This window comes from Gloeothece verrucosa PCC 7822 (assembly GCF_000147335.1).
Classification (GTDB): domain Bacteria; phylum Cyanobacteriota; class Cyanobacteriia; order Cyanobacteriales; family Microcystaceae; genus Gloeothece; species Gloeothece verrucosa.
Genome location: NC_014501.1, coordinates 4,147,841 through 4,263,183, shown reverse-complemented (window position 1 = coordinate 4,263,183; position 115,343 = coordinate 4,147,841). Strand labels below are relative to the sequence as shown.

The following is a 115,343-nucleotide window of genomic DNA, read 5'->3' as shown; positions in this document are numbered from 1 at the left end:
GCTTAATTTTCCGTCTGAATCTCGGATACTTGCTAATCCGTTACTGGTTAAATAAAAGGTTTTTTGAGCATGATTGGGATATTGATCAAAGTGCCGCCATTGGTTGCTGCCCATTTCAAATAAAGTAATCGGAGATTGAGCAAAGATGCCGGTGTCTTTTCCTTTGAGAAAATAATCAAACCATCGAATTTGTAAAAGATCAATGGAACTGGTTGCTTCTTTTCCATAATCTTTTGCCCCCACTTTTCGCCCCCAAGGTAAATGGGCCCAAGGGCCAATGATTAAATGTTGAGGATGTTGGGAACGGTTAGCCATGTCATGATAAAGGTTAAGTGTTCCTCGCAAATAGGGGTCAAACCAGCCGCCAATATGTAACATGGGTAAATCGACATTTTGCATCTTTTTTTTAGGGGATAGTTTTTGCCAGTAGTCATCGGCATAGGGATGATTTAACCAATCGTGATAAAATGAGTCGGCGGCTAATTGTTGAAAAATGGCCGGATTAGCAGTAAAAGGGTCAGATAAGGGTAAGTTGCGCGACAAAGAATATAACTGTTGAAAGGTTTTTTCATCTCCTCGAAGACGGGCGGTTTCGGCAGAGAGTTGAATGGCCCAAGCGAGGTTAATTTGTAAACAAAATGCACCGTTTTCATAAGCCCACTCACTATATAAATCATAAGCAATCATTGAGGGGCAAATGGTTTTTAAGGCTTCGGGTTGGCTAAGGGCGGCATAAAGTTGAGTCATTCCTTGATAGGAAAATCCATACATTCCTATGTGTCCGGTGCTTTTAGGAAGTTCTGAAGCCCAATTAATCGTATCAATTCCGTCTTCTATTTCATGGGCAAATAATTTAAATTCTCCCTCAGATGTACCTCTTCCTCTGACATCTTGAATGATGACAATATAGCCATGAGAAGCATACCAAATCGGGTGAGCATAGACAACGGTAGAGGCGATTTTTCTGCCGTAGGGTTGGCGCATTAACAGGATCGGAAATTTTTCCGAACTATCAGGATAATAAATATCAGCATCGAGTCTAATCCCATCACGGGTTAGCATTGAGGTAGATTCTTGAATCACTCGAAACATAAGCACCAGTAACAATTGACTCTCAATTTGTATCCAACTGTATTTCAGGATATATATAGACAGCAAAAAACAAGCGGGCAGCGAGAATCGAACTCGCATCAATAGCTTGGAAGGCAACTCAAAACCCTTATAGGGCAAGCTTTTGGGCGAGTTCATTCTTTTATTGTATCCAAGATATCGCAGTAATTGTATCCAACCCGATATGATCACATCATTGATCTATCAGCCTAAATTTATGTTGACCAATCACGAAAAAGCTAAAAACAAATCAGTCATCGTTCAATCTAATAGGGGCTGGCTACGGCTACAGCTTCCCCGCTTAGTAGCTAGGCAAATGGGCAAAGAGCGAGCTTTTATTTATTTGGGGCTGGCTGATACCCCCGAGAATCGTCAACGAGCCGAAATTAAAGCCAAGCTGATCCAAGACGATATTCTTCATGAAGAGTTTGATTTCTCTCTGGAAAAGTACAAGCCGTCCTCTCATCCTAAGCTCCATCTGACGGTTGTACAGTCTATCAATAAAAAAGAACTGTCAACCATTAAGCTTTTTGAAAAATATCTAGAATTCAAACAATCTACTCTTAAGGAATCAAGCCTTCACTACCTACGGACAAGTATTTATAACTATCTTGAAAAATGCCCTTGTAAATCTTTAGACAAGCCCCTAGATATCAGAGCTTGGTTTCTAGAAAATACTACTAACAGTATGACAAAGCGGATATTGACTCACTTAAACGCTGCGGTTAAATGGGGAATTAAATACAAATTAATTAATTTAAAAATCTCTCCTTTTGAAGGGATGTCACAGGAATTGCCGCCGCATAACTGGGAAAAAGACCCACAGCCAAACGCTTTTACTCAAGCTGAAAAACAAGCTATCATAAAAGCTTTTGAAGAACATCAAGGAAACTGGAACGGCAAAGGCTGGACGGGTTTTGCTTATTCGTATTACGCGCCCCTGGTCAAATTTTGGTTTATGACCGGTTGCCGTCCAAGTGAGGGAATAGGGTTGACTTGGGGGCAAATTGACGAGGATTGCTCTGTTATTATTTTTAATCATGCTCAAGTTCAATTGGGGGGTGGCAGAATTGTTCCTTCTGAAGGGTCTAAAAATTCTCGATATCGCAAACCAAGAAAATTTCCTTGCTCTCAATCTCTTCATGATTTATTGATATCTATCAAACCAAACAACCCTAAACCATCGGACTCTGTTTTTCCTAGTCCCAAGGGGAAGGTAATTAATTATAGTAATTTTTGTAAAAAAGCTTGGGATAGAATAGTTGACCCCATAGTACGGCGTAATTCAACACCCTACTGTTGTCGGGATACTTTCATAAGTGAGCAAATCGCCCAGGGGATTAGCCCTGAGATAATTGCTCGATGGGTTGATTCTTCTGCTGAAACAATTCGCAAACATTATTTAGATGACAAACTTTTAGGACATCTTAGACCCATTGACACTTTTTAGCTCTAAAGTGCTTTTAATCTCTATGAAGAACTTGCTTGTTGTTGGTAGATTTTTTGTTGATATCCAATTAAGAGCAATTCCGCGAAGTATGCGCTGGGGCTTTGGTTGTTGAGACGGGCCTGTTCCTTTAAGGAAGCATAAGCTTGTTCAGAAATGTTGATTTTTGGGCGTACCATAAGCTTATTCCTATTTTTATCTATCTCTATCAAACACTTTATTGAAGCTATCAACCAGGGGGAAAGTACGTATTTATGCGTGACACAACTGTCACGCATATTTCACATTACAAAAGGATTTTAAAGGTTGTATAAATTGAATATTCCTATTTTTCTTTTAAGGAGGTTTATGACTCAGACCCTGCAAGCACTTTTCGGACCCACCGCAACCCAAACCGGAACCAAAATCACCATTGATACTAACGATTTTGTGGCTTACGGGTTATCTGGGTCAAGCCCTTCTCCTTCTCAGGTTCTTTGCGCTTTTATGCAGCGATTAGACCAATATCTGGAGAATGCTGTTGACGACCCGACGGCGGGGGTTTCTTCAGTTTCTTTTCGTCCCATTCCTACCTTCGTTTCACGGGGGACGGCAACCCACAGAGCGCAGCAAATAGGCTTAGTTTTTTACAAAAATGAAGCTTCTATAAATTTAGACCCTGACGATGTGATTTAGATTCATGCAAACACTTTGTAGCGGCGCGGGAATATGGGAGATCAGTGCCGACATCCCGATATATTCCCCACCAAAAATCAAATTTAATTGGAATGACGGGACAGAGCAAGAAACTATACAGGGGGATAATTATTTAGTTGAAGAAAAAAACAAGTATTACAATGACTTCACTTATGTTGTCAACTTGACCGTCCGGGTTGTTTGGCAAAGGTATCAAGGTAGCTCATTAATCTCTGCCTTTGAGTGGGCAGCCGACTATGAAAAAACAATTACAGGCATCCCTTTATATGGTGTAGGTAGCAACTTTGAAAACGTGCCTGGTGGCTATTCTTTTTGGGGATTTAATAGGGGGTTATTGTTTTACGAAAATCCGTCAGGTCAAGCCCAAAGCATTAACGCCGGGTCGAGTGATTACGCTTGCTCAAATGCTGGAGGGCTATTTGATGCTCTAGATTTATCCATTCCACACAAAGGACATATTTTATGTTCTCAGAATGAATTTATCTTGAGAAATAGTTTGAGAATGATTTCCGGTTCTTGGTGTTTGGGGTCGAATACGCAAACCGCTATTTTGGCTAAATGTTCGGGGGTTGTTATAAATAGCGTACGCAAAGTTAATAGCCAAACTCTAGAAAAGGAATACACACTAAAAATACTTAACAGTAATCAGATAGTTTATCAACAAGCGAAAATTACTAACCCAACAGTAGAAAAGATTTCCCAAAAATGCGAATTTAAAGAAAATTATCAATCAATTTATTCAGAGATAAATACTGAACCAAACGCCTTTTTGGTTTCAGAAACTAACGGAAATAACATCTTAATAAAAAGATGTGTCGGTTCAATTCAAAACAATCAAATCGTCTCTAGTTGTTCTCAAGTCGCCTCTGTTTCTGGGAATTGCGCCGCTCCCAAAATTAAAGCCAGTCAAGAGCCACTATGCCCACCCGGCACTTGCCCTTTAAAATGTGGCGATTGTCTGTGTTGCTACAACGAGTACGGATACTCGGTTAAATCTTACTGTGGAGGTACAGAGGTCTAATGAGTTGTGAAAGCCTCGCCACTAAGGCGGAATTAGCGGCCCTACGCGCTGAATTAATGGGTGGGCTTGCGAGTAAGCCCAGTACCCAAGAGGTTACTAATATTGTCTATAACTACACCCAACCGATGGAAGGGGTAGATTTCAGTCGAGTTTTCTCAGCGATCGCGGCACTATGGGCAGCGATAGCTCAAGCCACTGGCCAAATTGCTGACGTACGGGGAGTGGCACTTCAGGCTTTGGGAACAGCACGAGCGGCCTTTGATAAGGCTTGACCAGCTTTATCAAAAGCTTGTCAAGCCTTATCAAAAGCTTTAGAAGCTCTTGATAAAGCTAAAAGTGCCGAGAAACGAGCTATAGCGGCGGAATTGCTGGCTCAAGAATGCTTAAAAGTCGCTAATCGCGCAACTGAAAGAGCCAACGAGGCAATTGAACAAGCCAATCTCAGCATCAAACAAGCTAATAAAGCCTTGTATCAAGCCAATCAAGCGATGAAGCAAGCCAACCTCGCTTATGCTCAAGCGATCGAGGCATATAAAAATGCTGAGGTTTGGGGACAGCAGGGGGTCGCCAGAGCGAATGGAGCGTATTTGTATGCTCAAGAGGTAGCGCGCTCGGCTAATCAGGCTTATGCTCGCGCCCTTCAAGCTCAAGCGGATGCTCTTAAGGCGCTTCAAGGGATTAAAAATCTTAACGGGGGAGGTGACCTCAGTGGGCTGCAAAAGCTGAAATCTTCTGTCGAAGCATTACAAGCTCAAAATCTAATAAATATTGAAAGAGCCATCCAAAATTCCCATCGAGCCGATATTGAGCGGCTGAGAACGGCTCAAACAATAGGCAGCTTAGAAAATCAGGTAAGTAGTTATCGGGCTATCCTCGGTCAACAGAATTCCGTTATCAATTCTGTACAAAATAACGTAACTAGGGTCATTTCTGGTGGCGGCGGAGCGGGGATTGATTCGATTAAAAATGACTTGTCAATCTTTAGGAATGACTTATCAACCTTCAGTTATAACCAACAAACCTTTAGGAATGACTTGTCAATCTTTAGGAATGACTTATCAACCTTCAGTTACAACCAACAAACCTTTAGAAATGACTTATCAACCTTCAAAAATGACTTGTCAACGTTCAGTTACAACCAGCAAACATTTAAGAATGATTTGTCAACATTTAAAAATGATTTGTCAACCTTTAGCTACAATCAGCAAACATTTAAAAATGATTTGTCAACCTTTAGCTACAACCAAACGGTTGCTCAAACACAGACTAATAATCGTGTAACTAATTTAGAAACAACTACCACAAATTTAACCAACACTCAAACACAGACTAATAATCGTGTAACTAATTTAGAAACAACTACCACAAATTTAACCAACAATCAAGCACAGACCAATAATCGGGTAACCAATTTAGAAAGCACTACTACCAACTTAACTAACACTCAAACACAGGCCAATAACCGAGTAACCAATTTAGAAAGCACTACTACCAACTTAACTAACACTCAAACACAGACCAATAACCGAGTAACCAATTTAGAAAGCACTACTACCAACTTAACTAACACTCAAACACAGACCTCAAACCGGGTAACCAATTTAGAAAACACTGCCACCAATTTATCTAACACCCAAACACAGACCAATAATCGGGTAACTAATTTAGAGACCACTGCTACAAATTTACAAACACAAGTCAATGAAGTAGATGTGAAAGTAACTGACGAAGTTAAAAAATTAGGAACAACTATTGATGGATTAGTGCCGGTCATAGGAGGCATTGCCATCTCTACCAACCTTATTAAAAATCAAACTTCCTTACCTAAATTAGCCGAAGCGGCTGAAACAGGGGTTTGTAATGCCTCAAAACCAGAAGGCTGCTTAGGCGCTCCATTAAAGCAGATGAAAAACGGGATTGATACGAGCGTATACAACACAGCCGGGATAGGTGGATTAGCGTTACAAAATGCTCAAATACTAACCAATACTTACAACATTATCGAGTTAGTAAAAGGGGTCGGGAGTTCCGTCCAAACTGCCTACAACTACACTAAGGGGAAATTTGATAAGCTATGGGATTTCCTAGGGCTTGACCGTTTCTTAAACATTATGAATTTTGCCATTGGACTCCATAACGCCGGAATGCTTTCAAAAAATTTATATGGTACTTTAATAGAAACGACTAACAATGTTCTGGGAGCAATTGGTATTAAAGACCCTGAAGGCCAGACCTTCGACATCGGGCCAATTATAGGCGGTGCTATTGATAGCTGGATGGCAAAATTATTAGGGGCTTCCGTGTGGGCGGGGACTAAGGACTTATGGAATAGAGCTAATAGAATTGTAGCGGCGGCTGCACGCATCAAAGACGCGACTTATGCTTTTGGGAATTCTTTAGCTGAGATTCAAGAAAATATAGGAGAAAATGTTGCTCAATTGTCTAACGCCTTTATAGAAGAAGGAATAATTAGCGAAAAGACATTAGATTATAAAGACCCAAAACCTCAATACAAACAGCATTTTACTAAAACCCAGGGATTCTTGACCGGCTTAAATGAATCGGCAGAAGCTATCAATGAGTTGGTTCAACAAGTTACAGAAACAACTGAACTGGCTACCGAAATGATTAAAGCTTTTGGAGAATTTAAAACAACGCTTGAAAACGGAGGAAAGGCGAAAACAACAGAAGAAACAACCAAAAACACTAATAGCACTCCTACGGTCGAGATTCCAAAAGATGCTTTAAAAGAGGGTGATTATGGTAGTTAGTAAGAACTGGGTATATCAGCGAAAATTTTTACAGCTAACTTATAACAAAGAGGTAAACGAATATTTTCGGGATATCGATGACGAGGAATTAGACACCTTAAATCAGCCTAGAAAAATAGCTAAAAGAGCTTGCTTGATTTTGCCATCTGATACCCAAAATATGGCACTCATTAAGATGAATACTTTTTGGTATGTTGTCCAGCGAATACAGGACAAACCCGCCGTTATGGGGATGACTAAAGGAGAATATGATCAGCAGTTTAAATATCGTCCTGAAATTCATTTTTATTTCAGACAAGACCCGGAAGCAGTTCCCGATGGCTACGCGGCAGAGGAATTCGTGGAAACGCTATGTGACAATGAGGTTGATATTGACCCTTATTTAGACATAATCGATAGAAATTTAGAGCTTTTCGGGATATGACTAAACCAAGATTCGACCTACCCGAAAATTGGGAATCTGTGGGTGTACAAACGGGGATTCGGCGACAAAATGCAGATGGTAGCAATATTCCCCTTTCCCCGTTAATTTTTCCGCTCACCATTCACACTAACACCGTTTTAATTCAAGCGGCTCATTTCCCCGTACAGCCGGATGGATGGAAATATGCAGGGGCAGCGAGCATGACAATTAGGTCCGGGGTTGGCGCTGGGGGAAATCTTGATACCTCTATAGGTGTTAAAAAGTTGTGGTTCAAGCGTATCAATCTGTGCGTTTTTCCTAATTGGGCAAGTGACTATGGGCTGACTTTTTATGTACCTGAATGGTTTACTCAAATCCAATATTCGGTCTGGGCATACATCGGTCCAGGTGACCCTGATTTAGAGACTAAAACCGATAAGGTTTATCAGGAAGCCCTCGGTATCCACAGCGATTTAACTACGCTAATTAATGATTTTGATGCCTATACAGGCATGAACTAAATAATTATTATCTGGAGACGAATAATAATGGCTTGTAACTGTGGAAATGGTTGTAATTGTGCTAAATGTCAAGGCTCAAAAATAACGGTAAATGGAACCGAATTATTGATTAGTGGGGAAGAGGGGCTTGATTATATAGCAGTAAATCCGAAAACCGGTATCAAAGGGACTGTGTACCGTAGCCAAATAATTTCATCGGAGAAAAGAAAAGACACGCTTTTGAGTTAATAGTCTACCTAAAAACTTTAACGCTTTGTAAACACTAAAAAATAGCCGCGAATTAATCGCGGCTAAACAAAACTAATTATCCATGAGAAGAATAAGAGCTTTTTTGCTGTTACTTGTATTTGTAGCCGCCTTAATTTTCCCTCTTCTTTTTTCCCTAAAGAGCCAAGCCGCAGAACCTAGACAACTTATCGCTTTAACTCAAACGATCGCTTATAAACCTGTGGGGTCTGGGACATTAACCTTAGAGCGAGGGCAAAAATTAGGAGTGGCTCAGGTTAATCCCTCGGGTAACTGGTGGATTGTGGACTTAGCCAGTAGGGCTGGACGGTGGAAGGTAAAAAAGGAAGATGTTGATTTCTTCTATGGCAACTATCCTCTAGATTTACCAAATTGGCAAGGCGGAGATTGGGTTGCAACTATCAAGGCGATTATCTCAGAGTGTAAGCACTTTGAGATTTCTAGGAATCAATGCGCCTATGTTATCGCCACTGCTGAAGCTGAATCTAATTTCGCCCCAGTTCAAGAGGCTTGGTGGTTAGGGGAAGTTTGGCGAAAAACAAACCTGAGATATTGGCCATGGTATGGCCGCGGCTATGTTCAACTAACCTGGCGGTTTAATTACCTGAAGTATGAACGAATTTTAGGCATTAAACTAACTCAAAATCCTGACCTTGCCTCAAGACCCGATATCGCGCTCTATATTTTACTTCACGGGATGACTAACGGGTCTTTTACGGGGGCTTCCCTGAGAAACTATATCAATGGCTCAAAAACGGATTATGTGAACGCTAGGCGCATTATTAACGGGATGGATAGGGCTGGACAAATCGCAGGACGTGCCCGTTTTTGGTTGAGTCGGTTAACGGTTTACTGATATTAGCCAAGCCCCCAGGGGTCAATCTAACTGTGTTGTGATTTTTTAATTTCGAGGAAAAATCCATGAATATTATCGATTTTAGGTTTTTGCTGATACTTTTGATGACTATCGTGAGTAATTATGAACTTACACCAGAGCAAGCGTTTAAGCTCTGTGAATTGTTCAAAAAGTTCCATAATTTGCCCGTTTACCTAAAAGATGGGGAAATACCAGTGACTTTTACTCAGTATTTATGGTGTGGGGAAACTGAGCAGGTTTTAGACGCGATTGATAAAAGGCTTTTTGAGGGGCTGGCGGTACATTTCTATGATTGTGCGGCTAGTAGGCTCACCAAACCCTCAAAGGGTTATGACCTTTTCACCGGCATCTTAAACAATTCACCTCGGTTTTATTCGATCTAATCCTAGGGGCTAGATGCTGTCTCCAAGAAGCAAGGATTATGTGATTTTCATGTTTTGATATAAACAACTAATCAGGGGGTGTTTTACTGCTTATTTGGTAAAACACCCCCTGATTGCTAATAGGAATTAGCGAATGCTAAAAAGTAACTCGCTGTCAGAAAAAAAACATACTACAAAAATAATAGAACATTTGTAGTGTTACAAAATTTAGAGCCTGAAACGACGATCTTAAAAATAAGCGTAACCGCCCATTTTACGAGAAAGTGCTTTTTCAGCGTTTTTACCTTCGGCTGTATTGCTTTCTGTATAAGTTTTCTAGCGAACTGTACCCACCGCCGTCGGGGGTGGGTACGATTTTTGTGGGGTTTAAAGCCTTACATAGAAAGGTTTTTCACGATTTGCGTCACCGCTTTTAGCTTTCCGGAATAGTTTAAAAAAAATGATTTTTATACTACAACAAAGGAGTCAATTTTAGGCGATTACCGCTACCTCTACAGACAGCTTTCCCCATTAGTTCTAGCTTGCGAAACCATTCCCGAATTTGAGCAGTATCGATTTTACGAAAAGCTCGACAAGCCTTCTGTACATCTCTAGCAGTCACCGAGCCTTTGTTTTTAGCTATCTGTAAAATCATCGCCAATTTAGCCGCTATCTCTTCAGAGTGGTGGACTTGGGCTTGAGCGTGTAGGAGTTTGACTTGAGAGACATAGAAGCGGTTAAGCATGATGGCTTGAAACATCGTCTTACCGGTAATGATGTCGGGAATGGGCATCAATTTAGAAGCCCAATTGAAAACGTGAAGATTCAACGCTAATCGAGCCACTTGACCCCCAGTTTTTCCATACATACTTTGTAGACCCGGAGAAGTCGAGCAGATGCGCTTAGGTTCGATTTCTTCATAGAGATAGCGATCAAATATCTCTTGAGCATCGGTGTCTAGTAAATACTTTGTTGCTGGTTGTTTGAGAATATGCCGATAAATGGACGTGATTAGGTCATGGATATCAATTGCTGGCCCGTTTCGAGTGGCGCGTTTTTTCTCCAGGGGTTGAATGCAAAAAATGAATCGCGCCCATTTCCCATCGGGGTCTGCCAAATCACTCATCAGTTCTAGAAGCACGTCCGGCTGAATTAGTCCAAGAATGCTGAAGATACACTCACCTACATTGGCTCTAATGCCGTCTTTTCTCAGTTCTACTACTCCAAATCCGTTGTAATACGAGAGAATGTCCGCCTGATCTGATTTGCCCGAACTGGTTCTATCAAAGGCAAACAGCTTCTTTGCTTCATCGTACAGACCCAGCAATGCTTGCTTCGGATAAGCCTCAAATTGACCATTAATGCCGATGACTGTGGGGTCTGAAGCAAAAAGTATTCTCGGCTGGTTTGGTGGCTCCTCTAGTTCCTTCATCGCGCCTTGGCGTTCTTCTTTAGGCAGGGCTTTAAGTTCTTCTAGCTGCTCATAATATTCTTTTCTATTTTGGTCAAAAATCTTTTTCCATTCGCTTTGAATCTCCCAGAAGGGGCGTTGAATGAGTGCGTATTGAATGGGAGATTTGCCTTGACCACTGGGACTAACCAGCAGCCCATAAAGCCCAGGAGGTTCTAACCATCCCTTACTTGCATCAACTAGAAGCCGAGAACCCACCTGATGACATACGCTCGTCCCAACCAAGGCAGTTGTTAACGTAATCGGGTGTCTAACTTGTAAATTGTCGGAAAACAGTTTCAGGGGCTTGGCTATCTCTTCATTGAAAAAATGCTCTAGGTTTAAGTTCTGGTTACTCATCCGCACTACCTCGTTGACTTCCGCTTCGACCTCTTCCCTAAAATCGTCATCCTCTTTCCAACGCTTACGAAGATCGTAGTATTTATTCAATTCGTAGAGGTTCCATCCGTATTTGGAGGCCGTTTCTTTAAGCACTGGCATGATAGCGACGGGATCGTAATCGTTATCGATTAACTCGTCAATTTTTTGTTTAAGTTCTTCCGACATTTCTTTAGAGGTATTATCGGGCTTCGATTCCTGGGGTTTTTGAGGCAATAAAGCCGGGTAACAATCCTCAATAAAAATCCGATGCTCGATGGCGGTTTTTGTGTCTGAGTGGTCGGGATTTTTCTCGATAAAGGAAACGAGAGCGTTGTAATAAGCTAAAACCTTTTCGTCTTCTAGCCATCCGTTGAGGATGTGATTAAACAAGGTTCTGTCAATCATGATTTATCCTTAAGTTAAGTGGTTTGTCCAAATCTCTTTGAATTGGTTAATAAAAGCACAAGCTGTGCTTACTCCAAAAGCATTAAGCTGATAAAAGAACTAATTCTTGAAATCGAGTAAGCCGCTAAAGGCTTACTCCTATGTTTTTTTAGAGAGTCTTGAGATAGCTTAACCAGTCTTCTAGCTCTTCATCCAACATCAGATGAAGAGATTTTTTTCTGTACCGCTTGATCATTTCTTCCTTGGCTTTTTCCTCAGTCCAATTTAAGCGGCTTAATTCCTGTCTGATTAGTTCTACTGTAAGAGAAAAGTTAGTGGGGATATCCTGTTTATCTTCATGTATAACCATAAAGTTGTGTAAGAGTTCATACGCGAGTTCTTCCGGTGTTCGCTCAAATGATTCTGCTAACTCAATAAAGTTGTTGTATTCGTCAATGGAATTAAACCAAACACCTATAAATTTAGGTAGGGGTTTACCTGATTCGGTGTCGATATAATTAAAATCATCATTGCAGTATTCATCAAAAAGTTCTGAGTCTTCATATTCTTCTGGGGCTTCATCTAAATAGGGCGCTTCCAATCCGGTATCAGGTACAAAGTCCAGATGCCCAAGGTGAGGAAGGGCTAATTTATTGGCTCGTTTATAGTCACGTAAAATATCTAGTGGACAGGTTAAAATACCCTCCCAGTTTTTAAGGTCAGAGAACAAAGGGAAACGCTTTTCATGGTGCATATTTGCCCATATCCAGCATCGGATTATATTGGTTGCTCTGGTTTTTAATTGATTCATGGTTTTTAGTTATGGCTTTTTGGTGGACTAAAAGCGGTCAAGGGTATCTTTCTTGTTTTTTCTGGCTTCAATCAACTCTTGATAGGCTGATTGAACAGCGTCTTTTCTGGCATAGCCGCACTTAACTATCCAGGCTAAAACCCGTCCTCGTAAAAGGTCTAAGTCTTCTGGGTGCAGCCGCTCTAAGTGTTGAGGTTCAAGAGATTGAGAGATGACTTTTGAGGTCGACTGTTCGTATTCTGAAAATTTTAAAACTCTAGTCATAAAGTTTCTTGGTGGGTGATAGGTAAGCTTTCAATTCGTCCATCTGTTCATTGGTTAATTGGCAAAGCCTTTTAACTCCATATCTTGTTTGTAGAATTTCGAGTAGCTTATCTGCGTCAATTTTGTTTGCGTGCAGGACATTGACAAGGCTATACAAAGCTTTGACATAAGCTTTTCTTTCTTCCCAGTATTGTTGGTCAGTCATTGGTTTCACCGCCTTTTGGTGCTGGATGGAGTAAGTCTTCAGGGACAAACATATTAGATTGACTCAGGGAATAAATCCACTCTTTTGTGTCGTTATCAAAAAGGGTTCTTTCAATTTTCATACAGCCAAGCCTTGCAGAGTCCCCTTTGGCGAATTTTGGAACGGGAATCATCATGGTTTCTTCGGTCATAATTCTCTCTCTTAATTTGTTGGGTTGAGAGCCTCTGAAAATTGGTTAAAAAAACTTCGCAATGGACGGGTTCCAGTTATTTTAGCTTTGTGGTTAATACTTCTCAGGAATATAAAAGACGCTCTCAGGGAACAGTTTTTGGTCATTTCCTGCTATTTTGTACCACCAAGAACCGTCCTCGAAATTTAGCCATCTTTGGCCAATTTTAACGGCGTAATGCTTTCCATTCCACTCAAGCCCTACAAGGTCATATTGGTCGAACTTTGGAGCGCGAATTTCAATTTTAGTTACTTTCATTTTTCCTCGCTCTCCTCAATCCTGGAAATTATATTGTTCTCAGTCCAAAGCTCAAACCTGCTCTTAACTTCATATTCCCACGCTTGTTTTGTGACATCAAAGTAAATGTTCTCAATTTCACTTGGCATCAATTTTTCTTCGTCATTAAATACAAGATAAACCTTCTCGTTTATCTTGTATTTTGGTTTTTTATCAATGACATAAACTGAGTCAAAATATTCTAAAAATTCGTCAGCCAAATCAACAGCGCGGCTCAAGAACATATGATTGATCTGTTCAGAATTACCGCCACAGAAAAAAGAAGCATCGGCAGAGCTTAATAATCCTTGCAGGAATTTAGCGGCTAAATACTCGCGCTTTGATAGGTTAAAAGCGTTCTCAGGTGATATGTTGTTCATACTTTCAATTTTTGGGTGAAGGTGGAACGTTTGTTCCACCATTTTTTTTGATTGAGTGTTAACGCAGGACGCGGCTCGTCTCACAAGCCTTGAAATACTACTGCTAAATCTTTTTGAGTTAGACACCTCCTTCTGTATATGGTTGATAACAGCAGGGCGCGAACGGGTGGAACTGCTTAACGCCTTGCAGTATTTCTGTACGGTTGCGTGTAACCATTGGTTACATTATTATTATGAAAGCTAAAAAACAAAATTTGTCAAGGGGTAAAAAAAATAAATCAATGCTTGATGAGTTGTTGGAGCAATGGGGTTTTGAAACATACAACGAGTTTGCAGACTTTTTGGGCATTCATAGGCAAACTCTTTGGAGATACCGCCAGGGCATCAGAGAACTCCAGTTAAACACCGAACAGATGCAAAAGCTTCAGAAACTCCTTAAGCAGGCCAAGAGAGATATTTTAGATTTGCCTCTTGACTGGTATCTCGATAAAAAAGACCAGGACGAAAACACATGGGAGGAGCCAAAAGCAAAAAAATAATCAAATATCAAGGGTGTCCTGGGGTGCTGTATTTCTTGCAAACCCTTTTAAAAACACAAAAACATTACCTTGATTCACAATAAACAATTTCTAATTACCTAATTTAATTTTTTCTAATACGAGCAAAAATCATGTCAAATCTAACAATTTTTACCTTCGAAGAACAGCAAGTCCGCTTTGTAGGAACAGCAGACAAGCCAGAATGGATAGCTCAAGACGTTTGTAACGTTTTAGGTATTGAAGAACCCAGTAGTGTCCTACGAAATTTTGACCCAGATGAAAAAGGGGTGCATCTGATGCACACACCTGGCGGAAAGCAATCAATGCTCACTGTAACGGAGTTTGGGCTATACCGTTTAATCTTCAGATCGAACAAGCCCATAGCTAAAAAATTCCAGCGCTGGATTATCCAAGAAGTAATCCCTAGCATCCGCCGCACCGGCAGCTATACCGTCCCTGGGGTCAATCCAGAAGCCCAAAGACTTGAGAAACTTGAACTAGAAGTTGAAAATCTTAAGCTAAAACTAGAACTGGTCAAGATTCAGGGCAAATCATCCCCAGAAAAAGACACCTCCTCCCCCTTAGACCTAATTCTTCAAATTTCCCAACAAAAAGGGGCGGTGAGTGCCCGGGACGTTCAGAAATCTAGCCGTTTTTTTAGAAAATGCAGTACCGAGCAAATCAGGAAATGGTTTTTCCAACTCGAGAAAATAGGGAAAGGGGTTATTATAGGCGAGGGTAATCGACAAAAATTCCTCAAAAACCCTAAAAAATTTGATTAAAAACCAATAATTAACCAAAAAAGGAGCGAGCAACATGGGACGAACTCTAGGAAAAAAACTAGCCACCTTTGAGCTAGACCCGAATACATGGGACACCTTCAAAAAAAAAGCGGCAGAGCAGGGCTTAGCTGCCTCTACCTTGCTCGTATGTTTAGTGAATGACTATCTGAGTGGTTGTGTCACTCCAAGACCGTTTGAGCCGCTTAAAACCTCCTCTGAGGTCTTCTCAGAGGATTCCTCAGAGAAAATAACGCCAGTTCAAACCACCACTCCCTCTATTGATGATATACGCAAACTTGTAAACGAAGTATTTGAACAATCAATTGGAGCAATCCTAGACAATCGCTTAGAGGGAGAGATCGATCTAGCTCTAGCCCGGCACCTAAATCCGATTTACATCGAGGGCGATTTACACCGGCGTTTAGTAGAAGAAGTAGGCAAACGGTTTGAGGAGGCTCTACGGGAAAATAAAAAAACGACTGAGCGAATGCTCAATGATGCTGTAGCCAGCTTGGAAGATTCCTTTATTGAGGAATTTGAGCCGCTTCTTCAGATAGTCGAAGAGGTCTTAAACGAGATTCCTGGGGATTCCCCAGGGGGGACGCTCCCAGCCTTTAAGCCAGACCCCAATTCCGAAACCCCAAATCTGGACAGTTCTCTTATAAGGAATAAACAGGGCAACAATTCCTCAGAGGAAGCCTCAGAGTCCTCTGAGGAGCAAGCGATCGATATTACTCCCGAGAACTCCTCAGAGGCAACCTCAGAGAAGCTATCACCCACATTAAGCTACTTGTATGGCATTGTTGCCTATGGAGAGGAAGGGCTGTGGGGATTCTGGAATGGAAAGAAATTTGTAGAAGATCCCGAAAAAATACAAATTTTTAAACGTAACCCCCCTCAAACAAGCTTGCAAAAGGCACAGCGTCAGCTGTCCTCATCGCAAACATTAGCGGTTAACTATTTAGACCGCATTCTCAAGCACATAGGATACCCCCATTTATTTAAGGGACAAGACACCATCAAAATCGCCAAGGACTGGGCAGATCGCAACCTAATCAAGGAGTAGGAAAAATTATGGAATTAAGCGAATATCAACAAAAAATCATCCACTGGCTATTAAACGGAAAAGGCAACGGCTGCTGTAATGCTGTAGCTGGCTCAGGGAAAAGTACAACGCTGAAATTAGTGGCTCAAGCCCTTAAAGAATCTGGCGTTAGTCCAGCCGAGATCAAAATTATTGTTTTTGGAAAAGCTAACTCTCAGGACCTGATTACTAAGTTCGGACTTATTTGGAAAAATTCCATTTGTACGCTCCACAGTGCAGGTTACACGCTTATTAAGAAGGAACTAGACATCAAAAACCCGCGAAACGCCATTGTTAATCGAGACAAATACAAAAAAATAGGCCAAGAATTAGAGCTTATTAATTACAGGGCTGGAGGACGAACTTTTCGGGGAAAACTTAAAGAAAACCGAGTGCTTGCCCATGATTCCGATTTTGTAAAACTCGTTCATTTGATTCGATTAACCAATCAAGAGCCAACGGTTGGAAACATCGAAAACCTATGTTTCCATTTTGAGATTGAAGATGTTTTTAAACATGATGTACTTGCTTCTTCCATCGAAAAGGTGCTTGACCTGGGCGAGGAGATGGCGATAGATCGAAAAATCTTTGACTACACTGATCAAGTGTGGTTACCGGTGAAATGGAATGTAGCGCAAAGTTCTTGGTTTAAACCTTACAAATTTGTCCTCATTGACGAATGTCAGGACTTAAACGCCACTCAACTAGAACTAGCTTCAATGTTAGCTGGTAAAACCGGACGAATGCTTTTTGTGGGCGACCCAAGACAAGCAATCATGGGCTTCGCTGGCGCAGATTCTGATAGCTACTACAACATTGTTAGACGAACAAAAGCAATTGAATTGCCCTTAAGCCTTTGTTATCGCTGCCCTAAAACTCATATTCGTTTGGTAAATAAAATCTACCCCGATATTCCTATCAAAGCAACAGCAAACGCCAAAGAGGGAACTATCGAACAAATCATCGAAGATGATTTAGACAAGTATCTGAAACCTCATGATTTGATACTAAGCCGCAAAACAAACCCTTTGGTTAGTACCTGTATCAGGCTTTTGGCTAAAGGGGTATCTGCCAAAATCAAAGGAAAAGATATTGGGAAAATCATTCAACAAGAACTCGAAGCGATCGCTAGTCTTGGTGGATTTGAATACAAGAGATTTAATGATTTTTTTGAGATGTACAAGCAGGCAAAAATCGCCCGCTTAGAACAGATGGACAACTCGGAGCAGATAATAGAAAACTTAAAAGACCGATTATCTGCACTTCATACAATTTACACCGCACGCCCTGAAGCTAATAGCATTGAGGCTCTCTTAAAGTCAATTGATGATTTGTTTTCTGATGAAGAAGCTTTAGTTGTTTTGTCCACCTGTCACAGGGCAAAGGGGCTGGAGGCTGAGAGGGTTTTTATTTTAAATCCCGGCGATATGCCCATGACCTGGGAAAATCAGCTTGAGTGGCAAGAAGATCAAGAACACAACCTTTTATATGTGGCTTTGACCCGCTCAAAAGACGCTCTTTTCATCATTGGCGAGGCTGAATGGTTTGATGCCTCTGAGGATACCTCTGAGGAATTAAAGCTTATTACCTCCTCAGAGACCTCTGAGGATACCTCTGAGGAATTAAAGCTTATTACCTCCTCAGAGACCTCTGAGGATACCTCTGAGGAATTAAAGCTTATTACCTCCTCAGAGACCTCTGAGGATACCTCTGAGGAAGATTGTCGCTTTCCATTTCTTTTGGACCCTCCAGAAGTCCGAAGTTATATCGCGTACAAAATTCATCTTAAAATCAGGGAGCTAAGAGCGGACCAAAAACGGAGTCTTCGAGAAACTCTTGAACGCCGCAGGAGAAATCGATAAGACTCTCAATTAGTAACAAATGACTCTCAATTAGTAACAGCCGTGTATCCAGCCGTGTATCCAGGCGTGTATCCAACTATGTATCCAGCCGTGTATCCAACTATGTATCCAACTATGTATCCATTTTTAAATTTTCAACCCACCGCCAAACCCCAGAACCCTTGATTTCTGGTTCTTGACTGGGATATATACGCAGCAAAAAACAAGCGGGCAGCGAGAATCGAACTCGCATCAATAGCTTGGAAGGCTATGGTTTTACCACTAAACTATGCCCGCAACTTGGCTTATTTACTTCCACTTTAACTAGACTAACACAATTTTTCCTCAGTGGCTAGTATTTCCGAAAAATTTTTGGGCAAATTTTTAGCCGCCACTTTCTCGCAAGGCTTCGAGATAATGAATAGCCGCTTGTAATTTCGAGTCATAGGAGTAAGAAAACTCTTCAAACCAGCGCCCCTCTTCAGATTTGCGGTCTAGTTTATTTAACCATTCGGTGGCTTGACGGGTTAAAGCGAGTTTTTTGCGTTGTTCTCGTTGTTCTTGTAATCGTTGTTTTTCCAGTTGTTCTTGCTGTTGGCGCTGTGCCAGGAGTTTTTCTTGTTCTTGGAACTCTTTTTGTAAATCTTGTAGTAAATCATTTTGAGGAGAGTTGCCCCCAGAACGAATACTCGCGGGTGACTTAAAACAAGCCGCTTGATCTGTGTGGTCTTCTTTATGTAATTCTTGTATTAAGTTATTTTTTAAAGCCTCTCGAGACTGATTCAGTAACGGTTGATTTTTAGACGAAGATGAGGCGTTAGAACTTTTTGGCGGCTTGCCATGCGCCACTTCCTCTTTAACTTGTGCCAACAGATCATCTAGAGGAGAAGCGGTTTTTGAAGAGGGGGAAGTTAGGGGACCCGAACTCTTATTAGGTGCGGATTTTTGGGGTAGGGGTTGACGATATTCCGCCTCCAGTTCCGATAAAAGAGCGTCTATCTCATCCATAACGAGCCATTACTATTTACAGCTTACATCTATTCTAATCATTAATGGCATTGAGTAGCACCTCAGTTAAAGTTAAATCTTCCATATCATCAATGGTGACCGTATCGACGATATCAAATTTTGCGCCGGCACTTTGCAACCCGTCATCTAAAGCTTTCAAAAACTGGGTAGCTTGTGCATCATTGCCTACTTGGATAAAAGAGATGGCTAATTCTTCATCTTTATCCATATAGCGGGTAGCTTCGATAATGGTTTTCATAACCGCTTTGCGGTCATCCGGTTCCCCATCGGTAACCACTAGAATCGTTTCTCCGTTGGTTTTGGTTTCTCCGGCTTTTTTACGCTGAAAATAATTCTGTAGGGCATCATTTAAAACGGCGGCTAAATCGGTGCGTCCATTGGGTTCATTTTCTTGAAACACTTGTTGGACTTTATTAGCGGTAACGTTATCATAGCGCTTGAATCGACCCGAAAACACATAAACCGTAATGCCATCCGGATCTAAGTCTTCACATTTACCCGCTAAAGCGAGGGTAGACTCCTGCATGACTGACCAACGACTGCGCCCTCCGTTTTGATCTTTAATGGACATACTGCCGCTTTTATCAATAATTAGGGTATAGTCTCGATCGCCTAGCATAATTCAATCCCTCCGACTTTAGCCGCACTTTTTTCTAGTTTAGCTAATCCCACTGGGGTTTTAGCAAGATTGAACGGTTAATCCGCAATAGCATTCAGTAGAACTTCAGCAAGGGTCAAATCTTCCATATCTTCCATAGTAATAGTATCTACGATATCAAACTTCGCCCCGGCACTCTGCAATTCATCATCTAAGACCTTTAAAAAACGGGTTGCATCGGGGTCTGTTCCCACTTGAATCAGAGATATCGCTAATTCTTCATCGCGTTCGATGCGGCGACTCGCTTCTATAATGGTTTTCATGACGGCTTTGCGGTCATCGGGTTCCCCATCGGTAACTACAAGAATCGTTTCACCATTGGGTTTAGTTTTTCCCTCTTCTTTACGTTCAAAATAATAATTTAGCGCATCTTTTAACACCGACGCCAAATCCGTGCGTCCATTGGGGTCATTTTCTTGGAAGATTTGTTTAACTTTATTGCCTGTAATATTGTTGTAGCGTTTAAATTTGCCGGAAAACACATAAACCGTAATGCCGTCGGGGTCTAATTCTTGACACTTACTGGCTAAAGCGAGGGTCGACTCTTGCATGACGGCCCAGCGACTTTTACCTCCCGGTTGATCGGTGATGGACATACTGCCGCTTTTGTCAATAATTAGGGTGTAGTCTCTATCTGCAATCATGTCTGCCCTCTTCCTTTAGCTATTTCTAGTTTTATTTTAGCTTATGCCGCTTGGACGGTTTGTTCTAATGGTGAAAAGCGGAAGTATCTTTCTCCTCCCATTTCGACAACAATTTTAATGCGGGGTTCTTGTTTGGGTAAATAGGTGAGATATTCTATTTCGGCGCGAGAGAGGATAACGCCTTCGAGTATCCACAACACTAACCCTTTAGATTTTGGCGGAAGGTTTTCCAGTTGGTAAGTAGCGATAGGAGGAACAAAATAAACGGGTCCCACTGCCGCTTCTTGACCGATATTTTTTTTGCCGAGATGGGGAGGCCGGACACCGTGAACCCCCGTTAAATACGAACTGACATCCCCGAGTCCTCTAGCGGTGATATTGACGATCGTATAACCCGACGCGCGTAAGCGGCGCTGATAACGTCCCTCAAACCCGCCTTCTAAGGGGACATATACCCCTAATGCGCCTGATTTTTCTAATGCACGGATGAATGGTTTTCCTGTGGTCAGAAGTGGCATAGCTGTTGAATGGTTTTTTGATCTTGTCTGCTTATGATTATATGGGCTGTTTGGGTTTTGGGAAAAGCTTTCAGGTTTTTTTGACTCATGGGCCCATCTTTGGCCACCATTTTATAGAGGTTGGAACAACCGGTCAAGAAATGTTGAGATCATTACCTAAATATCAACCTATTATTAAGATAAATAGCTTTTTGGATTAAGGGGAGTTGAGGGAATAAAAAATGCAGCAACCTTCAACGGATTATGATAGTCCTTGGAAGGAAATAGTAGAAATTTATTTCCAGGATTTTATCGCTTTCTTTTTTGAGGAGTATTACCGAGAGTTTGACTGGACACAAGCTTATGAATTTTTGGATAATGAATTAAAGCAGGTGGTACGAGATGCTGACTTAGGACGGCGGCTAGTAGATAAGTTGGTGAAAATTTGGCACATCAACGGGGAACAGATGTGGATTTTGGTACATATCGAGGTACAAAGTCAAGAAGAAAATCTGTTTGCTGAGAGGATGTTTGTCTATAACTATCGAATTTTTGACCGCTATCGTCGTACTGTGGTTAGTTTGGCGGTTTTGGGGGATGAGAACCCTGTTTGGCGGCCTAACCATTTTGGCTATGAGTTGTTAGACTGTCGGATGCGGCTACAGTTTCCTATAGTTAAGTTGTTGGACTATCAAGAAAACTGGGCGCAGTTGGAAGAAAGTCTTAATCCTTTTGCTACAGTAGTGATGGCACATTTAAAGGCTAAGGAAACGACTCAAGATAGGTTACAGCGAAAGCGCTGGAAGTTAATTTTAACTAAGCGCTTGTATGAGAAAGGTTATGACAGGGAAGCGGTGATCAATCTGTTTAGTTTTATTGACTGGTTGATGAGTTTACCCAAGGAGTTAGAACAGGAGTTTTGGCAAGAGTTGAATGAATATGAGGAGGAAAAAACCATGCGTTATGTTACCAGTGTAGAACGGATTGGCATTGAAAAGGGTCGTCAAGAGGGTCGTCAAGAGGGTCGTCAAGAGGGTCTTTTAGAAGCGATTGAAATAGGGTTAAGTAAATTTGGAGATGAAGGTTTAACGATTTTTTCTGAGATTTCTCAAATTGGTGAGGTGGAAAGGTTAAAACAGATTTTGCGCGAGTTGCCAAATGTTCAAAGTTTGGATGAATTGCGGCAATTTTTATAAGGTAGGGTTAAAGAGACTTCTTGCTTTTATTCGGGAAAAGGGGAAAGGGGAAAGGGGAAAGGCTTGATCCTTTATTCGTTTTCTTCAAAAATAATGAGTTGTGCAAGAGGTCTAAGGTGTTCCTTGTGATCCTAAACTTTGAAGGGTGCGGCTATACGAACTGAGCTATCCTACGCGAGCTATGAGCTATACTTGGTACAAGCCGATAAATAGGGCTATAATTCGGGTAAGTATTTATATTTCGGGTATTTTAAAGTTATTTTAGCAATCAGCCGCTCTTGATGGTGGCTAGGTATTACCACTCATAGATGAACGATGAACAACATCCCTCAACATTTCCTAGACAAAATACGAGAAGCAAAAGAATTGCGGCTGACACAATTAGATTTAAGTCTTAATTGGACTGCTAGAGATGAGGATAAATTAACGAAAATTCCCGAAGAAGTTTTTGAGTTGGAATGGTTGGAAGTTTTGACGTTAAATTACAACCATTTGACCTCCGTACCCGAATCTATTACTCGCCTGGTCAATTTGACAGAACTTGATTTAAGAAACAATGGACTAACGACTCTCCCCGAATCTATTACTTGCCTGGTCAATTTGACTAGACTTTATTTAAGTTCCAATGGACTGACGACTCTCCCCGAATCTATTACTCGCCTGGTCAATTTGACTGTACTTGGTTTAAGTTCCAATGGACTAACGACTCTCCCCGAATCTATTACTCGCCTGGTCAATTTGACTGTACTTGGTTTAAGTTCCAATGGACTAACGACTCTCCCCGAATCTATTACTCGCCTAGTCAATTTGACTGTACTTGGTTTAAGTAACAATGGGCTAACAATTCTCCCCGAATCTATTACTCGCCTGGTCAATTTGAGAGAACTTGATTTAAGTTACAATCGACTAACGACTCTCCCCGAATCTATTACTCGCCTGGTCAATTTGAAAGAACTTGATTTAAGAAACAACCCTTTAGAAACCCCTCCTTTAGAGGTTGCAAAACAGGGAATAGAAGCCATCCGAGAATACTTTAGACAAAAACAAGAAGAAGGAGAAGATACTTTATATGAAGCAAAACTCCTCATCATCGGTGAAGGCGGCGCTGGTAAAACATCCTTAGCTAAAAAAATAGAAAACCCTGACTATGAACTTACTGCGGCTGAAGATTCTACCCAAGGCATAGATATCAAAAAATGGGTTTTTACCCGAGATAATCAAGATTATCGCGTCAATATTTGGGACTTTGGCGGACAAGAAATTTATCATCAAACTCATCAATTTTTCTTGACAAAACGTTCTCTTTATGTCCTAGTAGCTGATAACCGTAAGGAAGATACCGATTTTTATTACTGGTTAAATGTCGTTGAACTCTTCAGTGATAACAGTCCTCTTTTAATCATCAAAAACGAAAAACAAGACCGTCAACGGGAAATTAATGATCGGCAATTGAGAGGAGACTTTACAAACCTTAAAGAAATCTTGCCTACTAACCTTGCTACTAACCGAGGACTAGACGATATTCTTACACATATTAAAGATAATATATCAAAGCTTCCCCACATCGGCTCAACCCTACCTAAAACTTGGACAAGAGTGAGAGATGCCTTAGAAAAAGATCCTCGCAATTATATTAGCTTAGAAGAATATTTAAGCCTCTGCGAAAATAACGGATTTAAACAGCGAAAACGCCAATTACAACTAAGTCAATTTCTCCATGATATCGGCGTTATTCTTCACTTTCAAGATTCTCCTACATCACTTCTCTACAAAACGGTTATCCTTAAACCCGAATGGGGAACGGCGGCGGTTTATAAAGTCCTCGATGATCAAACCGTTATCAACAATTTCGGACGGTTTAGGGAGGCAGACTTAAGCGATATTTGGCAGCAAGAAGACTATAACAATATGCAAGGAGAACTTTTAGCGTTAATGATGAGGTTTAACCTCTGTTATAAAGTCCCAAACAGCCAAGTTACTACTTATATTGCTCCTCAACTCTTAAACCGTAACCCACCTAAGTATAACTGGAAGGAATCTAATAATCTGATTCTCCGCTATACTTATGATTTTATGCCAAAAGGAATTATTAGCCGCTTTATTGTCGAAATGAATGGTTATATCGAACAGCAGAAATATGTATGGAAAGAAGGAGTTATTTTAAATAAAGATGAGACGAAAGCAGAAGTTATAGAAAACTACGGGAAACGAGAAATAAAAATTAGAGTGGTGGGCAAATATAAACGTGACTTAATGACTACTGTTACCTATGAACTCGATAAAATTCATCAGTCTTATCATCAACTGAAATATAAAAAATTAATACCCTGCAACTGTGGGACTTGTAAAGATAGTCAAGAACCTCACTTTTATGATTATGAAAAAGGGTTAAAATGGTTTATAGAAAATAGACAACCTGAGATACAATGTCAGAAAAGCTTTCAAATGGTTAATGTGCAGGGATTGATAGATGATGTTATGGACAGTCAAAAGCTATCGAAACAACAGGAGGAAGAAAAAGCGGCTTTGACAACTTTTGTAAATATTGAAAAACAGATCAATATACATAATCTTAAAGGAAATGTGAATATGGAAGAATACCCCCAAAAAAATATTAGGTTTAAAAGTGCTTGGGCAAATGGTTTGTTTTATTTATTTATCTTTGTGGTTGTTGTTGCTTTAATTGGCTTTTTAGCGGGTAGTTTACCGGTTTTGTCTCTTGGTTTAGTCATCATTGCTGGTATTTTATTTGTTCCTTTAATTGGGGCTTTACAATTGCGTCAAGATGATCGTTTATCAGAAAAATCTTTTCTAGAATTAATGAAAATGGTTATCGGACAACTTCCTTTAATTGGCAATATGTTAGGAAATTTGCTTGACAAAAAGTGAAAAAGTAGGGTGCGTTATACCAATTTTCCATGAAGCTGCGTTTTATCCCCCCAACCCCCCTTATCAAGGGGGGCTAAAGAGGGGGGTTAATTGTATGATTAGGGAAAAATGGTATTACGATGGATTGTTAAATTTAAGTCATGACAAAAATTTTCCCCGTCTAACACACCCTACGAACTGTTTTCGGGGTATCGCCTCGGTTTTTGCCAAGACACGCTATGATCAAACAAGACGTTCAAAAGGTATATTATGGGAGATTCAAAGCGTCGCAAAGAAGCCCTCGGGGAAAAATATGGTCAAGAAGAAAACATCTTTCCTTGGCTACCTATCACTAAGGCCCAAGCGGAACAAGCTTATAAAATCACTACTACAGGCGCTTGGGTGGGAATTGGTGTCATGGCGGCTGTGTGGGTGACTGTTCGAGTCATCGGACCTGCCTTCGGTTGGTGGAATGTTCAGTAGCGGCACGGTTTAATTTAATTGCTCTGTACGTTTTTGCAGGACTTGGCAAGCCTCTAATTCTTTATTGAGAAAATAGTTTAAAAAAGTACGAATGACAGCGATAATGGCTAATCGGGCTAAATCTTCAAACGAGGGGGCCACTGTAGTACCTAGAATATCAGAACCGAGTTGAAATTCCAAGGCCAAAACTAACCAAGTCCCAAAACGTACCCGAATCTCTAAAAAAGGAAAAGCATGGTTTCGATTCAAAAGAGTAAAAATTAATTGAACTGTCACAATTAAACCCGAAAAGATACATAAAACAGCCATGAATTCTAAAACGGTTTGCCCAAGATGAACTAAAGCGGCTAAACTTTTGACTAATGGTTCCATATAATTGTTAAAATTTATCGGTTCTCTAAGATTTGTGTCAAAACTAAAAATACCTTCCCTTTCAACTTGGCCAACAACCCTTGAAGAAGCAACCTTAATCCAAACAAAACTCCGCAATCAAGTCATTACAGAAGATAGATTAGGAGATATTCATTATGTTGCTGGTGTAGATGTGGGGTTTAAAGATAATTACACTATAACTCAGGCGGCTGTAGCGGTATTAAGTTTCCCAGATTTACAATTAGTCGACAGTGCGATCACAACCCTTCCCACTTGTTTTCCTTATATTCCAGGTTTTCTCTCGTTTCGGGAAATTCCCGGCATCCTTCAAGCCTTAGAAAAACTGACCATTACGCCTGATTTAATTATATGTGATGGTCAAGGAATAGCTCATCCTCGCCGCTTTGGAATTGCCTGTCATTTAGGGGTACTCATCGATGTACCTACTATCGGGGTAGCCAAATCAATCTTAGTGGGAAAACATACAGAATTACCCCCAGAAAAAGGGCAGTGGGTAGAGTTAAAAGATCGCGGTGAAATCATTGGCGCTGTGGTGCGTTCGCGCACTAATGTTAAACCTTTATATGTATCTGTCGGACATCGGATCAGCCTTGCTACTGCCCGAGATTATGTGTTTAAATGTCTGACGAAATATCGCTTACCAGAAACTACTCGTTTAGCCGATAAATTGAGTAGAGTAATAGTGAATAATCCTTTGTTTGAGCAATAAATAACCGATGACAAATACCCTTTATGACCAAGACTTTAACCAGTGGCGAGAAACCACTATTCAACAAATCCGAGAAGGTCAATTTAATCAAGTTGACTGGGAGCATTTACTGCAAGAATTAGAAGATCTGGGACGATCAGAAAAACGGGCTTTTATTAGTAATTTAATGGTATTAATTACCCATTTACTGAAATTAAAAATACAAGCTGATGCCCCTGATACCATGAAAGGCAGTTGGTATGATTCGGCGGCTGAACATCGAACCCGAGTTAAAAAAGACCTTGCGGAAAATCCTTCTTATAAAAACTATTTACCTGAAGCGGTAAACGAGGCTTATAAAGATGCGCGAAAACTGGCTATAAAACAAAGTAAACTAGCAAAATTAGGAGTCCGAAAACCTGCTGAATCAGAATATCCAACGGAGTGTCCTTTTAGCTTAGAACAAATTTTAGATGATGATTATTATGGAGATCGCTAAATTTATATTTAACTTAAGTTTTCTAGTGTGGTTAACCATTCATTAAAATGAGGACATTTATCTCGTATAACCGGTAAACCAATCTCTTTAACTATATTGTAAGCGGCTGAAACTTTAGCGCCTTCATAAGCTGGTATGAGTTGAATAATTCTTTTTGAAGGGGCGGTTTCTTCTCCATCATTAATTAATTCAGGAGAGTCAACAGAATTAGATAAATCAATTAACTTATCAATAGGTTTTTGATATTCTTCTTCAATAAACTCAATACTTATTTTAGAAGGGTCTGAAAAAATCAATGCTTCAAATTCATGAAGTTGAATATAGGGAATAAATCTTGAGTCTGCTATCTCTTCTTTAAAAGCACTTTCTAATTCTTTTATCCTTTGATAAGGATCTCTATTTTTTTTAGCTTCCTCAAATTTGGGAAAATTATCAGGTAAAGCATATAGATCAAACATCGTTGTAAAACGGGCATCTGTTTTCTGATCGTGTTTCAGCCATAGTTCAAGATCTTTTTTAGCTTTTTCATAATCTAACAATCCGCCTCTATATATTTTATTTTGACGACGACCAGTTTCCACACAACGAACATCAGTGGAAATATTAAAACTTCCTAAATGCTCACACAAAATATTATTAACAAAAGTTTCTTCTGTCTGTCCTTCAGCAATAATATGTAGTCGAATCATTTACTCGGCCTTCCTCCAATCACATTTTTATCCCAAAGTTCTGATATTGAATATCGCTCTAACCACTCTTTTAATTCTTGAGAATTTAGCCTATGAAATATTGATTCTCTATTTTTTCTTTCAACAACAATAATATCTTCTGGTTCAAAATAATCAATCAGCATAGCTGACTGAGTTGCCAAAATCACCTGAGTATGAAGAGAAATACTTTGAATTAAACCAGCAATAATATTAATAGCAAAAGGGTGTAAACCAAGTTCCGGCTCATCTAAAATAATGACATCCGGCAGGTCTTCTTTTGGTTGTAATAACAAAGCAATTAAAGCCATTGTTCTTAAAGTTCCATCTGAGGCTTGATAGGAACTAAAAATTCGGTCACTTTTCTCTTCGCGCCACTGTAAAAGTACACTATTATAAACATTTTCAAGGACAAAATCAGCAAAAAAAGGAGCAATTTGTCTCAAGGTTTCTACAATTCTATGATAAGCTTTAGGCTCATGCTCCCGAAGTCTTAAGAGAAAAGCAGCTAAATTCGCGCCATCTTCTCTAAGATATCGGCTACCATCAATATTCCATTTGTGTCTAATTTTAGCTGTTTCTGAGGTATTATGAAATTGATAAACCACACAGTCTTTTTGAATCAAACTCCGAATCGTTCTAGCTGTAAGGTCTCCTTGTTCAGCTAAATCTATTAATTTTGATTCTCGATGACCAGCATCAAGATATTTCCAAGGAGCTTCATTAGGAAAGGTAGAATCAGAAAACCGATATTTTTCATCCGCAAATATTAAAGTATCGGCGGCAGCATGAAATAGTCTGATACTATAATCATTGTTGCCTCTATCCGTTTGAAACCTTAAAAAAGCTTCTAGCTGAGGAGTGACAGCTACCCCATCAAAAAGAAGTGCGTTTGCTCCTCCAGATTGACTAATATAAAACTGAAGTTGACCGGGAGATTGCATCATCCATCTTAACAACTTAAAAAAAGAGATAAAATTCGATTTTCCGGCTCCATTCGCTCCAATCAAAATATTGATTTTATCTAATTCTAAACTCAGATGTTTAACAGATTTATAGCCTTGTAATTCGATTTGGGTAAGCATTTGACATTAAGCGGCTGATTGATTATGGTTAACAATATACCCAAAAATTCCCATTACAAGAATGATGAGCATGAAGATATTTCTCATGATAGGAGCAATTTTAGCCGGATTATCGGGTGCCGCCGGAGCATTTGCTAGTCATGCACTTAAAGAAAGATTAACAGAACGAATGCTACAAATTTTTGAAACGGGGACAAAATATCAGATGTATCATGCCCTAGCATTGTTATTAGTCGCCGTTTTATTGACTCGCCCGGAAATCCCGCAAAATCTATTAACGGCTGCCGGAATCGCTTTTATTGCTGGTGTAGCCCTCTTTTCGGGAAGTTTATATGCTCTGAGTCTAAGCGGCATAAAATGGTTAGGAGCCATTACACCTCTAGGAGGCATCGCCTTTTTAGTCGGATGGGGATGTATAGTGGCGGCTTCTTGGGGGATCAAATAGATGATTCCTCCGATAACCTTTGTTCTTAAAAAAGGGATTATAAAGAAATTAAAAGTTAATTAACAAATAAGTCTACAGAATGATCGGGTTTCCCATCAGATCTATAGAATTAAGATTAAATGGTCTAAAGGGTACCAATACCTGGTACATTAACCGGAAGATTAAACAATAAGGTTATAGATACGTTATGAAAGTCCTGGTTATCGGCGGTGACGGATATTGCGGATGGGCAACGGCGCTACATCTATCCAGCAGAGGTTATGATGTAGGGATTCTGGATAATTTAATTCGTCGACATTGGGATGCACAACTGGGTGTAGAAACTCTTACCCCGATCTCCCCCATTCATCAACGGATTGAGCGATGGAATAATCTTAGCGGAAAAGCGGTTGATTTGTATGTCGGCGATATTACAGATTACGCTTTTTTAAGTAAAACCTTAAGAGAATTTGAACCCGAAGCGATCGTTCATTTTGGTGAACAACGGTCCGCCCCCTTCTCGATGATAGACCGTGAACACGCCGTCATGACCCAAGTGAACAACGTAGTAGGAACCCTCAATATCCTCTACGCCATGAAAGAAGATTTCCCCGACTGTCACCTCGTCAAATTGGGAACGATGGGAGAATATGGCACGCCTAACATTGATATCGAAGAAGGCTATATCACTATCGAACACAACGGACGTAAGGATACTTTACCCTATCCGAAACAGCCAGGAAGTTTTTATCATTTGAGTAAAGTTCACGATAGCCATAATATCCATTTTGCCTGTAAAATTTGGGGTTTACGCGCAACAGACCTCAATCAAGGGGTAGTTTATGGGGTTCTCACCGAAGAAACCGGTATTGATGAGTTATTAATCAATCGTTTAGATTATGATGGTGTATTTGGGACAGCTTTAAACCGTTTCTGTATTCAAGCGGCTATCGGTCATCCCCTGACAGTATATGGTAAAGGCGGACAAACCCGAGGATTTTTAGATATTCGGGATACAGTACGATGTATCGAACTGGCCATCACTAACCCGGCTGATGCTGGACAATTCCGGGTCTTTAACCAATTTACTGAACTATTTAGCGTTTATGACTTGGCGCTGAAAGTGAAAAATGCGGCAATTGCGATGGGGTTAGATGTAGAGATAAATCATCTAGAAAATCCCCGAGTAGAATTAGAACAGCACTATTTTAACGCTAAAAATACTAAATTACTCGACTTAGGATTACAACCTCATTATCTATCAGATTCTCTCCTAGATTCTTTACTGAACTTTGCTATTAAATATAAAGGCCGGGTAGATGAAAAACATATTTTACCCAAGGTATCTTGGCGCAGAAGTTAGTCAGTGAAATGTGGTGAGGTTGGCAGTAGAACCCTATTTAACAGAAGTCAAACAATGGCCGAGAGAGGGTCGTCAAATCTTAGCACAGTTTGACGATAAATCTGTGGTGGTTGATCAGGCCTATCGTCCTGAAATAGGAAACTTTGCTGCCACTCATGGTTATTTCGGTGGACAATTCAGCTTAAATAGAATGAGTTGGATGAAGTATTATTCCATTATTCAAAAGACTGGATTGTCCATATAGAGGATATCTCAGATTTTGTCAAACAACAATACTCCTCGGTGGAGAAAAATGACTGGATGCAGTTGTTAACCCCTTGTGAGAAAATTTATCCGGTCAGTCATTTAGAGACGGCTAAAAAATTAGGTTTATCAATTTCTTAATTGTTATGAGAATTGCCCTTTTTACAGAAACCTTTTTACCGAAAATAGATGGAATTGTTACCCGCTTACGTCATACAGTAGAACATTTACAACGCAACGGCGATCAAGTGTTAGTGGTTTGTCCTGAAGGTGGACTCAAAGAATACAAAGGCGCAAAAATTCATGGGGTTTCGGGTATGCCGCTTCCCTTATATCCAGAATTAAAATTAGCCCTTCCTAGACCGACATTGAGATGGGCAATAGAAAAATTTAAACCTGATTTAATTCATGTGGTTAACCCGGCTGTATTGGGTGTCGGCGGAATTTATTATGCAAAAGTTTTAAACATTCCTCTAGTGGCCTCTTACCATACCCATTTACCCCAGTATCTTCAACATTATGGCTTAGGGTCTTTAGAAGGCTTATTATGGGAGTTACTCAAATTAGCCCATAATCAAGCACAATTAAATCTCTGTACCTCTAGCGCTATGGTAGATGAACTCATCAGTCATGGCATCGAAAGAGTAGACTTATGGCAAAGAGGAGTCGATACAGAAATGTTTCAACCCCATTTAGCCTCTCATAGTATGCGGTCTCGCTTATCAGGAGGAAACCCAGATAGTCCCCTCTTACTCTATGTGGGAAGAGTTTCTGCCGAAAAACAAATCGATCAAATTAAACCCGTCCTAGAAGCCATGCCGCAGGCCCATTTAGCCATTGTGGGGAATGGACCTCATCGAGAAGCCTTAGAAACTCATTTTGCAGGCACCAATACGCATTTTATCGGCTATCTACAGGGGTTAGAATTGGCTTCGGCCTTTGCCTCTGCTGATGCCTTTATTTTCCCTTCTCGTACCGAGACGTTAGGTTTAGTGTTATTAGAAGCGATGGCCGCCGGATGTCCGGTGGTAGCGGCCGCTTCTGGAGGAATTCCAGATATTGTTACGGATGGAGTCAATGGTTATTTGTTTGAACCGAATGACCCCGATGGCGCAGTTACAGCGACACTACGGCTATTTGATGCTAAAGAAGAACGAGAAAGATTACGCCAAAATGCCCGCTTAGAAGCCGAACGTTGGGGATGGTCCGCCGCTACTCGTCAATTACAAGCTTATTATCAAAGTGTGGCTTTTTCTGGGTCTTTGTCTAACGCGGCTTAGTCATTCGTTATTCGTCATTAGTCATTCGTTATTCGTCATTAGCGAATACTCCTCATAAATTTTGAATGGCTTACCCGTTGTCATTTGAAAAATTGTAGTATATGATAATACTTAAGCCATAGGAGTGCTAGTTATCCAAGGATATGGATTATTCGTCTTCTGGAGACTTTAACCGTCAAAACCCCAATCAAACCGCTAATAAAGGTTTATTAGGTAGTGGTTGGCGACCTTTGTATCGGCAATTTGACTTAAATTACTTGTGGCATTTATTTTCTTATGACACTTTAGAATTATTTAAAAAAAGTTTAGATGTCACGAGTGATTTAGCGGATGCTTTGGGTCGTAATCATTATACCTGGTGGGCCAATGTTTTAAACGTTTTTTCTGAAGATACTCAGTATCATTTTAATGAGTTTTGGGAGTATATTACCCCTGAACCTTTTTGGCCAGATCAGCGTTATGGAAGAGTTTTAACGGTAGAAACGCCCGTGACTCAAATCATTAGCCGCGATAGCATTCCCATTAATTATGTTATTGAACGGTTACAAGAAATCATTTTGTTTAAAATTCTGGAGATTTTGGGAAAACCCGATTTAATTACGCAACATTTTGCTGATCGCAATTATTATTACCCTGTAGAACAGTTTACCAACTGGGAAAAGTTGGAAGTATTGGGACAAGTATATGCTTTTTGGTCAAAACATGGCGGCGTGTGGTTAGAAGTTCAAGCTTATCAAGGAAGAAAGCGAGGTTATTCTCTTTTAGCAAAAGAGATTAGTTCACTAATTAATAAAGCGACTTTTAATTTATCGGTTTTAGTAAGCGGCTATCAAAACCGTGTCGGAAAAATTCAAAGTCAGTATCCGATCCGTTCTTTTCCTGCCGATATTCAAGCTTTTACCGATCTTGTGCAGCAGTTAGTGTTGACTCAAAATCAATTAGCCGTTTTAGTACAGGGAAAACCCGGAACCGGAAAAACAGCTTGGACTCAGGCAGTAGCCAAGGAAATTTTGATGCCTTTGGGCTATGTTATTTTTATTTTGGATCATGATGCCGTAGAAAATTTTGCCCCTCCTAGTTATTTAGAAAAGATTTGTCTGATTATTAATGAGGCTGATAATTTAGCCCAAGACCGGGCGTTTGAAGCGGCACAATATTCAAATAAAACAGAACATATTTTGAGTTTGTTAGATGGGACTTTACATCAAAGTGTTAGCGATGACTCTGGGTTATATCAAGAGCAAAAAATAGTCATTTTGATGACTTGTAATACTACGGAAAGGTTAGATGCGGCTTTTTTGCGTAAGGGAAGAGTTGATTTAATTCATGAGTTTACTTATCAGTTTGTTTGAGTTAAATGGGTTTATTTTATATCAACAGTTTGGCCTAACCCCCTAACCCCCTTCCCTACAAGGGAAAGGGAGAATAATTTAACTTATATTTTAGGTAAAATGCCGCTTAAAGCGAGGATCTAAATCATGTTTTTTGCGTTGGTTACAGGTTTGACAGAGGGTTTGTAGGTTGCTGATATCGTTGCTGCCGCCTTTAGCTAAGGGGATAATATGATCGATATTTAAAGAGGTTTCTGTAGCTGTTTTCCCGCAACTACGACATTGATAGTTATCTCGTTGATAAACATATTTTCTCACTTCTGGAGGGATGGGAATGCGTGGAGTTTTGGTCATGTTTTTATTATTCTTTGTAGGGTGGGTTAGGCGGGAATAACTTCAACAACTGACAATTGAATCATATATCAGCCGTAACCCACCAAGAGCAAAATTGATACAAATTTATTGATTGATGCTTTGACGAATATCATCAAGCGGCGAAGGGGGTTCTTTATTTTCGGGTTCATCAGGTTCAAATTCTAAAGTAAGTCGCAGTTTCAGTTGAGTAGGGTGGGTTAGGCGGGGATAACTACAACAACTGAAAATTGAATCATATATCAGCCGTAACCCACCAAGAGCAAAATTGATACAAATTTATTGATTGATGCTTTGACGAATATCATCAAGCGGCGAAGGGGGTTCTTTATTTTCGGGTTCATCAGGTTCAAATTCTAAACTTAATCTAAGTTTTATTCTTCCACTTTGCCAATTTTTGAAACCTAATTTTAACAATTTACAACGAACTCCTTGACTCATGAATCTATCATACTGAGGGTTGCTTCTATAATCATGTCTAGTGAAAGGAATGCAAATATTAAAATTATCTAAACAATATTTTCTAAGTAACTCCTCTATATTACCATCAAAAAATATACGAATAGCTTCTCGTAATCTCCCTATTTTTACCAGATTATTGTCTGCTAATTCAATCACATCATCATCATTAAACTCAGGTAAAAAAGAATGTTCCTGCATAAATCACTCCATAAATAATCAAAAAAATAGCTGTATATTCCCCCCGGTAGGGGGGTTAGGGGGGATCAAATCAGGAAACTAATTCAGCTTTTATCTCCTCAACTCCCCGACAATAATCATCAGAAATAATCGGTAACTGATGCTCTCGGAACAACTCAGGCGGTAAAGCCGCTTCCAAACATAAATTAATCCCCCAAACCGCCTTATTATACAGATCAATTTTTCCCTTAATTCCCTCCTGTAACCGTGCATTACGAGCAATTTTCTCCTCAGCTTCCTTTTCCAAAGACTGTTCTAAAAACGCCCGTGCCGCATCATACTCCTGTAAAATATCATTAGCCTGTTTTTCAGCCATCGGTAACAACTGAGTCTTAAGAGTATTATTAATCGTTTGGCGGAAATTTTGACGGATAGTCGCCGATAGTTTCGGTTCAAAATCCAACTTTAACAACTGACGAATTGCCGGTTCAGCGCTAACCATACTCTCACAATCATATCCTTGAGAAGTTTGCTGTAAAGTTTGACGAAATTGATAGATAGAAAACGTCCCCTCATCATAAAACCTCGGACTTTCTCGCACATAACGATCACATTCTGTCCGCGCTTCATTAACTAAGCCATGAAATAACTTTATTTCTATCTCTTTCAGTTGCTTTTCAATGCCCCCATCATTTCCCAACAAGCGATATAATTTTCGATAAAAATCCGCCTTTCGTATGCCGTTTAACAACCGTTGACAGAAGCGAGTAACTAATTCTTCGCATTCCGCCACTAAAAGATCCTCTAACTCATTAGCGAGATAATATAAAGCTTCCACTAATATCGCCATCAACGGCGCAGTAGAATTCCGAGAATGACTTTTAGTCGCACGACGATAGGCATTTTTAACCGAAAAAGTTTGTAATAACTCATCAAGACGAGTGACCATTTTTGCTTTCAGTTTGCCAAAGTCATCCTCAAATACCGGATCAGCATTAACAATAATATGATTCACCTCCTCAGCAATATGATCACTAAACTCTTTTCCTACTTCTTGTAACTCTTGACTGAGTTTCTCTAACTCGAGTTTTTTCATCGCGTCTATTTCTCGCGGCTGACTATCTAACTCGCGCCAATTATCAAGATAGTGTTTTCGTAAACTAATACAGAGAGGTTGTAAATCATCGGCTAAACTAGCAAATAATTGAGGGCGTTTTTCTTCGGTTAGATAACGAGTAATGGCACTACGAAACTCTTCTATTCCACTATCACCAATCAGTTGATCGAGTAAGGGATTTCCCCATTCACTCAAAATCCGCACATAATTTTCATTAGGGGTTTCATAACTTTTAACATCCACCCGAAAAGAAGTATTGAGTAATTTTCTCGAGTTAGCACAATAATTATTAAACTCATTGACAAATTGAGGGGTATTTTCTTGCCCCCCCAAACTTTTAACACTCTCAGCAAAAAGAGTATCTAACCCAAACCGATCTTTTCCACTGGTATGATGCTTAACCTGAGTTCCCCAAAATCCTAATAAGGCGCTAGTGGGATAAACTCGACAACCTTGAAATTGAGTTTGAATTAGAGTTTTTAAGCGTTGATTCAGTTGTTCATTGTACCAGGTTTGATCGATACGGTTGAAGTCATAAAAAACCCGATCACGGATACTCGGGTTGGTTTTCATTTTCTCGAGTAATTCTGTTTCTTCGGTAGTCATATCCCCTTCAGAGGCCGGTTTTAACACACAAACTACCGCCGATGTATCGGGATGTTCTATTTTTCGATAGGTTAATTCTGCATCTCTTTTAACCGGTGCGTCTATTCCCGGCAAATCTACTAAGATATTACCATCTTGTAATAGAGGATGATTACAGTAATATTCTAGCCGCTTCAAAACCGCACTATTACTTCCCCGTCTCGCATAACCCGCCGCTTCTGTTAAATTAGAAAAGTTAAACTGTTCCATTGAATAGGTAGCGTTGTGGTGGGTTTGAATACGATCACGGTTATTGATGAACCCTTCTAATAATAACTTGAGTGCCTGTGCTTGTTTCGCTCGTTCAGACTTACTTTCTCCTCCTTCTTTTTCAATGATTTTCTCACATCCTTCTCGAAACATCCCCAGACTGTCCAAGGAATTGATGTTACTCGGAGAATTTAAGTCCAAACGTTGACAAATTAGATTAATTTGTTCTCTAATTTCTGCTTCACTGAGAAAAGTTAAAACCACTCTTTCTTGATCGGGTTCGGCATACTGAATATAACATTCAACTCCTGTAGCATGGCCTTCTGCACTATACAATAATTCTCGCTCTAATAGGGCATTAATCAGCATCGACTTACCTGCACTAAAAGCACCCGCGAAAACGATTTCAAATTGCGGGGAAATGGCTTTTTTAAGGGAAGTAGCGATGGCTGTGGTATCTTGTTCAGCGCGTAGAGAGGATTCTTGATGGAGTAGTTCAAGTAAACTATTCACTGGCTCTTGTAGATTAGCACATTGTGGGAGTTGTTCTATCATAGATAAATTTCAATAAATAGGAGTTATAATGCCTAAGCTAGGCATCTTAAAGAGGTTTTCTCTGTTTATAGTTCCCATTTTTTCGACAAAACTGAAGATTAGCCAGCCTCATCACCTAAATTTGCAACAATTGTACAAATATTTAAGTAATTTAACGGATATAATAGTAAATAATAAGTTCTTGAAGTACGGGGAAATGCTGCAACGATTAATTCAAAGCTTGCCTCTACTATTAATTTTTCCCAGTTTTGTCCTAGCCACTGATCAGGGACTCATAGCACAAACAATAACAGATCACAGCGAAGAAAATTATCTCGGGTCTAGAGTGGGGTTACCGGATTTAGTGATTAAACAAATGCTAGAAACTTGGGTTCAGGGGAGTTATGCCCAAGAAGAGGGAAATCTAGCATTAGCCCAAGAAAACTTTCAAAATAACCGAAAACGGATCGAGCAAACGCCATTCCCCCAGCAAAAATGTTTTATGTCCTTTAATGAGACGCTACTCGAAGGCGCAATGACCAATCAATCTCCGGATTTTTTGCGAGTAGAATCCCAATGTTTCGATCAAGTTACCCGTTTATTGTCAGTTTACAGTGCTTCTCAGTGACAGGGAACAGGCAAGGATCATAAACTAATGGCTATGGACTAATGACTCAAAACAAAAATCTTGAGCGATAATTTTTATAAAGCACTACGCATTAAAGTTAGGACATGGCGAGAAGATAAAACCTTGTCATAATCAACTGTTCGGGTGTTCGGGTGTTCCCTAGCGCTACGCGCTATAATGTGTGAGCAAAAAAGGAAAACGAAAACCTCATGGTGGGAATTGTCATCGTCTCCCATAGCAAAGCATTAGCCCGAGCCATAGTAGAATTAGCACAACAAATGGTAAAAGTCCCAGTTCCTATTGCTATTGCTGCCGGAATTAATGACCCACAGCATCCTTTTGGAACTGATCCTATTCAAATCCAAAAAGCGATTAGATCTGTCTATAGTGATGAGGGGGTTATTGTTTTAATGGACCTTGGTAGTGCCCTCCTCAGTGCCGAAATGGCTGTAGAATTTTTAAACGAAAAGCAACAGCCAAAAGTTAAATTATGTGCTGCCCCCTTAGTAGAAGGCGCGATTACCGCCATTGTACAAGCTTCTTGTGGGGCTACTCTAGAACAGATTATCACTGAAGCTAATAACGCCTTAAGCGGAAAACTGGCTCAATTATCCCCCCAAGAAGCAGACCAACCCACAGTCTCATTCCTTACCCAGAAGAGTCAATCCCATCTCCTCAGCCGCGATTTAATCGTCAAAAATCCTCTGGGAATTCATGCCCGTCCGGCTGCCCAATTTGTCAGTATAGCGGCTCAATTTGAGGCGGAAATCGGCTTAGAAAATCGCTCTACCAATAGTCAGTCGATTAACGGCAAAAGTATCAATCAGGTGATTACTTTAGGGGTGCGCCAAGGTCATCAAATCCGCATTACGGCGGGGGGAGAAGATGCGGCTTTAGCGTTAAATGCTTTGCGTGAAGTAGTAGAGAATAACTTTGGAGAAACCGCAATGCCGCTACCGGTTGACCTCAGACAATGTGAAAATCGCGGCGTAAATACAACCTTAAGAGGTATTCCGGCTTCTGTGGGGGTGGCTATGGGTCCAGTCATCATCTATCGTCCCTCTCTTCCTCAAGTGGATGAGCAAACTTGCAAAAATCCTCAAAGTGAGTGGCAACAGCTACAAGCGGCGATTCAAACCGCCCAACAACAAATTCATCAAATCATTCAAAGTACGGATCATTGTGACATTTTTCAGGCTCACTTACTCTATTTACAAGACCCCACCATCCTACATCAAGTACATCATAATATTTTTACCCTCGGGCAGACGGTGGCCTGGGCCTGGAAAACCGTTATTGAGGAGACAATGACCACTTATCAAAACCTAGATGATCCTTATTTACAGGCCAGGGCGATGGATGTTTTAGATGTGGGGGGGCGAGTGTTACGTTTACTCACGGGGCGGCCTTCTCCTTCACCCAATTTAACCCAACCCGGCATTTTAATAGCCCAAGATTTAACGCCCTCAGAAGTGACTCATTTCAAAACTGAGCAAGTTTTAGGCATCTGTACCGTGACCGGCAGTCCGACCGCCCACAGTGCTTTAATTGCTAATATGTTAGGCATTCCCATGATCGTTAATGTTGGGGCACAGTTGTTAGAATTAGCCCCCGAAACGGTGATTGCTATGGATGGGAAAAGCGGGGAAATTTGGATGAACCCCGATCCCGAACAAATCTCGATTTTTCCGGAAAAAACCCCGATTACTCCTGAGCAAAAAGCCATTACTCAAGATGGCCATTATATTTCTGTGGTTGCTAATATTATCGGGGTAGCGGATGCTCAATTAGCCAGAAATTTAGGGGCTGAAGGGGTAGGCATTTTACGGACAGAGTTACTCTATATGGAACGGTTGACCGCCCCCACCGAAGAAGAACAGTTACAGACTTATCGGGAAATTGCTTCTATTCTTAATCCTTATCCCCTGACCATTCGAACTCTGGATATTGGAGGGGATAAACCGGTGCCTTATTTAAGTTTAGATCGGGAAGCGAATCCCTTTTTAGGATGGCGCGGCATTCGTCAAAGTTTAGACAATCTGGAGATGTTTAAAACTCAATTACGGGCAATTTTAAGAGCAAGTCAGGATAATAATATTAGATTAATGTTTCCGATGGTGTCTTCTGTGGCCGAAGTTCGCGCGGCTAAGGCGATTTTGCTCGAGGTGAAACAGGAGTTACAAACCCAAGGCATCGAGTTTAATGAAAAGATGCCGGTGGGGATCATGATTGAAGTGCCGGCAGCCGTGACGATGGTGGATAAATTAGCCCCTGAAGTGGATTTTTTAAGTGTGGGAACCAATGATTTAAGTCAATATATTATGGCGGCTGATCGCACTAATGCTAAGGTGGCAAAATTAGCCGATGCTTTTGAGCCGGCGGTGTTGCGAATGGTGGAACACTCTATTAAAATTGGGCATGAACAAGGAATAAAAGTGAGTGTTTGTGGGCAAATTGCTTCGGCTCGGCAAGCTGTACCTATTTTAATCGGTTTGGGAGCCGATGAGTTAAGTGTTAATCCTCCTTGTATTGGGGAAGTTAAAGCGGTGATTTCAGGCTTAAAAATGCAAGAGGTAAAACGTTTAGCTTATGAGGTGTTAGAGTTAGATTCGGCCCAAGAAGTTAGGGATTATGTTAACAATATTTTTTAAACTAAATGTTAATTCTGAAGGCTTTTTAGCCAAATTGTATGAGCTACATTGCCGATTTTTAAGCCGTGATCAAAATCATGGCGAAAACCGCCAAACCAACCCCAATGATTTGTTTAACCGTCAGGGTTTCGCCTAAAATCAGTATGGCTAAAACAACGCTCACCAGGGGATAAAGAGCCGATACAGTGGCGACTAAGGTAACGGGACCTTTAGAGACAGCATTCAGAAAACAAAAAGCCCCCAAAAAACCTAATATTCCTGTAATTATTGCTAAGAGAATTCCCTTCGGATGAGTTTCTACTTCAAACTGCAAACTAAATAAGATTATTATACCTAAAATCATCATGCCCATGACTTCATAAATAATCGCACTTTTAGGCTTAATATATTGGGTGGTTATTTTAGGGATAAAACTCCAAAGTCCCCAAGAAATAAAGGCCCCAAGGGTGGGCAAGATCCACTCTCTGCTCATTATTTTTAACTCTTTACTAACGACCCTAACTGATTGCAGTTTAAGGTTATGACTAAGGATAGATTTTCAAAAAGCAAAATGGTGAATAAAGATTGGCTTAAGCTTTTTAAATCCAATTCCCATTATAATAGTTAATTAACCGCTCAAACTTGAAGACAATCTAAGAAGATCAATAGGGTGTAAAGACTTTATCTAAAATCTCGAGAAAATCCCGAAAATTATGGCTGTGGACTACGATATCGTAATTATTGGTGGCGGCTCAGGCGGCTTAGTGGTGGCTAGTGCGGCTGCCCAACTAAAGGCTAAAGTCGCTCTCGTGGAAAAACATCAACTCGGCGGAGATTGTCTTTGGTATGGATGTGTCCCCAGTAAATCCTTGATAGAAGCGGCTCGGTTAGCGTATCAGGTCAAACATAGTCAACAATTTGGCATTTATACCGATGCTGTGGAGATTAATTTCGCTCAAGCAATGGGTCACGTGCAAACGGTTATTGCAACCATTGAACCCTATGACTCGCCAGAACGTTTTCGAGGGTTAGGGGTAGAGGTCATTTTTGGCAGTGGGCAATTTATCGATCAGCGCACGTTTGAAGTTAACGGACGAAAATTGACCGCTAGGGCGTTTGTCATTGCTACTGGTTCTCGTCCTGCTATTCCCTCGATACCTGGACTGTCTGAAGCCGGTTTTTTAACCAATGAGCAGGTTTTCTCGATAACTGAACGTCCCGAGTCTTTAGCCATTATCGGAGCCGGTCCTATTGGCTGTGAATTAGGACAGGCGTTTCATCGTCTCGGCAGTAAAGTAACCTTGATTTCCAGTCGTGAGCAAATTTTACCGAAAGAAGACCCCGAAGCCGCAGCCATCGTTGAAACTCAATTTATATCCGAGGGCATCCATCTAATTAAAAATTCTCGAGTAGAAAAGGTAGAAGTGATTGAGGGAAAAAAATATGTCTCGATGGGCAATGAAAAAATCGGGGTTGATGAAATTTTAGTAGCGGCAGGACGTAGCCCTAATCTGGAATCTCTCAATTTAGAAGTGGCTGGTGTTGACTATGATCAAAAAGGAATTCATGTCAATGAAAAACTGCAAACCACTAATTCACGCATTTATGCTTGTGGCGATGTGCTTGGGGGTTATCAATTTACTCATGTTGCCGCTTATCAAGCGAGTGTTATTATTCCCAATGCACTATTTTTTCCGCTTAAAAAAGTTGATTATCGGGTTATTCCTTGGGCAACCTTTACTGATCCAGAATTGGCTAGGATTGGCTTAACAGAAGCAGAAGCGAGGAAAAAATATGATGATATTTATGTATTAAAACAAGCCTTTGCCGATGTAGACCGCGCTCAAGCCGAAGGAAAAATCGCCGGTTTTGCGAAAATTATTACTCGCCGTAATGGGGAAATTATTGGCGCTCATCTGGTGGGTTCATCGGCTGGAGAACTCATTCATGAAATTGTTTTAGCGATGTCGAATCAATTAAAAGTCTCTGCTCTAAGCGGCATTCATGTTTATCCCACTCTCTCTGAAGTAAACAGCAAAGCCGCACTGCTATTAACTAAACAAAAATATGCTCAAAATACAAGATTACAAAACTTATTAGCAAAAATCTTTAATTTTCTCCGACAAGTATGAGAGAAATAACGTTAAATCAAGAAACCCGCCGCTTGAATAACTCTTGCCCAACAAATAACCCCAAAGCAACGAGCAGAGGAAGATAAAAGTAAATGACTCGATAAGCCAATAATGCGCCTAAAACTTCTGGTGCTGACAGAGAAGGAGGACGCAACCATAAAACCACCGTTTCAAAAACCCCTAAACCCCCAGGAACAGTGCTAATTAATCCTGCTGTTAAGGCTAAAATATAAATGCCAAAAAACCCTGCATAAGTCAAAGACGGATCACTAGGAAGTAACAAATAAAGAGTGGCGGCGGCAATTCCCCAATCAATAGCTGACAAGGCAATTAAACTCAGGGAAATAATAGAAGAGGGAAAAGCAAATAACTCTGAGCCAATTTTAATTGCTTTTTTCCACTTGAGACTCAAGACGAAATACAGTCCCACCAAGAGCAAAAAAATTAAGCCGATAGGATGAACTGAGTCAAACGGTAATTTCAGAATTTTGGGAAGGGTGAGCGGATCTACTAAAAAAACTGTCCCACTGACGGCTAACAGTCCTAACCAAAAGGTTAAATGAGTAAAAACAATCAGTTTGGCAATTTTGATTTTAGATACTCCCCAAGCACCATAGAAACGATAGCGGATAGCTGTCCCCGAAAAGGCTGTAAATCCAATGGTATTTCCGACCGCGTAGCTAATAAACGAGGTAAAAGCAATTTTTTTGGCGGCTAAAACTTGGTTAATGTAGTGAAAACCGAGTAAATCATAACCCGTCATGGTTAAGTAACCCAAGGCAGTCAGAGTGATGGCTGCTGACTTGCGGCTTTTGGGAATGGCTTGCAAGTTCTGCCAAATATACTGAAAACTATAGTGATGCAGTTCTTGACTAATGGCCCATATTGAGACGGCAAACAAGAGTAGGGCAAAAACAATGGGCAGCAGTTGGCGAATACGAGTCATGAGTAAATTTTATAAACACAACAAAATTACTGAACATACCATAAATGTTAAATCTGCTCAAGAGGATTTGCTCATGGGCAAATTTTGTATTTTTTTGTAGCTTTTTATAGTTTTGTAATGATTTTAAGGTTAATTTGTCATATAATACTACTTGATCAGCAAAAACAAAAAAATTAATTATTAACAAACGATTTATGCAAAAAATAATATTGAAAAGCTGGCGTTTTTTTTTTGAAACTTTAGCGATTCTCAATCGTCCAACCGCTCAGGGGAAATTTTTTTGGGGGCTTCCCTTAATAATTTCTTTACTCATTGCTTTTTGTGGATTGTTGCCTTTTGTCCCTCAGATTTTTTCCCTAACTGATAAAAGGCTAGAAAAAATACAGACTATTTTGATGATGTATGTGCTTTTTTTCACAGTTACTCTCATAAGTAACTTTTTTAATGCTGCTTTTCTTTATCTGTTACGGGGCTTCTTAGAAGGGCAACCGATTTCAGGGTTTCAAGGCGTTAGGAAAACTTTCAAAATCAGTGCTGATATAGTAATTTATTCTTTGGTTTGTAGTATTATTCAATTAATTTATTTAATTTTTAATATGACTCTCAATTTAGTTTTTGGGCTGATTATTGCGCCGATGATCATTCAAAAAATTTCTGTAAAGCGCAAAGGACTACCTCTTACTCTTCAGTTAAATATGTGTTTACCGATTATGGTTTCTGAAAACTTACATTATGAAAAAGCTAGACATAGAGCGATAAAAATTATAACTGAAACTTGGGGAAAAAATTTATCAGAAACAAACAATATTACGCCGGTGTTAGTCGTGACGATTGTTCCCCTGGTTTTTTTGATAGGTATTCCCCTGTTAATCATGGGTATGATGGGGAAACATTCAACACTTCTGATTTTGGGTTGGGCAATTATTTTTCTGGCGGTGATCCTTTCTCAAGTTTTTAATGCTCTATGCAGTCAGATTTATGCTTTTGCCGCCTATCGCTACAGCGTAGAAGGAAAAAATGATCTTTATAGCGATGCTTCTATTGCTCCTAATGCCTATCGCCAAGCTATATAAGTAGCTAAAAGTCTCTATGACGATTAAAGGATGCCATAGCAGAATTTATCAAGCTGTTTTTGACAAAGACTTGCCATAGCTCTGTCATGAGCATGACATATCGAGCCGCTACAGTAAAGATTAAGCTGAATTAGAATAGGTATGATGATTAACTCTTTCTCCCTCCACTGGCTAGATAATTTATTTACCCTTTTTAACTTAAGAGAAGCCGAGCGCAATTTTCAAAAGCCAGAATTAACTCATGTGCCTAAAAACCAACTCACTCATCAGCCAAGAGAAATTCAATCACAAGTGGCGGCTCATTCCTCTAAGTTAAAAGCTCAGACATTCCTAGACAAGATAACTGTAGGAGTATTTTTTCATCACCGGGATGTTCGAGTAGCGCTCGAAGACCTAACTAATGCGGGTTTTCCTTTAAACTCATTAACTTTAATGGCTCGAAATATAGAGCGTCATAACTGGTTATCCCAATTAAATATTTTTTCTCATTTTGAACCTGAAATTTTCAGTTTTTCTCGGGAGTGTGAGCAATTTTTTCAAAAGTTTTTCTGTCGAGGTAAATATATTCTCGTTGTGGAAGGAACAGAGGAGATGGTTGACTTTGCCGCCAAAGTCTTTGCTCGTCGTCGAGATCATTCAAAAGTATGGTATTTAGTCAAAAATTAGTCAGTAACTAGGTGGTCATAATTAGGTATAAAAATTGAGCCGAGTTAACTTTTGTTTTGATCATCACTATAAAATGACAAAAATTGAGTCGCCTCTATTTCATTAAGAGGTTTACTAAATACATATCCTTGGATCATATCACAGTCAAGCTTGCGTAAAATATCGAGTTGGTTTTCAGTTTCTACACCTTCAGCAATCACTTTTAGTTTAAAGGTATGTCCTAAAGCAATCACCGCAGCAATCATGGATATTTCTTCGGGATATTTTTCCAAATTTTGAAGAAGAGATTGAGCAATTTTAACTTGAGTAAAAGGGAATTGTTGTAAATGTCTTGCCGAGGTAGTTCCTGAGCCAAAATCATCTATACAGGCTTTGATCCCTAGCTGTTTTAACTCATGTAATAATCTAAAAACATTTTGGGGATTTTCTTGTAGGGTTTTTTCAGTAATTTCTACAATCAATAAATTCCCCTCTAGACCTATACTTAAAAAGTTCTGATTGAGGATACTTAACAGAGTCGGAGCTTGTAATTGATGAGAAGATAAGTTAATTGATATAGGAATAAAAGAAAAGTCGCTTGCTCGCCAGGCTTGATGTTGTCGTGCAACTTTTTCTATGAACCATTCTGTCAAAGGTATTACTAAATCAAGTTTTTCAACCCAAGGAATAAATTGATTAGGAGCGATAGAACCAAACTCAGGATGATGCCAACGTAAAAGGGCTTCTACTCCCTCAATTTTATTGGTTTTAATATTGATTTGTGGCTGATAATAAATCAAAAAATCCTGATTTATAACAGCTTTTTTTACCATGAATTTTATTTTTTCTGCTTGAGATTTTTGTTGATAAATTTGTTGTTTTTTTACACAAATTGTCTCTTGAGATTTTTGTTTATTTTCTTCTAAATTCGCCTCGGCTTTTTGCAATAGCAGCGTTTCTTCAGTTCCATGTTCAGGATAAATCGCCGATCCCATATTAATTTTAATATTAATTAAATGTCTTTCTAAAGAGATCGGTTGTGTCACAGAATTAAGAATCCGTTGACAAATGTTTGGCAGGTCTTCTACTCGGTTTATGTGAGGTATAAGAATCGTAAATTCATCTCCTCCCCAACGAGCAACAATATCTCCTGACCGTAAACAACTTTTTAACTGTTTTGCCAACTCTTGTAAAACTTGATCTCCAATCAAATTTCCCCAGCGTTCGTTAAGATCTTTTAGTTGCTCGATATCCAAATACAATATTGCCAGAGGTTTTTTATTTTGTCGAGCATTTCCTATAGCGATGGATAGATATTCATGGAATAAATTACGGTTAGGAAGTTGAGTTAAAGGATCAAGATAAGTTTCTTCAGATAACGTATCTTCACTACTGACCGCTAGATGGGGTTCTGAAATAAATAAAAAACTTGTAGGTTCTTTGGATTCGGCATTAGGAAAAGTTAATTTGTCTTCACTTTCTAGGACTTCCTGTTTATGAGAAGTTAAAAAATTAGCTAAATTAGAAGATTTATCGGAATTATATAAAACATGATAACTTGCATTAACTTCACAGCCAAAATTAATTAAATCTCCATCTTTTAATTCATGAATTAAACATTTTTCTCCATTAATATAAATGCCGTTATGACTTTTATTCCCTTCTAAATCTCCATCAAAAATCCAATAAGAATATTGATTTTTTTGGTTAGATTTTCTCAAAAAAGTGGCGTGTTTTCGAGAAACTTGCTGAGATTTAATAACAATATTATTAGAAGCTTGTCTTCCCAAAGAATATTGGAAGTCTTCGAGTTTGATGCTTCTTCGGATTTTAGACTCTTCAATAATTAATAGATGTTGAATAGCAAATTGGCTTTTAGCTAATGACATTGTTTTCCTCAATAATACTCAAAATTAAATTATATTAAGTTCATTAAATAGCAATAAAAATAATAATTAACTCCTTACCCAAAAGCTTTATGTTAGTCTTTCTCAAGATCATAAAAATCCCCTCCTAATAGGCAATGTTGCTCTAAGAGTTTAGTAGCATCTTCAGCTTTAAGAGGGCGGCTAAACCAAAAACCTTGGACTTCCTCGCAGTGAAGACGCTGCAAAAGTTCTAATTGTTGGAGCGTTTCTACCCCTTCAGCGATCACTCTTAATTGTAAATGATTTCCCAAGGTAATCATGGCTGAAATAATGGCTAAATCTTGAGGACGATCACTTAAAGATTGGATAAAACACTGATCAATTTTTAAAGTATTAAAAGGAAATTTTTGCAGGTAAGAAAGAGAAGAGTAACCAGTGCCAAAATCATCTAAAGAAATATGAACTCCCATCTGTCGCAATTCCTGTAAAGCTTGGCGGGCAAAATCCTCATTTTGCATAATGGTAGATTCGGTAATTTCTACCTCGAGTAAATCGGGTGGGAACCCAGTTTCCTGCAACACCTCAGTAACCATTGAAACTAAATTAGGTTGTTGAAACTGACGAGGAGAAAAATTGACGGCGATCGGCATGGGTTTTAGCCCAGATTTTTGCCAAGCTAAACTTTGTTCACAGGCGGTATGGAGTACCCATTGACCAATGGGAATAATTAAATCAGTTTGTTCTGCCAAAGGAATTAATTTAGCTGGAGAAACTTGCCCTAATTCTGGATGATACCAGCGTAAGAGTGCCTCCATTCCCGTGATTTCTCCAGTTTTGAGATTAACTTGCGGCTGATAATGTAAAGATAATTCTTCATTGTCTAAAGCTTGATGTAAAAGATTTTCTAGTTTCAATACCAAAGAAGCCTTAGAAGTCATGGTTGAGCTATAAAATTGATAATGATTACGTCCTCGTTCTTTTGCCCGATAAAGGGCGGCATCAGCATTTTTTAACAAAGTTTCTGCATCTTCGCCATCGTGAGGATAGAGAGCAATTCCCATGCTAGTTTTAATATAGAATTGTTGTTTTTGAATTTCAAAAGGTTGCTTGAGAATTTCTAGAAGTCGTTGAGCGAGTTTAATGGTATCTTCTGAATGAGGAACATAAGGCAGCAGAATCACAAATTCATCTCCCCCCCAACGGCATACGGTATCACCTGCCCGAATACTGCCTGTCAGACGTTTAGCGAAGTTTTGTAAGACTTGATCCCCAAAGGAATGACCTAAAGTATCGTTGATATTTTTAAAGCCATCTAAATCTAAAAATAAGATTGCCAGGGGAACTTGTTGCCGTTTGGCATTACTGAGGGCTAAATTTAATTGTTGATTAAACCAAGCCCGGTTTGGTAATCCGGTGAGCAAATCATGAAAGGCTTGATATTTCAGTTGTTGCTCTGAGTGTTTTCGCTCGGTAATATCAAAAATATAACTTCTAATCAGTTTATTGTTGGGCAGATAATGAACGTATTGTTCAAACACTTGCTCCTCAACTTGCACTTCTCGTAATAACAAATTCCCCTGAGTATTCTTGCTTTGCTCGAGCAAATCAGATAAAATAGGATGAGACAGTTGTAGCTCTTGAAGATTGCTAAATTTAAGATAAGCCGCAGGATTAATATAAGTTATTTTTCCTTGAAAATTAATTTCAATAATAGGATTAGGGCTTAATTCGGGAAAAGAGGCTAATCTTGTTAAATCGTCTTGTTGAAATTGCTCGTGATCGTCATCGTCATAAACAATCGTTGAAGTATTATCCTCACACAAAATTTGATGCTCGAACAGATCACTGAAAGAATTTGGCTCCACTGGGTTAAATAAAGCAATTTCTAAAGATCTGGTCAGAATATAATAACTCGCCTTAGCCTGTCCGCCAAAGAAAATTATATCTCCATGTTGTAAGTCATGAGATTGGCAATCTCGTCCATTAATGATTAAGCCATTGGTACTTCTATTGCCTTGTAAATCTCCATCGACGATCCGATAGGAATATTTTTCTCCATTAGGGTTTTTTTTCACCTGCAACAACGTCGCATGCTGACGAGATACGACTCGCTCGTAAACTACAATATCATTGCTTGACTCCCGCCCGATGGTGTAGGTTTTTTCTTCTAAAGCAATAATCCGTCGAGCTTTTTGGTCCTCGATCAAAAGGATATGGCGAAAGGGGGGTTGCTGATTATTCATCTTGGCAAGACAAAAGACAAGGTTCGCCCTATTAATATTCCCGAAATTTTTCTCGAACTATCATCTTTTGAGTTATTGCTCACAAGTTAGCTCCTAGAGGCGGGTTTTACCTGTTAAGTTGTGCGGCTCTTTGTGTTAAAAATGGTGTCGCCTCAGAAGCCCGAAGAGGGCGACTCAATAAATAACCTTGAACTTCTTCACATTCAAGAGTTTTCAACAATTCCAGTTGTGAGGGAGTTTCCACCCCTTCGGCTACCACTCTGAGATTAAACCCTCGTCCTAAAGTTACTAATGCAGAAATTAAAGCCGCTTCTTGAGAGGTTCCTCTTAAATCTCTAATAAAAGACTGATGAATTTTCAGGGTACGGAACCGAAACTGCTTAAGATAACCAATAGAAGAAAATCCTATGCCAAAATCATCCAAAGCTAGGCGAATCCCCAGGTTATGAAAATCTTGAAAGATCCCAGGCGCGGCTCTTAAATTTTGCCTGAGAATTTTTTCAGTTAATTCTAATTCCAACCAATGAGGATCTAGACGGGTTTTTTGTAATATTCGGGCCACCGTTTCCACCAGATAGGGATTTTGAAATTCTCGAGCTGATAAATTCACGGCTATCGGCACCGGAGGGAGTCCCGCTTCTTGCCAAGCTAAATTTTGTTCACAGGCTGTTTGTAATATCCATTGAGTAATCTGTAAAATTAAATCGGTTTTTGAGGCTTTGGCAAACAATTTGCTCGGTGGAATCAACCCTATTTCAGGAACTTCCCACCTCAACAAGGCTTCCATGGCCGTGACTTCGCCGCTACTCCATTTGATTTGAGGTTGATAGTATACCGAAAACTCTCGACGCTCTAATCCTTTATGAATCGCATTTTCCAATTTTAATAACAGGGCGGCTTCTGAACTCATGATCGGAGTATAAAATTGATAGCTATTTTTTCCCTGTTCTTTGGTTTTTGTTAAGGCGACTGCTGCATTTTTTAATAAAGTTTCTTCATCTTCTCCATCTTGGGGATAAATGGCAATTCCTATGCTGACTTTTACTTGCAGTTGATGCTTTCCAATGACAAAAGGCTGTTTTAAATCATCTAATATTTTTTGAGATATTTTGATATTTTCTTCGGGATTTTTGAGTCGGGGTAGTAAAATCGTAAAATCATCGCTTCCCCAACGAGCCACAGTATCTCCGGTGCGAGTACAAGATATTAAACGTTGAGCAAAGCTTTCTAACAGTTGATCTCCTACGCTATGCCCTAAGCTATTATTGATATTTTTAAAAGAGTCTATATCTAAAAATATTACCCCAAAAATCGTTTGATTTTTTTTTGCATTAGTTAATGTTAAATATAGCTGTTGATAGAAAAGTTTACGGTTAGGCAGATTAGTTAAAGAATCGTGAAACGCTTCATATTGCATCTTTTCTTCTGTGCGTTTCCGTTCGCTTATATCCTGCACGGAAAAAGAAAAAATCTCTTGTCCATTATACTGATTCCGGCTAATTTTAGCTTTGACACTAATTAACGTACCATCTTGACAACGATATAAAGATTCATCAATTAGATAAGGATAATTTTCGCTGATTTTTTGGAGTTCCGTATCGATTATATTTCGATCAAGCGCAATAATTTGATACAGATTTAGTTGGATTATTTCATCATATTGATAGCCTAATAATTCACAGACTCCTAAATTAGCATCAATAATTTTTTTTGTCTTAATATTTACTAAAAAAATTCCTTCTGAAATCTGTTCTACTAAAAAATTGTAGCGTTCTAGGTTATTAGTCAGTTGAGATTCTAGTCTTTTATATTTAGTGACCTCAAACAAATAACTTCTAATTAATTTCTTTTCGGCAATATAACTTATATGTTGCTCATAAAAATGCTCATCTATTTCAAGTTCTCTCACCGAGACCATAGTTTCTTGATAACCGATTCCCTTCAGTAATCCTTTTAAAATTTGATGCTCAAGCTTTTTTTGCTCTAAATCGGGAAATTTCCGGCTAGCCGCCGCATTGATATAAGTAATTTCCCCATCATAGTTAAGTTCCACCAAGGGATTAGGATTAAATTGGTCTAAAGACAAGTTTTCTGAACTGGATTCTAAACTATTTTTTTCTTTGAATTTTTGGAAAATAATTGTATTGATATTTTCCGTATTTTCCATAAATTCTTGATTAACTTCCTTGGACTGAGACAGGTTGAAGCCACTTTCAGTTGATTTATCGGCTGACTCACTCGATTTTAAGGCAGCCGCTTCTGCCGCCGATGAAATCAGATGATAGCTCGCTTTCGAACTGCTTCCAAAACGGATAATATCCCCGGATTTCAGTTCGTGAGATAAACTATATTTATCATTAATAATTAAGCCATTGGTACTTTTTTTACCCTGTAAATTGCCATCAATAATTCGATAAATAGTCTGTTGACTTTGATAATCAGTAATTCGCACTAAAGTAGCATGATGACGAGAAACTTGCCGGTCATAGAGAATGATCGAGGCATTGGGGTCTCGCCCGATAGTATAATTATTATTCTTTAGAGCGACAATTCGTTTAGATTTTTGGTCTTCGATCACTAAAATATGGCGAACATCGGGTGCGTTACTCATAGTCAACTATTATTTAGAGCCAAGGCTACAATTATAGAATTCCCCAAATGCTTTTCTAACTAACAGTATTCAAAAAACGTAAAGTAAAATTTAATTTCAACTTCAGTTTAACTTCTTTTTACCTGCTATGGTAAGAATGAGTCTATCCTCGCCACGATTAAAGAAAAATACCATGTCGCTAGTGCCAGTTGGGAAAGCGCTGGTGTTACCAAACTTCCTATCCGCAAAATTAAGCTTAAGTCATGGAAAATCGCTCAAACTTTATTTATAAACTGCTGGAGGTTTCCAGCCTTTTAGATACGACCACCAACCTAGAGGAATGTTTACAAGAGATAGCCTCATCTGTAGCCCAATGGATCGGTGCTAAAAGATGCTCAGTGATGTTAATCTCTGAGCTAGAGGAACAGGGCGATGAGCAATGCTACTTGCGAGTGTTTACTCATTATGGAAATCTTCCTCCATCAGCCTATCAAGAACTTACTCAAGTCAATAAAGGAATTGCTGGCTACGTCGCTGCTACTGGTCAACCCCTACTCATTAAGGATATCACTCAATCTCCCTTTTTGTCTGCGGCTCGTTATCCTCAACCAGAAAATTCTAGCTTGCTCTGTGCCCCGATTATTCTCTCTCAACGAGTCATCGGCGTGATGAATGTGAGTTTTCCAGTGGATAAATCTTGTTTCAATGAGAAAGACTTAAAAGTCTTACAGCTATTTACTCAAGAGGCCGGAAAAACTATTCATCTGAGTCAGTTACAAGCTATTCTTAAATCTCGATTTGTGGCTATGGCTGTGCTTAATGAGTTAGAAGACAAACCCGTCAGTCAATCTATTACTATTCATCCTAACCCAACCCGTTTGGCTAAGTTGGTGGCTAAATCTTTCTTTGTAGAATTAACTAAGTCGGGTTTTGGCCCTAAGCAAATTATTGAAATTGCGACAGAAGTGCTTAATCTTCTACAAAATACTTTAAATCGACACAAGCAACGCATATCTAAAGGTGATACTATGGATTAATTAGTCATTAGTCATTTTTTCTTTCCCCTTTGCCCTTTCTCCCTTATCCATAGTTGAAAATTTCAACTTGGTCTTTTTTGTTCTTACTCTTGCTAGTGTAGCTGTACTACCTGATGAGTGGCGGCTGGCTTTAGGTTTACCTTGAATGATTACCGCACTGGTAGGGTTGAGTTTACAGTTGGCTTAAATTTTGGCTGGAACCGCGATTTTATTTCCTTGACTATATTCATGCCGAAAAATAAGCAGATTTTCCGGATTTTTTCTGGGTGGGGCAATGCCTTGACAAACTAAGCTTATAATTTTAATAGGATTGTCCACTGGGTCACCCTAGAGTTCAGCGACTAATCTGCTCAACTTTTCCCTTACCCTAATGCGTAACTATTTATTTAAACGTTTATTAATATCTATTCCTACTCTCATTGCTATTAGTGTTGTTATTTTTACCATTTTAGCGATTGCGCCTGGTGACCCGATGGCGGAATTTGCTTCTAATCCATCTATTACTGAAGAAGTTAAGGAAAATATCCGCAAAGCTTTAGGCTTAGATCAGCCGGTTTATATCCGTTATTTTAAATGGTCATTGGCTTTTATACAGGGAGATATGGGCTATTCTTTTACGAGTAAAAGCCCGGTTTTTGGACTCATTTTACAACGCTTACCCACCACTTTATGGATAGTCGGATTGGCTTATTTTTTTAGTTTATTAATAGCTTTTCCTCTGGGAATAGTTTCAGCCATAAAACGCTATTCAGCCGCCGATCAGTTAGTGACAACTTTTTCATTTTTCGGAATTTCTTTACCACCTTTTTTTACGGGATTACTGTTGATTATTATTTTTAGTGTTCAACTAAATTGGCTCCCTTTTATTTACAATAGTACCTTAGAAGTCAATGACTGGGCCAGTTTTATTGAGGAGATAAAACAGTCAATTATGCCCATCGCTGTGTTAGCCTTTTATCAAGCGGCTTTATTAATGCGGTTTATTCGCTCATCGATCCTCGAAGAATTAAATCAAGACTATGTTCGCACCGCCAGAGCAAAAGGTTTAAGCGGCTTTTGGGTGTTAATGATTCATATTTTACGGAATGCAATGATTCCTGTTGTTACCTTAATTGCTCTCGATATTCCCAAAATTTTTACAGGTGCTTTAATTACAGAACAAGTGTTTCGTGTCCCCGGCATAGGAGCCTTATTAATAGATTCTATCTATAAAAATGATACCCCTGTGGTAATGGCTATTACTTTTATTTATGCCATCTTAATTGTAGTATTTAACTTGATCGCCGATCTCACTTATGGATGGTTAGACCCAAGAGTGAGATTATAATTATAATTTAATTGTTCTTTCTACTTAGGAAAAAAGCCAATGAGTAAACCTAATAATGATTTCGATAACAATGAATTTTTAAATTCTTTATCGCCGGCTTCTGACGTAGAAAAAGATTTTTCTATAGCCGAAGTAGAAGCCATCAAAAAAAAAGCGAGACGGTGGTTTATTATTCTGCTAGTTATTGGCTTAACTTTAGGAGGAATATTAGCGGTAGGAATCGTTAAAGTGTTGAACGAATTAGGATTAACGAAAAAACCTGATCACCCGATTTTTAAAATTGAAAGTAAGTAGATTACATGACTTAGTGGGTTGAGAAACCGTCGGCACAGAAGCTATACAATTTGATGAAGTTGGCTTAGTGTCAGCGCGAGGAAAGCTTGACGCTCTTTTGTTTCTGATTGCTTAAGGTATTCAAGGGCGATTCGTGCGGCTGTGGGAGAATTTTGATAATCTTGCAACAGTGTCGTTACCGTGCGATGAAATTGAAGTTGATCTAATTGTTTATTGCTGATCATTAATAGAACCAGTGCTGATCCTAATAGGGATAATAGAGGTGGGATTACAGGCAACCACCAACCCAGTAAAAAAGCACTATGTCCCATAATGATTAGTCCCATACTCCAAAGAATCAGCATAATAGCGATGACTAAAGGAGCTTTAAACCACCAGCTTATTAATGTCCCGATCATAGCCCAGATTAAAACCCACAGCCATTCAAGGGACTCACTCCAGACTCGAAGCATCGGTCTTCCATCCATAGCCGCGCTGATCATTTGACTGACAATATTAGCATGAAGCGTAATTCCTGCCATAGGAACCGGTGAAGCGAAGAGTGTGCTACTGTAAGGGGTGAAAAAGAAATCATTAAGACTCTCGGCAGTGGTGCCAATGAGAATGATGCGGTCACTAAAACTCCCTGGCGGCACTTGATTAGATAATACCTGTTGTAAAGAAAAATTGACAAATTGCTCTTGATTTCCGCGAAAATTTAGCAAAATCTGATAACCTCCCGACTGGGCATTCACATAACCCCCATCATTTTTCTCAAAACGCTCGATTACAGCTTTTCCCAGGCGAACTCGATAGGGGTTGTCTTTGGCGGTTTCCCAAGTGACTCCTTGGGTGGTTAAATAATGTAACGCTAACTTCACCGCTAAACTCAATTCTACTTTGCCGTTTTTATCGGCTACTGACAACAAGGCACGGCGCACTTTACCATCAGAATCTAACACTTGATCGACAAAACCAATTTGCTCGCGCCCCTTCAAAACCGCAGGGGGAGCAATGGGGTTTTTGACCACTTTTTCCACGCCAAACAGGTTAGAAGTAGACTCAAACAGTTTCAGTAATTGCTCATGTCCGGGTTCAACCGGCAAATTGCGATAAAGATCTAGTCCGATGCTGCGAGGGTTTTGGCTTTTGATTTGAGCAATGGTTTGGGCTAAAACTTGGTCGGGGATAGGCCATTGACCTACCGCCGTTAAATCTGATTCATCTATGGTGACTAAAGCAATGCGCCTTTCCATCGGTTCTGGGGAACGCCAGCGAAAACACTGGTCTAATAAGTTCCATTCTAGTCCTTGTAACCATCCACCAAAACGCAACAGGAAAATGATCCCCACCACCATCAACATCACCCCAAACAGCCAGGGTTTCCCGATCCGCCGTTTTAACACTTGAGATCGGGCTTTTTGTCTGGCCTCGGCGAGGAGTCGACTGGCTTGTTCTAAGGTTTCTAGCGCGGTTTTTGTGCGCTGTTGCTCGAGTTCTTGACAGGCTACGAGAAATTGATAATCTGCTTCACTGAGGCTTTTTCCCAATGTCCAAGTTAGCACAGACTGTAAGGCGGCTCCTTGCAAGAGTTGGGATTGATCTTGACCGGAGGAAGCTAACCAACTGGCGAGCGCTACTGCATAAGGACGGATTTCGGCTAATCTCTGCTCAACCCACTGCTGGTTAAAAATGTTTGCATAGATGCGATTGTAAACCGTCAGTTGGCCCAATCGTTCTACCACTAACCCGCATAGTCGCAATTGTTGCTGATCTTGGCTCCCATTGGCGGCAATCGCCCCTTGCTCTAAGATTTGCTGATACAACCCCAAAAATTGCACGGCTCGCTGCTCATTGGTTAAAATTCTGTTGCGAATGGTTCTTAAATGTTCGGGTTCATCGGTGGATTCCCAATTAGCTATCACCTGCAATCTGATCACCTCTTCAACACCAGGGGTATTTTGCTCTGTGCTTGAATTAACCATCAGTTGACAGATTTTTTGCGTTAGAAAAGGTTGCCCTCCAGTCCATTGTAAAATCTCTTTCATCACGGCTTGAGGATAGTTCACTTTTCCTTGTAAACCCTCGACTAAAGGCTGTACTTCTGAAAAAGTAAAACCTTGAAGTTCTATGGCTCTACCAATATTAAACGGCGTGTGCATTTTATCTTTAATTAAATCTGAAGGGGTGGCTACTCCCAACAGAGCAAAGGTAATTCGTTCATAGTCAGGATTGATTTTTCGTTCTTCAAAACAGAAGCGAATCAGCGCAAAAAAATCATCTAGCGAAAAGGGTTGACTCAACACTAAATCAACTTCATCGATAAATATAACTATTTTTTCTTTAACTTCAACTAATAAGATTTCTCTAATAAATTGACTCAAACGCTGTACCGGTGAGAACAATTCCAGTCTTTCTCGCCACCAGGTTCGCCAGCTAAGCTTAATATTCAGTTCGCAACTGCTCACTAATAATTGAACAATACCGGCGTACCATTTGTCTGGAGTTACGCCTTGTATTCCTATTTCTGTCAGATCGATAAAAGCACAACAAAACCCTTCATTAGCCAGTCTTTGCATGGTTCGTACCCGCAAGCTAGATTTGCCCATCTGCCGAGAATTCAGCACATAACAAAACTCGCCGGCTTTCAGGGCTTCATAAAATACTGAATCAGCTTTCCGGGTCACATAACTAGGGGCATTCTTGGCTAGACTCCCTCCTATTTGATATTCAAAATTTAACCGATTTTCTAGCATCAATAGAACCGTTTTTTAGAGGAAACGACGAAAATAGTTTCGGGACAATTGGCAGCCAGGAATCACTCGATTTTCCGTCTCGACAGAACTAAAATTTATTTAAATGTTTCTCTAAGATTTACCGTGAATTAGTCTCTTAGATGTGCCAAATCCTAGCCAACCCCAACTCAAAAGCACCCGCAACATCATCGAAAGCCTACAATTAGCTCAACTGATTGACACTCCCCAGCCGCGCATGCGTGGGGATTCTTGGTTCACAGAAGATGCTTGCGCGAGACAGAATTACTTCTATCAAAGTAGAGGTATCTTCTCCCCCATTAGCTATAGCTAAGATAACTTTTTTCGGGAAGCTTGGTATAGAAGCTAAACCTCAACAAATTGACCAAATAGCTGCTGATGCTGCCCTTATCTATTCTATAGTCGCAGGATTAAGCCAAGCGCGTCAAGGGTTTTCCTGTCTGCCTGCTGTCGAAAACGAGATCAAAACCATTGCTCAGAGCGTTCCCACATCCCTATTACTGGTCTTGCTTTGTTTGGCTTGGCAATTGGCTTTAACTGTCAAACTGCGCCCTGTGATACAGAAATTAGAGCGGCTTTATCCTATATTGGAATTCCTATACAATAAAACTAAACTAAAAAATTATAATTATTGTAAAGGATCACTTTGACCTCTTTATCAGCCTATCTGCTCGTCTCTCACGGAAGCCGAGATAATCGTTCCCAAATTGCGCTAGAACGTTTAGCCTATCTAGTGAAACAACAACTAGATGACTTATATTCACACAGAGGGTCAATTCTGTCTAATAGACCAGAATATCAAGCCGCAATAAAGACAATAGCCACAAAAACCCGAACAATAATTAATAAATCCTCATCTCACCAGGTAGAAACGGCAACTCTTGAATTAGCTTCTTGTCCACTTCATGAGCGAATTCAACAGATGGCTAAACAAGTTCAAACCACTGGAGCAAATCAGATTAAACTTATTCCTCTATTTCTTTTTAAAGGCGTTCATGTTGAAGAAGATATTCCTGAGCAAATAGAAATGGCTAAAACTTATTTACCCCCTAGCTGCCAATTAAAATTATGTCCTTATTTGGGCAGTTACCCTCAAATAAAGCTTTTACTAGAGGAGCAGTTTGCTCAGTTATCAGCACCCGGAAGAATTTTATTATCTCATGGAAGTCGTCGCCCAGGAGCCAATCAATTGATCGAAAAACTCGCCTCTCAATTAGGAGCCAAAACCGCCTATTGGTCAATGACTCCGAGTTTAGCCGCTCAAATCGCCCATTTAGCCGAGGAGGGCTGTAAACAGATCGCCATTTTGCCTTATTTTCTCTTTAGTGGAGGCATAACCGACGCAATCGCGCAACAAGTCCGTGCCTTAGAGCCAACCTACCCCACTATCGAGCTAACTTTAGGAAAGCCGCTCGGACCCACCCCAGCACTAGCTAATTTAATCGCTATCAACAATTAACTTTTAGAGCAAAGACATTATGGGAAAAGTTTATCTTGTCGGAGCAGGACCCGGCGATCCAGGTTTAATGACCATTAAAGGAAAAACCCTATTAGAACACGCTGATGTGGTGATTTATGATGCGCTAGTGAGTCCTCCCATTTTAGGGATGATTAACCCTCAAGCTGAACAAATCAACGCCGGCAAACGCCGGGGCCGTCATTCAAAACACCAGTCAGAAACCACTCAATTGTTGATCGAAAAAGCTCAAACTCATGCTGTGGTAGTACGTCTCAAAGGCGGCGATCCCTTTGTTTTTGGACGAGGGGGAGAAGAGATGGAAGATTTAGTCAAAGCCGGTATAGCTGTGGAAGTGGTTCCGGGGATCACATCCGGCATTGCCGCACCCGCTTATGCCGGCATTCCTGTTACTCATCGCGCTTACAGTTCCTCTGTCACCTTTGTCACCGGACACGAAATGGCGGGAAAATATCGTCCACAAGTCAATTGGCAGGCCATTGCAGCCGGTTCTCAAACCATCGTCATCTACATGGGAGTCCACAATTTATCCTATATTGTGGCCCAACTGGTGCTAGGCGGACTTTCAGGTTCTACCCCCATCGCTTTGATTCGTTGGGGAACCTGTCCCGAACAAGAAGAATTAATCGGTACATTAGAGACCATTACTCAGCAAGTGGAGGAGCAAGAATTTGAAGCCCCGGCTATCGCCCTTGTCGGCCAGGTAGTAAATTTACATTGTTTATTATCGGGTTGTCGGCCCCAAATGCTTTAAAAAAACAAATCGTTTCTCTGAAGATAACAAAAGGGGGACGGTTGAATGGCATGATATTTTATGGTAACCATTTAATCTGAAGTTGTTTTGTAGACGATCATTAGCGACTATGGGCTTTGCAGATCTATCTATTGCTGACATTGCGGCAGAATACGACCTCCCCTTGGAGACAGTCTTTGATCTGTGTCAACAGTTTAAAGTCAGTTACAAAAATCAAGACACCTTACTGGCGTTAGAAGATGCCAAAGCGATTATTTCTCATATTTTGGAACAAAAAGCTTCAAGCTCTGCTAAAACGCCTAAAAGTCCTGACTAATCGGAATCTAATTCTCAATGTCTTGCAAGCGATCGATCATGGTTTTTCGTTGATGATTGTCTGAGGGGTGATTTTCCTCTCAAAGCCAAGCAACAGAGATTAAAAGGTCTAATCATGATAATTTGCCATAACTAAAACAATTTCTTTGAGGAGAACGATGGTAAAGCGATTTCTTTGGGTAGCCATAGCAACCGTATTTTTAATTTTCCAATGTCACGTTAATAGTGCAGCCGCACTAGAATTAGACAAAGACACCCTGACAATTCCCTTAAATGAACAGGGAGAAACCACCACACTCACCACTAAACAGTATGCTAATGGTCAAAAACTGTTTAATTTAGAGTGTACTCAATGTCATCTTCAAGGCAAAACTAAAACCAACAATAATGTCAGTTTGGGGTTAAGTGATTTATCTAAAGCCGAACCTCCTCGGGATAATCTGCTGGCCTTAGTGGATTACCTGAAAAATCCTACCAGCTATGACGGGGAAGATGATTATAGCGAGTTACATCCGAATGTCTCTCGTCCGGATCTTTATCCTGAACTGAAAAACTTCACTGAAGATGATGTGTTTGATGTATCTGCTTATGTGCTGATCGCTCCCAAGTTAGACACTAGATGGGGCGGCACGATTTACTTCTAAACTTTTAGCTTAAATTAAGCTAGTAATCCCTCTAAACTATCTAAAGTAGAGGGTTTTTTTCTGATTTTTTATTCCTTGAGAATTAAGAAAACTTATTTGAAATGGTTTACAATCAATCGTAAAAATTTTCAACCGTCAAATTTTCAATAACTTATGGTTCCTTTACGAGATGAAAATCCTACCGAATTAACCCCTTATATTACTATTGGTTTAATTGCGGTTAATGTCTTAGTTTTTTTTCATGAACTCAGTTTAAGCCCTCCACAACTCGAGACATTTTTTGAACTTTATGCGGTGATTCCTAAAGAATTAACAGCCAGTTTTAGCGGCTACACAATTTATCAACCGGTTCCTGAATCCTTCACCCTAATTACCTCGCAATTTCTACATGGGAGCTTTTTACATATTATCGGAAATATGCTCTTTTTATGGATTTTTGGGAATAATGTAGAAGACCAACTCGGTCATGTTAAATATTTAGTTTTTTATTTAAGTTGTGGAGTTTTAGCCGCCTTAGCACAATGGTATTTTTCGCCTTATTCTATTATTCCCTCTTTGGGAGCCAGTGGAGCGATTGCCGGAGTCATGGGAGCTTATATCTTGAAGTTTCCCCAAGCACAAGTGCTAACTTTAATTCCTTTAGGTTTTTTCTTTTGGACAGTGAGAATTCCGGCCGTTTTCTTTTTAGGATTTTGGTTTATTCAGCAAGCCTTTTATGGTTTTTCTAGTTTAAGAGTGCCGGCTAATATTGGCATGGAAAATGGCGGGATTGCCTATTGGGCCCATGCGGGAGGGTTTGTGTTTGGAGTGATTTTAGGGCCTTTATTAGGATTGCTTTCGCCAAAACCTAAAAATAGGTGGTAAAAGACTCATTAGGCCGAAATTTTAAGCGGCGGTTTGCTGTTGGCTTCCTCTTCTGGAACAGCACCTAACTCAGTTTCTAAAGCCGGAATGGCCGGGCCTTCAGGTGTGACCAAATTTTCCACACAGTTGATCACCGCGCCTAAAACAGATATTTCAGCCTCAGCCAACTGCTCAATGGCTTCACTTAAGAAACTCGAGCGAGTGATTCCAGGTCGAGTGACTAAAATAAGGCCATCGGTTAGAGGTTCGAGCAATAGGGCATCATTACATTTTGATAAGGAGGGAGTATCAATCACCACCATATCAAAACGTCCCCGAGCATCTTTGAGAAGCAATTGTAATTCACTCGACTCAATAATCGCTGCGGCTCGTTTTTGGGGGCCTGCACTGGGTAAGATATACAAGTTTTCTACCGCAGGAACTAGACTAATGGCTTCTGTGCGAGCGGCGTAGTAACGGAGGGGTTCGAGTCCGGATTCGGGATCAGGATTAACTTGTAAAATTGAGGACTTAGAGGGCGAGCGCAAATCAGCTTCCACTAATAAGGTGCGTTTGCCGGCTTGGGCTGAAGCAATAGCTAAATTATAAGCATTGGCTGTTTTCCCTTCTTCATTGATGATACTGGTAACAATAATCACTTTGGAGGAAGCAGAGCCAAAACGACGAATATTACTACGTAAGCGTTCATAAAAAGGCAGATAGGTTGAATAGTCTTCTTCGAGCAAGATCGCTTCTCTGGGTTCATCCGAGTTCAAATTTTCAATGAGGGGCAATTGCCCTAAAATAAGAACTTCGCGCTCAGTAAGAGCATCTCGAATTTCTTGAGGAGAGTAGAGTTTATCATCGATCATGGCCAATAGGAAGATCACGCCCGCACTGGCAAATACACCAATACCCGCACCGGCAAGAATAATCAAAGGCACATTTTTCTGAGGAGCTTTATAAGGTTTAATCGGGGGAACAAAAGGTTCTTGAGAAATAACCAAGCTACTTTCTGTTTCAGATTCAGCCGCTCTAGCATCGGTTAAACTATTCAAGACATTATTATAAATGGTCTTTTGAAACTCCATCGCTTGTTGGAGAGGAGTAAGCTTTAATCGCTTCTGAGGAAATTCTTTATATTTCTTTTGCAATTCCCGTTCTGTACTCATAACCGAGGCCAATTGTCTGAGTAAACCTTGTCGCTGAGTATCTAAAGCTAACAATTGATTGGCCAATTGTAGTCTGCCGGTATCTAGGTTACTTTCCTTGCGAATTTCTCCGGGTAAAGGAGCTAAAACTCCGTCTTTGCCAATTAATTCGAGAGCGCGTTGTTGCAATAGAGTTTCATTGACCTGCTTTTCTTTGAGGAGTTGAATAATGGTGGGATGTTCGGGTCGTAACTCCCTTTGTAGTCGTTCTAACTGTAACTCAGTATTAAGAAGATTAGCCCGTAAGTTAGCCAGGATCGGATCAGCACTGAAAACCGTTTGAGTATAGGCTTGCTGTGGAGTCAACCCTAACTGTTTACTGAGATTATCTATTTGCCCTTGTATTTCTTGTAGTCCCAGTTGAATTTGCCGCCGTTGTTGTTGACTATTAGTAATCGCCGTGACTAAGCTGCCATCTTCTACAGCGATTAAATCAGTTCCCTGTTGAGAAATATAATCATAATATTGTTTTTCGGCTTTGGTCAAATCTTGTTGCACTTGACCTAATCGTTTATTGAGAGCCGCAATTTTTTCCCGTAACTGAGCAGTATTTAACCAACGGCTATAGTCAATCATCTCATTCATAAAGGTTTGGAGAATCAGTTCAGCACGAGTAGCCGATTGTTCATCTGTATATTCTAGGGTAATCCCTTGTGTTGGGGATGAATTTTGAGCCTGATTCTGATTTGGAGTTGATTGATTTTGATTTTGATTCTTATTAGCCGCTTGCGCTGTGGTTTCAGGTAAAATAATTTTAAGTTTGTTATCTCGGATGTCAATAATTTGCTCATCCGTTAATTGCAATTTTTTGGCTACGCTTTCTAAAACTCTAGGAGCCATCAACACTTCTGGCGTAATTGCCCGATTTTGCTGCTGAATCGCTGCGCCGGCGGTGGTAAAAGAAGGGGGAGGGGTACGAAAGTCTAAGCGTCCATTGGCTTGATAGACAGGCTTAGGGGGTGGCGGAGGAGGTAGCATAGCAAAGACCACTGCTCCTCCCATAGAAGCAATGATCACAAAGATCCCAAGCCACTTATTTTGGTTTAACGAAATCAAAAATCGTTTAACAATAGGTGGAGCCATAAATTAAAGATTTAATTCCCAGATGTCACTATTGTAACGGCTATGTTAGGGACTATTCGTTCTAATTTTCTTACGCTTGTGTCAATTATCGATTGTTGTTAGAGCCGCCTAATTGGTTAGTAATGTCAAAAATTGAAGTAGTAAAACCGAAAACATCGCGAATGGGTTGAGTCAGAACCCGAAAACCGGCGAACACTTTTCCTAACAAAGTACGGCTAACGATAATGACATCTTGATCCCGTAAAGGAATATTTTGAGCAATATCACCGCGAACAGCTTTTCTCGGATTCAGGGTTTGTGTGATAATACCGCCTTTATCGGGGTCAAAACGCAGCAGAGACACTTCGTTGCTTCTAACCCGTAAACTATCGGTGACCGGAAACGATGCGACAATATCTAAAAAGGTGCTGCCATTGGGTAAAGTGATATTGCGAAAGGCCACACCCGAGGGTTCAATCGGCACTAATAAGCGAACGGTGATGGTGGGTTGGGTTAGGGTGGTGCGAGAAATCAGTTGTCGATCATATCCTTTTTCTTGACCGATGGATAATCGGGATATAATCACGGTATCTCCTCCCTGAAGCCGAACATCTGGCAAGCCCAATCCTTCAATTAAAGGGGTATACAAATCCACCTGTTGCTCTAAGACTGTTCCGTCGATCAAGGTTCGTCGCACGATCACTGAGCGCAAATCCGCATTAGATGTACTGCCGCCGGCTGCCAATAACACGGCAGTTAAGGGCGTATTGGGGGCTAAACTGTAATAACCCGGTTTAATCACTTCTCCAAGCACTGTCAGTTGCACCGGACGAGGCGAATCTAAAACCGCATTGACAACGGGTTCGGTTTTGAGAAAACGTTTATAGAGTTCGTAGCTGATTTTGGTTTCTAATTCATCAAGCGTCAGGCCGACTACAGGTATTCGACCGAGGATAGGTACTTGTACATTGCCTTCGGGATCAACAGAGCCTGTAAAATCAAATTCAGGAAAACCCGGAACCTTGACACTAATTCCATCACCGGTATCTAAGCGGTAGAGTTGAAACTGTTGAGATTTTTGGGGTTCATAAACCGGCGGTGAGTACCCTGATGGGGTTGTTGGCCGTTGCTGAAACAGGGGCGTAGGGGACTGAGCCGGTAAGAGTTCTATTTGTCGCGGACGTTCAGAAGAGGGCAGTCTAATGGATTTTTGAGCGACACTGGGACCGATAAAAACAAGACTGTGACAGATACTATACAATACAGCCAAACTTAATTGAATATAACGATGAGAAACTGTAGTCTTGTGATCTACTAACTTAACCATACAGTTACGCTTCTCTTATTGAAAAATTCTCCTCACACTTCTGTTAATTTTAGTTTTTATTGGCTTTGCTCTGGGTAAATTTAAAAATATTTTCTTCTAAAGCCGCCTGAAGGGTTTGGGCTATAGAAATCGCTGTTTGCTGATTGGCTTTCATATTACTTAAGGGATCGATGGGGATCGAGAAACAAACGGCTACCCAGGGGAGTCGTTGTTGGTGTAATTGGGACCATTGATCAGCCCAAAACCAACTCGAGGGTGAATAATTTCCGCCTCCTGGCCAAGCATACCATTGCACTACCGCTACAGTGGTCTTTTTCCAAGCTCGAAAGAAACGAGCCGTAATTTGGCTCTTATTTCCTGAAGCATTTTTTACTTCAAATTTCAGGCTACTGTCAGAGTCTCTTTTCCAATGTTCCAAGGCATTAAGATCGTTCCATTCTACCTCGGGTTTATTTTTGTAATAGCTTTGCGGCATTAATAATACTGTTACTGGGTTTTCCTGATCTTGAGCCATCAATTGCTGTGACCACTGGTTGCCGCCTATCAAAATTGTCTTTTGAGTGAGAGTTTTCCAGCCGGGTACACTTAATCCCTCTTGTCTAATATTTTTTAGGGGTTCAATATTAGCCACTTTAGGGATATCTGTCCAAGACCATTTTCCGCTTAAGTAGCCCGGTATTGCTCCTATTACTATAACTCCTATCAGCAATAGAATGAGTGCAAAATGAGCTATAGGTATTCGTTTTTTCAGGAAAATCACGACAGGGTTTTGAGTCCAAAATGATTGATCGCTATTCATTTATTTTATCGGTTTTGCTCTCGAATTCAAGTTTAGGTTTGGCTTCAAAATTAGGGCTAATATGAAAAAGGACAATGATCATCATTAACATAATTACGGAATAAATATCTCCGCCGCTTCCTTCGTGTAAAAAGATAAATTTATCTTCTTGTCCCGTGCCATGAAAGATGGACAGCAAACTATTACGGATGATATTAGCAATAATACTAATTCCCCCCGCCCCGATTAACATAAAAATTACTTTTTTAACATTTTTTAATGTTCCCGTCCAATGCACTAATAAGAGTGAAACATACAAGCTAGTAAACAGCATTTTTAAACCAGCACAATAAGGAGCTACCTCAACCGATTTTCCATCTACCGCTAAATAAATTCCATCTACACTAACATTAAATCCGAATTGCATGAGAATGAATCCAGCTACCCCAGCAATAAATTGTTGTAGGGGTAGGGTATAGGGAGTAATTAAATAAGGCGCAGGATTAGGAGTCGCTAACAAGACTAATAACAAAGGAAACCATAACAGCTTTAGTCCAGGTATTCCTTTCAACCAAAGACAAATTCCCGTTAACATAACCGGAAAAGACAGATTCACCCAAGTGGGATTTCCCGTCAGATAAAAGGCGGCGGCTAATCCTAATAATATTCCGCCTAGGGGATGATGATTATTTTTTAATTTCTGCCACTGATGACGTTCTATCCAAACAATAGATACTGCATAGGGCAATCCGATTAATCCATGACTAAAATATTCATGTTCAATATTGATACTTTTATTGGCCCAACCGTCATACCAATGCCAAATAATTGGCCCATAAAGAAGAACCATCAAAGCAACTATCGATAAGGGTAATAAATTTTTTTTAAATGTAAGGTTTGTTTCTCCAATATTCATAATGGGTGCTTTTTTACTTTTAGGGAACAGACAACAGACAACAGGCAACAGGGCATAGGGAACAGGAACTATATAATGATTAGCGGCTCACTGCTCCCAAGCTAACTTTTAACGGTTAATGATGAGAGCTAATTGTTCAACCACCGACTCAACTTGAGTATCTTCAATTCCAGCATACATGGGTAAAGATAAAATTTGCTCACAGAGCTTTTCCGAATTCGGGAAATCACCCGGTTGATAACCTAAATAATGATAAGCGGGTTGTAGATGACAAGGAATCGGATAATGAATGCCGGTTTGAATTCCTTTTGCTGCTAGTTTCTCCTGAATTTCTTGCCGCGTCAAGGGAGTCAAGAAAAGCCGCACCACATACAAATGATAAACATGACCGCGATCGCTTTGATTTTCGATTTTGAGGATTCCGTTTTTTTCTAAAGGCAGAAGAAGACGATCATAATATAGCGCGGCTCGATTTCGCCATTGGTTCCACGCCGTCAGATGAGTGAGTTTAACCTTTAAAATAGCAGCCTGCAAAGTATCTAGGCGGCTGTTGGTGCCGATTTCGGTGTGAAAATATTTACTAGGAGCGCCATAATTTCGCAAAGTCTTCACCTTTTTGGCAATTTCTGGGTCTTTAGTCAGGAAAATTCCCCCATTACCAAAACCCCCGAGATTTTTACTTGGGTAAAAGCTAAAGGCCGCACCAACCCCCACTGAACCGGCAGTATAACCTTCCCGAGTGGCTAAATGGGCTTGGGCAGCATCTTCAAAAATCAGTAAATTATAACTACTGGCAAAATCCAATAATTGAGAAGGAGAAACCATTTGTCCATATAAATGAACTGCGATCACCGCTTTAGTTTTAGGGGTAATAGCTTTGGCGGCGGCTTCTAAATCAATTAAAGCCGTATTTAAGTCACAATCGACTAAAACGGGGATGGCTCCGGCAGCAATCACTCCCATGACAGTGGCGATAAAAGTATTGCTAGGGACTAACACTTCATCCCCTAGACCGATGCCACAAGCTTGTAACCCTAGTGTAATGGCTGCGGTTCCTGTGCCCACTCCTACTCCATAGTCTACGCCAGAGCGGGCGGCAAAATCCGTTTCAAACTCAGCTAAAGCTTGACCTAAAATAAAATCGCCTCGTTCTATAACGGTTTCGATGGCTTGGGCAATTTCAATTTTCAAGCGTTGATTTTGCCAAGCAAGATCAACAAAAGGAACAGTTGTTAAAGTTGAAGTCATCTTGATTCTAGGGATTAGTAAAAAGTTTTCAATTAAAAAATGATCATCAACTCATCTGGGACTATTGCCTTTAGAACGCTATTTTTCTGTTAAATTATGCTCTCAATAGACCTTAACGACGAGTTTTTGGATCTAGGGCATCTCGTAGGCCATCCCCAATATAATTAATACTCAGCACCGTTAAAAAAATGGCCATGCCTGGAAATAAAGCTAAATAGGGAGCAGAAGTTAAATAATCTTTAGCTGTAAATAGCATTTGTCCCCAAGTGGGTACATCGGGAGGAAAGCCTAAGCCCAAAAAACTGAGGGTGGACTCAGTAATAATTGCATCCCCAACGGCTAAAGTAGCTGCCACAATAATTACACCAAGAACATTGGGAAAGATATGAACCCAAATTAAGCGTTTAGGGTCAGCACCGATAGCGGTTGCTGCGGCCACAAATTCCAACGAGCGTAATTTTAAAAAGTTAGCCCTGACTAATCGTGCGACAGACATCCAGTTGAGTCCACCTATGACTAAGACCACTAACACAAAGATACCCATTTCAGGGCCAAAAACTAACTTCAGAGAATCTCGAAACAAATAGACGACTAACAACAGTAAGGGTAATTGAGGTAAAGATAAAAATAAATCTGTTACTCGCATCAAGAGAATATCGATCGCGCCTCCGTAGAATCCGGCCATCGCTCCGATGACAGTGCCTAAAGATATGGCAACGCTGACGGCGGCTAAGGCTACTGTTAGGGAGATACGTCCGCCAAATAACACTCTAGCCAGTTGGTCTTGTCCTAGGTCATTTGTTCCAAAGGGATGTTGCCAACTTGGGGGTAGGCTAGATTGAGCAAAGTCTATTTTGCTGATGGAAACGGAATAAACTACAGGTCCGAGCAAAATACTAAAAATAATCAACACTAAGACGATGATTCCTAAGACCGCGAGTTTATCTCGACGAAACCGCCGCCAAGCGTCACTCCACAGGCTATTAATTTGAGGTTGGTTAATCAGGGAGGTAGTGGTAGTCATGATTACGGAGTCAAAGAGACTTTTTTTATTAGGGGAAAAGTGGAAGATTCTTATTAGCTCCTAGAAAGGGGTGCTTTGATGACTGTTGCGACCTAACATTTAGGTGGTAAATCCTTTACCATAAAAAATGAAAGCTTATTGATCTTGATTTCATTATGCAGTATCGGAGGTTTGGACGCACAGGATTACCCATGCCTGTTTTCTCTTGTGGGGGAATGCGCTATCAGTTTAGCTGGCAAGATGTGCCGGCTTGGCAAATTTCTCAGGAGAGTCAGGATAATTTAGAAGCAACGATTAAAACCGCACTCGCAGCCGGGATTAATCATATTGAGACGGCGCGGGGTTATGGAACTTCTGAGTTACAGTTAGGGCGAATTTTTCCACAATTCCCCAGAGATGAAATTATTATTCAAACGAAAGTTTCTCCGAAAGAAAATGCCGCCGATTTTCGCCGAGACGTGGAAAAGTCTTTAAAGCTTCTTAAGCTAGATTATATCGATCTGTTGGGTTTGCATGGTATTAACACCCCAGAACTGTTACATCAAAGTATCCGTCCTGGCGGCTGTTTAGACGAAGCCAGAAAGTTACAAGCCCAAGGGAAAATTCGCTTTATTGGTTTTTCTACTCATGGGGATACTAACACGATTGTTAAAACGATAGAAACTGATCAATTTGATTATGTTAATCTTCATTGGTATTACATTCTTCAAGATAATTGGGCAGCCATCGAAGCGGCTAAAAAACATGATGTCGGTGTATTTATTATTAGTCCTTCGGATAAGGGAGGGCAATTGTATAATCCTCCTGCCAAGCTGGTAGAACTTTGTAAACCTCTAAGTCCGATGGTTTTTAATGACCTATTTTGCCTGAGCCATTCTCAGGTTCATACTCTCAGTATTGGAGCGGCTAAACCAGCAGATTTTGATGAACATTTAAAGACTTTACCGCTTTTAGATCAGGCGGCTGAAGTTTTACCACCGATTTTACATCGCTTGGAACAAGAAGCTATCAATTGTTTAGGCGAGGAGTGGGTTAAAACTTGGAGGGTAGGTTTACCTACTTATCATGATACGCCAGGAAATATTAATATTATTGCGATTCTTTGGCTGAGGAATTTAGTGCTGGCTTATGATATGCTCGATTTTGCTAAAGCTCGCTATAATTTGTTAGGAAATGGGGGGCATTGGTTTCCCGGTCAAAATGCCGGCCATCTTGATCAATTAAACTTAAAAGACTGTTTAAAAAATAGTCCTCATGCTGATAAGATTCCCTATTTATTAGCGGATGCTCATCGGTTGTTAGCTGGGGAAGCACGACAGCGTTTATCTAGCAGTTAATTTTCAGCAGGGCTAGGAAGAAGAACAGACCCTCAAAAAGTGGAATAAATCCTTCAGACAATTCGACAATAACACTCAAGACTTAAGGGCTTTTTTGACTAAACTCGGAATCTGAAAAGGAGACTTAGCAACAGTAATATTGGCCTCTTTAAAAGCTGTCAATAATTGTTGCTCTGTGCGAGTAATAGGAAGAGAATAAGATAATTGAGTGGCAATAATGGTTGCCGCATCACCAAAACTCCGTTTGACTGAAGAAGAAGCCCCGGCAATATAAGCAATAACAGGTTTTTCAATACTAGAAGCAATATACTCGGCGGCGGAAAATTCTGCACTTCCATTGGCCTGTCCTAACAAAACAATGGCATCGGTTCCGTCATCTTCTTCTAAAATTTGTAACCATTGTTCAAAACTCGCCCCAATAATACCATCAGTTCCCAAACTAACGGCCATAGATTGCCCATATTTAGAAGCCGATAAAATCAAAGCAATTTCATCCGTTAAGCGGTCACTGCGGCTAATTAATCCTACCTTACCGGCACGATAACATTGAGGTTCACCAATACCCAACCAAAGTTTATCCGGAATAATAATACCTTGACTCCCTGACCCTAAAATAAAAGTATTATTAACCTGAGACTTTTTCAGTAAATCCACCATATCTAAAGGGGGTACACCCCGAGTAATAATAATAATTTGTTCTATGCCGGCTGCGATAGCTTCTAAAGCCGCATCTAACACCTGATAAGGCTCAACAAAAATCAGACTAATATCAATTTTTCCCACATTAGCAATGGCTTCTTCTACCAAATCAAAAATCGGAATATTAGCGATTTGTTGCCCGCCTGCGCCCACAGACACACCAGCTACAATATTAGTTCCAAAACTTTTCAAGCGAGGCACATAAGCCAAGGCAAAGGGGCTTGTCATTCCTTGGATCAGAACGGTAGAATTAGCTTTCCATTTCATAATTTTTTACTTAGATTTTAAGATAGAGATAGTTTGATTGACAGCATCGTCTAAAGTTTTTGTCCAGTGGAGAGGCAAGAGCGATAAACTTTCTTGAATCGGTTGAACTTCTCCATTAATCAGACGAATTACCCATTGAATTTGCTGAGGTTTCGAGGATTGAGAGCGAGTTTTAACTAATCGTTTGCGAGACGAACCGGCCCCAGTGGCTCGAATAATTCGTTCTTCTCCTTTTTGGGGTAATTGCTGTTTGAGTTGAGGTTGAAGGTAATTAGCGATGGCTTGGGCTACCGTTTCACTCACTTCGGGACTAGCAACAATATTGACTAACACGGCTTTTAAAGCTGACAATTCCATCATCTGCTCTAATCCCAACTCGAGTTGTTGAGAGAGCGAAGGACAATCAGAGCCTTCTTCTAAAATTAAACAATAATTTGGCTTTCCTTGTGCCTGAACAATTAAATCCCAAGTGGTTAAAGCCAATCCGTGACTATTACAAATAATCCCCACATTTCCCAGTTCATCAACACCTTCAAGCCAGTGTAAATCCACGACGGTTTCACAGTCTCTTAGCGCGTTTTCTTCAGCCGCTCCTTGTAGATAATCTTTTTTTGAACAAATTAAACAGGCTAACTCAGGATGACGATCTAGGGCGCAGTCATTGACAGAAATTTTCCCATCAAGCGCCATCACTTCCCCTTGAGCATTCACGCCTAAAGGATTAATTTCAATTAAATCTAAATCTTTTTCCCAAAATAAATAATACATTTTTTCGATAATGGTACTCACTGACTCAATGAGTCCTTCAGCAATGCCCATTTTTTTCACTAAACGACGAGCATAAAAAGGAGAAAACTCTTCTTCGATGACCACCCTTTGCATATACTCAAGTAAGGCTTCTACATCCATACCTCCTTTAACCGAGCCTAACAGCACAGGACGTTGTAGCTGATAATCAAGAACCACTGCCAGAAAAAATTCTTCTTGAGCATCATAGCGGGCTTCGGCTAGGATCACCTCTGGATATTCTCCTAAAATGGGTAAACTAAAAATCGCTCTAGCGGCGGCTATAGCATCAATAGTATTTTCTACAAAGCGAATTCCTCCCGACTTTCCCCTACCGCCTGCCCGCACTTGAGATTTTAGGACAACCGGGTAGGGAATCTGTAGGCGTTTTAATTCTCCTGTATCATGAATGGGTTGGGAAGGTAAAACGGGGATACCGACTTCATCAAACAGTTCTTTAGCGTGATATTCAAGTAAATCCATAAATACAGTTAACTGTTAACAGTAATCAGTTATAAGTTATAAGTTATAAATTTTAACGGTACGAGCGTAACTAATGACTAATGACTAATGACTAATGACTTTTTTTCCATTGTTTTTCCACTTGATCAATGCCATAAAAATATTTCCAAAAGGCATCAGTAAACCAAGTGGGCATGACTCTTGTCATCATGGGAACAAAAAACCAGCCGCCTGTTGCTGCAATATAGCGAGGACGAGGACGACGGGCAGTCATAGCTCGCAGGATCACCTGAGCCACTTGTTGAGGAGTCCATCCTAACAAAGAGAGTTGTTGATCAATTGCTTCAATTTTAGCTAAAGCTGGTGCATAAAGATTTTTTTTCGGATCGGGAACCGTTTTTTCAATTTTTTCCCAAGCGGCTTCAAAAAATTCGGTAACTACTGGTCCGGGTTCCACCACACTAACTAAGATATTAAAAGCTTTTAATTCCATCCGCATCACATCGCTAAGGGCTTCTAGAGCAAATTTCGAGCAACTATACATCCCTCCGGCTGGAAAAGCCATCCGTCCCCCAAAAGAACTAATATTAATAATTCTGCCGCCGCCTTGGGAACGCATAACCGGGATCAAGGTCTGAACTAGAGTAAGCACACTATAAAAATTGACGGCAAACTGATGTTTAGCCGCTTCTAGTGGAATTAATTCAATGGGGCCCATTTGTCCATAGCCAGCATTGTTAACCACAGTATCCACTCGTCCAAAGTGTTGAACGGCTCCTTGGGCTAGGGCAATTACTTGTTCTGATGATGACATATCTGTGGTAATAACTAATACATCGGCACCGGCTTGACGGCATCCATTAGCCACTTGCTCGAGTTGTTCAGTTCGTCTAGCAGCTAAAACTAAACGGATACCGGTAAAGCGTTCCGCTAGAGTTTGGGCGAGGGCTGCGCCTATTCCGGCAGAAGCGCCCGTAATTAAAACAACTTGTTCCGAGAGGGGAGGAGTCTTAATCATGCTTAAAATAGCAAGGGATTCATTTAATTTAGAAGATTTCGAGGCCCGTTTACAACACCATTTAGAAGAAGTTTTCGGACCCTCGGTTTTGATCAATGTAAGCTGTGTGCTAAATGCCAATCATTTAATGATTTTTATCCAGACTGATAAATCAACCTCTGTTTCTCCTAACCAAGTTTTCGCAGAAATTAAAATAATTTTGCAAGACGAATCTTTTCCTCAATTTTTCCGAATTCAAATAGGTTTTATGGTTAATGATTATCAAGCTTATGAGCGAGTTTTTGCCCCCAATTTAAAGAGAGAAAAGCGATTATTATTGGTAGGAGCAACTGAGTTAAAACAGCATTTTTTTGCTCAGTTAAAGTCTAATCTAACTAACCAGTTAATAAAGAGGATAGCAGCAATTGGCTCAGGAATCATCTTGCTTTTGGGAGGTATTTATGTGGTTAGTCGTCCCTGTAGCGTTGGTTCATGTCCAGTAATTCCTCAATCTCAAGAAGTGGCGGCCCAAGCTCTTGCGGTTTTTGAGTCAAATTCTTCGCGCGAAAATATTTCTCTGGCTCAACAACGATTAACTGAAGCGGTTGAGCAATTAGAGAAAATTCCTTGGTGGTCAAATGATTATGCTGTGGCCGCTTCTCTACGGGTTTTATATCAAGCTCGTTTGCAGAGTTTAGAGCAGATTATGGCGGCTCAAAAAAAAGCGGCCCAAGCGGTAGCCATCGCTCAAAAAGCCCCTTTAGCGGCTATGACGTGGGGTCAGGTGAGACAGTTGTGGGAACAAGCACTCTCTAATTTAAATCAAGTCCCTCCTGAAAGTCCTTTTTTCTCTTTTGCTGCTGCTAAAAGCCGGGAGTATCAAGGCAATTTAATCAGTGTCAAACAACGACTTCAAGCCGAAGAAAAAGCTCAGATAATGGTATTAAATGCTAAAAAAGCAGCAAAAATAGCACAAATAAGGCAAAATAATGCTCAGACTGTCCAAGATTGGCAGTTAGTTTATGCTACATGGCAAACAGTCCTCAAGCGGCTTAAGGAAATTCCCCCAGGAACAACCCTAAGTGGGCAAGGAGAACAATTAGTAGAGACTTATATGCCCCTATTGACTCAAGCTCGTGCGCGATTAGAACAAGAAAAATTAGCTCAGAGGTATTACAATCAAGCGATTAAGCAAGCACAACTGGCGCTCAAATCTCAGCAGAGTAAACAATGGTCTCAGGCTGTATTTAATTGGCGCTTGTCCCTCACTTCCCTCAAGCAAATACCAGCCAATACCTTTACAGCTAGTCAAGCGCAACCTTTAATAAGTAATTATATGCTGGCTCTTAATCAAGCCGAAATTAATTTAAGAAATACTCTTAAGTTTCAAAAAATTCAGGAAACATTAGCAGAAATTTGTCAAGGTAGTGAAAATATTTGTAATTATAAAATCACTCAGAATATTATTAAAGTTAATTTAACTCCCTCCTATATGCAGCAGGTCTGGCAAACAGCACTACAAGCAAAAGCTCAAGCTAATATTCAAATTCAAATCGAGCTACTTAATCATATTTCTCGCTTAGAAGAAAGTTGGCAAGCCATTAGTAATAAAACTCAAAAAATTGTCAATATTTATAATCCTCAAGGAGAGTTAATGGTGAGTTATGAGCCGAATAAATAAAAGTTGAGTTTTTAAAAATTGTTGCAAATTTTACCGTAAACTTAACCGGATTTTTATAATTTAAAATAAAGCTAACGTTAATTTTTTAGTGATTTAATATAGCCATTCTAAATGATTTGTAAAATTTCTCTGCCCTTTACCTTATTTATGCCTCGTTTTTCCCGTTTAGCAACAAGATTTGTTCACAATGGGGAGCGGACTGCTATAGCTAATAGAGAATCTATAGAAAAATGGAGAAAACGCAACTTATATTATTATCAAGACTTGGAAAATATCTATAAATTTTTTGTTCAACCTGAATCAGATGTTTTAGAAATTGGTTGTGGTTTGGGATATTTATTAAATGCAGTTAATCCTCAATCGGGCTTGGGGATAGATATTGACCCTCAAGTCATAGAAATAGCTAGAGAGAAATTTTTAGACCTGAACTTTTCTGTGGCTCAAGCAGAAGCTTTTTCCCATGAGAAACATTTTGATTATATTTTACTGGATAATACTATCAGTAGTCTAAAAAATATACAAAAAACTTTTTCAAATATCCATCAAGTTTGTAAGCCTTCTACTAAAATAATTTTGACTTTTCATAATCCAGCTTGGGAAATAATTTTAAAATTAGCGACTTTTTTAGGACAGAGAAAGCCAATAAAAAATGCGAATTGGTTAAGCTATGAAGATGTCAAAAACTTGTTAATTTTAGAAGGATTTGAAGTGGTTTTTCATGGAAAACAAATGTTGTTACCTAGACGAATTCCGCTTTTATTTTGGTTGTTTAATAAAATTTTAGCTCCATTACCCATCATCAATCATCTCTGTTTAACAGAATATATTATTGCCCGAATTCAGCCGCCTTCATTCCCCGGTGAGCAAAACTTTCATAATCTTACCTGTTCAGTCATTATACCGGCCAGAAACGAAGCCGGCAATATAGAAAGTTGTATCACCCGAATGCCGGCTTTAGGAAAGCATACAGAAATTATTTTTGTGGAAGGACATTCTACAGATAATACTTGGGAAGAAATACAACGAGTTCAAGCGAAATATAGTCAAGAGTGGGATATTAAAATATGTCAGCAAAAAGGACAAGGAAAAGGCAATGCTGTGCGGGAAGGATTTGCCATGGCCACTGGCGATATTTTGATTATTTTAGATTCTGACTTGACCGTTATTCCAGAAGATTTAATTTATTTTTTTCAAGCGGTGGCTTCAGGGCGTTGTGAATTGGCTAATGGATGCCGCTTAATTTATCCGTTAAGTAATCAAGCAATGCCTTGGCTAAATCGAATCGCTAATCGTTTTTTTGCTTGGCTATTATCTTATTTACTAAATACTAAAATCAAAGACTCTCTTTGTGGGACTAAAGCTTTATCTAAAGAAAATTACCAACGAATTGCGGCTAACCGCTCTTATTTTGGTGATTTTGATCCCTTTGGGGATTTTGATTTATTGTTTGGTGCGGCTAAATTAGGGTTACAAATTAAAGATATTCCTGTAAAATATTTTCCTCGAACTTATGGGCGTTCTAATATTCATCATTTTAAGGAGGGTTTAGTTCTCTTAAAAATGTGTTTGTATGCGGCTAAAAAAATTAAATTTCGTTAATCTCAAAAGGGGGAGCGAAAATGTCAGAAGAGATTTTAAAAAATCATCGCGCTATCTGGGAAAAAAAGCCTATTATCCGAGAACTATATAGACGCTGGTATGAAGAGATAACGACACAGTTAAAGCCAGGAAATACACTAGAATTGGGTGGAGGAACCGGAAATTTTCAAGAATTTTATCCCAATGTTATCTCTACTGATATTATGCCCTTACCCTGGATTGATGTAGTAGCTGATGCTCAAGATTTGCCTTTTGAGGAGGAAAGTTTTGATAATATTGTCATGTTTGATGTGTTGCATCATATTGAAAATGTCACGCTATTTTTTAATGAAGCTTTGCGAGTGCTGCGTCCGGGTGGTCGAGTCGCGATGATGGAACCTTATATATCTCTAGTCTCTTGGCCAATTTATCATTTTTTCCATCCGGAACCTGTGGACTTTAAGCAAAATCCTTTAGCTTGGGTTGAACCTTCTCAAGACCGAAAACCTTTTGATGCTAACCAAGCTTTTGCTACTATTTTATTTGAAAAAAACTATAATTCATTTAAAGAAAAATATCCCGACTTTAAGAAAATTTATCATCGTCGTCTAGCTTTTTTTGCCTATCCTCTTAGTGGTGGATTTGAAAACCCCTCTCGGTTACCTATTAAGCTTTTAAAGCCGGTCTTAGCTTTAGAGAACGCGCTCTCTTTTGCCAGCAATTGGTTTGCTTTTCGGGTTTTAGTCGTTTTAGAAAAAAAATGAAAATCCTACAAAATTTACTTTTATTAATTTATAGTTTAGTTAACAAAAGCGGACTATTCAAGAGAATTTGGTTGAAAAAAATCTTTTATTTTGCTTACTTTCTCTATAAACAATATTTTGAAGACCCTTTTTTTGGACTAACTCAAAAATATCCCGAACTTTTCCGAGGCGGCCATATTTTAGACGTGGGAGCTAATATAGGTTACACTGCCACAATTTTTGCCAAAGTGATTGCGCCAGAATTTAAAATATATGCTTTTGAACCAGACGAAAAAAATTTTAATAGTTTGCAAGAAATTATCAAATTTAATCATCAAATAGAAAAGATTATTGCCATTCAATCAGCCGTTGGAGAAAGAGAAGGACTCGTCAATTTATGGCATAATGACAACCATCATGGGGATCATAAAATTGTTACTCCAGAATACCAAAAAACCGGCATAGACTTGAAAAAAGTTTCGGCTGTTTCTATTTGCTCTATTGATCATTTTGTCGAGTCTAGACTAGAAAATGCGGCAATCAAATTCATGAAAATTGATGTTCAAGGTTATGAATTAGCAGTTTGTCGAGGAATGGAAAAAACCCTTATGGCTAATCCAGATGCCATCATTGCTTTAGAATATATGCCCAGTAGTCTGTCTGAGTTAGGTTTTGATTCAGCAGAACTTCTACAATTTTTTAGAGACAAAAATTATTATATATATATCCTTTCCCAACGAGGAAACCTAGCAAAAGCCGACAGAAAACTCCTAGATACTCTAGTTAAAAAACGAGGATATATAGACCTACTTCTCTCTAAAAAAGAACTGAGAGAAAAATCCTCTTTATAGACCTCTTGAAAAAGCCGCAGTCCAAGGAATTCTTCTTTGCTCCTTTGCGCGAAACCCACTAAACTTTAATCAATCTCAATGCCATCACCAAAACTTTTACTTTACTCAGCAATTATTTTTCTGTTTGGACTATTCCTTTACTCAGGAGTATTAACAATAGGAATACCGAGTCTAATTTATCCCCTCTTATTATCCAATGATTCTACCTTTCTTTTTATAATCATTATTCTAGTCTTATATTTAGCTTACCGTCCCTCGGGATGGATAGGAGTATTAAGCAGTTTTAGCACCACGCTTGTGATTTTTAGTATATTATTATCAAGTATTTGGCGTAGGGCCGAGAGTAGCACTTTTATTCTGGGTGGATTATTGCCGGTTAGTGATGCTCAAGACTATTATGAAAGCGCCCTACGGTTATTAGAAGGATATCCTTTTTTAGAAATAGCATCGTGGCGGCCTTTAGCTCATGGAGTATTAGCGACTCTTTTAGGAATAACAGGGCAGAATTTACAAGTCACCTTAGCGATTTTTGCCCTAATTACAGCGATTAGTTGTTTTTACTTTACTCGTGAAATTCGACGAACTCACGGAACATTTATCGCTGTATTATCATTGACAATCATCATTTTATATTACCGATTCTATATCGGACGAATCATGACCGAAAACTTAGGGTTAGCCCTGGGGACAGTGGGGACAGCGCTGCTTTGGCGAGGTGCAACGAATCAGAAAATTAATTTATCCTTGTTAGGAATATTTTTACTTACCTTAGCCTTAAATACTCGTGCCGGAGCCTTTTTAATTTTACCGGCTTTGATTGGTTGGGGAACTCTATTTTTTCGAGGAGAATCTAGGTTTTCTAGTAAGTTTTTTTTGGGCGGAGTCAGTGTGGTTTTATTAGGGTTTATTATTAATTCTATTGTCTTCAAAGTAACCGCCGCTCCTGATGCTTTAAGTAATGGAAATTTTGCCTATACTGTTTATGGTTTAGCCGTCGGGGGAATGTGGGATAGTGTTTTACTTGATTATCCCGAACTCCTCAACTTAAATAGTGAAGAACGTCAAGATAAAATCTATCTATTAGCCTGGAAAGCTTTTCGAGATAATCCTTTAATTTTAGGCGGCAGTTTATTAAAAGCTTGGAAAATCTTTATTTGGGATAACTTTATTTTTTCTTATCTTCTCAGCCCTCTGCTAAATGGAATTTTAAAACTGTTAAGTCTGGTAGCTTTATTTAACTTTTATCAACAACGAAATTCTGCCATAGCATCCCTAATGCTTTGGGTAGCTGTTGGGGTATTAATCTCTGTGCCTTTTGTTCCTCCTTGGGATGCTTTGATAAGACCTTATGCCGCCACGATTCCCTTTTTTTCTCTTTTTCCTGCCTTGGGATTATCTTTTATTGCTCATCAATTTAAGTTAAATTTTTTCTTAAAAACGCCTTCAGATAAAACATATTCATTAGGTTTATGTATTTTTGCTATTGCTCTAGCAAGTTTGACTTTATTGGGACCTATTACCACTAAACTATTGAGTCAAGCGGCTCAATTTTCAGAAATCCCTTGTTCTGCCGCTACAGAAGCCTTATATTTTCGCAATAGTCCTGGTTCTAATCTTAATTTTCTTGCTGATGCCACTCTTAAACAAACGAATATCCCTAATATACGTTTATCGGATTTTCGAGCCGCAGCATCATCGATTCATCCCTATTATCAAAAAATCGCCGAAGAACTGACTCAAGTCAATCCCAATACAACTTATATTCAAAAAATCAATTTAAAAAACGGACAAATGTTCGGTTTAATTATCAATAGTGAACAGCTTACCCAAAAACAAGGAATAATAGCTGTCTGCGCTATCAAAAAAACATCGGTTAGACGACAAATCATGAATAAAACTTATTTTGATTTATATGTCAGTAGTCATTAGTTATTAGTCATTAGCGATCTCCTGTCCTTATGGTGATAAGAAAAAATTATAAATTGTAGGGTGGGTTAGGTGCGGGGATGATTTGGATAAAAAACCGATAATATTTGATCCGCGCCGTAACCCACCAAAAATACTTTTGTAACACACTACTTATTGTTAAGATATATGTGACTATAGGATAGATCAAATTGCTTTTCTTAGTTTAGGGCATCTTCACAAAGAATTGGCATGACTCCGAATTTGATCAATATGAACCTCGATTTGCGGAAAAGGAATTTCTATTTTATGTTTAGAGAAGGTTTCTAATATTAAACAGCATAAATCACTAATAATTTGTTTTCTAGTATTGATATCATTTAACCAATTTATCCAAATCTTCAATTCAAAATTTAAACTTGAATCCCCGAAGTTAACAAAAAAAACGAGAGGAGCAGGATTTTTGAGAACTTGAGGATGAGTATCAGCAACTTGAAGTAAAAGTTCCATAACTTGTTTGGTCTTTGAACTATAGCCTACTCCGATAACGATCGAACAACTGACTAAGCGATCACTTCCTGTATATGTCGTTAAATCGGAGGTAAAAAATTTCTGATTAGGAATGATTTTTTCCGAGTTATCAGTTGCCATTTTTACAGTAGTCGCTCGAATACCTAACTTTGTTACCTCACATACTTGATTGTCTATACTAATAATATCACCCGGTTTTAATACTTTTTCAAATAATAAAATAAATCCACTAATAAAATTACTAACGACCTGTTGTAAGCCAAAGCCAATACCAACAGATAACCCCCCAGTAATAGCGGCTAAAGCCGTTCCATTCACCCCAATATAGCCTAAAATGACAACTATTCCCAGGGCAATCAAAAAATAGCGAATGAGTAATAAACTTGCTTCAAGTGAACCTGAATCTATTTGAGGCCGATTACCTAGAAAAATATGAACTAACTTTTCTAGAAAAATTACTACCGTCATCCAAAAATATAAACCCGCTATAAGAATAAATATATTGCCCAAAGTAATTGAGCTATTAAATAATGTTAAAACTGAGATTTGGGCTAATTGTTCTACACTATCATACAGATTAACAATCGTTCCTAAAATAAAAATACAACCCAAAGGTGCTAAAAGGCGATAATGGTATTCTCGGACGGCAGCCATAGAAAATGTAGCATACAAAGAAGCTAGGAAAAAGCGATAAAATAAATAAATACACATTAATGTTATTGCCGTCGTTAAAAGTCCCCTCGTATAATTTAGAGTAATAAAAATAATTTGGCTTAAATTAAGTGCTATGAGGCTAATAAGAGGAAAACCAAGTTCTTCTATAAGCATAGCTAGATACTGGCCCAGAGGTAATCTAGCATCATTCCAAATGAATGCTGTTGCTTGGGGGAAAGTTTTTTGTAACCAACGCCAAAACCATTTAGATAAAAGCCAACTGATAACTAAAGAAAGCGTAATGGCCAGTAATTGATGTTGAATGTCAGAACGTTTTAAAAAGAGAGTTTGCTTAATAATAACATCTGATAAGGTAGGTAAATGATTTTGGCTCAACATTTTTTATTCCTCTAAGCTGACTAGGGCATTTGTGCTTTGGCAATTTGAGTTAATTTAAAAGCGGCTTCTTCAGGTGTTATATTTCCTAAGAGTGCTTTTTTATATAAAATATTTGCCTGTTCAAAAATCGGCATGATTTTTTCCATAGCATTTATAGGAATAGCAACAGCAGTTTTCGATTGTTGTATTAAGGTTGCTTCTATTGGGAATATATCAGGATCTATTGCAACATTTTGAGTAATAGGAACAAAAGCCTGAGATTGAACAATACCTTGAATTTGCTGTTCAGGGTTAGCCCAAAATTCTGCTAATTGTAAAGCTAGACGTATCTCGTCTGGATTAGAACTATGATTCAACATGATAATTCTGGTATAAAGTAGAGGCGTAGCAGGTCTGTCTAGTTCAGATGGAAGAGGAGCAATACGTAAATTATCTTTTAATTCATTTTTTAAATCATCAATTTCAGTTGAGTTACAAATATAGTAAACTAATTTACCGTCAGCAAAAGCCGAATGAAGAAGATTTCGCTGTCCTATTAAAGTAAAGTTGGGCAAGTTTTCAGCTTTTTTGAGCCACTGTAACCATTTAGCCCAGTTTTGAAGTTTCACGGGCATAATTAATCCTTGACTATTAAACCATTGAGCATCAAAAATCCCCATTCCCCAAAAGGTATCTTCAAAAGTCGAAACCATACCCACTGAATAGCCTTTTTTAGCTTGTTCTAAAAGTTCTTCTAAGCGGGTCGGAGGTCGAATTAAACTGGTATCTTTTGTCTGCTGTGATGGTTTAAGTAACGCTTGGTTATAACAAAGCACTTGTATTTGAGAACCCAAGGGTAAACCATAAATTTTCGTCCGATAACGAATTTGTGTTAAAGTTTGGCTAAGGTAAACAGATAAATCAATATTTTTTTCATCTATCGGTGAAATTACCTCCGCTTTAATGAGGTCTGGCATTTCTTGAGCAAAATCAATAATTATACTAGGGCCAAGGCCGTCTTTTGCCTGTTTGATAAATTGTGATTTAAGTTGATTTTGAGGCCAATACTGACTAACAATTTGAACGCCTGAATTTAATTGTTGAAATTCTTGAAAAGAACGGTTGAGCATCTCGGCAAGGTGACCTTGAAAAGAATAGCTAATTAACAGTTCTCCTTGCTCATTAAAGATTTGAGCTAAAGAATCTAGACTACAAGAAGTTAGCAACAATAATAAGACTGTTATTAAAAATCTTTTGGTAAATTTTTTGATCATACTATCCTCAAGCCTTAGCTAAAAATGAAATGTTGCCGAGATAAATGGGCCATTGAGGTTTTGGGAATATCCATAAGCATTATTCCCGCTTCCCACTCGATAATTAATTTCATAAAAACGGTAAGCTAATTGGAGGGAAAGATGACGACGAATCCACCAATCTACTCCAAAGAAAACATTCCAACTATAATCGGTATCCCCGGCTAAACCAAAACCGGCATAATCTCCCCGCACCCAAAGGGTAAGAGGTTCGGAAATTTGTACTCCTAATTTTCCACCTACTAAAGGATCAAACCAGGTACGGCCTTGCTGAAAAGTTTCTTGAAAAGTTCCCTCAAATTTAATTAAACTACTTGATAGTTTTAGGTTAATTGTTTCATCTATTTTGATGTTAATATCATTGAGCCGAACACCGGCAATCGGTTGAAACCAAATACGAGGAAATGTTTGATTAGAGGGTTTATCAAGGTGTTCATACATCGGGAGATCGCCAAGATTATAACTTAAGGCAAAATCATAGATTCCTTGATCAAACTGTAATTCGGTTTCCGAATTTGAAGCGAGTTGTTGAACTTCTCTATTTTCTTGAAATTGTTTTAACTTATTAAGATATTCAATATTTTGATCCAGTACGGTTTTAGCATTTTGAATTTCTGTATCGAGTTGTTGTAAAGTTCCACTGTCTTGTAAAGCTCGCAGTTTTTGGATTTGCTGACTCGCTTGTTCTAGGCGTTCTCTTGAGGCGATTAAATCTTGCTGTAACTGTTGTAAATCTTCTATTTTGGTAATAATATTTTGAAGTTTCGTCTCTAACTTTTCCTTGGTATTAAATCTCTGTATATCTCGATTATTTAAGGAAAAAATATCTTGTTGTAAAGTTTTTAATTCATCAATTTTTTGACTGGCTTGTTCTAAGCCTTCTTTTGAAGAGATTAAATTCTGTTGTAACTGCCCTAAATTGTCAAGCCTTGTGGCAAATTGCTGCAATCGTTCATTTAATTCGGGTTGGATAGGAAATCTTTGTCTATCCTGATTATTTAGAGTAATAAGTTCTTTTAATTCTTGGCGGTCTAAGTTGATTCCTTCTACTTGCTGAAGATTGAAAATTAAAGCCTTGAATCTTTCGCCATCTTGACCGACAATATCTTTAAAATTATCAATTTTTTCCTGTATTTCTCGTAAAGTTTCAGCATCTTGAGCTACAGTATCTTGGAAATTTTGAACTTTTTGTTTTAATTCTCGTAAATCTTCAGCATCTTGACTGACAGTAGCTTTAAAATTTTGATATTTTTGATCAAGTTCTCGTAAAGCTTCAGCATCTTGACTGACAGTAGCTTTAAAATTTTGATATTTTTGCTCTAATTCCCGTAACGCTTCAGCATCGATACTTGCTGTTTGTTTAATAGTCTGTATTTTTTGTTCGAGTTCCCGTAAAGCTTGGGCATCTGCACCCGCCGTTGCTTTAAAATTCTGAACTGTTTGTTCTAAATTTTGAATAGCATCACTTTGTTGTAAGGTTTGTAATTTTTGCAAATTATCAACGTTTTTATCAAGTGAATTAGCTATTTTTTGAAGGTTTGTATTAACATCTTTACTGAGTAAAAAATTTATAGCATTAATAGTATTAGGAACTCTTGAGCGGGTTCTTGCCATACTATCAACACCTTTTAAACTGACATAATATCCATCCATAATAAAACCCAAACGACCTTTCCAGGCTTCAACGCGACCACTTGCCGTCATTCGTAAATCATCAAGTAACTCTCCTAGAGATAGGCTATAACTGACGGTACGTCCCCTGGCTGTTGCTGTACCATAAGCCGTAACTGGAATGGTGGCGTAAGGCTGAAAGCTAAAATGCCATTTATCTTTTTCTTTCTCGGGTTTATCTTGTTCGGTTTTCTTGGGAGATTCGGGAATATTATTAGGTGTGCTTTCTTGAGTAATTAAAGTTTGTAATGTAGCAAAATTATATTCTGAAATACTAGATACTCCAGCTAAATCTGCGGCACAAGAACTATTGGCAGATAGCGGTTCTTCTTCAATTAGAGTAAAATTTCGACAGGAATTAGAATTTTCAATTTGGAGTAAAGGTTTTGAAAAAGTAGTTAATTTTAGGTTTTCATCTTTATCCTGTTCAAAAGGAAACTCTGAGATAGAGTGACGATTTCTCTCGCCAGAGGGAGTTATTTCAATAGGATTAGCAAGGGCATTGGCAGTTAGCAAATAGCTACTGGTGAAGGCTAATCCCCCACAGAACCAGGGAATTAAATAGATTAATGGCTGTAACCGTTTATTCATAATTGTCGCTCCTCACAAATTTTAACTAGCTATTTAGGAAAAATTTAGTTTTTCCTTCAGTGGATATTAATTAAAAATTTGCTCAACTTTTGACAGGATAGCTATTCAAAACTAATTAATATAGAGCAGCAAAGAGTTATATAGGTTATAATATAGAAATTTAAAAAAACTATTTTAATACACAATTATAAAACATTAATGGCGTTCAAAAAATCCAAATGCCTAAACTGCTCCCTTTGATCTGTCTTTTAAAAAAAACTGTTAATTGCATCACAAACCTTTGGGAAAATAATGAGACTCAAAAATTTAATATACTTGTACTACTTAAAGAAAATTTATAGGTACTTTTACAGCTTTGTAGCTTAACCTAGTCTTTTCTGTTTTAGATTTTACAAGTCCGTACAGACATCACAGTATCAAAAAATGGCAACTTGGCAAAGTCATCTGTAAATTAATTTAAACTATTTGACCACTTTCAAAAGATAGATTTATAGTTTAATCAGGAGTTAATAGAAGATTGTTATAAAGAAAACATAAATGTTTGAAACGCAGCTAGTGGTAAATATGTAGTGATTTTATGAGTAAAGAAGGAGAATCATGAGAAATGTTGTTTTATCAGAAGAACAAGCCTTTCAACTGGGAGTTGAAGCCTATATCTACGGATATCCCCTTGTCTTGATGGAGGTTAGCAAAGCCCTATTGACCTCCGTCGCCACCCCAGAAGGAATGAAAGCCCCCATTAACCAGTTTGCCCATTTAAGAGCCTTTCCCGATGCCTCCTTTACTGCGGTTGTCAGTCCCAACTCCGATACACTTTACTCCTCAGCTTGGCTTGATCTTTCAAATGAACCGATGATTTTGAGTGTTCCCGATACGGCAGGGCGTTACTATCTGATGCCAATGCTAGATGCTTGGACAAACGTTTTTGCTTCCCCTGGCAAGCGGACAACGGGCACAGGAAAAGGCGATTTTGCCATTGTTGCTCCGGGTTGGACAGGAGAACTGCCTGAAGGGGTACAAAAAATCCCGTCTCCGACTTCTCTGGTTTGGATTATCGGACGAACTCAGACAAACGCAAAAGCCGATTATGAGGCGGTCAATGCTATCCAAAACCAGTATCAGTTAACGCCGTTGAGTCAATGGGGCAAACCTTACCAACCTCCGACTAGCGTACCCGTTGCCAAGGGAATTGATCTTCAAACTCCCCCCGTTGAACAGGTGAAAAACCTCGACGCAGCTACCTTTTTTAAACAAATGTCTTCTTTAATGAAAAACAATCCACCGGCTCCGGAAGATCTTGAAATGGTGGAGAAATTGGCCAAAATTGGCATTGTACCGGGAGAAGATTTTGAGCTTCAATCCCTGACCCCAAGTGTCATTAAAGGGTTATCGCGCAGTGTTCAAGCCGCACATGAACAAGTCGTTGCCGCAGGCTCGAGTCCAAAAGCAGAGGTCAAGAACAATTGGTTAATGACATATAACTTGGGGAGCTACGGAACGAACTACCTTCACCGTGCTGGCGTTGCTTGGGTTGGATTAGGCGCAAATTTGCCTGAAGATGCTATCTACCCCCTGACGCGAGTCGATGAGGCAGGCAACCCGTTAACTGGAGAAAATCGCTATGTTATTCATTTTGAGTGCGATCAAATTCCGCCGGTCAACGCCTTCTGGTCAATAACAATGTACAATAATCAACAATTTTTTGTCGATAATCCCCTAGACCGCTATGCCATTGGCGATCGAGACCATTTGACCTACAATCAGGATGGTTCTCTCGACATCTACATCCAACACTCATCACCCGGCAAAGATCAACAGTCAAATTGGCTTCCGTCACCGCAAGACGATTTCAATCTGATCCTGAGACTTTATTGGCCTAAAGCACCGGTATTAAACAAACTTTGGTCGCCACCCCCAGTAAGACGAATTTCTTAAACATTCACCCTTTGAGCGAACCCTATCAGCCGCTAACATAGATGTCTATGCTAAGAATAAAGTCTAAGCGCCTTAATTATTCCAGAAAAATCTCTCTGTACAAGAGGCCTTACAATTTAAAAAAAGCCTTTTAGGATAAATTTAGGTGTGAGAGAAGATAACTGGCATTCCCTAAGCATATTTTCCTTTTCCTTTGTAGCAGTGGCGATGGTGTACCACGTCACCAATAATTTTCCCGCTCAACCTCCCCAACTCAACAAGAGTGAAATTGCAATTAACTCAGAAACAATTTTAACGAACAGTCCTCGTAATTTCCGCCCTCAAACTCTATTGGCTCAAAGTAACCTTTCTGAGCTTCAACAAGGCAATGAAATCAGTATTAATGGGCGTAAATATTCCGTTGCTTGGAGTCAGTGGCAAGAAGGAACATCCACAAGAATAGGAATCAGTGATACTGGAGTCATGAATATTTTAGGAGTGTATTTATTAAGCACCCGTGATCCAGAAATTCAGCCGGTAGTGTGGTTTAATAACGATCCGAATCAACCCACAATTCTCAAAGCTAAATTCATTGCACCCTATCGCTATTTAGACCTTACCGATATCTTACAAACGGCTGGAACTGAAATACAAGCTGTAGGCAATACCCTAAATTTAAACATCCCACCCGCCCAAATTCAAAACATCCGTCAAGGTGATCAAAGTTGGGGGAAACGCATTGTTATTGATCTGGATCGCCCAACATTTTGGCTCGTTAGTCAAGCGAAAAATGAAGGAGCCGTGCTTATTGAAGGGATAGCAAATTCCCAATTAATGGGCACTTATCAACCCTTACCGATAGCTTCTCCTAACGCTTCTAGAAGTACGACAAATGAGGATGATCTCGGCACAGGATCTAATGCTAAATTTGACCCTCAACTGTTTTCTTTAACCGGCGAAAAAACCACCACCAAATTATTATTAAATTTACCCACTGCTTACGGAATTCGGGTTTTTAGTTTATCTAACCCTCCTCGCCTTGTGGTAGATGTTCGCCCGGATGAAAAAGTGGAACGGGAAATACAATGGACTCCTGGAATTGTCTGGAGACAACAAATAATTACAGCTAAAGGAGATTTATTTCCGGTTACTTCGCTCTTAATTGATTTAAATACCTCTAACATTTCTTTTAAACCCGTCACCTCTAATGCGAATAGTCTAGAAGGCACTGCCCCTATTGCCGCTACAGCTAGAATAACGGGGGCTTCTGCTGCCATTAATGGAGGATTTTTTAACCGCAATAACAAGTTACCCCTAGGCGCAATTCGGAGTAACAATCGTTGGCTATCTGGGCCAATTCTTAACCGAGGAGCCATCGCTTGGAATGAAAAAGGAGAGGTAAAAATAGGTCGTTTGCGTCTGCAAGAAACTTTAACCACTAATAACGGAAATCAGATTCCCATCGGGTTAGTTAATAGTGGATATATTCAAGGGGGAATGGCGCGTTATACCCGAGACTGGGGCAGCTTTTATACGCCTTTAAGTGATAACGAAATAATTATTACTGTTGAAAATAATCAGGTTATTGAACAGCGACAAGCATCCTCTGCCGCACAAAATCAGTTTCCCATTCCGGCTCAAGGTTATCTATTAATTATTCGTAAAAATGCTGTAGCGGCTTCGAGTTTGATCCCCGGAACACAAGTTAATTTAAATAGTGCCACTATTCCCCCTGAGTTTAATCGTTATCCTCAGATTTTAGGAGCCGGTCCTCTATTATTGCTCAATGGGCAAATTGTTCTCGATGCCGCCGCCGAACAGTTTAGCAAAGGGTTTCAAGAGCAAAAAGCCTCGAGAAGTGCCATCGCTACCACTCGAGGAGAAAAATTAATCCTAGTCGCTGTTCATAACCGAGTAGGAGGAACAGGTGCTACTTTAGCAGAATTTGCTCAAATTTTACAAGCTTTAGGGGCAGTTGATGCTTTGAATTTGGACGGGGGAAGTTCTACTTCTCTGGCTTTAGGAGGTCAATTAATTGATCGCTCTCCGGTAACAGCCGCTAAAGTTCATAATGGCATCGGGGTTTTTATTAACCCTAAATTTTAATGACTAATACTTGCTGAGTAATTAAAGTAGAACTCGGCTTTGTTTAAATCCACATTGCCCCCACTAATAATGACACCTACCCGCTTTTGTTGGGCCGAAATGAGATGTTCTAATAAAGCGGCTGCGGCTAGAGTTCCAGTGGGTTCAACAACAATTTTTAGCCGCTCCCATAAAAATTTCATTGTGCGTCGGATAGCGGCTTCACTGACCGTGACCATTTCATCCACATAATGTAAAACTAAAGGAAAAGTTAGCTGACCTAAAGAGGGTGTACGCGCCCCATCGGCAATGGTATCGGGGTTATGAATCGTCACAAGGGTGCGGCTATAAAAAGAACGAGTAGCATCATCAGCCTGTTGTGGTTCAACCCCAATTACACGACAATTATTAGAAAGGGTTTTTGCGGCGATAGCACAACCAGAAAGTAAACCCCCACCCCCGCAACAAACTAATAATAAATCTAATGGTCCGACTTCTTCGATTAATTGAGCGGCAACGGTTCCCTGACCGGCAATGATATCTTGATGGTCATAGGGAGGGATAATGGTTAAATTCCGTTCTTGGGCGAGTTTTTGAGCAACTTTTTCCCGTTCGGTTTCGGAAGGTTGATAGAGAATGACTTCTGCGCCGTATCCTCGAGTGGCCGCTAACTAGACGCTAGGAGCTTCAGAAGGCATGACGTTCAACAAGTCTGCTCACACACAGAGGCCTCAACCTGATACTGAGTGAGCATAGCGTCTAGTATTTCTGTGATCGCCCTAGGCTGTTGAATCAAATTCCAGATCGTTGTTCCCACCGCATTAAGTCCGTAATACACGCCGGACTTCAGATGAAGGATCACGGTTTCATGATCTAATTCGGAAAATGTTTGTTCTTGAGCCGCCACGATCAGGGAATCTTTTGTTATCATAAGTTTTGAAGTTTTTTAGCTTCGTAAAATTGATTTTTTAATGCTGCCAGATCAAAAAATGGCAGCTTGTTTATTGGACAGTTAGAGTCACAAGGCTAGAAGTGCCTCAGATTAAGCTTTATAATCTTTTGAGGCTTATATGTTGCTCATGACTGAACTACATAATTAAATTGATTTAAATACATTGACTAACAAATAAACACAACTTCATTAAGTTTATCAAGATAAATTTACTTTTCTTAATAAATCCGCTTTGGCTATAAACATATATATATAAATACTATAGATTATGAATTATGTATTGGGAATTGATGGCGGCGGCAGCAAAACATTATGTATCCTAATGGATGAAAATAGGGAAATTCGAGGTCGAGGTTATGGAGGCTGTTCTAATTATCATTTGGTGGGTGAACAAAAAGCTTTCTTAGCAATGGAAACTGCCCTAGAAAAAGCTACAGAAAACCTCAATAAAATCGAAATAAAAGCCCTAGGTATAGGATTAGCCGGGGTATCCCGTCCCCAGGATTTTCAAGTTATACAAAATTGGGTTAAGGAATTACAATCGAGTGAAAAATTGCCGATAAAATGGAGCTTGTTGTCGGGGAATATCGTCATCTCTCATGATGCTTTAATTGCCTTAGTTGGGGGAGCCGCTAAAGCCATAGGAATTCTGGTTAATGCAGGAACCGGTTCGATTATTTTTGGACGGAATAAACGAGGAGAAGTGAAACGAGTGGGAGGGTGGGGACATCTTTTAGGCGATGAAGGCAGCGCTTATACCATTGCTATTCGGGGAATGAAAGCGGCTTTAAAAGGTTTTGATGGAAGCGGAGAAAAAACGCTTCTCTCAGCCTATTTTCAACAACACCTCAGTTTAGCCAGTCTAGAAGATCTAGTTAAAACAATTTATCAAAAAGAATGGGGCGTTAGCGAAATTGCTAGTTTAGCACCTTTGATCGATCAGGTAGCAGTAGCCGGAGATTTAGCGGCTCAAAAGATTCTAGAACAAACCGTTAATGAATTAGTTGAAGGCACAAAAATCGTTAAAAAAACCCTTTTTTCTGAGAGCGAAATTATTGAAATTGTGACAAGTGGCAGTGTGTGGCAGAGTCAATATCCCATCCGAGCAAGATTTCAAGCACTTTTAGAGCAACATTCCCCACAGATAAGAGTCATTCAACCTCGTCATGAACCCGCTTATGGAGCGGCTTTATTAGCTTTACAAACTTTTAACCCACTTGCTTAAATGACCGTAGCCTAGTCATATTAAAATATTGAAAAATCAATCTATAGACTAGCCTTGGAAAAATTATCTCAGCAACCCACCCTAAAAAACATTGTTTTCTGTGACTTTGATGGCACGATCACCGCAATAGAAACTTTTGTCGGAATGCTAAAAACATTCGCTCCTGAATTATGCGCTCAAATTATGCCGCAACTTTATGAGCGTAAGCTAACCTTAAGAGAAGGAGTCAGAAAAATTCTAGAATCTATTCCCTCCTCGGTTTATCCCGATAGTCTCACTTATGCTCAGGATAAACCTATCCGTGCCGGTTTACCCGAATTATTAGACTTTCTCGATCACAAAAAAATTCCCTTTGTCGTCATATCTGGAGGCGTTAAGGGAATGGTAGAAACCGTATTAGAACGACACCAACTGCTTGAGCGAGTGCTGGATATTTGGGCGGTAGAAATAGACACCAGTCAAGAATATTTTCAAATTTATTCACCAGTAGAAGGAGAGACAGAATTAGTGGCAAAAGTCGACGTGATGGCCAAATACTCAGCCGAAAAAACCATTGCCATTGGTGACTCTGTTACCGATATTAATATGGCCTTAAAAGCGGATCTCGTTTTTGCCCGTGATCGCTTGATCGACTATATGCAATCAGAAAATAAACCTTATATTCCCTGGAATGATTTTTTTGATGTGCGAGACTATTTAATGAAAAATCTATAATTTTGCCTTAAAAACATGACCAGTGATCTCCGTCAAGACTTAATTAATGCCGCGCGTCAATTTTACCAACTCGGTTGGATGGTAGGCACGGCCGGCAACCTTTCGGCTAAACTAGAGGATGGTAGTTTCTGGATAACCGCCAGTGGAAAAAGCAAAGGGCAACTCCAAGAAAACGATTTTGTCAGAGTTTCCCCACAAGGAGAGGTGTTAGAGTCTCCCCATCCTCAAAACCGTCCCTCTGCTGAAACGAGCATTCATCAAGCTATTTATTCTTTATTCCCTCAAGCTAATGCTTGTTATCATGTTCATTCAGTGGAAGCTAACTTAGTTTCTCGCTTCACAGAAGGGGAAATTTTACCGTTACCTCCTCTAGAAATGCTAAAAGGGTTAGGGGTATGGAAAGAAAACCCAGAAGTCGTTATGCCAGTCTTTAAAAATTACCTAGAAGTGCCTCGCATTGCTCAAGAAATTAGTGAACGATTTTCAGCAACGCCTCCTGATGTCCCTGCCCTTCTCATTGTCTATCATGGTGTCACCGTTTGGGCAGAATCTACCGAAAAAGCACAACATTATATAGAACTGACTGAGTATATTTTTCGTTATATCGTCGCTTCTCACCAACTAAGTCTATAACAAAAATTAGAATTTATTTCCGTCAAAATTTCTACATTTGTAGCTAAAACACTTTTGCTACATTTAAATTAGTACGGAACCTGTTCCGCACCTAGGTCGATTTTCCCAAAGTCAAAGTTAATATCAATTTGCCCTCATCTCTGTTATAAGAAACTAATTGATATCAGTCTAATAAAAAAATTGGGATAATCAAGGATTTTTTTCAATGGTATTGTACGCTGTCATTACTAATTATGATTGAAATGCAAGTGGCCTCCGTCGCCTTAGATATTATTACAAAAAACCCGAGAGTATTACTCAAAGATATTTCAGATAATTATTTTATTTCTATCGAAATTGGACAGAAGGAGGCACAGTCAATCATAGCAGCGATTCACAACCAGCATGGTCCACGACCCATGACTCATGATTTATTTGCTAATCTTCTAAAAGCCTGTAAATTGCCGCTTAAAGGAGTGATTATTCATGGTTTAGAAGAGAATACTTTTTATGCTCATCTTTGTGTTCAACAAGGAGAAATCACCCACGAAATTGATAGCCGTCCAAGCGATGCCATTGCTCTTGCGCTACGGACACATACCCCCATCTGGGCAACCGAAAATTTATTGAGATTAGCGGCAATCCCTATTGATGAAACCTCGGAAAATCCCGAACTCAGCAACTCAAAAACCGTTTTAAGGTCCGCTCAATTATTGCAGCAGTTAAAAGAAGCGATTTCTACTTCTGTTGACCTGAGTGACACAGACAAATTCGAAGCTCTTGAACAAATTGACACATTGATTCAAATTGTCAGCCACCCCAAAGATGAGAACCTCAAAAAAAATGCTAAGACAGCCATCAAAATTCTTTTAGGAACAGTGGCAATCATCCCTCCAAAAGCTAAAGTAGTAGAAGCTTATAAAAAGTTAATGCCCGAGATTTTATCTTTACTCTCTTTATAGTCATTGGTCATGAGTGATTAGTTTTTTCCCCTTTCCCCTATTTTTTTGTTCCCTATTGCCTATTCGCTTGAGAAAGATAGCGCCGCACTCCCTCACTCATCAAAGATAAACTAGGTTCAGATTGCTTGGCTAGATAATGCTCCGCCAATTGTGCCACTTGAGAACGCATGATAAAAGGAATATTTTTCAGGGCTTTATGGTCTATCTTCAGTTCGCATCGACTTTTAACAAGGGTTGTATTTCCTTGCTCAAAAAAAGAATTTATACCAGCCCAATGTACCGCTTCCGTAAAAGCATGAGTTCTAATACGCCACTCAAGGGTAAAATTAGAGGCTTTCCAGACATCATATTCTGTCCAAGTCAATAAATCTTCGTTTAGCCAGGGTTTTAGAAGACTGGGAATTTCTCCTACACCACGCAAAATATAGACACACTCAACCTGTTCTGGTTTTTCTACCCGAGACTTAAGCTGTAAATTTTTAATAGAAGGGACGTAGGGAACTAGATCAACTACATTATCTCGAAAGGTGGCATACACTAAAGAGCGAGGAAAGGGAATTTGTGAACTGACATCGATGATCATGATTTTTATAACCGTAAATTAAAACTGTTGGCGGCGCTTAATATTATTGGGCCGACGACGATAAGAAGCAGGAGGTTGATCACTTTCATACCTTAAATCTTCACTCACTTGAGTAAACACATCTCGTCGTAAATAGGGATACTCACCCACCCAGAGGTTATGTTGAGGAAGAAAAATATCAGTAATTTTAGCAATGGTTTGCAGGTCCGGCTGTCTAGATAAAACTAACCCCAGAGCAATATCACCCGGTCTAATTACCTTATGAATACGGCGCAGAGGGGCTTGCACAGTAGCGCGAAAGCCGTTTTGATCACCGATGGCGAGATTAATGCGGCGTTCTCGATTTTCCACGATCACTAATTGCCCCATTTTATCAACTCTTTCCTCTTCCCTAACTAATTCTTCAGTAATAAACGCATCTAATACCCGCCCTCGCCAAAAACCACTATAGGGAAAACGGCGACACTTTCCGTTACGGATACTGGCCCAGTATACGGGTGCCCATAACCAATATAACCCCGCGATGATGTCCAAAAGCAGCTTAATAGCCATTGCTCCGTCACCAAATAGCATTCCTCCTAACCAAGTCACGGTTAAAGCGACCACAGAAATGAGCAGTCGTCTTAAAAAGTCTTGCCAAGTGCCCCAATAATGGGCATACTGAGGTCCTGTGGCGATGAGGGGAATGATTTGCTCAAAAGTTGGGCGAGTGATGGGTATTAGCATAATGATGGGTTAGTGGATAAAAGGCGCTCTTGCAAAAGGAGAACAGCAAAAAGGCTCTGACTAATGACTACAATATCTTTTCTAACCGACAGCCATAACCCTCGGTTTCAGTCCAATGATGTTCTAGTTGTTGTTTGACTTTTAACTCTAAAAGCTCTTGTTTCAATCGCTCATTTTCAAGTTTTAAGGCTTTAACTTCTGCCTCTAACTCTGTTACCCTATCCACTTTGTTTAACTCCTGTTTAAAGGCATTTTTTAAGCCTTGTAACTTGGTTTCCTCTCTCATGGTATCAAAGTAAGTTGTTCCGTTCATTTCTATTGAGTGACCTAGACTTTGAGCTAGTTGGGCTTGGTTGATGCCTTGATTGTGCCCTCTGTGGTTATAGGCGTGTCTTAGAGCATGGGGAGTAAAAGGAATAAAGCGATTGTTACGTGAGTATTGAGTCTCGCCTCCTCCCATTGTTCCTAGCCGAAAATATCCACATATTGCGCTGGTCTTACCTTCTTTAGGAAACTTCCAATTAGGTAATAACTCCTCAATTGGGCAGTTCCTAATTAAGTCCCACTCTTTAAGCCAGTCTTTATCCGTAGGGCTTAAGGGCATAGCCATCCTATAACCTGTCTTAGTGTCATTTTTAATGGCTAGGATTTTAAGACTATTATTAATACTATTAATTGCTGGAATAACAAAGTCTTCACCTTGGTACTGTTCCATCGTATCTGAGTCGCTAGACTCGTCATCATCACTAACATCAACTGTTACCCAATCACCGTTTTTAAGGGTAACTGGCTTATCCCAGTTAGCTATCTGGAATACCTCATGAATCCTTAAGCCATAGATGGCTAATAGTTTGTAGATAAAGGTTATTTTTTGGCGTGCTTTCATGTTTGTTTTTCGCCCGCCACTTTTATGCTGCCCCTCTATTTCTCTCTTTATCATCGCTTGTAGATACTGTTCAATCTCTGAGTCAGTAGGGATGTATTTCTTAGAAGGTTTGGGCTTATTTTCCTTTTGAAGCTTGTCAAGAAATTTAGGGTAATCAATACAGTGGAAGTCAAGAAAATTCTTTACCCCTCTAATAGCTATTCCCCTATCTGCACTGTTAGGAGTAGTGCTTAGAATTACATCCTGAATTATCTTGTCAGTCAATGGTTTATCGATTGATTCAAGAGCGTCTAGCCATCTTTGTCGATGAAACCATGACTTGTTGGTTCCTGTCTTTAGTGATGTTTTTTCTTTAAACCACCAAGTTTTATACTCAGCCAGCAACTCTTTACAGGTTTTCTTCTTTTCAGGTTCCTGGGATGTTTCAATTGACTGCTTAGGTTTTTTGCCTAGTAGCTCATTTAACCATTCATGAGTATATGTGCCTGCCTCTAATTGGGCACTGACTAACAAAGCAATACGTTTTGCTTTCTCTAATCCCTCAAAGCTAAACCTTTCATTAACCCCCTTTTGCTGTTGCCCATTGAATGAGAACTGAACAGCTAAGGCTTGACCACTGACTTTGATGGTTGCCGTCTTACCGTGTTTACCGTTGTCCTTGAGAAACTGGTTAATAGTGGCTAACCGTTCTTTAAGCTGAAAGCTTCCATCAGTTGGAAGTTGCTCAGATTTTAGTTTTTGGGTACTCATGTATTCCTTTGTAAGTTACTTAACTATTACTTACTTAGTCTCTGAGCTTGGTTTTAGATTAATACTATTATTAATAGTATTAAGTAAGTAGCGGTTAGAGAAATTATAACACTTTTTCTAACCCATAAACTAAAGATTTGAGTTGAGTAACTTTACGAATGGCTAAAAGCACTCCAGGCATAAAACTCGAGCGATCTGTGGTATCGTGACGCAGAGTATAAATTTGACCCGGTGAGCCAAAAATTACTTCTTGGTGAGCAATTAAGCCCGGTAAGCGCACACTATGAACCCGAATATTTTCTCCCACAATTCCTCCCCGAGAACCCGCGATATTTTCCGTTTCTTCTACTTTAGCCGCGTTATAGGTTTTGCCCAATTCCGAGAGCATTTCTGCGGTTTTGATGGCTGTGCCGCTCGGGGCATCAGCTTTTTGGTTATGATGAAGTTCTATAATTTCCACATGATCGAAATATTGAGAGGCTTGCATAGCGGCTTGTTGCAATAAAATCATGCCCAGGGAAAAATTCGGCACAATTAAACAACCCGTACTGGCTTTTTCCGCAAAATCGGCTAAATCTTTAATTTGTTCCACACTAAGGCCGGTGGTTCCCACCACAGGACGAACTCCATAAGCGATGGCACTGCGAACATTTTCATAGACCCCATCTGGATGAGTAAAATCTACCATTACGCCTTGGACTTTTTCCTGAGTTGCCAGAACTAAAATACTTTGTAAGTCATCAATGATCGGCACTTCTACCGGTCCGCATCCGGCCACCTCTCCCGCATCTTGTCCCCGATATTTGGGGTTTTTATCCACTGCCCCTACTAAAATCAGATCTTTTGCCGAGGAAACAGCTTTTATCACTTCTTGTCCCATTTTACCGGCTGCCCCATTGACGACGACGGGGATCGGGGATTCATTGGTCATAATTGTTTAAACAATTTTTCATAAGCTATTCAGAGCAATTTTAAACTAGATGGGAACGACTACAAGCGAAATTTTTATGAAATTTATCGGCATTGATCTGGCTTGGTCATCTGGCTATACTGGAGTTTGCGCTTTAATTTGGCAAAATAATCAGCTTGAATTACTCGAACTCAACCATTTCCAAAAAGTCCATGATATTTTAATTTGGATCGATGATTTTATTGCGCCTACTGAAGGAGCGTTAATTGCTGTTGATGCTCCCACTTTAATTACTAATCACACCGGTATGAGATTAGCCGATAAACTCACTCATCAATATTTCCGCCGCTATCATGCTGGCTGTTATCCGGCTAATTTATCCCGTCCTTTTGCTCGGCAAACAGTCGCTTTTGGCTCGAGTTTAGAACAACGGGGTTTTCTTCATGCCCCTACCATTACTCCTCAACAAGTCGGACGTTTTCAAATCGAAGTTTTTCCTCATCCGGCTATGGTCAATTTATTCCAGTTAGAGCGAATTTTAAAATATAAAAAAGGTCCCTTAAAACAGCGTCAATCGGAATTAATTAAATTGTACAATTATATTGTCAAAAACTTAACTCATTATCAACCTAAACTCGTTTTAAATTTTACTTTTGAGCTTATTGATACATCTTTAAAACAGCCGCTCACCGGCAAACAACTTAAAGCCATCGAGGATCAACTTGATAGTCTCATCTGTGCTTATGTGGCGGCTTATTGGTGGTATTGGGGCCCTGAGCGTAACTTGATTTTAGGCGATGGTGATAGCGGTTATATTGTTATTCCTGCTCTGATTTCGGGGACTCTATAATTGTTAGGATCATCTTCGTCAGCGCGCGGGTGCAAGCATTGATGGACCGAACAATATTTTATTCTTTGTTAAATCCCCGATCGGTATTGATGGGGATACCCCACACCCCGCATCCTTCTTAACACAGAAGCTCGGAGAGCATGGTATAATCATCAAGATAATTTTCAGAGTTTAAGGAGTCAGATAATGAGTTTTAAATCATTGAATATAAATTCATTAACTCAAGAAAGTATTCACCAAACAATCCTTGACTTGTTAAAAGATGAAAACAAAGGATTATTACTTGAAATTGGAGCTTATAAAGGCTATTTAACTCAAAAAATCCAAAATGAAGGCTTTAAGGTGATGGCGTGCGATCTGAATCCTCAAAATTTTATTCCCAAAGAAGAAATTACTTGTCAAAAAGTCGATTTAAATAAAACTTTACCTTATGAAGACGAAACTTTTGATTATATCGTTGGTGCTGAAGTCATAGAGCATATCGAAAATCCCTGGCATTTAATTCGAGAACTTTATCGAATTACCAAGCCGAATGGTATTGTCATATTAAGCACTCCTAATTTACATAACTGGTATGTTAGATTGGGGTTTTTATTAAATTCAAACTTATATAATTTTGTATCTTCCTATGAAGAAATCGGTCATATCACTCCTGTTTTTCTCTGGAATTTAGAAAGAATGGCTAAAGGAAGATTTAAGTTGACAGAAATAAAAACTAGCCGTAGTTTCATCCCTAAACTAAATATTCTTCTCCCCTTTAAGGGCCTTGGGTTTGGTCAATGTGTTATTGTAAAAATGTTGAGAGAAGAGAACTTTTGTGAAGATCCCAGCTTAAAATGGTATAGTTAATGACTTGCTTAAAAAACTTGGCTAGACACGCTTATAATTGGGTTTGTTTATTGATGTGATCGAAGAGGTAATTCGTCAAACCCTTTTAGACATTATTCCACCATTACCCTAACTTGACCAATAGACTCGAGTTGCCGGCGAAAGCCAACCCTCAACAATGGATAATCTAACCCGCTTTGGCGGGTTTTTTGGTCTAGCTGTACTCTTGAGGTTGAACTACGCCCATCCGCTAGGCTCTTGTACTTTTTACAAACAAATAGAATATCATAAATACTATGAAAATCAGACCAGACATTCAAAACCTGCAACCTTTACTCATCGAGTGGCGAAGGCACTTTCATCAATACCCAGAACTCGGGTTTAATGAAGTGATGACCGCCGAATTTATCGCCCAAGGTTTGAGACAATGGGGACTCGAACCCATCACCGGCGTAGCTCAAACGGGTATTGTGGTCACCCTTAAAGGAAACCGTCCAGGCAAAACCTTAGCCCTGCGGGCCGATATGGATGCTTTACCCATCGAGGAAAATCAGGAACTCTCCTATAAATCAAAACATCCGGGGATTAGTCACGCCTGTGGACATGATGGACATATCGCCATACTCCTAGGAGTCGCTCATTATCTATCTGAGCATCGAGACTTTCCAGGAGAGGTGAAACTGATTTTTCAACCGGCTGAGGAAGGATTAGGCGGCGCTCAGGCGATGATTGAAGCCGGGGTGACTGAGGGAATAGATGCTATTATTGGCTTACACCTGTGGAATAATTTACCAGTAGGAACCATTGGGGTGCGTCCAGATAATTTAATGGCTGCCTCAGAGCGTTTTGAATGTCTGATCACTGGTAGAGGCGGTCATCCGGGAATGCCTCAGCAAACCATTGATGCTGTAATTGTCGTTACGCAAATTATTCAAGCTTTACAAACTATTGTTGCCCGTAATATTAATCCCTTTGATCCTTGCGTGATTACAGTGGGGCAAGTGGGAGCCGGCACCAGATATAATGTAATAGCCAGTACAGCCCAATTTAGCGGCACAGTACGCTATTTTCATCCTTATTTACAAGAATTTCTCCCTAAAAGAATTGAAGAGGTCATTCGAGGAGTCTGTCAAATTCATGGGGCAGAATATGAACTCCATTGGCATCGCACCAGCCCCACCGTCAAAAATCAGGCTCAATTAACAGAATTAGTGACAAAGATCGCAAAATATCGGGTAGAAATTCCACAAAATATTATTTATGATTGTCAAACGATGGCCGGAGAAGATTTTAGCTACTTTCAAGCCAAGATTCCGGGTTGTTTCTTTTTTCTAGGTTCTGGTAACCCTCAAATGGAGTTAAATTATCCTCATCATCACCCCCGCTTTAATTTTCAAGAAATTGCTTTGAGCTATGGCGTGGAAATGCTGGTAAGCTGCGTCGAACAGTTTAAAAGTGTGGTCTAGAATTGGACGGCGAACTCAGTTACCCTAGAAGGAACAATTCTTGCTATGCTGGCTAATACTGATGATATGACAAGCCGCAATGGAATGCGGACTGGGGGGACGAACTTGTCCGCCTCTAGGCTCATCAGTTGCTGATTCAACCATTAGGAGGAATTTTTTCGGGTGACCATTTTTCCTTGATAGGGTTATTAAGGAAGTGGCTAGACAACGATCGATTAGATGCCGCTAAGAGAAAATCGGGATGACATCTTTTAGGTACTGAAAAAAACTCTTAATATGATGAAAATGGTAGGTTAATATAGGGCAATCTCATGACCATAGCCGAGGAGTTAGAAAAAGAGTGGCGTTCTCGTCTGAGTAAAGAGGACATTAAACTGAGTGAAACGGTATGTAACAGTATCGTTTACTGGTTATTGGGGGAAGATACTCAAAAATTTGAAGATTTTAAGCCAGAGCAACTGAAAATTTTGGCTCAGGGCATGGACTATCGTTACCGCATTTTGCGACAACGTTATTTAGCCGTCAGTCCTACTCAAGCTTATAAAAATTTACTTAATCGTTTGGGTTCGGTGGTCACCCTACGCAATAAAATTCGCACTTGGGTAGCTTTGAGTCGAGACCGACAACGAGCGGTGGTAGATGTGCTACAAGAAGTTATTCAAGAAATGTTAAAAAATGACCGCTACATTCAATCACAAATTGAATGGATCTCTCAATGTACTAAAGATGAGCGTCTCAGAAATAGTATACTTTTTGCCACGATCGAAGAGTATAGCCTACGCCCGATTCGCAATCAACCGCTTTTGGGCTATCGCTTTGTCAATTACTTACGTCGTCAGTCTCGTGGAGGGATGACCCAAGTGCCCCAACAGGAGATGATCCGTATATTATCTGAAGAAATTGGCACCGATGAAGATGAATCTTCAGTCAGTTTATTAGATACTATGGCGGTGAGTCGCTATCAGGAAATTCAAGAGTGGGAAGAAAAACAAACGCTACGCCAAAAGGTTCAACGAGAATTTGAAGCTTATTTAGAAACTAAAGTGGGTCAACAGGCAGTAGATTGGCTTAGACTTTATTTAGCGGGACGATCTCAAGAAACCATCGCGGCTCGGCTCAATTTACCAATTAAGCAAGTTTATCGACTACGGGAAAAGGTTAGTTATCATGCTATTAAAGGATTTGCTCTCAAAGGCAAACCCGAATTAGTGGCCAACTGGTTAGAAATATCCCTGAGTGAGCATAATTTAGGACTCACTCCGGCTCAATGGGAAAAGTTTTGGCTCAGTTTAAGTTCTTTCCAACAACCCATTGTTGCCCTCTCTAAAGCGGGTAAAAATCCAGAAACCATTGCTCAAGAGTTGAACCTCAAAAAAAGTCAAATCCTCAAGGAATTGATTGATATTTATCTAGCCGCTCAACGACTACGTAATGATGACATTACTGAATGAGCAGTTAAACTCATGCTTGAAAAAGAGGACAGAAAAGGCTTTCAAGAATGTTACATTTCTTAACAAAGCTCTTTTTTCTTCAAAATAAATTCCACACTATTGATGTCTAAATAGTTAGATTCAGAGGCAATTTTAGTTAGATTTTTTACCACTTAGGATTTTTAGCTAATAAAGCCGCTAATTGTTCACTAGGAAGCGGTTTAGCAAAGAAATAACCCTGCCCATATTCACAACCGAGAGATTGCAGAATTTTCATTTGTTCTTCTGTTTCTATGCCTTCAGCAATAACATCTAACTCGAGATTATGCCCTAACATAATCACAGTTCGCACAATTTGAGCATACCTATCATGACTTTCTCCGCTATTCATACGACGAACAAAAGATTGATCAACTTTTAGAGTATCCACCGGAAAACGATGGAGATAACTCAAGTTAGAGTAACCGGTGCCAAAATCATCAATGCTCAATCTTAACCCTAAATCTTTTAGCCGCTTGAGTAACTCGATGGCGGCTTCCACGTCATTCATCATCATACTTTCTGTAATCTCTAATTTTAAACTTTTACGATCTAAATTGATTTTGTCTAAAATAAATTGAACCTGTTGCACTAAATTCGGTTGAGAAAACTGGCGGCTAGAAAGATTGACACTAATCATTAAAGGTGGGTTTTGAGGAAATTGTAGGTGCCATTCTTGCATCTGACGACAAGCCTCTTGTAAAATCCATTCTCCCAGAGGAATAATTAATCCGGTCTCTTCAGCAATAGGAATAAAATCTCCGGGTGAAATAAATCCTCGCTTCAAAGAGTTCCATCGTACTAAAGCTTCTACTCCGGCTATTTTCCCAGTTTTTAGAGAAACTATCGGTTGATAAAATAATTGAAATTCGCTATCTTTTAGTCCGCGCCGCAAATCACTTTCTATCTGTAAACGTTGCACCACAGGTTCACGCATTCCTGTAGCAAACATCTCATAACGATCTTTTCCTATATGTTTAGCTTTATACATCGCGCTGTTAGCATCTCGCAGTAATTCTTCTGCCTTAAAATTGTCTCCCCTACGAGTGTAAGCAATACCAATACTTACGCTGGTATAAATTTCTTGACCCTGCCAGTAAAAAGGCTGTGTTAAGAGTTTTTGCAAATCCTTGGCAATTTGAGCCGCTTCATCGATATCAACCAAAGAATTTAACCATAAGGCAAATTTATCTCCTTCTACGCGAGCGAGTTGCTCTTTATTATTCACTTGTGTTTGAAGTCGCTGGGCTATTTCTCGTAGCACATAATCTCCTGCCTCATGTCCCAATCCTTCATTAATCATTTTAAAACTATCAAGATCGAGTAAATAGATGGCAATTAATTGTTTATAGTCAGATTTTTGGCGAGGGTTACTTCGCTGAAGTTTTTTAATAAATAATCTCCGATTCGGAAGATAAGTTAAATTATCATAATAAAAATTTGAGAAAAATTTAGAAATTAAAACGAATATTCCTGTACTAACTAAGCCGAAAATGGGAGGAATAACCGGAATCCAACCTGAAATGCTAAATACTAAAAAACCGATGCCCCACAATCCACCGATAGCAATTAAACCTGTTCCCATAAAGTATATGGGGGAATTTAAACGCCAAACGATTAGACCACCTATCAAAGACCAAAACCAAATCCAGACAAATTCTCCCCACTCAGGGAAAAACCAAAATTGGTGCTGATTATCTAAAACTGTGCTGAGAATTTGGCTAACCATTTGAGCATGAATGACTACCCCAGGCATAAAGTAATCGTTTTTCTCGCTCTTACTATAAGGCGTGGCAAATAGGTCTTTTGCACTGGGGGCGGTAGTACCAATCAAAACTATTTTATCTTTGACCCAATGCGGCTCGATTTTCCCTGAGAGGACATCAGTTAAAGAAATTTTCTGAGCTATATTACGGTTAGTATCTTTACCATTATTTGAACGGTATTTTAGTAAAATTTGCGTTCCAACAGCTTCATCAGGACTCATCTGATATCCTCCGGAATCGGCTTTTAAACTTGGGAATACTGTTGAACCGATTTGGAATGAGTCAGCATCAACTTGAAAGGGATGCTGTGAGTTTAAATATTTTAAAGCTACTTTTAGAGCAAAGGAATAAAATTGTTGTTGATCTGACTGCACATAAAGTAAATAGCGGCGCAATACATTATCAAAATCTATGGGCAAATCAGCAAAAGCAATGCGGTCTTCTGTTACCCCATCAGGCGGCGGCAATTCATAATTGCCTTTATCACCAGCTTTATATAGACCAATGATATTATCTTTTGCCAAAGCCTCTTTAAGAGCCGCTTCTCCAGGAGGGTGAGGCACATCTCGAAATAAATCTAGACCAATAACTTTAGGCTGATATTGTTGTAGATTTCCGAGCAGTTTGGCGATTGTTTGATCAGTTAATGGCCATGTTTTTTGGTCTCGAATATCTTTTTCTGTGATCTCTACAATCAGCAAGCGGGGATCAGGCGGGGATTGAGGTGATAAAGTGACCATCTGATCATAGCTCTGTAGCTCTAGGGATTCTAAAATTTTTGCCTGCCTCATGCCGATGATAATCCCCGTAACCACTAAACTTGCTAAAACAGTAAAAGAAACTTGAGACAATTTGGTCTGAGTTTCAATTCCTGCTTTTTGCCAAGAAACTGTGGCTATAGCCACTAAAGATTGTATTTTTTGGGGAAGCTTAACTTTCACTGTAATTGTGTTGAACTAGCTGGCTTTCTTATGGTCAAGATTCTCGAAACCGCTCTCCGAGGCTCAAGAGCCAAAAATGACTATAGTCTCTATCATAATGCCCTCAGAAGAAGCCCTGCTATTAATTTTTTTTGGCTTTGGTTGCTGAGCGGCATTTTTGTTGACAGTAGCTCTATTACTAAAATAACAAATCTATTTGAACTCTGAGGTGTTTTATTGACCTTGCGGTTTTTCGGGCAAAGAATTTACTTAAAGAACGTTTGGAAAAGGTAAAAAAATTAATAGGTCTCCGTAAAACTACGTAATTCAAACCGAGTTTTCTAGAAAAAAAAACCTATGCAAATGTGCTTAATTCAACGTATAATAAATATATAAAAGTATATTTGATTAGGTGGCTTAACTATGAGTTAGAAGCTCTAAGACTATACAATCACCTAAGATAAAGGAAAATTATTATGTTTAAAACTCTCAAACCCTATAAGCTTTTAACACTCATCAATTTAGCTTTATTCTTGAGTTGTGCTGAGTTGCCCTTAGCCGAGCAAGTCAGAGCTAACAACAGCAATAATTCTTCTCATATTTTTCCCGTGCGACGAGTAGGAGGAGGAACCCGAGGGGAATGTATCCAAGCTCAAGCAACCTCTTTAAATGGCTCATCGCTGCCCTGTCCTTCCTTGATCGCTTTAATTCCTGAACAATTAGTCATCACCTCTTCTGTTACACCCACATTACTCTTTTATATTCCTGCCATTGGGAATTATGAAAAAATACAGGTAGAGTTTATCTTACGCAACGAGCAAGACCAATCAGTATCCCAAGCCAGCTTTACCAGCAGTGGCCAAGGCGGCATTATTAGCTTTACCATTCCCAAGTCACAAAGCTTTCAAGGATTGAAAACCGAGCAAAATTATCATTGGTATCTATCTATTATTTATGATTCCCGTGATCGCTCCCATGATGAGGTAGTAGAAGGATGGCTACGTCATAGACCTCTAGAAACGGCCCTGGCCTCTCAACTAGCTTCTTCTACACCGCTAGAACGAGTACAGTTATATCAACAACATAATCTCTGGCATGAAGCCCTCTATACTTTAGCCGAATTAAAACGAAGTCATCCTGATGATCCAGCCATTGCTCAGATGTGGACAGGACTTCTAGGAGCAATAGATTTAAATATGGTGGCTAATGAACCGTTAATTAACCAAATTTCTCAACCGCAATGGAGTTTTAACACAAGATTATCGGACAAGATCACTTACCGTCCCATCTAGTTGTGCCGAGCGACCGTTAAAATTTCAAAGACTGCCAGAAAAACTCAGGTAAAGCTAACATCCGCCGCCAACGCCAAGGTTCCTGATATAACCGATAAAGCCATTCTAAATTTGACTTCTGTAACCATAGCGGTGCGCGAGTTTTGTTTCCTGACCAAATATCAAAACTGCCTCCAACACCAATCCAAATAGCATCAGGACATAAATAACGATGTTGCTGAATCCACAATTCCTGACGTGGAACCCCTAAACCGACTAAAATTAGCTTCGGTTGTTTTTGCTGTAAAGTGGTTTGCCACTGTTGTTGTTCTTCTTCATTGAGATATCCATGATTGCTCAACAGGGAAAGTTTGGGCAATTTTTGTTGCCAGATTTGAGCCGCTTTCTCGGGAATTCCCGGCTTACCCCCATAAAAAGCAATGGAACAAGGTTGTCCTAGTTCTCCGATTTGTTGCACAAGAGATTGAGCTAATTCAATTCCTGGACACCGTTGCTGTTTTTGACCTCGTAAACGAAGATAAAAAATAATCCCGGCTCCATCAGGAATGACTAAATCCGCTTGTTCAATGATTTGCGCTACTGTTGGGTCTTGTTGAGCTAAGATTGCCATTTCGGCATTGAGAGTCACAACGTGAGTCCCTTGTTTATTCTCTAGGCGCTTGAGCAACCAAGCTGTATAGTTATCCAGAAGATGAACGGGTAAATTCAATACAGAAAAGGTTTTAGGGTTTTCTACGAGAGTTGGCAGCATAAATGAGGGTTGATAAAATTTAACGACTCATCTAAGAGTGTAGACCAGAGCAAAAAAAAAGGGTTCCGCTTTTTGGAACCCTGATTACAACATTGTCAACAAAAATTGTTCACCGATAACGGTTAACTGTTAACAATCACAGGTTCTCCACCTGCTAACGTTAGAGGAAAATGATGAGCATTAGGGGAGTGCATCGCTCTAAGTCCTAAATTAGCTCGGTTGAGCAAATCTGCATCAGTATAAATTGGATGTCCCTGACTATCGATGACAGATTGATTAAAATTGAAGCCATTGAGATTAAAGGCCATAACTCCCACCGCTAAGGTAGCAAACCAAATTCCCACCACCGGAACCGCCGCTATCAAAAAGTGAATCGAGCGGCTATTACGCAAACCCAGTCCAGGGAAGAGAAGACGACCTAAATAACCTTGATGTCCAGCCACTAAATTATAAGTGGTTTCTTGCTGACCAAATCTGTAGCCTTGGTTAATGGACTGGGGTGCGGAACTCGTTCCGCACTCTTGTTCAGTGGTTTCTTTAATTAAACTCGAAGACACTAAAGAGCCATGTACAGACGAGAGTAAGGCACCGCCAAAAATTCCGGCTACCCCTAACATATGTAACGGGTGCATTAATATATTATGGTCAGCCTGAAACGCTAACATAAAGTGAAAAGTGCCGCTAATCCCTAAAGGCATTCCTTCAGAAAAACTGCCTTGACCGATAGGATAAACTAAGAAAATTGCACTTGCCGCCGCAACTGGCGCAGAATAAGCTACAGCAATCCAGGGACGCATCCCTAAACGATAGCTTAATTCCCATAAACGGCCTAAATAGCACCAAATTCCGATCAGGAAATGTAAAATAATTAATTGATAAGGGCCGCCGTTATATAGCCATTCATCAATAGAAGCCGCATCCCAAATCGGATAAAAATGTAACCCGATCGCTGCCGAACTGGGAATAACCGCAGCACTAATCAGATTATTGCCGCTCAACAAAGAGCCAAAAATGGGTTCCCGTATCCCTTCCATATCTACCGGAGGCGCAGCGACAAAAGCAATCACAAAGCAAGCGGCAGCCGCAAAAAGGACAGGAATCATCAAAATGCCGAACCAGCCTACATATATGCGATTATTTGTACTGGTTATCCATTGGCAAAACAGTTCCCAACTATCACCAATGTCTAGTTCACGACGACCTTGAATGACACTACTCATAGCAATCGTTCCTCAATTGAACACGACAAGAAACTCGAATTTGTAGAGATTGCCTTGAGAATTTTAATTTTATTTTTCTCAATTAATTTTTATTCTAAATGACTCTTTTAATACAGCAGAGCTTTTTTTTTAAAACTTTTAACTTAAATAAATATCTTAACTTTTCTTCATTTCCTGTATTGTTTATTGATAAAACTTCATCAAGTCTCTGATTCCTGTTCATGGGTGGACTGAGAATTTTTAAAAATTTCTAATTCTTCGCGTAATGATAAAGGATTATAGCCTAAAGCCAAAGCCTGAGAACTATCTAAAGACACATCAGCCGGTCTTGGTGCGGCGAACGAAAGGTCCTTTTGCCGACAAGATTTAATCAGATCGATCGGAAGTTGTAGAACCTCTGCCATTAAAAGCCCAAATTGATAACGAGAAATTTTTTCCACACCTCCTAAATGCAATATTCCTGCAACCTTTTCTAAAGCCAATAAAAGTCCCCTAGCCGCCGTTGAACCACTAACCGGCGTTCTAAATTCATCGATAAATAAATTTATTTCTTTGCCTTGGTTAAGAGATTTAATCCAAGGTTGAATAAAACTTTCAGCCGTAGGGGAAGACAAACCGAACATTAACGGCATTCGACAAATGGCGGTTTTAGGATAAATTTTTCTCATTCCCTCTTCAGCTAAAACTTTTTGTTCTCCATAATAACTGATGGGGGAAACCGGATCAGTTTCTTTATAGGGCGCGTTTAAGCCGTTAAAAACCAGATCAGTAGAGGTAAAAACACAAGGGATATTATAATCAGCACATAAGCCAGCTATATTTAGAGAAGCCGTCACATTAATACGATAAGATTGCTCAGGATACTGTTGACAAAAATTCGGTTTAGACTGGGCGGCAGTATGAATAACTGCGGTTGGGTTTACCTCGGCAAAAAGTTGTTTAAGACTCGGAAAATCTGTTAAGTCAACAGGAATGAGGGTAACATCTTTGAGGGTGAGAGGATGAGCGCAATAAGTTCCATAAATATCCCACTCAGAAGCGGCAATTTTGCCAAGATTCCCACCGAGAAAACCACTCGCACCAGTAATTAAGAGTTTTTTCATACCCAGTTTATTGAAACACTATATCATTAACAAAACTATTTAGCTTCAGAGGGAAAACTGCCTGGACGAACAGCGAGAATTTTTGTTGATCCTTGACGGTTGATTGTAACTTCTAAAGTTTGTCCGATGGTACTGCTTTCCACTTGTTCTTGTACTTCGGTAGATGTTTTAACAGGTTGACCGGCCACTTCTTCGATAATATCACCCATTTTAAAGCCGGCTTGTTGTGCCGGAGAATTCTCCACCACTCGAATGACTAATACTCCTTTGTCTTGAGTAACTTTTATTTTCAACTCATCACTTTTATTAATCTGTTCCACTAACTCGGGTGTCAAAGTAACCATATGAATGCCTAAATAGGGATGTTCAGCTTTTCCCTTAGTAAATAGTTGTTTAGCGACCCTGGTAGCCGTTTCAATGGGAATAGCAAAACCCAAACCTTGAGCATTAGCTCGAATAGCTGTATTAATTCCCACCACTTCTCCAGAAGCATTCAATAAAGGTCCCCCAGAATTACCCGGATTAATGGCGGCATCAGTTTGAATAAATCGCACCCGTTTGTCAGGAACACCCACCTCACTACTGGTACGACCTAAAGCACTAATAATCCCTACGGTTACAGTATTATCTAATCCTAGGGGATTGCCAATAGCGATGGCCCATTCTCCGGGTTGAAGCGTTTCAGCTTTTCCTAAACTGACGGTAGGCAAATTGTTGGCTTGAATTTTCACCACCGCCACATCGGTCATATCATCGATTCCCACCACTTTACCATCATAAGTTTGGCCATTTTTGAGGGTCACTTTTACCTGAGTAGCACCTTCTACCACATGAGCATTGGTGAGGAGTTCTCCATCAGAGCTTATGATAAAACCTGAACCTGTGCCGCGTTCTACATATTCTTTAGGCATAGGAGCCTCATTGCCGAAAAAATGGCGAAATAGGGGATGTTCAAAGCCTTCAGGCACTTGTTGCGCCACTTCCCTAGCCGCATCAATACGCACTACGGCGGCTCCCACCTTTTGCACGGCCTTAGCAATAAAATTCAAATTTTCACTCGAAGGCGAATCCGAAGAGATAGCAAACGACGGCAGCACAACCGGGACTAACTTTTTGGAAGTATCTTGTGCCGAGGTGGTTTTTGGGTTGATTAAATACTGGCTTCCTAAAACCCCCAAACCCGTACCTACTGCCAATAAACTTAGAGAAACAGCTAATTGTTTGAAAGATTTACTCATGCTCATGGATCGCCCCGTCAGATGACTCCTTTTTCTTATTGTAAGCAACTTTTCCTAAAACTACCCTACTACCCAAATAATACGGGAGGGTGAGAGCCTCCGATTTCTAATCCTTAGCACCGCGAGGGACCCGATGAAACCCGACACGACAGAATTTATTCTGGCGTATCTTGAACCAACCGTCTAATTGCTTCTCTAATAAGCTCGTTGATTGACCTCTCTGTCTTAACTGATAAATCTTTTAGTTCTTTGTACTCCTTGTCTGAAAGCCTCAGATTATATTTTTGCATAATCCCAATAATACGTTAATATGGGATTATCTTAACACTGTAGGATGAAAAACTCCAGAACAAAAAACGCAGGGTTAAGAATCTGAACCATGACAACTAAAGATAGAGGGTTCGACTAAGAGGCTATTTATAAAGTCAATCTTAAGAAACGAGGCGACGCAACATTATCCTTGTCATAACTGCATAAATAGCGGCTTCACTCATTTCTGATAATTTTTCATAATCTTTACTCAAACGACGATACCAGTTAAACCAGCCGAACGTTCGTTCCACAATCCATCTTTTCGGTAAAACTTTAAATTTTTTGTCTGAACGCTTTATTACTTCTACTCTTGCTTGAATCATCAACCAAATAGCCAGAGCAAATTTATCACCACTATAACCAGCATCTACCCACATTAAAGCCACTTTTTCAAGCAGTTTGGGATTTTCTTCTAATAGTTCCATTACCGCCGTCGCCGCTAAGACTCTTTCTTGACCATGAGCTTCAGCTACAATTACTTTCAAGATTAATCCTAAACTATCAACTAATAATTGCCTTTTTCGGCCTTTGACTTTTTTTCCACCGTCAAAGCCATACACATCCCCCTTTTTTCGGTTGTTTCCACCGATTGGCTGTCTGCTATGATTACACTACTTTGCGGAGATTTCCCTACCTGTTGACGAACCATCTGCCGGAGGGTGTGATTGATTTTTTCCCAAACCCCCTTTTTGACCCATTTGCGATAATAACTATAGACTGTGGAGGGAGGAGGAAAATTTTTGGGTAAATATCTCCATTGGCATCCGGTCTTCAAATGATAATATATCGCATTACAGACTTGTCTAATATCTGTAGTACGCGGATGTCCCCCGGATTTAGCGGCTGGAATAAGTGGGGCAAGCAATTCCCATTCGGCATCAGATAAATCACTTGGATACAAGCAGATCGCTCCTCACTTTTGATTGCGAACAATTACCCAGATTAGATTAATCGTTTTTGGCCTATTTTTTTCTTGTCTTTAGATTTACTTTATAAACACCCTCTTAGAGGGTAGGGGAGATCAATTAGATGCAACGCCCTTGGAACATTCTATAATTTAATAAAAAAGCCCCGATGAGAATTGAATTAATCAGCAAAAATTAAGCAATCAAGACATTGAGGATCAAGCGTTTCTTGTGGAACCACCTAACATCAAAGGAACCCGTCGGGAACGCTCCCCCGAAAAACACCCTAAAAATCTCGCGCGCTCTCGTTTTGGGGAAGGCTATCCAGACGCGGCTACGGTTTTTCCGGTCTCGTCTACTTTATAGTTCGTTGTTGAAAGAGCTACAATAAACTAAATCCCATCTGACCAAAGTTAGAGAAAATAAAAATAGCACTGTATCAATAACCATGCCAGGTGATTATTACGAAATACTCGGTGTTTCTCGAGATGCCGATAAAGATGAGATAAAACGCGCTTACCGTCGTTTGGCTCGCAAATTCCATCCAGATGTCAACAAAGAACCCGGAGCAGAAGAACGTTTTAAAGAAATTAACCGCGCTTACGAAATCCTTTCAGAACCAGAAACTCGTGCCAGATATGACCGATTTGGGGAAGCCGGGGTTTCTTCAGGGGCAGGGGCAGGTTTTGATTATGGAGATATGGGCGGTATCGCTGATATTTTTGAAACCATTTTTAGTGGTTTCGGAGGTATGGGCACCGGAACGACATCAAGACGACGTACAGGGCCAGCCCGAGGCGATGACTTAAGACTAGATTTTAAGCTCAGTTTTCGAGAAGCCGTCTTTGGCGGTGAAAAGGAAATTCGCATTCGCCATTTAGAAAACTGTCAAATCTGTCAGGGAACAGGTGCTAAACCCGGTACAGGAGCTCGGTCTTGTTCAACTTGTAACGGTTCAGGCCAAGTTCGCCGGGCCACACGGACTCCCTTTGGAACCTTTGCTCAAGTTTCTGTTTGTCCTACCTGTAATGGTTCAGGTGAGGTAATCGAAGAAAAATGTGAAGCCTGTGGCGGTGCCGGACGCAAGCAAGAAACGAAAAAGCTCAAGATTACAGTGCCCGCCGGAGTCGATAATGGAACTCGTCTAAGAGTCTCTCGAGAAGGGGATGCCGGGGTTCGAGGCGGTCCGCCAGGAGACTTATATGTATACTTAAGTGTAGAAACTGATGAAGAATTTCAACGAGAAGGCGTTGATATCAAATCAGAAATTACCATTAGTTACCTACAGGCCATTCTCGGCTGCCGTTTAAAGGTAAATACAGTCGATGGTCCTGAAGAAATAACCATTGAACCAGGAACTCAACCCAATACGGTGTTAACTTTGGCCAATCGAGGAGTCCCCAAACTCGGAAACCCCGTCGCTAGAGGAGATCATCTCATTACCATTAATGTGTCTATTCCCACTCGGATTAATCCTGAAGAACGAGAGTTACTAGAAAAGCTGGCTAAAATCAAAGGGGATAGTCATGGAAAAGGCGGATTAGAAGGCTTTTTAGGAGGGCTATTTCATAAATGAGCCAGACAAATCTTGATCCCTCATCAATGAGTGCTTCCACTGCACTACTGGATTTACGGGGAACGCCTTGTCCGATTAATTTTGTACGGACAAAACTCAAGTTAGAAAAGATGCCGCCAGGGACTCTGTTAGAGGTTTGGCTAGACCCAGGAGAACCCATTGAACAAGTGCCAGAAAGTCTAACTATGGAGGGTTATCATATTGAAATGATCCAAGATAAAACCGAATTTTATGCCCTGATAGTACGTCGTTAATCCAGTGGTCAATCCCTTTGTGACAGAGGAAACTCAACCAGCATCCCTCCCGGCCGGACTGCTGGGTACAGTGGTAGCAGTCCAGGCAAATTTCTATCAAGTTCGTTTAGATTTAACCACAGCAGTAGAAAAATCCCAATGGGGGGAAACTCACCCCCTTCTACTCTGTACCCGTCGTACTCGCCTGAAAAAAATAGGGCAAAAAGTCATGGTAGGCGATCAGGTCTTGATAGAAGAAATAGACTTGGCTGATGGACGAGGAGCGATCGCCCAAGTCTTGCCGCGAAAAACCGAACTGCAACGACCGCCGGTAGCTAATGCCGAGCAAATAGTTTTAGTATTTGCCCTAGAAGAACCGAGTCTAGACCCTTGGCAGTTAAGCCGCTTTTTAGTCAAAGCTGAGTCTACCTCCCTAGAGATTTGTCTGTGTCTCAATAAAGCCGATTTAATTACCCCACACCAACAGCAGCAATGGCAAGAACGCCTACAGCAATGGGGATATGAGCCGGTGTTGATTAGTGTGGCGAAAAATACAGGTTTAGAGCAATTGCTGAAGCGTTTAAAAGGTAAGATTAGTATCTTAGCCGGACCTTCAGGAGTAGGAAAATCGAGTCTGATTAATAAATTGATTCCTGATGTTGAGCAACGAGTCAATCAAGTCTCGGGAAAACTGCAACGAGGCCGTCATACCACTCGCCATGTAGAATTGTTCCAGTTGCCCCTCGGCGGCTTATTAGCAGATACGCCTGGGTTTAATCAACCTGATTTAGATTGTGACCCAACCGAGTTGGCGTTTTATTTTCCTGAAGCGAAAAAGCGGCTCGAAAACGCTCACTGTCAGTTTAATGATTGTCTTCATCGAGATGAACCGAATTGTTTGGTGAGGGGAGATTGGGAACGATATGAGTATTATTTGAAGTTTTTAGAGGAAGTGATCGCTTTTACTGAAACTGTTAAACAATTGCCTGATCAAGAGTCAAATTTAAAGTTAAAAATTAAAGATTCAGGCCAAGAGCAATATGAACCGAAGTTAGAGAGTAAAAAATATCGCCGCGACTCGAGAAGGAAAAAGCATCAAAGTCTGCATCAAAAGTTTGAAAATCAAAGTTTAGAAGAGATAGAGGCTTATAATGTAGAAGACGATTGGTAAAGCCAAGTTAGCTCGGGCAAGAGGCAATAGTAAATGTAAAGATGTGGAGTTATGCTAGATTTAGCCAAGTTAGCCAGCCAAATTCCCGGAATTAGTCAACATTTTCAACGAGAAATGACGGCGAGTCGTCAAAGGTTAGAACGCGCTCAAGTTTTGATTCGACAGACTCATGCTAAACAACAAGATTTAATAGAACTCCATGAACAATGGCGCGATCGTCTGATCTTTTCCACCGCTACCCCCGTTGAACCCCTCGATACTCGCGTCCCCATTACTCCTGCTCCCTACAGTCATAGCGTTTTTGCCACCGATGGCTCTCAAATTTCCCCGTCTCATCATGAAATTGCCTACTGTTATTTGATTAATATCGGGCGCGTGATGCTTCATTATGGGCAAAATTTACATCCTCTCCTCGATAGTGTGCCCGAAGTTTACTATAAATCTGAAGATATTTATGTCGCTAAACAATGGGGTATTCGGGTAGAAGAATGGATGGGATATCGCCGCACGGTGCTAGAAAGTGAAATGTTAGCCGAAATGGCTTGCGGCTGGGTTAACCCTCCTGGACCTCACAGGGAACCCAATTTAGCACTGGTAGATGGGTCATTAGTCTATTGGTTTCTGGAAACCTTACCCCATGATGCCCGCGATCGCCTTTTACCCCCCATGCAAGCGGCTTGGTCACAGCTACAGGCGGCTAAAATTCCTATGATCGGTTATATCAGTGCTT

At 39.9% G+C, this 115,343-nt stretch carries 109 protein-coding genes, 1 tRNA gene and 1 pseudogene (2 of these 111 running past the window's edge); 59 read left to right on the top strand and 52 right to left on the bottom strand.

The annotated features are described in order from the left end of the window. Positions 1 to 1,092 carry the 5' portion of a CocE/NonD family hydrolase gene (locus tag CYAN7822_RS18870; protein WP_013323855.1) on the bottom strand. The gene continues 552 nt to the left of window position 1, outside the view, so 1,092 of the gene's 1,644 nt are visible here — the first part of the coding sequence; the start codon lies at positions 1,090 to 1,092; the stop codon falls past the left edge of the window. Between the two features lie 235 nt (positions 1,093 to 1,327). Here CYAN7822_RS18870 and CYAN7822_RS18865 point away from each other — a divergent pair, with 235 nt between their 5' ends. After that, entirely contained in the window at positions 1,328 to 2,560 is a 1,233-nt protein-coding gene (locus CYAN7822_RS18865; protein WP_041933845.1) for an Arm DNA-binding domain-containing protein, read from the top strand. A 20-nt stretch (positions 2,561 to 2,580) separates the two neighbouring features. On the opposite strand, the gene CYAN7822_RS37770 is transcribed toward CYAN7822_RS18865, so the two are convergent. Next, the gene (locus CYAN7822_RS37770; protein WP_013323853.1) at positions 2,581 to 2,736 is read right to left on the bottom strand and encodes a hypothetical protein; all 156 of its coding nucleotides are present in this window, start codon (positions 2,734 to 2,736) and stop codon (positions 2,581 to 2,583) included. A gap of 169 nt (positions 2,737 to 2,905) precedes the next feature. On the opposite strand from CYAN7822_RS37770, the gene CYAN7822_RS18860 reads away from it, so the two are divergent. From CYAN7822_RS18860 to CYAN7822_RS18825, 8 genes are all read left to right on the top strand, one after another. Further along, entirely contained in the window at positions 2,906 to 3,232 is a 327-nt protein-coding gene (locus tag CYAN7822_RS18860) for a hypothetical protein (protein WP_013323852.1), read from the top strand. 4 nt (positions 3,233 to 3,236) lie between these two features. Continuing rightward, positions 3,237 to 4,274 (top strand): hypothetical protein, encoded by a 1,038-nt coding sequence (locus tag CYAN7822_RS18855; RefSeq protein ID WP_013323851.1) that lies wholly within the window; start codon positions 3,237 to 3,239, stop codon positions 4,272 to 4,274. Then, the gene (locus CYAN7822_RS39080) at positions 4,274 to 4,546 is read left to right on the top strand and encodes a hypothetical protein (protein WP_013323850.1); all 273 of its coding nucleotides are present in this window, start codon (positions 4,274 to 4,276) and stop codon (positions 4,544 to 4,546) included. The genes CYAN7822_RS18855 and CYAN7822_RS39080 overlap by 1 nt, the downstream gene beginning before the upstream one ends. 93 nt (positions 4,547 to 4,639) lie before the next feature. Beyond that, a complete protein-coding gene (locus tag CYAN7822_RS18845; protein WP_013323849.1) occupies positions 4,640 to 7,045 on the top strand; it encodes an HlyD family secretion protein in 2,406 nt (801 codons plus the stop codon). Then, complete coding sequence (locus tag CYAN7822_RS18840; RefSeq protein WP_013323848.1) at positions 7,035 to 7,469, top strand: hypothetical protein; 435 nt, start codon at positions 7,035 to 7,037, stop codon at positions 7,467 to 7,469. The genes CYAN7822_RS18845 and CYAN7822_RS18840 overlap by 11 nt, the downstream gene beginning before the upstream one ends. Then, positions 7,466 to 7,969, top strand: a complete 504-nt coding sequence (locus tag CYAN7822_RS18835) for a hypothetical protein (RefSeq protein WP_013323847.1) — start codon at positions 7,466 to 7,468, stop codon at positions 7,967 to 7,969. The genes CYAN7822_RS18840 and CYAN7822_RS18835 overlap by 4 nt, the downstream gene beginning before the upstream one ends. A 310-nt stretch (positions 7,970 to 8,279) precedes the next feature. Next, the gene (locus tag CYAN7822_RS35295; protein WP_063820729.1) at positions 8,280 to 9,071 is read left to right on the top strand and encodes a hypothetical protein; all 792 of its coding nucleotides are present in this window, start codon (positions 8,280 to 8,282) and stop codon (positions 9,069 to 9,071) included. 65 nt (positions 9,072 to 9,136) lie between these two features. Then, the gene (locus CYAN7822_RS18825; protein ID WP_013323844.1) at positions 9,137 to 9,475 is read left to right on the top strand and encodes a hypothetical protein; all 339 of its coding nucleotides are present in this window, start codon (positions 9,137 to 9,139) and stop codon (positions 9,473 to 9,475) included. 451 nt (positions 9,476 to 9,926) lie between these two features. On the opposite strand, the gene CYAN7822_RS18820 is transcribed toward CYAN7822_RS18825, so the two are convergent. From CYAN7822_RS18820 to CYAN7822_RS18790, 7 genes are all read right to left on the bottom strand, one after another. Continuing rightward, positions 9,927 to 11,690 (bottom strand): DUF3987 domain-containing protein, encoded by a 1,764-nt coding sequence (locus CYAN7822_RS18820; protein WP_013323843.1) that lies wholly within the window; start codon positions 11,688 to 11,690, stop codon positions 9,927 to 9,929. A 148-nt stretch (positions 11,691 to 11,838) separates the two neighbouring features. Next, entirely contained in the window at positions 11,839 to 12,480 is a 642-nt protein-coding gene (locus tag CYAN7822_RS18815) for a hypothetical protein (protein ID WP_157871826.1), read from the bottom strand. A gap of 27 nt (positions 12,481 to 12,507) precedes the next feature. Next, the gene (locus CYAN7822_RS18810; protein ID WP_013323841.1) at positions 12,508 to 12,744 is read right to left on the bottom strand and encodes a hypothetical protein; all 237 of its coding nucleotides are present in this window, start codon (positions 12,742 to 12,744) and stop codon (positions 12,508 to 12,510) included. Next, on the bottom strand, positions 12,737 to 12,949 hold the full coding sequence (locus CYAN7822_RS18805; RefSeq protein WP_013323840.1) for a hypothetical protein: 213 nt from the start codon (positions 12,947 to 12,949) through the stop codon (positions 12,737 to 12,739). Before CYAN7822_RS18805 ends, CYAN7822_RS18810 begins: the two co-directional genes overlap by 8 nt. Continuing rightward, positions 12,942 to 13,139, bottom strand: coding sequence for a hypothetical protein (locus tag CYAN7822_RS18800; RefSeq protein ID WP_013323839.1), 198 nt, complete (start codon positions 13,137 to 13,139; stop codon positions 12,942 to 12,944). Before CYAN7822_RS18800 ends, CYAN7822_RS18805 begins: the two co-directional genes overlap by 8 nt. A gap of 93 nt (positions 13,140 to 13,232) precedes the next feature. Then, positions 13,233 to 13,436 carry a hypothetical protein gene (locus CYAN7822_RS18795; RefSeq protein ID WP_013323838.1) on the bottom strand — a complete coding sequence of 68 codons (204 nt, stop codon included), beginning with the start codon at positions 13,434 to 13,436 and terminating at the stop codon, positions 13,233 to 13,235. Continuing rightward, positions 13,433 to 13,876: a hypothetical protein gene (locus CYAN7822_RS18790; protein WP_013323837.1), complete on the bottom strand. Its 444-nt coding sequence runs from the start codon at positions 13,874 to 13,876 to the stop codon at positions 13,433 to 13,435. Before CYAN7822_RS18790 ends, CYAN7822_RS18795 begins: the two co-directional genes overlap by 4 nt. A gap of 191 nt (positions 13,877 to 14,067) precedes the next feature. Between CYAN7822_RS18790 and CYAN7822_RS18785 the strand changes: the two genes are divergently transcribed. The 4 genes from CYAN7822_RS18785 to CYAN7822_RS18770 all read left to right on the top strand — a co-directional run bounded on the left by CYAN7822_RS18785 (position 14,068) and on the right by CYAN7822_RS18770 (position 18,101). Then, positions 14,068 to 14,373: a hypothetical protein gene (locus CYAN7822_RS18785; RefSeq protein ID WP_041933310.1), complete on the top strand. Its 306-nt coding sequence runs from the start codon at positions 14,068 to 14,070 to the stop codon at positions 14,371 to 14,373. Between the two features lie 131 nt (positions 14,374 to 14,504). Continuing rightward, positions 14,505 to 15,155 (top strand): BRO-N domain-containing protein, encoded by a 651-nt coding sequence (locus CYAN7822_RS34680; protein ID WP_013323835.1) that lies wholly within the window; start codon positions 14,505 to 14,507, stop codon positions 15,153 to 15,155. Between the two features lie 34 nt (positions 15,156 to 15,189). Continuing rightward, positions 15,190 to 16,221 carry a hypothetical protein gene (locus CYAN7822_RS18775; protein WP_013323834.1) on the top strand — a complete coding sequence of 344 codons (1,032 nt, stop codon included), beginning with the start codon at positions 15,190 to 15,192 and terminating at the stop codon, positions 16,219 to 16,221. An 8-nt stretch (positions 16,222 to 16,229) separates the two neighbouring features. Then, positions 16,230 to 18,101 carry a UvrD-helicase domain-containing protein gene (locus CYAN7822_RS18770; protein ID WP_013323833.1) on the top strand — a complete coding sequence of 624 codons (1,872 nt, stop codon included), beginning with the start codon at positions 16,230 to 16,232 and terminating at the stop codon, positions 18,099 to 18,101. Positions 18,102 to 18,306: 205 nt separating this feature from the next. On the opposite strand, the gene CYAN7822_RS18765 is transcribed toward CYAN7822_RS18770, so the two are convergent. From CYAN7822_RS18765 to ndhN, 5 genes are all read right to left on the bottom strand, one after another. Next, positions 18,307 to 18,377, bottom strand: a tRNA-Gly gene (locus CYAN7822_RS18765). 87 nt (positions 18,378 to 18,464) lie between these two features. Next, positions 18,465 to 19,088: a salt stress protein, Slr1339 family gene (locus CYAN7822_RS18760; RefSeq protein WP_013323832.1), complete on the bottom strand. Its 624-nt coding sequence runs from the start codon at positions 19,086 to 19,088 to the stop codon at positions 18,465 to 18,467. A 34-nt stretch (positions 19,089 to 19,122) separates the two neighbouring features. Further along, positions 19,123 to 19,728 carry a vWA domain-containing protein gene (locus CYAN7822_RS18755; protein ID WP_013323831.1) on the bottom strand — a complete coding sequence of 202 codons (606 nt, stop codon included), beginning with the start codon at positions 19,726 to 19,728 and terminating at the stop codon, positions 19,123 to 19,125. 77 nt (positions 19,729 to 19,805) lie between these two features. Further along, entirely contained in the window at positions 19,806 to 20,411 is a 606-nt protein-coding gene (locus CYAN7822_RS18750; RefSeq protein ID WP_013323830.1) for a vWA domain-containing protein, read from the bottom strand. Between the two features lie 41 nt (positions 20,412 to 20,452). Further along, a complete protein-coding gene (gene ndhN / locus CYAN7822_RS18745; RefSeq protein WP_013323829.1) occupies positions 20,453 to 20,929 on the bottom strand; it encodes an NAD(P)H-quinone oxidoreductase subunit N in 477 nt (158 codons plus the stop codon). Positions 20,930 to 21,150: 221 nt separating this feature from the next. Between ndhN and CYAN7822_RS18740 the strand changes: the two genes are divergently transcribed. The 3 genes from CYAN7822_RS18740 to CYAN7822_RS18730 all read left to right on the top strand — a co-directional run bounded on the left by CYAN7822_RS18740 (position 21,151) and on the right by CYAN7822_RS18730 (position 25,455). Continuing rightward, positions 21,151 to 22,104, top strand: a complete 954-nt coding sequence (locus CYAN7822_RS18740) for an RpnC/YadD family protein (RefSeq protein ID WP_013323828.1) — start codon at positions 21,151 to 21,153, stop codon at positions 22,102 to 22,104. A 315-nt stretch (positions 22,105 to 22,419) separates the two neighbouring features. Then, positions 22,420 to 24,993 (top strand): COR domain-containing protein, encoded by a 2,574-nt coding sequence (locus CYAN7822_RS18735; protein ID WP_013323827.1) that lies wholly within the window; start codon positions 22,420 to 22,422, stop codon positions 24,991 to 24,993. A gap of 249 nt (positions 24,994 to 25,242) precedes the next feature. Beyond that, entirely contained in the window at positions 25,243 to 25,455 is a 213-nt protein-coding gene (locus CYAN7822_RS18730) for a DUF2839 domain-containing protein (protein WP_013323826.1), read from the top strand. Positions 25,456 to 25,464: 9 nt separating this feature from the next. Here CYAN7822_RS18730 and CYAN7822_RS18725 read toward each other — a convergent pair whose 3' ends face one another. Next, positions 25,465 to 25,827, bottom strand: coding sequence for a DUF1622 domain-containing protein (locus CYAN7822_RS18725; protein ID WP_013323825.1), 363 nt, complete (start codon positions 25,825 to 25,827; stop codon positions 25,465 to 25,467). Between the two features lie 34 nt (positions 25,828 to 25,861). Here CYAN7822_RS18725 and nfi point away from each other — a divergent pair, with 34 nt between their 5' ends. Together nfi and CYAN7822_RS18715 are read left to right on the top strand one after the other, a co-directional pair. Next, positions 25,862 to 26,557 (top strand): deoxyribonuclease V, encoded by a 696-nt coding sequence (gene nfi, locus CYAN7822_RS18720; protein ID WP_013323824.1) that lies wholly within the window; start codon positions 25,862 to 25,864, stop codon positions 26,555 to 26,557. Between the two features lie 7 nt (positions 26,558 to 26,564). Beyond that, positions 26,565 to 27,035: a DUF29 domain-containing protein gene (locus CYAN7822_RS18715; RefSeq protein ID WP_013323823.1), complete on the top strand. Its 471-nt coding sequence runs from the start codon at positions 26,565 to 26,567 to the stop codon at positions 27,033 to 27,035. A gap of 8 nt (positions 27,036 to 27,043) precedes the next feature. On the opposite strand, the gene CYAN7822_RS18710 is transcribed toward CYAN7822_RS18715, so the two are convergent. Both CYAN7822_RS18710 and CYAN7822_RS18705 read right to left on the bottom strand, forming a co-directional pair. Next, complete coding sequence (locus tag CYAN7822_RS18710; RefSeq protein WP_013323822.1) at positions 27,044 to 27,724, bottom strand: DUF4276 family protein; 681 nt, start codon at positions 27,722 to 27,724, stop codon at positions 27,044 to 27,046. Further along, entirely contained in the window at positions 27,721 to 28,827 is a 1,107-nt protein-coding gene (locus CYAN7822_RS18705; protein WP_013323821.1) for an AAA family ATPase, read from the bottom strand. The genes CYAN7822_RS18710 and CYAN7822_RS18705 overlap by 4 nt, the downstream gene beginning before the upstream one ends. Positions 28,828 to 28,897: 70 nt before the next feature. Here CYAN7822_RS18705 and CYAN7822_RS18700 point away from each other — a divergent pair, with 70 nt between their 5' ends. The 5 genes from CYAN7822_RS18700 to CYAN7822_RS18680 all read left to right on the top strand — a co-directional run bounded on the left by CYAN7822_RS18700 (position 28,898) and on the right by CYAN7822_RS18680 (position 33,489). Continuing rightward, positions 28,898 to 29,272: a DUF423 domain-containing protein gene (locus CYAN7822_RS18700; protein WP_041933309.1), complete on the top strand. Its 375-nt coding sequence runs from the start codon at positions 28,898 to 28,900 to the stop codon at positions 29,270 to 29,272. A gap of 187 nt (positions 29,273 to 29,459) precedes the next feature. Further along, the gene (locus CYAN7822_RS18695; RefSeq protein WP_013323819.1) at positions 29,460 to 30,614 is read left to right on the top strand and encodes an NAD-dependent epimerase/dehydratase family protein; all 1,155 of its coding nucleotides are present in this window, start codon (positions 29,460 to 29,462) and stop codon (positions 30,612 to 30,614) included. Between the two features lie 13 nt (positions 30,615 to 30,627). Then, positions 30,628 to 30,858, top strand: a complete 231-nt coding sequence (locus CYAN7822_RS39075; RefSeq protein ID WP_216701553.1) for a DUF4291 family protein — start codon at positions 30,628 to 30,630, stop codon at positions 30,856 to 30,858. Positions 30,859 to 31,003: 145 nt separating this feature from the next. Continuing rightward, positions 31,004 to 32,137, top strand: coding sequence for a glycosyltransferase (locus tag CYAN7822_RS18685; protein ID WP_013323818.1), 1,134 nt, complete (start codon positions 31,004 to 31,006; stop codon positions 32,135 to 32,137). Between the two features lie 143 nt (positions 32,138 to 32,280). Beyond that, positions 32,281 to 33,489, top strand: a complete 1,209-nt coding sequence (locus CYAN7822_RS18680; protein WP_013323817.1) for an AAA family ATPase — start codon at positions 32,281 to 32,283, stop codon at positions 33,487 to 33,489. Between the two features lie 90 nt (positions 33,490 to 33,579). On the opposite strand, the gene CYAN7822_RS18675 is transcribed toward CYAN7822_RS18680, so the two are convergent. The 4 genes from CYAN7822_RS18675 to CYAN7822_RS18665 form a co-directional block, all read right to left on the bottom strand. Continuing rightward, entirely contained in the window at positions 33,580 to 33,822 is a 243-nt protein-coding gene (locus tag CYAN7822_RS18675; protein ID WP_013323816.1) for an HNH endonuclease, read from the bottom strand. Positions 33,823 to 33,927: 105 nt separating this feature from the next. After that, positions 33,928 to 34,020, bottom strand: coding sequence for a KGK domain-containing protein (locus CYAN7822_RS39520; RefSeq protein WP_245602771.1), 93 nt, complete (start codon positions 34,018 to 34,020; stop codon positions 33,928 to 33,930). 99 nt (positions 34,021 to 34,119) lie between these two features. After that, entirely contained in the window at positions 34,120 to 34,500 is a 381-nt protein-coding gene (locus tag CYAN7822_RS18670; protein ID WP_013323815.1) for a KGK domain-containing protein, read from the bottom strand. Positions 34,501 to 34,570: 70 nt separating this feature from the next. Continuing rightward, positions 34,571 to 37,006: a dynamin-like GTPase family protein gene (locus tag CYAN7822_RS18665; RefSeq protein ID WP_013323814.1), complete on the bottom strand. Its 2,436-nt coding sequence runs from the start codon at positions 37,004 to 37,006 to the stop codon at positions 34,571 to 34,573. A 196-nt stretch (positions 37,007 to 37,202) separates the two neighbouring features. Between CYAN7822_RS18665 and CYAN7822_RS18660 the strand changes: the two genes are divergently transcribed. Together CYAN7822_RS18660 and ptsP are read left to right on the top strand one after the other, a co-directional pair. Beyond that, the gene (locus CYAN7822_RS18660; RefSeq protein WP_041933307.1) at positions 37,203 to 37,613 is read left to right on the top strand and encodes a hypothetical protein; all 411 of its coding nucleotides are present in this window, start codon (positions 37,203 to 37,205) and stop codon (positions 37,611 to 37,613) included. 209 nt (positions 37,614 to 37,822) lie between these two features. Beyond that, positions 37,823 to 40,264: a phosphoenolpyruvate--protein phosphotransferase gene (gene ptsP, locus CYAN7822_RS18655; protein WP_013323812.1), complete on the top strand. Its 2,442-nt coding sequence runs from the start codon at positions 37,823 to 37,825 to the stop codon at positions 40,262 to 40,264. A 58-nt stretch (positions 40,265 to 40,322) separates the two neighbouring features. Here ptsP and CYAN7822_RS18650 read toward each other — a convergent pair whose 3' ends face one another. Beyond that, on the bottom strand, positions 40,323 to 40,736 hold the full coding sequence (locus CYAN7822_RS18650; protein WP_013323811.1) for an EamA family transporter: 414 nt from the start codon (positions 40,734 to 40,736) through the stop codon (positions 40,323 to 40,325). A gap of 220 nt (positions 40,737 to 40,956) precedes the next feature. Here CYAN7822_RS18650 and CYAN7822_RS18645 point away from each other — a divergent pair, with 220 nt between their 5' ends. Next, on the top strand, positions 40,957 to 42,375 hold the full coding sequence (locus tag CYAN7822_RS18645; protein WP_013323810.1) for a dihydrolipoyl dehydrogenase family protein: 1,419 nt from the start codon (positions 40,957 to 40,959) through the stop codon (positions 42,373 to 42,375). Between the two features lie 16 nt (positions 42,376 to 42,391). Here the strand turns inward: CYAN7822_RS18645 and CYAN7822_RS18640 are convergent, their stop codons facing one another. Then, positions 42,392 to 43,321 (bottom strand): putative bifunctional lysylphosphatidylglycerol flippase/synthetase, encoded by a 930-nt coding sequence (locus CYAN7822_RS18640; RefSeq protein ID WP_013323809.1) that lies wholly within the window; start codon positions 43,319 to 43,321, stop codon positions 42,392 to 42,394. A 194-nt stretch (positions 43,322 to 43,515) separates the two neighbouring features. Here CYAN7822_RS18640 and CYAN7822_RS18635 point away from each other — a divergent pair, with 194 nt between their 5' ends. Continuing rightward, positions 43,516 to 44,394, top strand: coding sequence for a DUF6159 family protein (locus CYAN7822_RS18635; RefSeq protein ID WP_013323808.1), 879 nt, complete (start codon positions 43,516 to 43,518; stop codon positions 44,392 to 44,394). 141 nt (positions 44,395 to 44,535) lie between these two features. Continuing rightward, positions 44,536 to 45,060 carry a hypothetical protein gene (locus tag CYAN7822_RS18630; protein ID WP_245602599.1) on the top strand — a complete coding sequence of 175 codons (525 nt, stop codon included), beginning with the start codon at positions 44,536 to 44,538 and terminating at the stop codon, positions 45,058 to 45,060. 44 nt (positions 45,061 to 45,104) lie between these two features. On the opposite strand, the gene CYAN7822_RS18625 is transcribed toward CYAN7822_RS18630, so the two are convergent. The 3 genes from CYAN7822_RS18625 to CYAN7822_RS18615 form a co-directional block, all read right to left on the bottom strand. Beyond that, positions 45,105 to 46,928: an EAL domain-containing protein gene (locus tag CYAN7822_RS18625; RefSeq protein WP_013323806.1), complete on the bottom strand. Its 1,824-nt coding sequence runs from the start codon at positions 46,926 to 46,928 to the stop codon at positions 45,105 to 45,107. A 92-nt stretch (positions 46,929 to 47,020) separates the two neighbouring features. Beyond that, positions 47,021 to 49,150 (bottom strand): EAL domain-containing protein, encoded by a 2,130-nt coding sequence (locus tag CYAN7822_RS18620; RefSeq protein ID WP_013323805.1) that lies wholly within the window; start codon positions 49,148 to 49,150, stop codon positions 47,021 to 47,023. 106 nt (positions 49,151 to 49,256) lie between these two features. After that, positions 49,257 to 51,761, bottom strand: coding sequence for an EAL domain-containing protein (locus tag CYAN7822_RS18615; RefSeq protein ID WP_013323804.1), 2,505 nt, complete (start codon positions 51,759 to 51,761; stop codon positions 49,257 to 49,259). A gap of 242 nt (positions 51,762 to 52,003) precedes the next feature. On the opposite strand from CYAN7822_RS18615, the gene CYAN7822_RS18610 reads away from it, so the two are divergent. From CYAN7822_RS18610 to CYAN7822_RS18600, 3 genes are all read left to right on the top strand, one after another. Then, positions 52,004 to 52,777, top strand: a complete 774-nt coding sequence (locus CYAN7822_RS18610; RefSeq protein ID WP_013323803.1) for a GAF domain-containing protein — start codon at positions 52,004 to 52,006, stop codon at positions 52,775 to 52,777. Positions 52,778 to 53,147: 370 nt separating this feature from the next. After that, positions 53,148 to 54,104 (top strand): ABC transporter permease, encoded by a 957-nt coding sequence (locus tag CYAN7822_RS18605; protein WP_013323802.1) that lies wholly within the window; start codon positions 53,148 to 53,150, stop codon positions 54,102 to 54,104. 39 nt (positions 54,105 to 54,143) lie between these two features. After that, on the top strand, positions 54,144 to 54,398 hold the full coding sequence (locus tag CYAN7822_RS18600; RefSeq protein WP_013323801.1) for a hypothetical protein: 255 nt from the start codon (positions 54,144 to 54,146) through the stop codon (positions 54,396 to 54,398). Between the two features lie 41 nt (positions 54,399 to 54,439). On the opposite strand, the gene CYAN7822_RS18595 is transcribed toward CYAN7822_RS18600, so the two are convergent. After that, positions 54,440 to 57,133 carry a CHASE2 domain-containing protein gene (locus CYAN7822_RS18595; RefSeq protein ID WP_013323800.1) on the bottom strand — a complete coding sequence of 898 codons (2,694 nt, stop codon included), beginning with the start codon at positions 57,131 to 57,133 and terminating at the stop codon, positions 54,440 to 54,442. Positions 57,134 to 57,396: 263 nt separating this feature from the next. On the opposite strand from CYAN7822_RS18595, the gene CYAN7822_RS18590 reads away from it, so the two are divergent. The 6 genes from CYAN7822_RS18590 to CYAN7822_RS18565 all read left to right on the top strand — a co-directional run bounded on the left by CYAN7822_RS18590 (position 57,397) and on the right by CYAN7822_RS18565 (position 61,205). Next, complete coding sequence (locus tag CYAN7822_RS18590) at positions 57,397 to 57,801, top strand: hypothetical protein (RefSeq protein WP_013323799.1); 405 nt, start codon at positions 57,397 to 57,399, stop codon at positions 57,799 to 57,801. Then, the gene (locus tag CYAN7822_RS18585) at positions 57,798 to 58,610 is read left to right on the top strand and encodes a sirohydrochlorin chelatase (RefSeq protein WP_013323798.1); all 813 of its coding nucleotides are present in this window, start codon (positions 57,798 to 57,800) and stop codon (positions 58,608 to 58,610) included. The genes CYAN7822_RS18590 and CYAN7822_RS18585 overlap by 4 nt, the downstream gene beginning before the upstream one ends. A 19-nt stretch (positions 58,611 to 58,629) precedes the next feature. Further along, the gene (gene cobA, locus CYAN7822_RS18580; protein WP_013323797.1) at positions 58,630 to 59,382 is read left to right on the top strand and encodes a uroporphyrinogen-III C-methyltransferase; all 753 of its coding nucleotides are present in this window, start codon (positions 58,630 to 58,632) and stop codon (positions 59,380 to 59,382) included. 109 nt (positions 59,383 to 59,491) lie between these two features. Further along, a complete protein-coding gene (locus tag CYAN7822_RS18575) occupies positions 59,492 to 59,698 on the top strand; it encodes a hypothetical protein (RefSeq protein WP_013323796.1) in 207 nt (68 codons plus the stop codon). 157 nt (positions 59,699 to 59,855) lie between these two features. Next, positions 59,856 to 60,341, top strand: coding sequence for a photosystem II cytochrome c-550 (gene psbV, locus CYAN7822_RS18570; protein ID WP_013323795.1), 486 nt, complete (start codon positions 59,856 to 59,858; stop codon positions 60,339 to 60,341). Positions 60,342 to 60,494: 153 nt separating this feature from the next. Beyond that, positions 60,495 to 61,205 (top strand): rhomboid family intramembrane serine protease, encoded by a 711-nt coding sequence (locus CYAN7822_RS18565; RefSeq protein ID WP_013323794.1) that lies wholly within the window; start codon positions 60,495 to 60,497, stop codon positions 61,203 to 61,205. Positions 61,206 to 61,213: 8 nt separating this feature from the next. On the opposite strand, the gene CYAN7822_RS18560 is transcribed toward CYAN7822_RS18565, so the two are convergent. The 6 genes from CYAN7822_RS18560 to CYAN7822_RS18535 form a co-directional block, all read right to left on the bottom strand. Continuing rightward, positions 61,214 to 63,478, bottom strand: coding sequence for a GumC family protein (locus CYAN7822_RS18560; RefSeq protein ID WP_013323793.1), 2,265 nt, complete (start codon positions 63,476 to 63,478; stop codon positions 61,214 to 61,216). 85 nt (positions 63,479 to 63,563) lie between these two features. After that, positions 63,564 to 64,784, bottom strand: coding sequence for a polysaccharide biosynthesis/export family protein (locus CYAN7822_RS18555; protein WP_013323792.1), 1,221 nt, complete (start codon positions 64,782 to 64,784; stop codon positions 63,564 to 63,566). A 49-nt stretch (positions 64,785 to 64,833) separates the two neighbouring features. After that, the gene (locus CYAN7822_RS18550) at positions 64,834 to 65,583 is read right to left on the bottom strand and encodes a cyanoexosortase B system-associated protein (protein WP_013323791.1); all 750 of its coding nucleotides are present in this window, start codon (positions 65,581 to 65,583) and stop codon (positions 64,834 to 64,836) included. Beyond that, positions 65,576 to 66,478, bottom strand: a complete 903-nt coding sequence (gene crtB / locus CYAN7822_RS18545; protein ID WP_013323790.1) for a cyanoexosortase B — start codon at positions 66,476 to 66,478, stop codon at positions 65,576 to 65,578. The genes CYAN7822_RS18550 and crtB overlap by 8 nt, the downstream gene beginning before the upstream one ends. Before the next feature lie 108 nt (positions 66,479 to 66,586). Further along, positions 66,587 to 67,726, bottom strand: coding sequence for a DegT/DnrJ/EryC1/StrS family aminotransferase (locus CYAN7822_RS18540; protein ID WP_013323789.1), 1,140 nt, complete (start codon positions 67,724 to 67,726; stop codon positions 66,587 to 66,589). A 112-nt stretch (positions 67,727 to 67,838) separates the two neighbouring features. Then, positions 67,839 to 68,750 (bottom strand): ABC transporter permease, encoded by a 912-nt coding sequence (locus CYAN7822_RS18535; RefSeq protein ID WP_013323788.1) that lies wholly within the window; start codon positions 68,748 to 68,750, stop codon positions 67,839 to 67,841. 155 nt (positions 68,751 to 68,905) lie between these two features. Here CYAN7822_RS18535 and CYAN7822_RS18530 point away from each other — a divergent pair, with 155 nt between their 5' ends. Continuing rightward, the gene (locus tag CYAN7822_RS18530) at positions 68,906 to 70,087 is read left to right on the top strand and encodes an aldo/keto reductase (RefSeq protein WP_013323787.1); all 1,182 of its coding nucleotides are present in this window, start codon (positions 68,906 to 68,908) and stop codon (positions 70,085 to 70,087) included. Between the two features lie 75 nt (positions 70,088 to 70,162). Here CYAN7822_RS18530 and CYAN7822_RS18525 read toward each other — a convergent pair whose 3' ends face one another. The 3 genes from CYAN7822_RS18525 to CYAN7822_RS18515 all read right to left on the bottom strand — a co-directional run bounded on the left by CYAN7822_RS18525 (position 70,163) and on the right by CYAN7822_RS18515 (position 73,319). Beyond that, a complete protein-coding gene (locus tag CYAN7822_RS18525) occupies positions 70,163 to 71,053 on the bottom strand; it encodes a succinate--CoA ligase subunit alpha (protein WP_013323786.1) in 891 nt (296 codons plus the stop codon). Between the two features lie 6 nt (positions 71,054 to 71,059). After that, positions 71,060 to 72,322 (bottom strand): ATP-grasp domain-containing protein, encoded by a 1,263-nt coding sequence (locus CYAN7822_RS18520; protein ID WP_013323785.1) that lies wholly within the window; start codon positions 72,320 to 72,322, stop codon positions 71,060 to 71,062. 91 nt (positions 72,323 to 72,413) lie between these two features. Beyond that, the gene (locus CYAN7822_RS18515; protein WP_013323784.1) at positions 72,414 to 73,319 is read right to left on the bottom strand and encodes an SDR family NAD(P)-dependent oxidoreductase; all 906 of its coding nucleotides are present in this window, start codon (positions 73,317 to 73,319) and stop codon (positions 72,414 to 72,416) included. On the opposite strand from CYAN7822_RS18515, the gene CYAN7822_RS18510 reads away from it, so the two are divergent. The 5 genes from CYAN7822_RS18510 to CYAN7822_RS18490 all read left to right on the top strand — a co-directional run bounded on the left by CYAN7822_RS18510 (position 73,318) and on the right by CYAN7822_RS18490 (position 80,080). Further along, entirely contained in the window at positions 73,318 to 74,979 is a 1,662-nt protein-coding gene (locus CYAN7822_RS18510) for a hypothetical protein (protein ID WP_245602597.1), read from the top strand. The genes CYAN7822_RS18515 and CYAN7822_RS18510 overlap by 2 nt on opposite strands. Before the next feature lie 111 nt (positions 74,980 to 75,090). Beyond that, positions 75,091 to 76,578, top strand: coding sequence for a glycosyltransferase (locus CYAN7822_RS18505; protein ID WP_013323782.1), 1,488 nt, complete (start codon positions 75,091 to 75,093; stop codon positions 76,576 to 76,578). A gap of 20 nt (positions 76,579 to 76,598) precedes the next feature. Continuing rightward, positions 76,599 to 77,321, top strand: coding sequence for a class I SAM-dependent methyltransferase (locus CYAN7822_RS18500; protein ID WP_013323781.1), 723 nt, complete (start codon positions 76,599 to 76,601; stop codon positions 77,319 to 77,321). Further along, positions 77,318 to 78,151: an FkbM family methyltransferase gene (locus CYAN7822_RS18495; RefSeq protein WP_013323780.1), complete on the top strand. Its 834-nt coding sequence runs from the start codon at positions 77,318 to 77,320 to the stop codon at positions 78,149 to 78,151. The genes CYAN7822_RS18500 and CYAN7822_RS18495 overlap by 4 nt, the downstream gene beginning before the upstream one ends. A gap of 78 nt (positions 78,152 to 78,229) precedes the next feature. Beyond that, on the top strand, positions 78,230 to 80,080 hold the full coding sequence (locus CYAN7822_RS18490; RefSeq protein WP_013323779.1) for a hypothetical protein: 1,851 nt from the start codon (positions 78,230 to 78,232) through the stop codon (positions 80,078 to 80,080). A gap of 213 nt (positions 80,081 to 80,293) precedes the next feature. On the opposite strand, the gene CYAN7822_RS18485 is transcribed toward CYAN7822_RS18490, so the two are convergent. Genes CYAN7822_RS18485 through CYAN7822_RS18475 form a run of 3 tightly spaced genes read right to left on the bottom strand, consistent with a single transcriptional unit; the run spans position 80,294 to position 85,194 of the window. Next, entirely contained in the window at positions 80,294 to 81,640 is a 1,347-nt protein-coding gene (locus CYAN7822_RS18485) for a mechanosensitive ion channel family protein (protein WP_013323778.1), read from the bottom strand. Positions 81,641 to 81,660: 20 nt separating this feature from the next. After that, complete coding sequence (locus tag CYAN7822_RS18480) at positions 81,661 to 82,893, bottom strand: sugar ABC transporter substrate-binding protein (protein WP_013323777.1); 1,233 nt, start codon at positions 82,891 to 82,893, stop codon at positions 81,661 to 81,663. An 18-nt stretch (positions 82,894 to 82,911) separates the two neighbouring features. Further along, a complete protein-coding gene (locus CYAN7822_RS18475) occupies positions 82,912 to 85,194 on the bottom strand; it encodes a coiled-coil domain-containing protein (RefSeq protein ID WP_013323776.1) in 2,283 nt (760 codons plus the stop codon). 597 nt (positions 85,195 to 85,791) lie between these two features. On the opposite strand from CYAN7822_RS18475, the gene CYAN7822_RS18470 reads away from it, so the two are divergent. Both CYAN7822_RS18470 and CYAN7822_RS18465 read left to right on the top strand, forming a co-directional pair. After that, positions 85,792 to 87,129, top strand: coding sequence for a DUF1254 domain-containing protein (locus CYAN7822_RS18470; RefSeq protein WP_013323775.1), 1,338 nt, complete (start codon positions 85,792 to 85,794; stop codon positions 87,127 to 87,129). A 147-nt stretch (positions 87,130 to 87,276) separates the two neighbouring features. Next, entirely contained in the window at positions 87,277 to 89,214 is a 1,938-nt protein-coding gene (locus CYAN7822_RS18465; RefSeq protein WP_013323774.1) for a phosphodiester glycosidase family protein, read from the top strand. On the opposite strand, the pseudogene CYAN7822_RS34675 reads toward CYAN7822_RS18465, so the two are convergent. Together CYAN7822_RS34675 and CYAN7822_RS18455 are read right to left on the bottom strand one after the other, a co-directional pair. Further along, a pseudogene (locus CYAN7822_RS34675) lies at positions 89,211 to 89,849 on the bottom strand (pyridoxal-phosphate dependent enzyme); the annotation flags it as partial. The gene CYAN7822_RS18465 and the pseudogene CYAN7822_RS34675 sit on opposite strands and share 4 nt — an antisense overlap. Before the next feature lie 47 nt (positions 89,850 to 89,896). Continuing rightward, a complete protein-coding gene (locus CYAN7822_RS18455) occupies positions 89,897 to 90,124 on the bottom strand; it encodes a PqqD family peptide modification chaperone (RefSeq protein WP_013323773.1) in 228 nt (75 codons plus the stop codon). Positions 90,125 to 90,413: 289 nt separating this feature from the next. Between CYAN7822_RS18455 and CYAN7822_RS18450 the strand changes: the two genes are divergently transcribed. The 4 genes from CYAN7822_RS18450 (at position 90,414) to CYAN7822_RS18435 (ending at position 93,658) form a co-directional block, all read left to right on the top strand. Then, positions 90,414 to 91,370, top strand: coding sequence for an N-acetylglucosamine kinase (locus tag CYAN7822_RS18450; RefSeq protein ID WP_013323772.1), 957 nt, complete (start codon positions 90,414 to 90,416; stop codon positions 91,368 to 91,370). 54 nt (positions 91,371 to 91,424) lie between these two features. Continuing rightward, positions 91,425 to 92,084: an HAD-IB family phosphatase gene (locus CYAN7822_RS18445; RefSeq protein ID WP_013323771.1), complete on the top strand. Its 660-nt coding sequence runs from the start codon at positions 91,425 to 91,427 to the stop codon at positions 92,082 to 92,084. 15 nt (positions 92,085 to 92,099) lie between these two features. Continuing rightward, positions 92,100 to 92,717 (top strand): methylthioribulose 1-phosphate dehydratase, encoded by a 618-nt coding sequence (gene mtnB, locus CYAN7822_RS18440; protein WP_013323770.1) that lies wholly within the window; start codon positions 92,100 to 92,102, stop codon positions 92,715 to 92,717. A gap of 233 nt (positions 92,718 to 92,950) precedes the next feature. After that, on the top strand, positions 92,951 to 93,658 hold the full coding sequence (locus CYAN7822_RS18435; RefSeq protein ID WP_013323769.1) for a bifunctional nuclease family protein: 708 nt from the start codon (positions 92,951 to 92,953) through the stop codon (positions 93,656 to 93,658). 52 nt (positions 93,659 to 93,710) lie between these two features. Here CYAN7822_RS18435 and CYAN7822_RS18430 read toward each other — a convergent pair whose 3' ends face one another. The 4 genes from CYAN7822_RS18430 to dapB form a co-directional block, all read right to left on the bottom strand. Next, positions 93,711 to 94,241 (bottom strand): hypothetical protein, encoded by a 531-nt coding sequence (locus CYAN7822_RS18430; protein ID WP_013323768.1) that lies wholly within the window; start codon positions 94,239 to 94,241, stop codon positions 93,711 to 93,713. Between the two features lie 18 nt (positions 94,242 to 94,259). Then, positions 94,260 to 94,967: a hypothetical protein gene (locus CYAN7822_RS18425; protein WP_013323767.1), complete on the bottom strand. Its 708-nt coding sequence runs from the start codon at positions 94,965 to 94,967 to the stop codon at positions 94,260 to 94,262. Positions 94,968 to 95,034: 67 nt separating this feature from the next. Beyond that, positions 95,035 to 96,603, bottom strand: a complete 1,569-nt coding sequence (locus CYAN7822_RS18420; protein ID WP_013323766.1) for a hypothetical protein — start codon at positions 96,601 to 96,603, stop codon at positions 95,035 to 95,037. Positions 96,604 to 96,706: 103 nt separating this feature from the next. Then, positions 96,707 to 97,534 (bottom strand): 4-hydroxy-tetrahydrodipicolinate reductase, encoded by an 828-nt coding sequence (gene dapB, locus CYAN7822_RS18415; protein WP_013323765.1) that lies wholly within the window; start codon positions 97,532 to 97,534, stop codon positions 96,707 to 96,709. A 49-nt stretch (positions 97,535 to 97,583) separates the two neighbouring features. Between dapB and CYAN7822_RS18410 the strand changes: the two genes are divergently transcribed. The 4 genes from CYAN7822_RS18410 to CYAN7822_RS18395 all read left to right on the top strand — a co-directional run bounded on the left by CYAN7822_RS18410 (position 97,584) and on the right by CYAN7822_RS18395 (position 102,108). After that, positions 97,584 to 98,363 (top strand): DUF429 domain-containing protein, encoded by a 780-nt coding sequence (locus CYAN7822_RS18410; protein ID WP_245602595.1) that lies wholly within the window; start codon positions 97,584 to 97,586, stop codon positions 98,361 to 98,363. Positions 98,364 to 98,549: 186 nt separating this feature from the next. Beyond that, positions 98,550 to 99,212, top strand: coding sequence for a class I SAM-dependent methyltransferase (locus CYAN7822_RS18405; RefSeq protein WP_013323763.1), 663 nt, complete (start codon positions 98,550 to 98,552; stop codon positions 99,210 to 99,212). A gap of 275 nt (positions 99,213 to 99,487) precedes the next feature. Beyond that, entirely contained in the window at positions 99,488 to 100,657 is a 1,170-nt protein-coding gene (locus CYAN7822_RS18400) for an amidohydrolase (RefSeq protein ID WP_013323762.1), read from the top strand. A 311-nt stretch (positions 100,658 to 100,968) separates the two neighbouring features. After that, the gene (locus CYAN7822_RS18395) at positions 100,969 to 102,108 is read left to right on the top strand and encodes a HetZ-related protein 2 (RefSeq protein WP_013323761.1); all 1,140 of its coding nucleotides are present in this window, start codon (positions 100,969 to 100,971) and stop codon (positions 102,106 to 102,108) included. Positions 102,109 to 102,253: 145 nt separating this feature from the next. On the opposite strand, the gene CYAN7822_RS18390 is transcribed toward CYAN7822_RS18395, so the two are convergent. After that, complete coding sequence (locus CYAN7822_RS18390) at positions 102,254 to 104,833, bottom strand: EAL domain-containing protein (RefSeq protein WP_013323760.1); 2,580 nt, start codon at positions 104,831 to 104,833, stop codon at positions 102,254 to 102,256. Between the two features lie 455 nt (positions 104,834 to 105,288). Between CYAN7822_RS18390 and CYAN7822_RS18385 the strand changes: the two genes are divergently transcribed. Next, positions 105,289 to 106,104, top strand: a complete 816-nt coding sequence (locus CYAN7822_RS18385) for a DUF928 domain-containing protein (RefSeq protein ID WP_013323759.1) — start codon at positions 105,289 to 105,291, stop codon at positions 106,102 to 106,104. Positions 106,105 to 106,120: 16 nt separating this feature from the next. Here CYAN7822_RS18385 and CYAN7822_RS18380 read toward each other — a convergent pair whose 3' ends face one another. The 6 genes from CYAN7822_RS18380 to CYAN7822_RS36860 all read right to left on the bottom strand — a co-directional run bounded on the left by CYAN7822_RS18380 (position 106,121) and on the right by CYAN7822_RS36860 (position 111,629). Next, on the bottom strand, positions 106,121 to 106,855 hold the full coding sequence (locus CYAN7822_RS18380) for a WecB/TagA/CpsF family glycosyltransferase (protein ID WP_013323758.1): 735 nt from the start codon (positions 106,853 to 106,855) through the stop codon (positions 106,121 to 106,123). Positions 106,856 to 106,977: 122 nt separating this feature from the next. Continuing rightward, the gene (psbA, locus tag CYAN7822_RS18375; protein WP_013323757.1) at positions 106,978 to 108,075 is read right to left on the bottom strand and encodes a photosystem II q(b) protein; all 1,098 of its coding nucleotides are present in this window, start codon (positions 108,073 to 108,075) and stop codon (positions 106,978 to 106,980) included. Positions 108,076 to 108,275: 200 nt separating this feature from the next. Then, entirely contained in the window at positions 108,276 to 109,178 is a 903-nt protein-coding gene (locus tag CYAN7822_RS18370) for an SDR family oxidoreductase (protein WP_013323756.1), read from the bottom strand. A gap of 35 nt (positions 109,179 to 109,213) precedes the next feature. Continuing rightward, positions 109,214 to 110,416, bottom strand: a complete 1,203-nt coding sequence (locus tag CYAN7822_RS18365; RefSeq protein ID WP_041933304.1) for an HhoA/HhoB/HtrA family serine endopeptidase — start codon at positions 110,414 to 110,416, stop codon at positions 109,214 to 109,216. A 155-nt stretch (positions 110,417 to 110,571) separates the two neighbouring features. Further along, positions 110,572 to 110,706, bottom strand: coding sequence for a ribbon-helix-helix protein, CopG family (locus CYAN7822_RS40510; RefSeq protein WP_083786876.1), 135 nt, complete (start codon positions 110,704 to 110,706; stop codon positions 110,572 to 110,574). A 141-nt stretch (positions 110,707 to 110,847) separates the two neighbouring features. Continuing rightward, positions 110,848 to 111,629 (bottom strand): IS5 family transposase gene (locus CYAN7822_RS36860; protein WP_173362888.1). Its coding sequence is split into 2 segments (ribosomal slippage): positions 110,848 to 111,302 and positions 111,302 to 111,629, totalling 783 coding nucleotides; the frame shifts between segments, so codons are not numbered across the junction. Positions 111,630 to 111,864: 235 nt separating this feature from the next. Here CYAN7822_RS36860 and CYAN7822_RS40200 point away from each other — a divergent pair. The 5 genes from CYAN7822_RS40200 to CYAN7822_RS18335 all read left to right on the top strand — a co-directional run. Next, the gene (locus CYAN7822_RS40200; protein ID WP_280988800.1) at positions 111,865 to 111,999 is read left to right on the top strand and encodes a hypothetical protein; all 135 of its coding nucleotides are present in this window, start codon (positions 111,865 to 111,867) and stop codon (positions 111,997 to 111,999) included. Between the two features lie 82 nt (positions 112,000 to 112,081). Next, complete coding sequence (dnaJ, locus tag CYAN7822_RS18350; RefSeq protein ID WP_013323754.1) at positions 112,082 to 113,209, top strand: molecular chaperone DnaJ; 1,128 nt, start codon at positions 112,082 to 112,084, stop codon at positions 113,207 to 113,209. Then, positions 113,206 to 113,463, top strand: a complete 258-nt coding sequence (locus CYAN7822_RS18345; RefSeq protein ID WP_013323753.1) for a sulfurtransferase TusA family protein — start codon at positions 113,206 to 113,208, stop codon at positions 113,461 to 113,463. The genes dnaJ and CYAN7822_RS18345 overlap by 4 nt, the downstream gene beginning before the upstream one ends. 4 nt (positions 113,464 to 113,467) lie before the next feature. Continuing rightward, positions 113,468 to 114,613 (top strand): small ribosomal subunit biogenesis GTPase RsgA, encoded by a 1,146-nt coding sequence (gene rsgA, locus CYAN7822_RS18340; protein ID WP_013323752.1) that lies wholly within the window; start codon positions 113,468 to 113,470, stop codon positions 114,611 to 114,613. Between the two features lie 51 nt (positions 114,614 to 114,664). After that, a protein-coding gene (locus CYAN7822_RS18335) for a DNA double-strand break repair nuclease NurA (RefSeq protein ID WP_013323751.1) crosses the window boundary here: on the top strand, positions 114,665 to 115,343 show its 5' portion. Its footprint extends 518 nt past the window's final position; 679 of the gene's 1,197 nt are visible here — the first part of the coding sequence; its start codon is at positions 114,665 to 114,667; its stop codon lies beyond the right edge, outside the window.

Excerpts from the sequence above, each read along its gene's own strand:
- CYAN7822_RS18865 (WP_041933845.1), top strand. The coding sequence starts at position 1,328 with ATGTTGACCAATCACGAAAAAGCTAAAAACAAATCAGTCATCGTTCAA.
- CYAN7822_RS37770 (WP_013323853.1), bottom strand. The coding sequence starts at position 2,736 with ATGGTACGCCCAAAAATCAACATTTCTGAACAAGCTTATGCTTCCTTA.
- CYAN7822_RS18860 (WP_013323852.1), top strand. The coding sequence starts at position 2,906 with ATGACTCAGACCCTGCAAGCACTTTTCGGACCCACCGCAACCCAAACC.
- CYAN7822_RS18855 (WP_013323851.1), top strand. The coding sequence starts at position 3,237 with ATGCAAACACTTTGTAGCGGCGCGGGAATATGGGAGATCAGTGCCGAC.
- CYAN7822_RS39080 (WP_013323850.1), top strand. The coding sequence starts at position 4,274 with ATGAGTTGTGAAAGCCTCGCCACTAAGGCGGAATTAGCGGCCCTACGC.
- CYAN7822_RS18840 (WP_013323848.1), top strand. The coding sequence starts at position 7,035 with ATGGTAGTTAGTAAGAACTGGGTATATCAGCGAAAATTTTTACAGCTA.
- CYAN7822_RS18835 (WP_013323847.1), top strand. The coding sequence starts at position 7,466 with ATGACTAAACCAAGATTCGACCTACCCGAAAATTGGGAATCTGTGGGT.
- CYAN7822_RS35295 (WP_063820729.1), top strand. The coding sequence starts at position 8,280 with ATGAGAAGAATAAGAGCTTTTTTGCTGTTACTTGTATTTGTAGCCGCC.
- CYAN7822_RS18825 (WP_013323844.1), top strand. The coding sequence starts at position 9,137 with ATGAATATTATCGATTTTAGGTTTTTGCTGATACTTTTGATGACTATC.
- CYAN7822_RS18820 (WP_013323843.1), bottom strand. The coding sequence starts at position 11,690 with ATGATTGACAGAACCTTGTTTAATCACATCCTCAACGGATGGCTAGAA.
- CYAN7822_RS18815 (WP_157871826.1), bottom strand. The coding sequence starts at position 12,480 with ATGAATCAATTAAAAACCAGAGCAACCAATATAATCCGATGCTGGATA.
- CYAN7822_RS18810 (WP_013323841.1), bottom strand. The coding sequence starts at position 12,744 with ATGACTAGAGTTTTAAAATTTTCAGAATACGAACAGTCGACCTCAAAA.
- CYAN7822_RS18805 (WP_013323840.1), bottom strand. The coding sequence starts at position 12,949 with ATGACTGACCAACAATACTGGGAAGAAAGAAAAGCTTATGTCAAAGCT.
- CYAN7822_RS18800 (WP_013323839.1), bottom strand. The coding sequence starts at position 13,139 with ATGACCGAAGAAACCATGATGATTCCCGTTCCAAAATTCGCCAAAGGG.
- CYAN7822_RS18795 (WP_013323838.1), bottom strand. The coding sequence starts at position 13,436 with ATGAAAGTAACTAAAATTGAAATTCGCGCTCCAAAGTTCGACCAATAT.
- CYAN7822_RS18790 (WP_013323837.1), bottom strand. The coding sequence starts at position 13,876 with ATGGTGGAACAAACGTTCCACCTTCACCCAAAAATTGAAAGTATGAAC.
- CYAN7822_RS18785 (WP_041933310.1), top strand. The coding sequence starts at position 14,068 with ATGAAAGCTAAAAAACAAAATTTGTCAAGGGGTAAAAAAAATAAATCA.
- CYAN7822_RS34680 (WP_013323835.1), top strand. The coding sequence starts at position 14,505 with ATGTCAAATCTAACAATTTTTACCTTCGAAGAACAGCAAGTCCGCTTT.
- CYAN7822_RS18775 (WP_013323834.1), top strand. The coding sequence starts at position 15,190 with ATGGGACGAACTCTAGGAAAAAAACTAGCCACCTTTGAGCTAGACCCG.
- CYAN7822_RS18770 (WP_013323833.1), top strand. The coding sequence starts at position 16,230 with ATGGAATTAAGCGAATATCAACAAAAAATCATCCACTGGCTATTAAAC.
- CYAN7822_RS18760 (WP_013323832.1), bottom strand. The coding sequence starts at position 19,088 with ATGGATGAGATAGACGCTCTTTTATCGGAACTGGAGGCGGAATATCGT.
- CYAN7822_RS18755 (WP_013323831.1), bottom strand. The coding sequence starts at position 19,728 with ATGCTAGGCGATCGAGACTATACCCTAATTATTGATAAAAGCGGCAGT.
- CYAN7822_RS18750 (WP_013323830.1), bottom strand. The coding sequence starts at position 20,411 with ATGATTGCAGATAGAGACTACACCCTAATTATTGACAAAAGCGGCAGT.
- ndhN (WP_013323829.1), bottom strand. The coding sequence starts at position 20,929 with ATGCCACTTCTGACCACAGGAAAACCATTCATCCGTGCATTAGAAAAA.
- CYAN7822_RS18740 (WP_013323828.1), top strand. The coding sequence starts at position 21,151 with ATGCAGCAACCTTCAACGGATTATGATAGTCCTTGGAAGGAAATAGTA.
- CYAN7822_RS18735 (WP_013323827.1), top strand. The coding sequence starts at position 22,420 with ATGAACAACATCCCTCAACATTTCCTAGACAAAATACGAGAAGCAAAA.
- CYAN7822_RS18730 (WP_013323826.1), top strand. The coding sequence starts at position 25,243 with ATGGGAGATTCAAAGCGTCGCAAAGAAGCCCTCGGGGAAAAATATGGT.
- CYAN7822_RS18725 (WP_013323825.1), bottom strand. The coding sequence starts at position 25,827 with ATGGAACCATTAGTCAAAAGTTTAGCCGCTTTAGTTCATCTTGGGCAA.
- CYAN7822_RS18715 (WP_013323823.1), top strand. The coding sequence starts at position 26,565 with ATGACAAATACCCTTTATGACCAAGACTTTAACCAGTGGCGAGAAACC.
- CYAN7822_RS18710 (WP_013323822.1), bottom strand. The coding sequence starts at position 27,724 with ATGATTCGACTACATATTATTGCTGAAGGACAGACAGAAGAAACTTTT.
- CYAN7822_RS18705 (WP_013323821.1), bottom strand. The coding sequence starts at position 28,827 with ATGCTTACCCAAATCGAATTACAAGGCTATAAATCTGTTAAACATCTG.
- CYAN7822_RS18700 (WP_041933309.1), top strand. The coding sequence starts at position 28,898 with ATGAAGATATTTCTCATGATAGGAGCAATTTTAGCCGGATTATCGGGT.
- CYAN7822_RS18695 (WP_013323819.1), top strand. The coding sequence starts at position 29,460 with ATGAAAGTCCTGGTTATCGGCGGTGACGGATATTGCGGATGGGCAACG.
- CYAN7822_RS18685 (WP_013323818.1), top strand. The coding sequence starts at position 31,004 with ATGAGAATTGCCCTTTTTACAGAAACCTTTTTACCGAAAATAGATGGA.
- CYAN7822_RS18680 (WP_013323817.1), top strand. The coding sequence starts at position 32,281 with ATGGATTATTCGTCTTCTGGAGACTTTAACCGTCAAAACCCCAATCAA.
- CYAN7822_RS18675 (WP_013323816.1), bottom strand. The coding sequence starts at position 33,822 with ATGACCAAAACTCCACGCATTCCCATCCCTCCAGAAGTGAGAAAATAT.
- CYAN7822_RS18670 (WP_013323815.1), bottom strand. The coding sequence starts at position 34,500 with ATGCAGGAACATTCTTTTTTACCTGAGTTTAATGATGATGATGTGATT.
- CYAN7822_RS18665 (WP_013323814.1), bottom strand. The coding sequence starts at position 37,006 with ATGATAGAACAACTCCCACAATGTGCTAATCTACAAGAGCCAGTGAAT.
- CYAN7822_RS18660 (WP_041933307.1), top strand. The coding sequence starts at position 37,203 with ATGCTGCAACGATTAATTCAAAGCTTGCCTCTACTATTAATTTTTCCC.
- ptsP (WP_013323812.1), top strand. The coding sequence starts at position 37,823 with ATGGTGGGAATTGTCATCGTCTCCCATAGCAAAGCATTAGCCCGAGCC.
- CYAN7822_RS18650 (WP_013323811.1), bottom strand. The coding sequence starts at position 40,736 with ATGAGCAGAGAGTGGATCTTGCCCACCCTTGGGGCCTTTATTTCTTGG.
- CYAN7822_RS18645 (WP_013323810.1), top strand. The coding sequence starts at position 40,957 with ATGGCTGTGGACTACGATATCGTAATTATTGGTGGCGGCTCAGGCGGC.
- CYAN7822_RS18640 (WP_013323809.1), bottom strand. The coding sequence starts at position 43,321 with ATGACTCGTATTCGCCAACTGCTGCCCATTGTTTTTGCCCTACTCTTG.
- CYAN7822_RS18635 (WP_013323808.1), top strand. The coding sequence starts at position 43,516 with ATGCAAAAAATAATATTGAAAAGCTGGCGTTTTTTTTTTGAAACTTTA.
- CYAN7822_RS18630 (WP_245602599.1), top strand. The coding sequence starts at position 44,536 with ATGATGATTAACTCTTTCTCCCTCCACTGGCTAGATAATTTATTTACC.
- CYAN7822_RS18625 (WP_013323806.1), bottom strand. The coding sequence starts at position 46,928 with ATGTCATTAGCTAAAAGCCAATTTGCTATTCAACATCTATTAATTATT.
- CYAN7822_RS18620 (WP_013323805.1), bottom strand. The coding sequence starts at position 49,150 with ATGAATAATCAGCAACCCCCCTTTCGCCATATCCTTTTGATCGAGGAC.
- CYAN7822_RS18615 (WP_013323804.1), bottom strand. The coding sequence starts at position 51,761 with ATGAGTAACGCACCCGATGTTCGCCATATTTTAGTGATCGAAGACCAA.
- CYAN7822_RS18610 (WP_013323803.1), top strand. The coding sequence starts at position 52,004 with ATGGAAAATCGCTCAAACTTTATTTATAAACTGCTGGAGGTTTCCAGC.
- CYAN7822_RS18605 (WP_013323802.1), top strand. The coding sequence starts at position 53,148 with ATGCGTAACTATTTATTTAAACGTTTATTAATATCTATTCCTACTCTC.
- CYAN7822_RS18600 (WP_013323801.1), top strand. The coding sequence starts at position 54,144 with ATGAGTAAACCTAATAATGATTTCGATAACAATGAATTTTTAAATTCT.
- CYAN7822_RS18595 (WP_013323800.1), bottom strand. The coding sequence starts at position 57,133 with ATGCTAGAAAATCGGTTAAATTTTGAATATCAAATAGGAGGGAGTCTA.
- CYAN7822_RS18590 (WP_013323799.1), top strand. The coding sequence starts at position 57,397 with ATGCTTGCGCGAGACAGAATTACTTCTATCAAAGTAGAGGTATCTTCT.
- cobA (WP_013323797.1), top strand. The coding sequence starts at position 58,630 with ATGGGAAAAGTTTATCTTGTCGGAGCAGGACCCGGCGATCCAGGTTTA.
- CYAN7822_RS18575 (WP_013323796.1), top strand. The coding sequence starts at position 59,492 with ATGGGCTTTGCAGATCTATCTATTGCTGACATTGCGGCAGAATACGAC.
- psbV (WP_013323795.1), top strand. The coding sequence starts at position 59,856 with ATGGTAAAGCGATTTCTTTGGGTAGCCATAGCAACCGTATTTTTAATT.
- CYAN7822_RS18565 (WP_013323794.1), top strand. The coding sequence starts at position 60,495 with ATGGTTCCTTTACGAGATGAAAATCCTACCGAATTAACCCCTTATATT.
- CYAN7822_RS18560 (WP_013323793.1), bottom strand. The coding sequence starts at position 63,478 with ATGGCTCCACCTATTGTTAAACGATTTTTGATTTCGTTAAACCAAAAT.
- CYAN7822_RS18555 (WP_013323792.1), bottom strand. The coding sequence starts at position 64,784 with ATGGTTAAGTTAGTAGATCACAAGACTACAGTTTCTCATCGTTATATT.
- CYAN7822_RS18550 (WP_013323791.1), bottom strand. The coding sequence starts at position 65,583 with ATGAATAGCGATCAATCATTTTGGACTCAAAACCCTGTCGTGATTTTC.
- crtB (WP_013323790.1), bottom strand. The coding sequence starts at position 66,478 with ATGAATATTGGAGAAACAAACCTTACATTTAAAAAAAATTTATTACCC.
- CYAN7822_RS18540 (WP_013323789.1), bottom strand. The coding sequence starts at position 67,726 with ATGACTTCAACTTTAACAACTGTTCCTTTTGTTGATCTTGCTTGGCAA.
- CYAN7822_RS18535 (WP_013323788.1), bottom strand. The coding sequence starts at position 68,750 with ATGACTACCACTACCTCCCTGATTAACCAACCTCAAATTAATAGCCTG.
- CYAN7822_RS18530 (WP_013323787.1), top strand. The coding sequence starts at position 68,906 with ATGCAGTATCGGAGGTTTGGACGCACAGGATTACCCATGCCTGTTTTC.
- CYAN7822_RS18525 (WP_013323786.1), bottom strand. The coding sequence starts at position 71,053 with ATGAAATGGAAAGCTAATTCTACCGTTCTGATCCAAGGAATGACAAGC.
- CYAN7822_RS18520 (WP_013323785.1), bottom strand. The coding sequence starts at position 72,322 with ATGGATTTACTTGAATATCACGCTAAAGAACTGTTTGATGAAGTCGGT.
- CYAN7822_RS18510 (WP_245602597.1), top strand. The coding sequence starts at position 73,318 with ATGCTTAAAATAGCAAGGGATTCATTTAATTTAGAAGATTTCGAGGCC.
- CYAN7822_RS18515 (WP_013323784.1), bottom strand. The coding sequence starts at position 73,319 with ATGATTAAGACTCCTCCCCTCTCGGAACAAGTTGTTTTAATTACGGGC.
- CYAN7822_RS18505 (WP_013323782.1), top strand. The coding sequence starts at position 75,091 with ATGATTTGTAAAATTTCTCTGCCCTTTACCTTATTTATGCCTCGTTTT.
- CYAN7822_RS18500 (WP_013323781.1), top strand. The coding sequence starts at position 76,599 with ATGTCAGAAGAGATTTTAAAAAATCATCGCGCTATCTGGGAAAAAAAG.
- CYAN7822_RS18495 (WP_013323780.1), top strand. The coding sequence starts at position 77,318 with ATGAAAATCCTACAAAATTTACTTTTATTAATTTATAGTTTAGTTAAC.
- CYAN7822_RS18490 (WP_013323779.1), top strand. The coding sequence starts at position 78,230 with ATGCCATCACCAAAACTTTTACTTTACTCAGCAATTATTTTTCTGTTT.
- CYAN7822_RS18485 (WP_013323778.1), bottom strand. The coding sequence starts at position 81,640 with ATGTTGAGCCAAAATCATTTACCTACCTTATCAGATGTTATTATTAAG.
- CYAN7822_RS18480 (WP_013323777.1), bottom strand. The coding sequence starts at position 82,893 with ATGATCAAAAAATTTACCAAAAGATTTTTAATAACAGTCTTATTATTG.
- CYAN7822_RS18475 (WP_013323776.1), bottom strand. The coding sequence starts at position 85,194 with ATGAATAAACGGTTACAGCCATTAATCTATTTAATTCCCTGGTTCTGT.
- CYAN7822_RS18470 (WP_013323775.1), top strand. The coding sequence starts at position 85,792 with ATGAGAAATGTTGTTTTATCAGAAGAACAAGCCTTTCAACTGGGAGTT.
- CYAN7822_RS18455 (WP_013323773.1), bottom strand. The coding sequence starts at position 90,124 with ATGATAACAAAAGATTCCCTGATCGTGGCGGCTCAAGAACAAACATTT.
- CYAN7822_RS18450 (WP_013323772.1), top strand. The coding sequence starts at position 90,414 with ATGAATTATGTATTGGGAATTGATGGCGGCGGCAGCAAAACATTATGT.
- mtnB (WP_013323770.1), top strand. The coding sequence starts at position 92,100 with ATGACCAGTGATCTCCGTCAAGACTTAATTAATGCCGCGCGTCAATTT.
- CYAN7822_RS18435 (WP_013323769.1), top strand. The coding sequence starts at position 92,951 with ATGATTGAAATGCAAGTGGCCTCCGTCGCCTTAGATATTATTACAAAA.
- CYAN7822_RS18430 (WP_013323768.1), bottom strand. The coding sequence starts at position 94,241 with ATGATCATCGATGTCAGTTCACAAATTCCCTTTCCTCGCTCTTTAGTG.
- CYAN7822_RS18425 (WP_013323767.1), bottom strand. The coding sequence starts at position 94,967 with ATGCTAATACCCATCACTCGCCCAACTTTTGAGCAAATCATTCCCCTC.
- CYAN7822_RS18420 (WP_013323766.1), bottom strand. The coding sequence starts at position 96,603 with ATGAGTACCCAAAAACTAAAATCTGAGCAACTTCCAACTGATGGAAGC.
- dapB (WP_013323765.1), bottom strand. The coding sequence starts at position 97,534 with ATGACCAATGAATCCCCGATCCCCGTCGTCGTCAATGGGGCAGCCGGT.
- CYAN7822_RS18410 (WP_245602595.1), top strand. The coding sequence starts at position 97,584 with ATGGGAACGACTACAAGCGAAATTTTTATGAAATTTATCGGCATTGAT.
- CYAN7822_RS18405 (WP_013323763.1), top strand. The coding sequence starts at position 98,550 with ATGAGTTTTAAATCATTGAATATAAATTCATTAACTCAAGAAAGTATT.
- CYAN7822_RS18400 (WP_013323762.1), top strand. The coding sequence starts at position 99,488 with ATGAAAATCAGACCAGACATTCAAAACCTGCAACCTTTACTCATCGAG.
- CYAN7822_RS18395 (WP_013323761.1), top strand. The coding sequence starts at position 100,969 with ATGACCATAGCCGAGGAGTTAGAAAAAGAGTGGCGTTCTCGTCTGAGT.
- CYAN7822_RS18385 (WP_013323759.1), top strand. The coding sequence starts at position 105,289 with ATGTTTAAAACTCTCAAACCCTATAAGCTTTTAACACTCATCAATTTA.
- CYAN7822_RS18380 (WP_013323758.1), bottom strand. The coding sequence starts at position 106,855 with ATGCTGCCAACTCTCGTAGAAAACCCTAAAACCTTTTCTGTATTGAAT.
- psbA (WP_013323757.1), bottom strand. The coding sequence starts at position 108,075 with ATGAGTAGTGTCATTCAAGGTCGTCGTGAACTAGACATTGGTGATAGT.
- CYAN7822_RS18370 (WP_013323756.1), bottom strand. The coding sequence starts at position 109,178 with ATGAAAAAACTCTTAATTACTGGTGCGAGTGGTTTTCTCGGTGGGAAT.
- CYAN7822_RS18365 (WP_041933304.1), bottom strand. The coding sequence starts at position 110,416 with ATGAGTAAATCTTTCAAACAATTAGCTGTTTCTCTAAGTTTATTGGCA.
- CYAN7822_RS40510 (WP_083786876.1), bottom strand. The coding sequence starts at position 110,706 with ATGCAAAAATATAATCTGAGGCTTTCAGACAAGGAGTACAAAGAACTA.
- dnaJ (WP_013323754.1), top strand. The coding sequence starts at position 112,082 with ATGCCAGGTGATTATTACGAAATACTCGGTGTTTCTCGAGATGCCGAT.
- CYAN7822_RS18345 (WP_013323753.1), top strand. The coding sequence starts at position 113,206 with ATGAGCCAGACAAATCTTGATCCCTCATCAATGAGTGCTTCCACTGCA.